General features: G+C 59.8%; 104 protein-coding genes and 3 pseudogenes (2 of these 107 cut by a window edge). 28 read left to right on the top strand and 79 right to left on the bottom strand.

Going from position 1 to position 114,568, the window contains the following annotated elements:
• Positions 1 to 179: the 3' end of a PAS domain-containing methyl-accepting chemotaxis protein gene (locus ABEH28_RS14495; protein ID WP_346630320.1), read on the top strand. The gene continues 1,588 nt to the left of window position 1, outside the view; the window shows 179 of its 1,767 coding nt (coding positions 1,589-1,767); its start codon lies beyond the left edge, outside the window; it ends in the stop codon at positions 177 to 179.
• A complete protein-coding gene (locus ABEH28_RS14500) occupies positions 176 to 1,666 on the top strand; it encodes a chemotaxis protein CheW (protein WP_346630321.1) in 1,491 nt (496 codons plus the stop codon). Before ABEH28_RS14495 ends, ABEH28_RS14500 begins: the two co-directional genes overlap by 4 nt.
• A 27-nt stretch (positions 1,667 to 1,693) precedes the next feature.
• Here the strand turns inward: ABEH28_RS14500 and ABEH28_RS14505 are convergent, their stop codons facing one another.
• Together ABEH28_RS14505 and baeS are read right to left on the bottom strand one after the other, a co-directional pair.
• Positions 1,694 to 2,377, bottom strand: coding sequence for a response regulator (locus ABEH28_RS14505; RefSeq protein WP_282367830.1), 684 nt, complete (start codon positions 2,375 to 2,377; stop codon positions 1,694 to 1,696).
• Between the two features lie 3 nt (positions 2,378 to 2,380).
• Positions 2,381 to 3,766: a sensor histidine kinase efflux regulator BaeS gene (gene baeS, locus ABEH28_RS14510; RefSeq protein ID WP_346630322.1), complete on the bottom strand. Its 1,386-nt coding sequence runs from the start codon at positions 3,764 to 3,766 to the stop codon at positions 2,381 to 2,383.
• Between the two features lie 143 nt (positions 3,767 to 3,909).
• On the opposite strand from baeS, the gene ABEH28_RS14515 reads away from it, so the two are divergent.
• From ABEH28_RS14515 to ABEH28_RS14530, 4 genes and pseudogenes are all read left to right on the top strand, one after another.
• Entirely contained in the window at positions 3,910 to 5,094 is a 1,185-nt protein-coding gene (locus ABEH28_RS14515) for an efflux RND transporter periplasmic adaptor subunit (protein ID WP_346630323.1), read from the top strand.
• Between the two features lie 2 nt (positions 5,095 to 5,096).
• A complete protein-coding gene (locus tag ABEH28_RS14520; protein WP_346630324.1) occupies positions 5,097 to 8,231 on the top strand; it encodes an efflux RND transporter permease subunit in 3,135 nt (1,044 codons plus the stop codon).
• Positions 8,228 to 9,621 (top strand): annotated as a pseudogene (locus ABEH28_RS14525) (efflux transporter outer membrane subunit). The gene ABEH28_RS14520 and the pseudogene ABEH28_RS14525 overlap by 4 nt, the downstream one beginning before the upstream one ends.
• A gap of 104 nt (positions 9,622 to 9,725) precedes the next feature.
• Positions 9,726 to 10,427 (top strand): VacJ family lipoprotein, encoded by a 702-nt coding sequence (locus tag ABEH28_RS14530; protein WP_346630325.1) that lies wholly within the window; start codon positions 9,726 to 9,728, stop codon positions 10,425 to 10,427.
• A gap of 131 nt (positions 10,428 to 10,558) precedes the next feature.
• Here ABEH28_RS14530 and ABEH28_RS14535 read toward each other — a convergent pair whose 3' ends face one another.
• Positions 10,559 to 11,797, bottom strand: coding sequence for an acyl-CoA dehydrogenase family protein (locus ABEH28_RS14535; RefSeq protein WP_346630500.1), 1,239 nt, complete (start codon positions 11,795 to 11,797; stop codon positions 10,559 to 10,561).
• Positions 11,798 to 12,194: 397 nt separating this feature from the next.
• Here ABEH28_RS14535 and sfnG point away from each other — a divergent pair, with 397 nt between their 5' ends.
• Positions 12,195 to 13,295 (top strand): dimethylsulfone monooxygenase SfnG, encoded by a 1,101-nt coding sequence (sfnG, locus tag ABEH28_RS14540; RefSeq protein WP_346630326.1) that lies wholly within the window; start codon positions 12,195 to 12,197, stop codon positions 13,293 to 13,295.
• Positions 13,296 to 13,488: 193 nt separating this feature from the next.
• Here sfnG and ABEH28_RS14545 read toward each other — a convergent pair whose 3' ends face one another.
• The 3 genes from ABEH28_RS14545 to araD1 all read right to left on the bottom strand — a co-directional run bounded on the left by ABEH28_RS14545 (position 13,489) and on the right by araD1 (position 17,487).
• Entirely contained in the window at positions 13,489 to 15,045 is a 1,557-nt protein-coding gene (locus tag ABEH28_RS14545; RefSeq protein ID WP_346630327.1) for an altronate dehydratase family protein, read from the bottom strand.
• A 54-nt stretch (positions 15,046 to 15,099) separates the two neighbouring features.
• Positions 15,100 to 16,419, bottom strand: a complete 1,320-nt coding sequence (locus ABEH28_RS14550; RefSeq protein WP_346630328.1) for an MFS transporter — start codon at positions 16,417 to 16,419, stop codon at positions 15,100 to 15,102.
• Positions 16,420 to 16,488: 69 nt separating this feature from the next.
• Entirely contained in the window at positions 16,489 to 17,487 is a 999-nt protein-coding gene (araD1, locus tag ABEH28_RS14555; protein WP_346630329.1) for an AraD1 family protein, read from the bottom strand.
• Between the two features lie 103 nt (positions 17,488 to 17,590).
• Between araD1 and ABEH28_RS14560 the strand changes: the two genes are divergently transcribed.
• From ABEH28_RS14560 to ABEH28_RS14570, 3 genes are all read left to right on the top strand, one after another.
• Complete coding sequence (locus ABEH28_RS14560; RefSeq protein ID WP_346630330.1) at positions 17,591 to 18,535, top strand: LysR family transcriptional regulator; 945 nt, start codon at positions 17,591 to 17,593, stop codon at positions 18,533 to 18,535.
• A gap of 146 nt (positions 18,536 to 18,681) precedes the next feature.
• Positions 18,682 to 19,113, top strand: coding sequence for a GNAT family N-acetyltransferase (locus ABEH28_RS14565; RefSeq protein ID WP_346630331.1), 432 nt, complete (start codon positions 18,682 to 18,684; stop codon positions 19,111 to 19,113).
• A 157-nt stretch (positions 19,114 to 19,270) separates the two neighbouring features.
• Positions 19,271 to 19,639, top strand: a complete 369-nt coding sequence (locus ABEH28_RS14570) for a histone-like nucleoid-structuring protein, MvaT/MvaU family (protein ID WP_192174709.1) — start codon at positions 19,271 to 19,273, stop codon at positions 19,637 to 19,639.
• Between the two features lie 126 nt (positions 19,640 to 19,765).
• On the opposite strand, the gene ABEH28_RS14575 is transcribed toward ABEH28_RS14570, so the two are convergent.
• A complete protein-coding gene (locus tag ABEH28_RS14575) occupies positions 19,766 to 20,392 on the bottom strand; it encodes a glutathione S-transferase (protein WP_282367843.1) in 627 nt (208 codons plus the stop codon).
• A gap of 269 nt (positions 20,393 to 20,661) precedes the next feature.
• On the opposite strand from ABEH28_RS14575, the gene ABEH28_RS14580 reads away from it, so the two are divergent.
• On the top strand, positions 20,662 to 20,910 hold the full coding sequence (locus tag ABEH28_RS14580; RefSeq protein ID WP_133775252.1) for a CsbD family protein: 249 nt from the start codon (positions 20,662 to 20,664) through the stop codon (positions 20,908 to 20,910).
• 221 nt (positions 20,911 to 21,131) lie between these two features.
• Here ABEH28_RS14580 and ABEH28_RS14585 read toward each other — a convergent pair.
• Positions 21,132 to 21,318: pseudogene (locus ABEH28_RS14585) on the bottom strand (SDR family NAD(P)-dependent oxidoreductase); the annotation flags it as partial.
• Positions 21,319 to 21,890: 572 nt separating this feature from the next.
• Complete coding sequence (locus tag ABEH28_RS14590) at positions 21,891 to 22,811, bottom strand: LysR family transcriptional regulator (protein ID WP_346630332.1); 921 nt, start codon at positions 22,809 to 22,811, stop codon at positions 21,891 to 21,893.
• 85 nt (positions 22,812 to 22,896) lie between these two features.
• On the opposite strand from ABEH28_RS14590, the gene ABEH28_RS14595 reads away from it, so the two are divergent.
• The gene (locus tag ABEH28_RS14595) at positions 22,897 to 23,682 is read left to right on the top strand and encodes an NAD(P)H-dependent oxidoreductase (protein ID WP_346630333.1); all 786 of its coding nucleotides are present in this window, start codon (positions 22,897 to 22,899) and stop codon (positions 23,680 to 23,682) included.
• A gap of 59 nt (positions 23,683 to 23,741) precedes the next feature.
• Here ABEH28_RS14595 and ABEH28_RS14600 read toward each other — a convergent pair whose 3' ends face one another.
• Positions 23,742 to 24,929: an MFS transporter gene (locus tag ABEH28_RS14600; protein WP_346630334.1), complete on the bottom strand. Its 1,188-nt coding sequence runs from the start codon at positions 24,927 to 24,929 to the stop codon at positions 23,742 to 23,744.
• A gap of 73 nt (positions 24,930 to 25,002) precedes the next feature.
• Between ABEH28_RS14600 and ABEH28_RS14605 the strand changes: the two genes are divergently transcribed.
• Complete coding sequence (locus ABEH28_RS14605; protein WP_346630335.1) at positions 25,003 to 25,587, top strand: CGNR zinc finger domain-containing protein; 585 nt, start codon at positions 25,003 to 25,005, stop codon at positions 25,585 to 25,587.
• A 147-nt stretch (positions 25,588 to 25,734) separates the two neighbouring features.
• Here the strand turns inward: ABEH28_RS14605 and ABEH28_RS14610 are convergent, their stop codons facing one another.
• The 9 genes from ABEH28_RS14610 to ABEH28_RS14650 all read right to left on the bottom strand — a co-directional run bounded on the left by ABEH28_RS14610 (position 25,735) and on the right by ABEH28_RS14650 (position 32,538).
• Entirely contained in the window at positions 25,735 to 26,070 is a 336-nt protein-coding gene (locus tag ABEH28_RS14610) for a hypothetical protein (protein ID WP_282367849.1), read from the bottom strand.
• A 664-nt stretch (positions 26,071 to 26,734) separates the two neighbouring features.
• Positions 26,735 to 28,057, bottom strand: coding sequence for a zonular occludens toxin domain-containing protein (locus ABEH28_RS14615; RefSeq protein ID WP_346630336.1), 1,323 nt, complete (start codon positions 28,055 to 28,057; stop codon positions 26,735 to 26,737).
• Between the two features lie 15 nt (positions 28,058 to 28,072).
• Complete coding sequence (locus ABEH28_RS14620) at positions 28,073 to 28,420, bottom strand: DUF2523 family protein (RefSeq protein WP_346630337.1); 348 nt, start codon at positions 28,418 to 28,420, stop codon at positions 28,073 to 28,075.
• 7 nt (positions 28,421 to 28,427) lie between these two features.
• Positions 28,428 to 29,705, bottom strand: a complete 1,278-nt coding sequence (locus ABEH28_RS14625) for a hypothetical protein (protein WP_346630338.1) — start codon at positions 29,703 to 29,705, stop codon at positions 28,428 to 28,430.
• A 234-nt stretch (positions 29,706 to 29,939) separates the two neighbouring features.
• Positions 29,940 to 30,179, bottom strand: coding sequence for a hypothetical protein (locus ABEH28_RS14630; RefSeq protein WP_346630339.1), 240 nt, complete (start codon positions 30,177 to 30,179; stop codon positions 29,940 to 29,942).
• A gap of 271 nt (positions 30,180 to 30,450) precedes the next feature.
• Positions 30,451 to 30,603: a hypothetical protein gene (locus ABEH28_RS14635; protein WP_192174722.1), complete on the bottom strand. Its 153-nt coding sequence runs from the start codon at positions 30,601 to 30,603 to the stop codon at positions 30,451 to 30,453.
• 14 nt (positions 30,604 to 30,617) lie between these two features.
• A complete protein-coding gene (locus ABEH28_RS14640) occupies positions 30,618 to 30,917 on the bottom strand; it encodes a propanediol utilization protein (protein WP_346630340.1) in 300 nt (99 codons plus the stop codon).
• 266 nt (positions 30,918 to 31,183) lie between these two features.
• Entirely contained in the window at positions 31,184 to 31,414 is a 231-nt protein-coding gene (locus ABEH28_RS14645) for a hypothetical protein (protein WP_346630341.1), read from the bottom strand.
• Positions 31,411 to 32,538 carry a phage/plasmid replication protein gene (locus ABEH28_RS14650; protein WP_346630342.1) on the bottom strand — a complete coding sequence of 376 codons (1,128 nt, stop codon included), beginning with the start codon at positions 32,536 to 32,538 and terminating at the stop codon, positions 31,411 to 31,413. The genes ABEH28_RS14645 and ABEH28_RS14650 overlap by 4 nt, the downstream gene beginning before the upstream one ends.
• Before the next feature lie 747 nt (positions 32,539 to 33,285).
• On the opposite strand from ABEH28_RS14650, the gene ABEH28_RS14655 reads away from it, so the two are divergent.
• On the top strand, positions 33,286 to 33,747 hold the full coding sequence (locus ABEH28_RS14655) for a hypothetical protein (RefSeq protein WP_346630343.1): 462 nt from the start codon (positions 33,286 to 33,288) through the stop codon (positions 33,745 to 33,747).
• A 254-nt stretch (positions 33,748 to 34,001) separates the two neighbouring features.
• Here the strand turns inward: ABEH28_RS14655 and ABEH28_RS14660 are convergent, their stop codons facing one another.
• The 8 genes from ABEH28_RS14660 to ABEH28_RS14695 all read right to left on the bottom strand — a co-directional run bounded on the left by ABEH28_RS14660 (position 34,002) and on the right by ABEH28_RS14695 (position 39,805).
• Positions 34,002 to 35,324, bottom strand: a complete 1,323-nt coding sequence (locus tag ABEH28_RS14660) for a zonular occludens toxin domain-containing protein (protein ID WP_346630336.1) — start codon at positions 35,322 to 35,324, stop codon at positions 34,002 to 34,004.
• Positions 35,325 to 35,339: 15 nt separating this feature from the next.
• Positions 35,340 to 35,687: a DUF2523 family protein gene (locus tag ABEH28_RS14665; protein ID WP_346630337.1), complete on the bottom strand. Its 348-nt coding sequence runs from the start codon at positions 35,685 to 35,687 to the stop codon at positions 35,340 to 35,342.
• A gap of 7 nt (positions 35,688 to 35,694) precedes the next feature.
• Complete coding sequence (locus tag ABEH28_RS14670) at positions 35,695 to 36,972, bottom strand: hypothetical protein (RefSeq protein WP_346630338.1); 1,278 nt, start codon at positions 36,970 to 36,972, stop codon at positions 35,695 to 35,697.
• A 234-nt stretch (positions 36,973 to 37,206) separates the two neighbouring features.
• Positions 37,207 to 37,446: a hypothetical protein gene (locus ABEH28_RS14675; protein WP_346630339.1), complete on the bottom strand. Its 240-nt coding sequence runs from the start codon at positions 37,444 to 37,446 to the stop codon at positions 37,207 to 37,209.
• 271 nt (positions 37,447 to 37,717) lie between these two features.
• Positions 37,718 to 37,870, bottom strand: a complete 153-nt coding sequence (locus tag ABEH28_RS14680) for a hypothetical protein (protein ID WP_192174722.1) — start codon at positions 37,868 to 37,870, stop codon at positions 37,718 to 37,720.
• 14 nt (positions 37,871 to 37,884) lie between these two features.
• On the bottom strand, positions 37,885 to 38,184 hold the full coding sequence (locus ABEH28_RS14685) for a propanediol utilization protein (protein ID WP_346630340.1): 300 nt from the start codon (positions 38,182 to 38,184) through the stop codon (positions 37,885 to 37,887).
• A 266-nt stretch (positions 38,185 to 38,450) separates the two neighbouring features.
• Complete coding sequence (locus ABEH28_RS14690) at positions 38,451 to 38,681, bottom strand: hypothetical protein (protein WP_346630341.1); 231 nt, start codon at positions 38,679 to 38,681, stop codon at positions 38,451 to 38,453.
• Entirely contained in the window at positions 38,678 to 39,805 is a 1,128-nt protein-coding gene (locus tag ABEH28_RS14695) for a phage/plasmid replication protein (protein WP_346630342.1), read from the bottom strand. Before ABEH28_RS14695 ends, ABEH28_RS14690 begins: the two co-directional genes overlap by 4 nt.
• Positions 39,806 to 40,552: 747 nt before the next feature.
• On the opposite strand from ABEH28_RS14695, the gene ABEH28_RS14700 reads away from it, so the two are divergent.
• Positions 40,553 to 41,014 carry a hypothetical protein gene (locus ABEH28_RS14700; RefSeq protein WP_346630343.1) on the top strand — a complete coding sequence of 154 codons (462 nt, stop codon included), beginning with the start codon at positions 40,553 to 40,555 and terminating at the stop codon, positions 41,012 to 41,014.
• Between the two features lie 940 nt (positions 41,015 to 41,954).
• Positions 41,955 to 43,259 (top strand): site-specific integrase, encoded by a 1,305-nt coding sequence (locus ABEH28_RS14705; protein ID WP_346630344.1) that lies wholly within the window; start codon positions 41,955 to 41,957, stop codon positions 43,257 to 43,259.
• A 41-nt stretch (positions 43,260 to 43,300) separates the two neighbouring features.
• Here the strand turns inward: ABEH28_RS14705 and ABEH28_RS14710 are convergent, their stop codons facing one another.
• The 10 genes from ABEH28_RS14710 to ABEH28_RS14755 all read right to left on the bottom strand — a co-directional run bounded on the left by ABEH28_RS14710 (position 43,301) and on the right by ABEH28_RS14755 (position 52,747).
• Positions 43,301 to 44,383 (bottom strand): chemotaxis response regulator protein-glutamate methylesterase, encoded by a 1,083-nt coding sequence (locus ABEH28_RS14710; RefSeq protein ID WP_346630345.1) that lies wholly within the window; start codon positions 44,381 to 44,383, stop codon positions 43,301 to 43,303.
• Entirely contained in the window at positions 44,346 to 44,879 is a 534-nt protein-coding gene (gene cheD / locus ABEH28_RS14715; RefSeq protein WP_346630346.1) for a chemoreceptor glutamine deamidase CheD, read from the bottom strand. The genes ABEH28_RS14710 and cheD overlap by 38 nt, the downstream gene beginning before the upstream one ends.
• The gene (locus ABEH28_RS14720) at positions 44,876 to 45,685 is read right to left on the bottom strand and encodes a CheR family methyltransferase (protein WP_192173842.1); all 810 of its coding nucleotides are present in this window, start codon (positions 45,683 to 45,685) and stop codon (positions 44,876 to 44,878) included. The genes cheD and ABEH28_RS14720 overlap by 4 nt, the downstream gene beginning before the upstream one ends.
• Positions 45,686 to 45,694: 9 nt before the next feature.
• The gene (locus ABEH28_RS14725) at positions 45,695 to 46,234 is read right to left on the bottom strand and encodes a chemotaxis protein CheW (RefSeq protein ID WP_282367878.1); all 540 of its coding nucleotides are present in this window, start codon (positions 46,232 to 46,234) and stop codon (positions 45,695 to 45,697) included.
• Between the two features lie 36 nt (positions 46,235 to 46,270).
• Positions 46,271 to 47,929, bottom strand: a complete 1,659-nt coding sequence (locus ABEH28_RS14730) for a methyl-accepting chemotaxis protein (RefSeq protein ID WP_346630347.1) — start codon at positions 47,927 to 47,929, stop codon at positions 46,271 to 46,273.
• A 29-nt stretch (positions 47,930 to 47,958) separates the two neighbouring features.
• The gene (locus tag ABEH28_RS14735) at positions 47,959 to 50,004 is read right to left on the bottom strand and encodes a chemotaxis protein CheA (RefSeq protein WP_346630348.1); all 2,046 of its coding nucleotides are present in this window, start codon (positions 50,002 to 50,004) and stop codon (positions 47,959 to 47,961) included.
• A 67-nt stretch (positions 50,005 to 50,071) separates the two neighbouring features.
• Positions 50,072 to 50,359 (bottom strand): STAS domain-containing protein, encoded by a 288-nt coding sequence (locus ABEH28_RS14740; RefSeq protein WP_346630349.1) that lies wholly within the window; start codon positions 50,357 to 50,359, stop codon positions 50,072 to 50,074.
• A gap of 23 nt (positions 50,360 to 50,382) precedes the next feature.
• Complete coding sequence (locus tag ABEH28_RS14745) at positions 50,383 to 50,751, bottom strand: response regulator (protein WP_065990830.1); 369 nt, start codon at positions 50,749 to 50,751, stop codon at positions 50,383 to 50,385.
• 9 nt (positions 50,752 to 50,760) lie between these two features.
• Positions 50,761 to 51,975: a methyl-accepting chemotaxis protein gene (locus ABEH28_RS14750; RefSeq protein WP_346630350.1), complete on the bottom strand. Its 1,215-nt coding sequence runs from the start codon at positions 51,973 to 51,975 to the stop codon at positions 50,761 to 50,763.
• Positions 51,976 to 52,228: 253 nt separating this feature from the next.
• Positions 52,229 to 52,747 carry an AAA family ATPase gene (locus ABEH28_RS14755; protein WP_346630351.1) on the bottom strand — a complete coding sequence of 173 codons (519 nt, stop codon included), beginning with the start codon at positions 52,745 to 52,747 and terminating at the stop codon, positions 52,229 to 52,231.
• Between the two features lie 131 nt (positions 52,748 to 52,878).
• On the opposite strand from ABEH28_RS14755, the gene ABEH28_RS14760 reads away from it, so the two are divergent.
• The 3 genes from ABEH28_RS14760 (at position 52,879) to ABEH28_RS14770 (ending at position 54,737) form a co-directional block, all read left to right on the top strand.
• Positions 52,879 to 53,613, top strand: coding sequence for an HAD family hydrolase (locus tag ABEH28_RS14760; RefSeq protein ID WP_346630352.1), 735 nt, complete (start codon positions 52,879 to 52,881; stop codon positions 53,611 to 53,613).
• Positions 53,614 to 53,670: 57 nt separating this feature from the next.
• Positions 53,671 to 54,249: a nucleotidyltransferase family protein gene (locus tag ABEH28_RS14765; protein WP_346630353.1), complete on the top strand. Its 579-nt coding sequence runs from the start codon at positions 53,671 to 53,673 to the stop codon at positions 54,247 to 54,249.
• A 245-nt stretch (positions 54,250 to 54,494) separates the two neighbouring features.
• Entirely contained in the window at positions 54,495 to 54,737 is a 243-nt protein-coding gene (locus ABEH28_RS14770; protein ID WP_346630354.1) for a hypothetical protein, read from the top strand.
• A 62-nt stretch (positions 54,738 to 54,799) separates the two neighbouring features.
• On the opposite strand, the gene ABEH28_RS14775 is transcribed toward ABEH28_RS14770, so the two are convergent.
• The 9 genes from ABEH28_RS14775 to ABEH28_RS14815 form a co-directional block, all read right to left on the bottom strand.
• The gene (locus ABEH28_RS14775; protein WP_065990810.1) at positions 54,800 to 55,153 is read right to left on the bottom strand and encodes a RidA family protein; all 354 of its coding nucleotides are present in this window, start codon (positions 55,151 to 55,153) and stop codon (positions 54,800 to 54,802) included.
• Between the two features lie 34 nt (positions 55,154 to 55,187).
• Positions 55,188 to 56,339: an FAD-binding oxidoreductase gene (locus ABEH28_RS14780; RefSeq protein ID WP_346630355.1), complete on the bottom strand. Its 1,152-nt coding sequence runs from the start codon at positions 56,337 to 56,339 to the stop codon at positions 55,188 to 55,190.
• Between the two features lie 22 nt (positions 56,340 to 56,361).
• Positions 56,362 to 57,756 (bottom strand): NAD(P)/FAD-dependent oxidoreductase, encoded by a 1,395-nt coding sequence (locus tag ABEH28_RS14785; protein ID WP_346630356.1) that lies wholly within the window; start codon positions 57,754 to 57,756, stop codon positions 56,362 to 56,364.
• Positions 57,753 to 58,136 carry a (2Fe-2S)-binding protein gene (locus ABEH28_RS14790; protein ID WP_346630357.1) on the bottom strand — a complete coding sequence of 128 codons (384 nt, stop codon included), beginning with the start codon at positions 58,134 to 58,136 and terminating at the stop codon, positions 57,753 to 57,755. The genes ABEH28_RS14785 and ABEH28_RS14790 overlap by 4 nt, the downstream gene beginning before the upstream one ends.
• Positions 58,126 to 59,268: an FAD-dependent oxidoreductase gene (locus ABEH28_RS14795; protein ID WP_346630358.1), complete on the bottom strand. Its 1,143-nt coding sequence runs from the start codon at positions 59,266 to 59,268 to the stop codon at positions 58,126 to 58,128. The genes ABEH28_RS14790 and ABEH28_RS14795 overlap by 11 nt, the downstream gene beginning before the upstream one ends.
• Positions 59,265 to 60,062 (bottom strand): ABC transporter permease, encoded by a 798-nt coding sequence (locus ABEH28_RS14800; RefSeq protein ID WP_346630359.1) that lies wholly within the window; start codon positions 60,060 to 60,062, stop codon positions 59,265 to 59,267. Before ABEH28_RS14800 ends, ABEH28_RS14795 begins: the two co-directional genes overlap by 4 nt.
• Positions 60,063 to 60,068: 6 nt before the next feature.
• Complete coding sequence (locus ABEH28_RS14805) at positions 60,069 to 60,941, bottom strand: ABC transporter permease (RefSeq protein ID WP_065990802.1); 873 nt, start codon at positions 60,939 to 60,941, stop codon at positions 60,069 to 60,071.
• The gene (locus ABEH28_RS14810; protein WP_346630360.1) at positions 60,928 to 62,001 is read right to left on the bottom strand and encodes an ABC transporter ATP-binding protein; all 1,074 of its coding nucleotides are present in this window, start codon (positions 61,999 to 62,001) and stop codon (positions 60,928 to 60,930) included. Before ABEH28_RS14810 ends, ABEH28_RS14805 begins: the two co-directional genes overlap by 14 nt.
• Before the next feature lie 108 nt (positions 62,002 to 62,109).
• The gene (locus ABEH28_RS14815) at positions 62,110 to 63,186 is read right to left on the bottom strand and encodes an extracellular solute-binding protein (RefSeq protein WP_192173858.1); all 1,077 of its coding nucleotides are present in this window, start codon (positions 63,184 to 63,186) and stop codon (positions 62,110 to 62,112) included.
• A 221-nt stretch (positions 63,187 to 63,407) separates the two neighbouring features.
• On the opposite strand from ABEH28_RS14815, the gene ABEH28_RS14820 reads away from it, so the two are divergent.
• Positions 63,408 to 64,298, top strand: a complete 891-nt coding sequence (locus ABEH28_RS14820; protein WP_346630361.1) for a LysR substrate-binding domain-containing protein — start codon at positions 63,408 to 63,410, stop codon at positions 64,296 to 64,298.
• 262 nt (positions 64,299 to 64,560) lie between these two features.
• On the opposite strand, the gene ABEH28_RS14825 is transcribed toward ABEH28_RS14820, so the two are convergent.
• From ABEH28_RS14825 to gspE, 12 genes are all read right to left on the bottom strand, one after another.
• The gene (locus ABEH28_RS14825; protein ID WP_346630362.1) at positions 64,561 to 66,933 is read right to left on the bottom strand and encodes a membrane-bound PQQ-dependent dehydrogenase, glucose/quinate/shikimate family; all 2,373 of its coding nucleotides are present in this window, start codon (positions 66,931 to 66,933) and stop codon (positions 64,561 to 64,563) included.
• 146 nt (positions 66,934 to 67,079) lie between these two features.
• Positions 67,080 to 69,422, bottom strand: coding sequence for a type II secretion system secretin GspD (gspD, locus tag ABEH28_RS14830; protein WP_346630363.1), 2,343 nt, complete (start codon positions 69,420 to 69,422; stop codon positions 67,080 to 67,082).
• Positions 69,406 to 69,942, bottom strand: coding sequence for a hypothetical protein (locus tag ABEH28_RS14835; protein WP_346630364.1), 537 nt, complete (start codon positions 69,940 to 69,942; stop codon positions 69,406 to 69,408). Before ABEH28_RS14835 ends, gspD begins: the two co-directional genes overlap by 17 nt.
• Positions 69,939 to 70,577, bottom strand: a complete 639-nt coding sequence (gene gspM / locus ABEH28_RS14840) for a type II secretion system protein GspM (protein ID WP_346630365.1) — start codon at positions 70,575 to 70,577, stop codon at positions 69,939 to 69,941. The genes ABEH28_RS14835 and gspM overlap by 4 nt, the downstream gene beginning before the upstream one ends.
• The gene (locus tag ABEH28_RS14845) at positions 70,552 to 71,607 is read right to left on the bottom strand and encodes a PilN domain-containing protein (protein ID WP_346630366.1); all 1,056 of its coding nucleotides are present in this window, start codon (positions 71,605 to 71,607) and stop codon (positions 70,552 to 70,554) included. The genes gspM and ABEH28_RS14845 overlap by 26 nt, the downstream gene beginning before the upstream one ends.
• Positions 71,604 to 72,326, bottom strand: coding sequence for a type II secretion system minor pseudopilin GspK (locus tag ABEH28_RS14850; protein ID WP_346630367.1), 723 nt, complete (start codon positions 72,324 to 72,326; stop codon positions 71,604 to 71,606). The genes ABEH28_RS14845 and ABEH28_RS14850 overlap by 4 nt, the downstream gene beginning before the upstream one ends.
• Positions 72,323 to 72,967, bottom strand: a complete 645-nt coding sequence (locus tag ABEH28_RS14855; protein ID WP_346630368.1) for a prepilin-type N-terminal cleavage/methylation domain-containing protein — start codon at positions 72,965 to 72,967, stop codon at positions 72,323 to 72,325. Before ABEH28_RS14855 ends, ABEH28_RS14850 begins: the two co-directional genes overlap by 4 nt.
• On the bottom strand, positions 72,964 to 73,344 hold the full coding sequence (locus tag ABEH28_RS14860; RefSeq protein ID WP_346630369.1) for a type II secretion system protein: 381 nt from the start codon (positions 73,342 to 73,344) through the stop codon (positions 72,964 to 72,966). Before ABEH28_RS14860 ends, ABEH28_RS14855 begins: the two co-directional genes overlap by 4 nt.
• Positions 73,341 to 73,778, bottom strand: a complete 438-nt coding sequence (locus ABEH28_RS14865; protein ID WP_282367936.1) for a GspH/FimT family pseudopilin — start codon at positions 73,776 to 73,778, stop codon at positions 73,341 to 73,343. The genes ABEH28_RS14860 and ABEH28_RS14865 overlap by 4 nt, the downstream gene beginning before the upstream one ends.
• A 9-nt stretch (positions 73,779 to 73,787) precedes the next feature.
• The gene (gene gspG, locus ABEH28_RS14870; RefSeq protein WP_346630370.1) at positions 73,788 to 74,216 is read right to left on the bottom strand and encodes a type II secretion system major pseudopilin GspG; all 429 of its coding nucleotides are present in this window, start codon (positions 74,214 to 74,216) and stop codon (positions 73,788 to 73,790) included.
• Between the two features lie 33 nt (positions 74,217 to 74,249).
• Complete coding sequence (gspF, locus tag ABEH28_RS14875) at positions 74,250 to 75,464, bottom strand: type II secretion system inner membrane protein GspF (RefSeq protein ID WP_346630371.1); 1,215 nt, start codon at positions 75,462 to 75,464, stop codon at positions 74,250 to 74,252.
• Between the two features lies 1 nt (position 75,465).
• Positions 75,466 to 77,184 carry a type II secretion system ATPase GspE gene (gspE, locus tag ABEH28_RS14880; protein ID WP_346630372.1) on the bottom strand — a complete coding sequence of 573 codons (1,719 nt, stop codon included), beginning with the start codon at positions 77,182 to 77,184 and terminating at the stop codon, positions 75,466 to 75,468.
• 598 nt (positions 77,185 to 77,782) lie between these two features.
• Between gspE and ABEH28_RS14885 the strand changes: the two genes are divergently transcribed.
• Together ABEH28_RS14885 and ABEH28_RS14890 are read left to right on the top strand one after the other, a co-directional pair.
• Complete coding sequence (locus ABEH28_RS14885; protein ID WP_192173871.1) at positions 77,783 to 78,022, top strand: hypothetical protein; 240 nt, start codon at positions 77,783 to 77,785, stop codon at positions 78,020 to 78,022.
• 56 nt (positions 78,023 to 78,078) lie between these two features.
• A complete protein-coding gene (locus tag ABEH28_RS14890; RefSeq protein WP_346630501.1) occupies positions 78,079 to 80,772 on the top strand; it encodes a glycoside hydrolase family 3 C-terminal domain-containing protein in 2,694 nt (897 codons plus the stop codon).
• Between the two features lie 51 nt (positions 80,773 to 80,823).
• On the opposite strand, the gene ABEH28_RS14895 is transcribed toward ABEH28_RS14890, so the two are convergent.
• The 4 genes from ABEH28_RS14895 to ABEH28_RS14910 all read right to left on the bottom strand — a co-directional run bounded on the left by ABEH28_RS14895 (position 80,824) and on the right by ABEH28_RS14910 (position 86,589).
• On the bottom strand, positions 80,824 to 81,474 hold the full coding sequence (locus tag ABEH28_RS14895; protein WP_272631967.1) for a TetR/AcrR family transcriptional regulator: 651 nt from the start codon (positions 81,472 to 81,474) through the stop codon (positions 80,824 to 80,826).
• A gap of 55 nt (positions 81,475 to 81,529) precedes the next feature.
• Positions 81,530 to 82,885, bottom strand: a complete 1,356-nt coding sequence (locus ABEH28_RS14900) for an MATE family efflux transporter (protein ID WP_346630373.1) — start codon at positions 82,883 to 82,885, stop codon at positions 81,530 to 81,532.
• 78 nt (positions 82,886 to 82,963) lie between these two features.
• On the bottom strand, positions 82,964 to 85,549 hold the full coding sequence (locus ABEH28_RS14905; RefSeq protein WP_346630374.1) for an EAL domain-containing protein: 2,586 nt from the start codon (positions 85,547 to 85,549) through the stop codon (positions 82,964 to 82,966).
• A gap of 32 nt (positions 85,550 to 85,581) precedes the next feature.
• Positions 85,582 to 86,589, bottom strand: coding sequence for a DNA-binding protein (locus ABEH28_RS14910; RefSeq protein WP_346630375.1), 1,008 nt, complete (start codon positions 86,587 to 86,589; stop codon positions 85,582 to 85,584).
• 180 nt (positions 86,590 to 86,769) lie between these two features.
• Here ABEH28_RS14910 and ABEH28_RS14915 point away from each other — a divergent pair, with 180 nt between their 5' ends.
• The 3 genes from ABEH28_RS14915 (at position 86,770) to ABEH28_RS14925 (ending at position 89,424) form a co-directional block, all read left to right on the top strand.
• Entirely contained in the window at positions 86,770 to 87,735 is a 966-nt protein-coding gene (locus ABEH28_RS14915; RefSeq protein ID WP_346630376.1) for a tyrosine-type recombinase/integrase, read from the top strand.
• Between the two features lie 216 nt (positions 87,736 to 87,951).
• The gene (locus ABEH28_RS14920) at positions 87,952 to 88,320 is read left to right on the top strand and encodes a histone-like nucleoid-structuring protein, MvaT/MvaU family (protein ID WP_192173877.1); all 369 of its coding nucleotides are present in this window, start codon (positions 87,952 to 87,954) and stop codon (positions 88,318 to 88,320) included.
• A gap of 258 nt (positions 88,321 to 88,578) precedes the next feature.
• Entirely contained in the window at positions 88,579 to 89,424 is an 846-nt protein-coding gene (locus ABEH28_RS14925; RefSeq protein WP_346630502.1) for an alpha/beta hydrolase, read from the top strand.
• 29 nt (positions 89,425 to 89,453) lie between these two features.
• On the opposite strand, the gene ABEH28_RS14930 is transcribed toward ABEH28_RS14925, so the two are convergent.
• The 10 genes and pseudogenes from ABEH28_RS14930 to vgrG all read right to left on the bottom strand — a co-directional run.
• Entirely contained in the window at positions 89,454 to 89,627 is a 174-nt protein-coding gene (locus ABEH28_RS14930) for a hypothetical protein (protein ID WP_192173879.1), read from the bottom strand.
• 99 nt (positions 89,628 to 89,726) lie between these two features.
• Positions 89,727 to 90,068 (bottom strand): hypothetical protein, encoded by a 342-nt coding sequence (locus ABEH28_RS14935; RefSeq protein WP_282367967.1) that lies wholly within the window; start codon positions 90,066 to 90,068, stop codon positions 89,727 to 89,729.
• 88 nt (positions 90,069 to 90,156) lie between these two features.
• On the bottom strand, positions 90,157 to 90,546 hold the full coding sequence (locus tag ABEH28_RS14940) for a response regulator (protein ID WP_346630377.1): 390 nt from the start codon (positions 90,544 to 90,546) through the stop codon (positions 90,157 to 90,159).
• 101 nt (positions 90,547 to 90,647) lie between these two features.
• Positions 90,648 to 92,036 (bottom strand): ATPase domain-containing protein, encoded by a 1,389-nt coding sequence (locus ABEH28_RS14945; RefSeq protein ID WP_192173882.1) that lies wholly within the window; start codon positions 92,034 to 92,036, stop codon positions 90,648 to 90,650.
• Between the two features lie 272 nt (positions 92,037 to 92,308).
• Positions 92,309 to 92,515 carry a hypothetical protein gene (locus tag ABEH28_RS14950; RefSeq protein WP_192173883.1) on the bottom strand — a complete coding sequence of 69 codons (207 nt, stop codon included), beginning with the start codon at positions 92,513 to 92,515 and terminating at the stop codon, positions 92,309 to 92,311.
• Positions 92,516 to 92,591: 76 nt separating this feature from the next.
• Positions 92,592 to 93,476: a manganese catalase family protein gene (locus ABEH28_RS14955; RefSeq protein ID WP_346626006.1), complete on the bottom strand. Its 885-nt coding sequence runs from the start codon at positions 93,474 to 93,476 to the stop codon at positions 92,592 to 92,594.
• Between the two features lie 351 nt (positions 93,477 to 93,827).
• Positions 93,828 to 94,091 (bottom strand): PAAR domain-containing protein, encoded by a 264-nt coding sequence (locus tag ABEH28_RS14960; protein WP_346630378.1) that lies wholly within the window; start codon positions 94,089 to 94,091, stop codon positions 93,828 to 93,830.
• 220 nt (positions 94,092 to 94,311) lie between these two features.
• Positions 94,312 to 94,950 carry a DUF2931 family protein gene (locus ABEH28_RS14965; RefSeq protein ID WP_192173885.1) on the bottom strand — a complete coding sequence of 213 codons (639 nt, stop codon included), beginning with the start codon at positions 94,948 to 94,950 and terminating at the stop codon, positions 94,312 to 94,314.
• Entirely contained in the window at positions 94,947 to 96,464 is a 1,518-nt protein-coding gene (locus tag ABEH28_RS14970) for a DUF2235 domain-containing protein (protein ID WP_346630503.1), read from the bottom strand. The genes ABEH28_RS14965 and ABEH28_RS14970 overlap by 4 nt, the downstream gene beginning before the upstream one ends.
• 120 nt (positions 96,465 to 96,584) lie before the next feature.
• Positions 96,585 to 98,879: pseudogene (gene vgrG, locus ABEH28_RS14975) on the bottom strand (type VI secretion system tip protein VgrG); the annotation flags it as partial.
• A gap of 250 nt (positions 98,880 to 99,129) precedes the next feature.
• Here vgrG and ABEH28_RS14980 point away from each other — a divergent pair.
• Positions 99,130 to 100,272 carry a MalY/PatB family protein gene (locus tag ABEH28_RS14980; protein ID WP_192173887.1) on the top strand — a complete coding sequence of 381 codons (1,143 nt, stop codon included), beginning with the start codon at positions 99,130 to 99,132 and terminating at the stop codon, positions 100,270 to 100,272.
• A 37-nt stretch (positions 100,273 to 100,309) separates the two neighbouring features.
• On the opposite strand, the gene ABEH28_RS14985 is transcribed toward ABEH28_RS14980, so the two are convergent.
• The 6 genes from ABEH28_RS14985 to ABEH28_RS15010 all read right to left on the bottom strand — a co-directional run bounded on the left by ABEH28_RS14985 (position 100,310) and on the right by ABEH28_RS15010 (position 112,267).
• Positions 100,310 to 101,494 (bottom strand): DUF1624 domain-containing protein, encoded by a 1,185-nt coding sequence (locus ABEH28_RS14985; protein ID WP_346630379.1) that lies wholly within the window; start codon positions 101,492 to 101,494, stop codon positions 100,310 to 100,312.
• 193 nt (positions 101,495 to 101,687) lie between these two features.
• Positions 101,688 to 103,415 (bottom strand): gamma-glutamyltransferase, encoded by a 1,728-nt coding sequence (ggt, locus tag ABEH28_RS14990; protein ID WP_346630380.1) that lies wholly within the window; start codon positions 103,413 to 103,415, stop codon positions 101,688 to 101,690.
• Between the two features lie 160 nt (positions 103,416 to 103,575).
• Positions 103,576 to 104,259: a TIGR04211 family SH3 domain-containing protein gene (locus ABEH28_RS14995; protein ID WP_346630381.1), complete on the bottom strand. Its 684-nt coding sequence runs from the start codon at positions 104,257 to 104,259 to the stop codon at positions 103,576 to 103,578.
• Between the two features lie 382 nt (positions 104,260 to 104,641).
• Positions 104,642 to 106,891 carry a 1,4-alpha-glucan branching protein GlgB gene (gene glgB / locus ABEH28_RS15000; RefSeq protein ID WP_346630382.1) on the bottom strand — a complete coding sequence of 750 codons (2,250 nt, stop codon included), beginning with the start codon at positions 106,889 to 106,891 and terminating at the stop codon, positions 104,642 to 104,644.
• A gap of 2 nt (positions 106,892 to 106,893) precedes the next feature.
• Positions 106,894 to 110,214 carry a maltose alpha-D-glucosyltransferase gene (gene treS / locus ABEH28_RS15005; protein WP_192173892.1) on the bottom strand — a complete coding sequence of 1,107 codons (3,321 nt, stop codon included), beginning with the start codon at positions 110,212 to 110,214 and terminating at the stop codon, positions 106,894 to 106,896.
• A 16-nt stretch (positions 110,215 to 110,230) separates the two neighbouring features.
• The gene (locus ABEH28_RS15010) at positions 110,231 to 112,267 is read right to left on the bottom strand and encodes an alpha-1,4-glucan--maltose-1-phosphate maltosyltransferase (protein ID WP_346630383.1); all 2,037 of its coding nucleotides are present in this window, start codon (positions 112,265 to 112,267) and stop codon (positions 110,231 to 110,233) included.
• Positions 112,268 to 112,605: 338 nt separating this feature from the next.
• Here ABEH28_RS15010 and ABEH28_RS15015 point away from each other — a divergent pair, with 338 nt between their 5' ends.
• Positions 112,606 to 112,782 carry a hypothetical protein gene (locus ABEH28_RS15015; protein ID WP_163022162.1) on the top strand — a complete coding sequence of 59 codons (177 nt, stop codon included), beginning with the start codon at positions 112,606 to 112,608 and terminating at the stop codon, positions 112,780 to 112,782.
• A 161-nt stretch (positions 112,783 to 112,943) separates the two neighbouring features.
• On the opposite strand, the gene ABEH28_RS15020 is transcribed toward ABEH28_RS15015, so the two are convergent.
• Positions 112,944 to 113,489: an MgtC/SapB family protein gene (locus ABEH28_RS15020; RefSeq protein ID WP_192173894.1), complete on the bottom strand. Its 546-nt coding sequence runs from the start codon at positions 113,487 to 113,489 to the stop codon at positions 112,944 to 112,946.
• 232 nt (positions 113,490 to 113,721) lie between these two features.
• On the opposite strand from ABEH28_RS15020, the gene mapR reads away from it, so the two are divergent.
• Positions 113,722 to 114,568, top strand: the 5' portion of a protein-coding gene (mapR, locus tag ABEH28_RS15025; protein ID WP_346630384.1) for a GntR family transcriptional regulator MpaR. 590 nt of this gene lie beyond the right edge of the window; only the first 847 of its 1,437 coding nucleotides appear in the window; the start codon lies at positions 113,722 to 113,724; its stop codon lies beyond the right edge, outside the window.

Below are 114,568 nucleotides of genomic sequence, written 5' to 3' on the forward strand. Positions count from 1 at the left end.
GGATCGTGGCCGGTGTCGAAAAAACCAATGGCGCGATGACGACCATCGGCGCGGCCACCCAGGAACAGCATCATCTGGCTGAGCGGGTAGCCGAACTGATCGGCGAGCTCAACCGTATCAAGCTGGCGACCGGGTTGGGCAAAGGCCTGAGCGTGCCAGGCCAGGTTGAAAGCCTGTGAGCGACGCCCTGGCTTTTGGGGTCGTCAAAATCGCCGGGATGGAAGTCGCGATCGACGCCCACGCACTGGAACAGGTGATCAACTGGCCCACCTGGCTGCAGCCTCACCCGCAGCAAGGCGGCGCGCTGCTCGGCATGTTCAGCCTGCGCGGGAGGGCGCTGCCGCTGATCGAACTGCGGTCGTTGCTCGGTGAGCATGACGTCTCCTCTCACGATCCGCTGGAGATGGTCGCCATCGTCAATCATCAAGGCCGACGCCTTGGTATTGCGGTCAGCGGCGTCAGTGATGTGATGAAGGTTGAGCCGCGAAATCTGTGCCGGCTCTGCGGGGAGGGCACCGCGGTTGCGCTGCTGCCCGAACTCGCGCTGCTGGACAGTGAGCGAATGATCTACCGGCTCGATCTGCAAGCACTGTGCGGCTTGCCCCAGGTCTTGACTGCGCACTCCGGGGATGTAAACCAGGAGAAGCAGGTTCAGGACCCCGCCCGGGAGCTGCATCACTTGCTGTTGTTCGAGTGCGAAGGAAAGCGCTACGCCGTGGACGCGAAGGCGATCACCGAGCTGGTGGACCGACCGGAGATGCTGCCCAGCAAGCTGGGGGGCGACTATTGCCTGGGCGTGGTGAACCGGCGTGGTGTGGATGTGCCTGCCTTGAACCTGAACCGGATACTGGGCATTGAATGCCCGGCGACTGAGCAGGCGCGCAACCAGACCCAGTTGCTGGTGTTGACCTCGCGGGAGGGCTATCGCATCGGTCTGACCTATGACCGAATGATCTCGATCGTGCGCAAGCGTGCTCATGAAATCCTGCCGTTGCCGCGTTATGGGTTACGGGAGCCCGCGCTGTTTGCCGGTGTCGTCGGCCTGGAAAACGGAGAACAGGCGCTGTTGCTGGAACATCGCGCGCTGGTGGAGCGACAGGAGACGCTCAGTTTCGCCCGGATCTACCAGACCAGTCCGCCGATCCAGGACGCGCTGGGCTCTCGCCTCGCGCAGATGAACCAGACGTGCCTGGTGTTCCAGGCCTCTCAGCCGTTCGTGGTTCCGCTGGACCAAGTGCTGGAAATCCTGGATATGCCTGAGCACTTTGTCCGCTTCGCGCAACAGGAAACCCATTTGCTGGGCAGTTTCAATTTACGTGGCGAACAGATTCCGCTGGTCTGCCTGAGCAGTCTGATAGAAGGCGCAACGCCTCCCGACAATACGCTGGAGCGGGTACTGCTGGTCAAGGGCGAGCTTAATAGCTTCGGGCTGGTGGTCAACCGGACCGACTCCATTGAAACCTTCACCCACCCGGCCTCCGAGCATCCCGAGGGTTGGGAGCAGAGCGTCAGAGTCAGGGGTTCGCTCAACGACCGCATGCGCAGCCTGGTGAGCATCGGCAAGGGTGATCAGGTGCGCTGGATGACGCTGATCAATCTGAGCAACGTCGTCAGGGGATTGGAGATGGCGGCGATTGAAGCGCAGACCCAGCGCCTCGCAGGTTGAGCCAGGGGCATTTGCCTCGCTGACGCTTCACGCATCAGTGAGCAGAAATCGATAGCCCACGCCATACAACGATTCAATGGGCGTCTCACCCGGGCAGGCCTGTTCCAGCTTACGCCGCAGGTTGCGTATATGGCTGTCCACCGTGCGGTCAGTGACCACGCGGTGGTCGGAGTAGAGCTTGTCGAGCAGCTGATCACGGGAAAATACCCGCCCAGCTGAACGTGCAAAGGTGCTGAGCAGCCGCAGTTCAATGCGTGTCAGGTCCAGTTCGACACCATTGAGTGACGCACGGTGTTGTGCTTCATCAATCAGCAGTCGCGGTGGGACGCTGGTCAGCATTTGGGGGCCGCGGCGCAGGATGGCCTTGACCCGGGCGACCACCTCGCGGGGGCTGAAAGGCTTGCAGATATAGTCGTCCGCGCCCAGGTCAAGGCCCCGAAGGCGGTCCACTTCTTCAACGCGGGCGGTGATCATGATGATCGGCACGGCGCTGAAACCGCGCAGGTCCTGGCAGACCTGCATACCGTCGCGCCCGGGCAGCATCAGGTCGAGCAGAATCAAGCGCGGTGTCTGGGCGCGCACGGTCGGCACCACTTGCAAGCCGTTGTCCAGGCATCGGGTCGGGTAGCCCGCCGCGATCAGATAATCCTGCAGCAATGCGGCCAGCTTCGGTTCGTCTTCAACGATCAGGATCGGGGAGTCGTCGGTCATGGTTCAGATATTCCGTGGCAGATGCAGCGTCAGCCAAAGCCCGCCGAGAGGCGAGTGAGCGGCGCTGAGGCTGCCGCCGTGGGCGAGGGCGATGCTGCGACAGATGGCCAGCCCCAGGCCGGCCCCGCCGCTGGCCCGGGCGCGCGACGATTCGCCCCGATAAAAACGTTCGAACAGGCGCGGCAGCTGCTCGTCCGACACCCCAGGACCGGAGTTCAGGAATTCGATGCATACGTTGTCGCGATCAAGGACGGCCCTGATGTGGATCAGCCCGTTCGGGTCGGTGTAGCGCACAGTGTTTTCCAGCAGGTTGCAAAACAATTGCTGCAGGCGATTGGCATCGGCGGACAGTTCCAGGGGCTGGGACGGCAGGTCCAGTTCAACGCGCAGCTGCCGGGCGTTCAAGCGCTCCTGAAACATCGACACGCTGGCCTCCAGCAGTTGATCCACTGCGCACGGCTGTTTTCGGTAGGTCAGTGCGCCTACATCCGCCAGGGACAGCTCATACAAGTCATCCACCAGTTTGCTGAGCATGCTGACCTCACCTTGCAATGACTTCATCGACTCTGGGTTGAGGGTGCGTACGCCATCTTCAATGGCCTCCAGCTCACCGCGCAATACTGACAGCGGGGTGCGCAACTCGTGGGACACATCCGCCATGAACTCGCGACGCATCTGTTCATTGCGTTCCAGGGTGTAGGCGAGCTGATTGAAGTCACGGGCCAGTTGACCCACTTCGTCATTGGAGGCCACCACCACCCGCCCGCCGTAGTCGCCGCTGGCCAGGCGATGCGTTGCGGCGGCCACCCGTTTGACCGGCTCCAGCAATGTGCGGGCGATCCACCAGGCAATCAGCATCGCCAGCAGCAGCGAAAAGGCCCCCATGACCAGGCTGGTCCGCAACTGGTATTGCTGGAACCGTTCACCGCCCGCTTCCGTCACGCTCTGGAACGGGGTAACAGCCAGCCAGCCGACGGTTTCATCCGCCACCACGATCGGGCGTAACAGCGCGTCGTTGCCGATGTCGGGGTAGCCGTTCACGCGCTTTTTGTGTTTATCCAGCAACGCGATGCGAAACAGGGCCCCCGTCAGGTCCGAGGCCAGGGGGGTGCGCAAGTCGTTCTTCGCCGGATCCTCGCCGAGTTCGGGCCGCATGATGTCAAACCAGCGATCCGGCTGGTTGCGCAGGAACTCCCAGCTTCCCTCACGCGCGTAGGCACTTTCCAGGCGCGGTAACACCGGCGCCATGCGGTCCAGCGCCTGCTCATTGAGATAGCCCAGAAAGCCCCTTCCGAAACTCCAGCCCGTCGCCAGGCCCATGCTCAGGATGACCAGCAGCGCGCCGGCCAGTACGGCAATAAACAGCTTGGTGGAGATACTCAACTTCATGGAGGCGGGCCGGTAAGAAGGGATGGGGCATTTAGGCCCTGACCAAAGAAAGATTCAAGCCGGGCGGGCAATCTTCAATTTTCCTGCACATTTGCCTTGCACGATGGCGCCGACTCAAGCCATTCCGTTATGCAGAGGCAGCTATGTCGACGAAAATACTCGCCAAATTCCTGGTAACCGCCGCGGTTCTCCTGTCCCTGATCATTCTGGTTCTGCTGGGCGGTTGCTCCGGCGGCGAGCCTGCACCGCAAGCGGTGATCCCGAAAGTCTCGGTCATCAGCATCAAACCCCAGAGCCAGGTGCTGATCACTGAGCTGGCGGGGCGCACCCAGGCGTTCATGGTGGCGCAGATTCGTCCGCAGGTCGGTGGCCTCGTCCAGCGGCGTCTGTTTGTCGAGGGTGCGGATGTCAATGTCGGACAAGCGCTGTACCAGCTGGATGCGGCGTCTTATACCGCCGCTTTGGCGCAGGCTCAGGCAAGTCTGGCCAAGTACCGCGCCACGCTCAATTCGGCGCAGGCCACGGCCAGGCGCAACGCCGGACTGGCGAAAATCAATGCCATCAGCCAGCAAGACAACGAAGACGCTCAGGCGACCTTGCTGACGGCCGCCGCCGACGTAAAAGTCGCCGAGGCCGAAGTCCAGACCGCCCGGATCAATCTGGCTTACACCCGTATCACCTCGCCGGTCAGCGGACGGATTGAAACCTCCACCGTGACCCCGGGGGCGTTGGTGGTGGCCAATCAGGACAGCGCGTTGACGACGGTGCAGCAACTCGACCCGATCTATGTGGACGTTACCCAGTCGACCACCGAACTGCTGCGGCTCAAGCGTGACCTGGCCCGCGGCGTCTTGCAGTCCAGCGGCGAGGGCGAGGCACGCATCAGCCTGAAACTCGACGATGGCAGCACCTACAACCACGAGGGACGGCTCAAGGTCAGCGGTGTCAGTGTCAACGAGAGCACGGGCACCGTCACGCTGCGCGCTGAGTTCGCCAACCCGGATCACCTGCTGCTGTCGGGAATGTATGTCCGCGGGGTGCTGGAACAGGCGCGCAATGACCAGGCCATTCTGGTGCCGCAAAAAGCCGTAAATCGCAGCGCCAGCGGCGTGACCACGGCGTTGTTGGTGGTCGACGGCAAGGTCGAACAGCGTGAACTGACCATCGACCGCGCCGTGGGTAATCAGTGGTGGGTCACGGGCGGCTTGAAGACGGGTGATCAGTTGATCGTCGAGGGCGGACAAAAAGTCCGTGCCGGGGCCGCCGTGCAGGTGCAGGACGCGAGTGATCAGGCAGCCGCACCGTCTACCCCCGTGAAGGAGGGTTGAACGTGGCGCACTTTTTCATTAATCGACCGATTTTCGCTTGGGTCATCGCCATCGTGATCATGCTCGGCGGCGGTCTGTCCATCAGCCAGTTGCCCCTTGAGCAATACCCGGACATCGCACCGCCCACCGTCAAGATTTCCGCCACGTATACCGGGGCCTCGGCCAAGACCGTGGAAGACTCGGTGACTCAGGTCATCGAGCAGCAGATGAAGGGTCTGGATAACCTGACCTACATGTCGGCCACCAGCAGTTCGGCGGGCAGCGCCAGCATCAGTTTGACCTTTACCGCCGGCACCGACCCTGATGTCGCCCAGATGCAGGTGCAGAACAAGCTGCAACAAGCCGAATCAAGACTGCCGCAAACGGTACAAAGCGAGGGCCTGACCGTGACCAAGGGCGGCTCGGACTTTTTGATGATCGTCGCGCTGGCTTCGGCTGATCCCAGTGTCACCGGCACCCAGATCGGTGACTACATCTCCACCACCCTGCTGGACTCGATCAGCCGAATAGACGGTGTCGGCGATGTGCAGACGTTGGGATCAGGCTACGCCATGCGCATCTGGCTGGACCCTGCGCTGTTGGAAAAATACGCGCTGATGCCTTCGGACGTCAGCAGTGCCCTGGAGGCGCAGAACACCGAAGTCTCCGCCGGCCAGCTCGGTGCCTTGCCGGCCGTCAAGGGGCAGCAGTTGAACGCCACCATCAGCGCACGCAGCAAACTGCAAACCGTCGAAGAGTTTCGTAATGTGGTGGTCAAGTCCGACAGTGATGGGGCTGTGGTCCTGCTGGGCGACGTCGCGACCCTGGAGTTGGGCAGTGAAAGCTACGACATCAGTACGGCGCTCAACGGCAAGCCCGCGGCGGCCATGGGTGTGCAACTGGCGGCAGGCGCCAATGCGCTGAACGTCGGCGAGGCGGTCAAGGCCAAGCTTCAGGAGATGCAGCCGTTCTACCCGGCAGAAATGCAGCTCAAGAACGTGATTGCCTACGACACCACGCCGTTTGTGAGCCTGTCCATCGAGGAGGTGGTCAAGGCCCTGGGCGAGGCGATCGTGCTGGTGGTGTTGATCATGTTTCTGTTCCTGCAGAACCTGCGCGCGACGCTGATCCCGGCGATTACCGTGCCGGTGGTGCTGTTGGGCACGTTCGGCGTGTTGTCGCTGTTCGGCTACTCGATCAACACCCTGACCATGTTCGCCATGGTCCTGGCGATCGGCTTGCTGGTGGATGATGCCATCGTGGTGGTGGAAAACGTCGAGCGGTTGATGGGCGAGCGGCTGTCGCCCATGGCTGCCACGCGACAATCGATGAGTGAAATCAGCAGTGCACTGGTCGGCATCACCCTGGTACTGAGTGCGGTGTTCATCCCCATGGCGTTTTTCGGCGGCTCCACCGGGATTATCTATCGGCAGTTTTCCGTGACCATTGTCTCGGCCATGGTCCTCTCGGTATTGGTGGCCATGACCCTGACACCCGCGCTATGTGCTTCGCTGCTCAAAGCGCATAACGACAAGACGCCGGGTGCTCAGCGCGGGTTCTTCGGCTGGTTCAACCGCACCTTTGAACGGGCCAGCGCCGGTTATGAACGGTGGGTGGGTGTGGTGTTGCGGCGCTGGGGACGAAGCCTGCTGCTTTATGGGCTGGTGCTGGTGGTCATGGCGGTGGGCTACATGAATCTGGCCACCTCGTTTCTGCCGGACGAAGACCAGGGGATTCTGCTGGCACAGATCCAGTTGCCGGTAGGCGCGACGGACAGCCGTACGCAAAGCGTGATCAAGCAGTTCGAGGACTACATTCTCAAACAGCCCGAAGTCGAATCGATGATCAGCATCAGCGGGCTAGGCATGGGCGGCAACAGCCAGAATACCGCGCGGGCCTTTATACGCCTCAAGGACTGGGCCGAGCGTGGTAGCTCCGGCCAGGATGCGGCCTCGATTGCCCAGCGGGCGACCATGGCGCTGTCCAGCATCGGTGATGCCGACGCGTTCGTCATGCAGCCTCCGACGGTGCGCGGCCTGGGCCAGAGCTCGGGCTTCGACCTTCAACTCAAGGACCTCGGTGGCCTCGGCCATGACGCGTTGGTGGCGGCTCGCGAAAAGTTGCTTGAGCTGGCCAGAAAAGACCCACGCTTGCAGGGGGTTCGCAGCAATGGCCTGGACGATGCGCCGCAGCTAAAGATCAGCATTGACGACCGCAAGGCCGGCGCCCTGAGCCTGACCACCAGCGACATCAACGCCACCCTGTCGACGGCGTTGGGCGGTACGTACGTGAACGACTTTCTCAACCAGGGCCGGGTGAAGAAAGTCTATGTGCAGGGGCAAGCCTCCTCGCGCATGCAGGCGGCGGACCTTGATCATTGGTTTGTGCGCAACAGCAACGGTGACATGGTGCCGTTCTCGTCCTTTGCCAGCAGCGCGTGGAGTTATGGCTCGCCGTTACTGGAGCGCTACAACGGTAATGCGTCCCTGGAAATCGTCGGCGATCCCGCGCCAGGCGTCAGTTCCGGGGACGCGATGAACGCGGTACAAGCCATCGTCGGGCAATTGCCTCAGGGCATCGGCTACGAGTGGACAGGGCAGTCCTATCAGCTACGGCTGTCCGGGTCTCAGGCACCGCTGCTCTACGCGATCTCGGTGTTGTTTGTGTTCCTGTGCCTGGCCGCACTCTACGAGAGTTGGTCGGTTCCGTTCTCAGTGATTCTGGTGGTGCCCCTGGGGGTGATCGGTGCAGTGCTCGCGACCCGTGTCGCCGGGTTGAGCAACGACGTGTACTTCCAGGTCGGGCTGTTGACCACCGTGGGTCTGGCCGCGAAAAACGCGATCCTCATCGTCGAGTTCGCCAAGCACCTGCAAGAGCAGGGCAACAGCGTGATTGATGCCACGCTGATCGCGGTGCGCCAACGCCTGCGGCCGATCCTGATGACGTCCCTGGCGTTCATGTTCGGCGTATTGCCACTGGCCTTGAGTACTGGCGCAGGCTCGGCCGGGCGTCAGGCCATCGGTACTGGCGTGCTGGGCGGCATGTTCAGCGCCACGGTGCTGGGCATCTTCTTCGTACCGCTGTTCTTTTTGCTGATCCGCCGCCGCTTTGGGCGCGTACGCAATGCTATCCAATCTGCCCCGACAGGTGATGCATGATCAAGTCACACTGGCCCTTGCTGGCCGCATTGGCCCTGGGGGGCTGCGTCAATCTGGCGCCGCAGTATGAGCGCCCTGAAGCGCCCGTCTCCGAGCAATGGCTGCCGGCCGCCAGCCTGCCGAAAGGGCAGGTCAGCGCAGACATCAAATGGCAGCAGTTTTTCACTGACCGTCGCCTGGCGCAGGTGCAGAGCCTGGCGCTGGCCAATAATCGCGACGTGCGCCTGGCCAGCCTGAACGTTGAAAAGGCCCAGGCGCAGTACCGCATCAAGCGCGCGGACCTGTTTCCCATCGTTGACGCAAGCGTCAGCGGCACCCACAGCCGTACGCCGGGAGGACTGTCCAACACCGGCAGCGCAGTCACCACCCACGATTACAGCGCCGAACTGGGGCTGAGCAGTTATGAACTGGACGTATTTGGCCGGGTACGCAACCTCCGTGACGAAGCGCTGGAAGACTACCTGGCGCTGACGGAGACCCGGCGCAGCACGCAAATCAGCCTGGTGGCCGAGGTCGCCACGGCCTGGCTGACGCTGGCCGCCGACAACGAACGGTTGTCGTTGGCCCAGCAAACCCTGACCAGCCAGTTGGCCACCTACGACCTGACCCAGCGCAGCTATGCCTTGGGCGGCTCTGCGGAGTTGGCCGTGGCCCAGGCACAGACCACGGTCGAAACGGCACGGGGCGATGTGGCTTTCTATGAGAGCGAGATTCTGCAGGACCGTAACGCCTTGCGCCTGCTGGTGGGCATTGATCTGCCCGAAGCGCTTTTGCCGGGCACGCACCTGGAATCGGCGGCGGTGCTGGTGGACATTCCACCGGGCTTGCCCTCCAGCCTGTTGCAACAGCGTCCGGATGTATTGTCGGCGGAGCACACGCTCAGGTCCGCCAATATTGACATTGGCGCGGCCCGTGCGGCGTTCTACCCCAGCATCACCCTGACCGCCAGCGCCGGCTCATCCAGCTCTGCGCTGGCGGGCCTGTTCAAAGCCGGCAGCGGCGCCTGGACCTTCGCGCCGAGTATCAGCGTGCCCATTTTCAACGGGGGAAGTAACCGCGCGACCCTGGATTCGGCCAACGTCGAACGTGACATCCAGGTGCAGACCTATCAGCAAACCCTGCAGACCGCGTTCCGTGAAGTGGCTGACGCATTGGCCGTGCGCAGCACGCTGGATCGCCGTATCGCCGCGCAACAGGCGCTGACCGACGCCAGCAGTAAAAGCTTCGAACTCTCGGATGCCTTGTATCGAGGCGGCTCGAAAAGTTACCTCGAAGCCTGGATGCACAACGCTCGCTCTACAGCGCCCAGCAAGACCTGATCACGCTGCGCCTGACCGAGCAGAGCAACCGCATCACCTTATACAAAGTGCTGGGAGGCGGCTGGTACTGAGGGCTCAGTCGAAATGACGCCGCCACGTGCACACACACGCAACTGCAGCGATGGAACGGCCTGCGCGGATCAAATCGGGTTACTTCACTCACTAGGGAATAAACATGTGCGCTTTTCGTTCCGCACTCAGCCGTCGCCTTCAAGGGCTCACCTGCGCCTGCTTGATCACCGCTTCACCGCTTTGCCATGCGGATCCGGACACGGACCCATGGGAAGGTTTTAACCGGCCGGTGTTTTCGTTCAACGACACCTTGGACACGTATGCGCTCAAACCCTTGGCTCAAGGTTATCAATTCGTCACCCCCCACCTTGTCCAGGATGGGATTCACAACGTGTTGAACAATCTGGGGGAGGTGAAGAATCTGGCTAACAATCTACTTCAAGCCAAGTTTCATAGCGCCGGCGTCGATACGAGTCGATTTCTGTTCAACAGCACGATTGGCCTGGCGGGTTTGATCGACGTCGCCACGCCGATGGGGTTACAGCGCAGTGATGAGGACTTTGGTCAAACCCTCGGTTACTGGGGGGTCGGTAGCGGCCCGTACCTGGTACTGCCGTTTCTGGGCCCGAGCACACTGCGCGATGCACCGGCAATCCTGCCCGATGCCTACGCCAACCCGATTCGCTACATCGGCGACGTCCCTACGCGTAATAGCCTGTATGGCGCGAGCATCATCGACGGACGTGCTCAATACCTGAAGTCTGAAAAACTCATCACGGGCGACAAGTACAACTTCATCCGAAGTGTCTATCTGCAAACCCGAGCTTTCAAGATCAACGGTGGAGAGGTGCAGGATGACTTTTGATCAGTGGGACGACCCGCATAATGGCCGGTGCCAAGATGAGGCACCGTGACGGGCTTGCTCGCTCTCATGCCGCAAGCCCGCGGTGTCTGTCGTCTGCCAGGGATCGAAATCCCTGGCTGGAAACAGTGCTTTCAACTGGCTTTCGGCTCTCCCTGGCCGATTTGCCAGACATAGGGTGGCTCGTTGCCGTTGATACTCCAGTCACCGACGACCTTCGCCTTGTAGATGAGCGGGTTATGGGACGCAACGGTACGCGCGTTTCGCCAGTGTCGATCCAGGGCTTTATTGACGCTGATGCCTGAGGCGCCGAGCGCATTGAACAGGTCGGTAGCGGCTCGCAGAATGAGGTCAGAGACGACGACCTGTGCTTTCGCCGTTTCGATTTCTGCTGCAATGTTTGCCGTTCGCTCTGCCTCGGGGTTCCCCGAAAAGCGAGCTTCATAGGCTTGCTGCAACGGTCTTGCAGAGCGAAGAGTGGTGGCCTGTGCAGCGTAAACCTGGGCGGAAATTTGGCCCACCACCTGCTGGATCTGGACATCGGCGCTGACGCGGCTGGCATTACCGTGGCTGTAAACGCGTGTGCGCTCGCGGATCTGCTGGGTAATGTCGCGTTCTATCGCCCGACCTGTGCCCGCCAATACGGCAAGCAATACCAGTTGATAGAACGCGGTTTGATATTTAAAACGGTTTTCGAAGGGGATGATGTGTGTAGCGGGAACCGGAACGTTATTGAACACCGAGGTCCCGCTGCCGGTAGTGCGTTGTCCAAAGCCGTCCCAATCATCGCTTAGTTGTACGCCGGCGTGATGGGCATCCACCACTGCAATAACGTCGGCACCATTGTCCGAGCGCTGCGCGTACACATCGATCCAGTCTGAAAACAGACTGCCGGTGCTGTAGTACTTTTTCCCGCTCAACAGAAACTGCGCTCCGTCCGGAATCGCTTTGGTGATGACTTCACCGAGCTTCACAGTCCCTGTTTCTGTCCAGGCGTTACCCACCAGATCGCCTTCAACGAAGCGCCGAAACCATGTGTCGCGTTCGGCCGTCGGGGGCGAATTCAGTTGATCTTCCACGAAGGCAAAATGGCCGCGCAGGGATTGCGGAATATTGGAGTCGGCTTCGGCCAATTCGATTAGCAACTCGAACAGTTGCTCAACAGACGCGCCGGCGCCGCCATATTCCCTGGGCACTCGGACAGCGCCGAACCCGGCCTGTTTGAGCCACTTGATGGGTTCGTATGGGAGAGTACGAGCGTTTTCTCGCTCAACGGTGCCCGCTGCAATGTGCTGGAACAGCGGCCGAAAACGATTAACCAGTGCTTCGTAGTCGGTACCCAGAGAAAGCGGATTGTTCGGCGTGTCAGGCATGGGAAATCCCGTGATGATGAAAGCTGTCCGGTGCTGGCGGCTTTGATACACCCGCTTTGCATGCTCCATGCCGAACGATATCGGGCCGATTATTCTCGGTGAATCCGTTGAATGAGCGGGCACAACTGTTGATGCATCAACAGTTGTGCTGTTTCGCTGGCTGCCCTGCGACAGGGTTTCGCGGCGTGCGGGAAACACAACTGTTTGCCTGGAAACACCTGTTCAGCAAAACGGTGTTTGCCGACAAATCCAAACCCCTTACCCGGTCGTTAACCTGTTGAAATTGCAGTAAATAAACAACTGGCACAGTTGCTGCTATTTCCATGGCAGGAAGGTGGGCACACCGTACTTGGCGACCACGCCGGGCGGCTCCCTTGCTCTATTTGGAGATCGGTAGATGAGTCAGAACGCAATTAAATTCGCATACTGGGTACCTAACGTCAGCGGCGGTTTGGTCGTCAGTAAGATCGAGCAGCGCACCGACTGGGGCATCGAGTACAACCGCAAGCTGGCGCAAATTGCTGAAAAGTCGGGCTTTGAATACGGGCTCACGCAAATCCGTTTCACCGCCGGATACGGCGCCGATAACCAGCATGAGTCTGTTGCGTTCAGCCATGCATTGCTGGCGGCGACCGAGAAACTCAAGGTGATTGCCGCCATCCTTCCCGGGCCCTGGACGCCCGCCGTGGTTGCCAAGCAACTGGCGACGATCGATCAACTCACGGCCGGCCGTGTGGCGATCAACATCGTCAGTGGCTGGTTCAAAGGTGAATTCCAGGCCATTGGCGAACCATGGCTGGAGCATGACGAGCGGTACCGTCGTTCGGAAGAGTTCATCCAGGCGTTGAAAGGCATCTGGACCACAGACAATTTCACCTTCAAGGGCGATTTCTATCGCTTCCACAATTACACACTGCGTCCCAAACCGATTCAGCAGCCCCATCCTGAAATCTTTCAGGGCGGCAGTTCCCGCGCGGCCCGGGACATGGCTGCACGCGTCTCCGACTGGTACTTCACCAATGGCAACACGGTAGAAGGTATCAAGGCGCAGGTGGATGATATTCGGGCGAAGGCAGCGGCCAACGGGCATTCAGTGAAGATCGGGGTCAATGCCTTCATCATCGCCCGCGAAACCGAAGAGCAAGCGCGCGCGGTGCTCCAGGACATCATCGATCAGGCTGACCCTGAAGCCGTGAATGCGTTCGGCGATGCAGCAAAACAGGCCGGTAATGCCAGTCCTGAAGGTGAGGGTAATTGGGCCAAATCCACGTTTGAAGACCTGGTTCAATACAACGACGGGTTTAAAACGAATCTGATTGGAACGCCAAAACAGATTGCGGAGCGCATTGTGGCGTTGAAAGCCGTGGGCGTGGATCTGGTGCTCTCTGCCTTTCTGCACTTTCAGGAGGAAGTGGCGTATTTCGGTGAACACGTACTGCCGCTCGTACGGGAGCTGGAAGCTTCACATCAGACTGTTCCTACTGCTCAAAGCGCCTGAGGTACGGGTTACAAACCATGGCCACTGTCCCCACCGATGTAGTTCAGACCAAGAATCTGAGTCATGTCAGGTTTCCTGTTTGGATGAGTAATGAATCTGCGAGACGGGAAGCCCGCTAAATGAAGCGGCTCCGCGTCGTGCTGGACGACGGGAACCCGCGTGTCGAAGGGGATGCAAAAGGGGATGCCAAGGCTTAAGTGATGGCGCCGATCTGCCACGGCACGAACTCGTTCTGGCCATAGCCATGCTGTTCGCTTTTGCTTTTGTCACCCGAGGCGATGCGCAGCATCATGCGGAAGATGTACTCGCCGCGTTCTTCGATGGTCATGGAGCCGTCGGCGATTCCGCCGCAGTTGACGTCCATGTCTTCTTCCTGGGTTTCCCAGAGACGGCTGTTGGTGGCGAGCTTGATGGACGGCGAGGGCGCACAGCCATACGCCGAACCGCGCCCCGTGGTGAAGGCAATCAGGTTGGCGCCGCCGGCGACCTGGCCAGTGGCGGAGATCGGGTCGTAGCCGGGGGTGTCCATGAACACCAGGCCGTGCGCCCTGACGGTTTCAGCGTATTCGTAGACATCCACCAGATCGGTAGAGCCCGCCTTGGCGACGGCACCCAGGGATTTTTCCAGAATGGTGGTCAAGCCTCCGGCTTTGTTGCCCGCAGAAGGGTTGTTGTTCAGCTCGGCGTCCATTCGCTTGCAATAGGCCTCCCACCAGTGGATACGGGCGATGAGCTTTTCACCGACCGTCTGGCTGACGGCGCGACGGGTCAGCAAGTGTTCGGCGCCGTAGACCTCCGGCGTCTCCGACAGAATCGCGGTGCCGCCCGCCGCCACCAGGCGATCGACCGCATTGCCCAAGGCCGGGTTGGCCGTGATGCCCGAGTAGCCGTCCGATCCACCACATTGCAGGCCGATGATCAGGTGTCTGGCGCTGACCGGTTCGCGTTTGACGTTGTTGGCTTCTGCCAGCAGTGACTTGACTTGCGCGATGCCACTGGCAATGGTCTTCGACGTGCCGCCCGTGCCCTGAATGGTGAACGTGCGCAGCGAATGGCTGCTGGTGAGGCCCTGGGCGGCCAGCAGATCGGGAATCTGGTTGGTCTCGCAACCCAGGCCGATCATCAGCACCGAGGCAAAATTCGGGTGAACGGCATAGCCCCCCAACGTCCTGCGCAACATGGCCAGTGCCTCGCCACCCGGGTCGACGGCGCAGCCGACGCCGTGGGTGAGCGCGACGACGCCGTCGACGTTGGGGTATTCAATCAGCGCCTCAGGGTGAATGTCGCGGCGAAAGTAATCGGCAATCGCCCGCGCCACAGTGGCCGAGCAATTGACCGACGTCAGAATACCGATGTAATTGCGAGTGGCCACACGGCCATCGGCGCGCACGATACCCATGAACGTCTCTGCGGTCGGGGCAGGGCTGCCCTTGGCGTCGACACCGAACGCATAGTCCCGAGAGAAATCCCCCATGGCGACGTTGTGGACGTGGACGTGTTGTCCCGCTTCGATGGGCTGGCTCGCGAAGCCGATAATCTGGCCGTAGCGGCGCACGGGTTGGCCCACGTCGATATGGCGCGCCGCGACTTTGTGACCGGAAGGCACAGGCTCAAGCACCTCGATACCTTCGGCTTGAAGCACCAGACCTTTGACCAGTGGTTGCCGCGCGATCAACACATCGTCCAGCACGTTGAGTCGGATCACGGCATTGGCAGCGGTTGCACTGCCTGTTGTAGTTATGAGCTGCATGACGATTGCCTCGGTTTATTCAGTGAGCGCAATGGGAGTGGAGCATAGGGCAGGTCAGGCCAATCCACGCTCGCGGTAATCGATCAGGCTGGAGAACAGCATCAGCCCGGACGCCATGACGACGAAGAAGATCAGCGCCAGGAAGTACGAACCGGTGTACTGCACGATCAGGCCAATCAGGATGGGCACAATCACGCCGACCATGTTCCCGCAGAAGTTCATGCTGCCGCCCAACACGCCCGCTTTGGACTGGCCGCCGAGGATCGCGGGCAGGCACCAGTACATGCCGCACCAGCGAATGAAAAACAGCGCGACGCACAGCAGCGAGATGACAGCGATGGCGTCGCTGGTATAAGCCACGGCGAGAATGCATAGGGCGGCAATGGCTGCGGAGCCTGCGAACATGCTGCGCATGACGGTGTTGGGTTGCCCGCCGGCCGCTTTCCATTTGTCCGCCACCCAGCCGCCAAACAGTTCGCCGATGAACCCGCACATGAAGATCAGAAAGGTCGCGCCGCCCATGGCCTTGATGTCCAGATTATGGGCCTGGTGCAGGTAGCTCGGCATCCAGGTCAGCAGGCCGTAAAACACGCTGTTGTAGCAAGCGAAGCCCGCGAACATGGCCAGCACGGAACGGCTCTTGAGCAATTCCTTGAGGATCGCCTTGCGCCCGCCCGTGGCTTTTCTGGCCGCCTCATTGGCGTCAGTGATGTAAGTCAGTTCTGCAGCATTGACCTTGGGGTGTTCACTGGGGTGATTTCTGATGTACCACCACGCCCAGACGCCTACGGCCATGGTGCCGACACCCGCGATGACGAATGCGATCCGCCAGGAGCCAAACCAGGTGATCAATCCCGCGATGAGGATGGCGCCCAATGCAGTGCCCAGCGGTGCGCCGCCATCGACGAGGGTCGCACCGCGACCGCGCTCGTTCGGCGTCAGCCAGGCGCCGTTGAGCTTGGCCCCGGCCGGCATGATCGGTGACTCTGCGACGCCCAGACCGATGCGCGTGATGAGCAGCGTGATCCAGTTGTGCGCGCCGCCCGCCAAGGCCTGGAACAGGCCCCAGCCAATGGTGGCTATGCCGACAATGTTGCGGGTCTGAAAACGGTCGAGCAGCATGCCGCCAGGGATTTGCATCAGCGCATACGACCAGAAAAACGCGCTGAGCATCAAACCTTCCAGCGCCGGCGTCATGTTGAAATCAGCGGAGATCAGCGGCAGCGCAACGGACAGCGACGCCCGGTCGATGTAGTTGATGGCCGACAGGAGCAGCAGAAGCAGGAATATCCTCCACCGCACCGTGGTGGGACGGGCGCTCGCGGCACTCATCGAAGCAGCAGGCGTAACGGCCTGTACATTGCCAGTGGTCATGTTCATCTCACTCTTATGTTTATTATGAAATGCATCCCTTGCTAAAGGCCCGATGCAGGGCCTGACCTGTCACAGCGACCTCACGTCTCCAATATTGAACGCAGAAGGCGCGACTTCGATGCTGTTGCACAGCGGCTTTCCGAACTCGTTCATGCTGATCTCGAACCGATCACCCGGCTGAGTTTTGACGTTGTCCGCGACTGAAAGGGTGGCCGTGCCGAAGAAGTGCACATGCACATCACCCGGGCGCAGGAACTGGGTGTACTTGAAGTGGTGGTATTCCAGATTCTCCAGGCTGTGACACATGTTGTCCTCGCCGCTGAGAAACTCTTTTTCCCAGAGCACCTTGCCGTCGCGCCAGATCCGGCTGGTGCCCGCCAGGTGCCGGGGCAACTCACCGACGCGCAGCTCTGGCCCGTAGGCGCAGTTGCGCAGCTTGGAGTGGGCCAGGTACAGGTAATTGCGGCGCTCCATGATATGGTCGGAGAACTCGTTGCCCAAGGCGAAGCCCAGGCGGTGAGGCTTGCCGTCATGGCCGATCACGTAGAGGCCGGTCAGCTCGGGCTCTTCGCCCGCATCCTCGGCGAAGCCCGGCGACTGGAAGGCCTGATTCGGCCGTACCACAATCGAACTGTCGCCCTTGTAGAACCATTCTGGCTGAACGCCCACAGCACCGGCTGCCGGGCGGCCGCCGTCGATGCCCCACTGGAACATCCGCGCGGTGTCCGTCATCTCAGCCTGATTGTCGGCTTTTTCCTGGTGCATCTTGTCGCGAGTCGAAGCGCTTCCCAGGTGGGTAAGACCAGTGCCGCTGATCAGGCAGTGGGCCGGGTCTTCATGGTCCAGTGGCGGCAGGACGCGGCCTGTGTCCAATAGATGGGTATAACTTTCGGCACTCAGTGCGGTGCCCGCGCTCTGGACTTCCTGCTGCAGACTGTGGCCATTGGCAATGGCGGCGAGGGCAAGGGTGCGCGTGCTGGATGTGCCGTTGACCACCTGAATCGAGTCGCCCTCGACCACGCCGACACGACGCTGGCCCGCAGAATCTTCAAACTGGATTAACCGCATGGTGAGGCCTCGGCTTGTTGTTATGGTTGAGGCCACTTTAAATTTCCAGCCTGCTGCTGCCTAATGAGAGTTACGACCCAGGCGATAACCTTTAGGTATACCCATGCTGCCGTCCTTCTCATCCATGGTGTCTCGCCTGCGACTCAAGCAGCTGCGCCTGTTGATTGCCCTCGACGAGCATGGCTCGGTGCGCAAGGCGTCCGAGATCATGGCGCTGTCGCAACCGGGCGCCACCAAGGCGTTGCAGGAAATCGAGACGGTTTTCGGTTCAAGCCTCTTCGAGCGCACGAGCAAGGGTCTGGAGGCCAACGATCTTGGCCGCTGCGTGATTCGTTACGCCCGCTTGATTCACACCGACCTTGAGCACCTCCGCGAAGAAATGGTCGGCATCCTCAAAGGACAAGGCGGGCGCCTGGCGATCGGCACCATCATGGGCGCCGTGCCGACGCTGGTGGACAGCCTGGCGCGACTGCGCGACAAACAACCGGAGTTGTCGATTTCCATCGTCGAAGACACCAGTTCGCGGTTGTTGAGCTTGCTGGATCAGGGAAGGTTGGACGTTGCGATCTGCCGAACCAGCGTGAGCCCGCGTCCGGGCGCTTATCAAACACGCTTCCGCGCACAGGAACCGCTGGTGGTGGTGGCGAATCCGGCGCATCGCCTCGCACATGCTCCGAAGCTGCAGTTGGACGACTTGATGGACAGCCGCTGGGTGGTCTTCCCGGTCAACATGCCCATGCGCCTGACCTTGGAGCGCGAGTTTCGCCAGGTGGGGCTGAGCTTTCCGCTTTACGCGATCGAAACCTCGTCGACCTTCACAACGTTGTCGCTGCTGCTCAAGGATCCGAATCTGGTAGCCGTCATGCCGAACGACGTCGCTCAGATGGCGGTGGAGCACGGTATGTTGGTGAAACTGGCGCTGACGATTCAGTCCACTAGCGAGCCTTATGAGATTGTGACGCGATCGAATGTCGAGTACACGGCGTCGATGGTGTTGCTGATTGAGGAGATGACGGGGGTGGGGTTGAATTCTTCACTCAAGCATTGATCACCGCAGCCGAAGGTAGAGAGCTACAGCAGAGCCTGTGATCATCAACGAACGCCGTCGCTCAAAGTGAGCCCGTGTTCTAAGCAAGTTATAGCCTCAGAGAGCGGCCGGGCGACACACTCCAAGGGCAGGAAATGACACTCATAATGAGACAAGCAGTCGTCACCGATCTCCCGGCCATCTACCGGGGAGAGCAGAGCTATATCCGTTCCTGGGAGCCCGACCACGAGGCTTCCTGGAACTCCCAATTCGAGAAGCACCTGACATGCTGGGTGGAGAATTTCGATCGGCTAAACATAGCTCTTTTGAACGGTCATTTCGCAGGTTACTCACTTTGGACTCGGCAGCCCGAATGCGCTGAGCTTTGCACAATCCATGTAGATTCAAGTTATAGGCGCAGCGGCGTTGGAACAGCGCTGCTGGCAGCGTATGCGCTAGATGCCAAGAGTCAGGACTTTAGTCAGTTGCGCTTGAGTGTGCGAGCAGACAACCCTGCAAGGTTGATGTATGAGCGGTTTGGCTTTGTACACACGGGTACCGGCGCACATGATTATCTTACGTATGAGCGCTGTGCTTGATGCGCCTCGGCTACAGCAACGCTTCAGCCAGAAAGCTGGAGAAACCGGTTGGGTGCAGCCGGTCAGGATTCGAAGCGGAATGGATATACCTAGGCGAATGACTGATTACCGGCGTTCGGCTAACATCGGTCGTATCAAAACGACCTTGGAGATTTAAATGTCCCGCCTTGCTGAATTCCGCAAACTTGAACAACAGCTCGCAGCCCAGCTTGCCGAACTTGAAACCCTGAAAAATGACAGCGGTTTGAAGAAAGAAATCGAATTTGAAACCAAACTGCGTGGCCTGCTCGGTGAGTACGGCTTCAGCTTGAGAGAGATAGTCGGCATTCTCGATCCTCAGGGAACCAGCGGTCGGCCGTCTGCTCCAGTGGCCGCCGAGAAAAAGACACGCAAGGCCCGAGAGATGAAGGTTTATAAAAACCCCCTGACAGGTGAGGTCGTAGAAACCAAGGGCGGCAATCACAAGCTGCTGAAAGCCTGGAAAGGCCAGTTCGGCGACGAGGTTGAGAACTGGTTGGTTAAATAACCCGTTGGAGTTGAAACAGCCGTCGTAAGACGGCTTTTTTATGGCTGCGATTGCGCTCTGACGTGAGCTATGAAGCGTCTGGAGAAGCTTTCAGGGCAGGGCCTACCAAGCCTGCGCGCTTAGTACTCAGCTTGCGAACTTGTAATCACCGCCTTTTTTTACCGCACTGACATAGGCCGGCCGCGCCTGGAACCGGTCGATCCACGCGGAGATGCCTGGGTAGTCGTGCAGCATGCCTTGGGACTTTGCAAACTCGCCAATAAAGCTCATCTGGATATCCGCGCCGCTGATTTCTTCACCCAACAAGTAGGGAGTAAGTTTCAAGGCGGTCTCCAGGTAACCTAGATAGTTGGCCAGTTCAGATTCGATTCGCGGCTGCAGCGGCTTGCCAGCTTCCCCAAGGCGCCCGACATAAAGACTCAACATCAACGGCAGCATGGCCGACCCTTCTGCGAAATGTAGCCATTGCACATATTCGTCATAGGTTGCGGTGGCCGGGTCAGGTTGCAAGCGGCCGTCGCCGTGGCGGCGGATCAGATAATCGACGATAGCCCCGGATTCGATCAGCACATGAGGACCATCCTGAATAACCGGTGATTTGCCCAGCGGGTTTATGGCTTTCAGTTCAGGGGGCGCCAGGTTGGTCTTGGCGTCTCTTTGGTAGTGCTTGATTTCGTAGGGCAGGGCGAGCTCTTCGAGTAGCCAGAGGATGCGCTGCGAGCGGGAATTATTGAGATGGTGAACGATGATCATGAAGATCCCTATGAGATGGAAAGGTGTGTAGGGACAGACTGTTGTGTCGCACTGTGGTTCTAAAAGGTTGCGAAATCAGTAGTCAGTAGCCTTCTCGAAGGCCGTGTCTCGGTCAGGATGGCGACGGGTAGGGGTGGTGGGTGTCATGCGGAGGAATCCAGAGGCTCATCCCCGCTGAACTAATCACTGCGCCCGTCCCCTAATTCTGCGCACGTTGCGCCAATCCCAGGCTGATCCTGGGTCACTCACACACGAAGGTTTGGTGAATCATGAAGAGCGAACAGGTAGAAGGCGTTGTAGAGCAGGTTGCCGGCAAAGCACAGAGCGCAGTAGGGAAACTGTTTGGTGATTCGAAGCTGGAGGCGGAGGGTACTGGTCGCCAGGCTTCTGGTCAGTTGACCCAGGCCTATGGCGATGCGATGGACAGCATCTCTGCGTTTGTTAAAGAGAAACCAGTCGCTGCAGTTGCCATTGGTGGAATTGCTTTGCTGATTCTGGACCGTCTCTTTCGCCGCTGAGTGAAGAGCGAGGGACGCTCCTACAGGGGCCTTCCAGTTCAGTTTAGATATGCCTGCCCCCCGATGACTGCCCGCTAGCAGCTTCGGGGGGAGGAAGGCGTGGACAGGAATGTCCTGAGGCCCACCGTTTGTTTTGCTTACGATGCGAGTGTGCCGGAAGCAACGAGCAACTCATTTAATTCATCTTCACATAACATCTTCGCTGGTTTGCATGGCTCGCGCCGTATCCACTTAGAGGAGTTTCTAGGCGTTAGCTAAATCACACAGCACTAGCGTGCCGGGAAAGTCATCGATTGGTTGCCTGGCGATGCCAACCACATCCCATCCTGACTCGGTCAATTGGGAGCTGAGCGCTAAACCTATCCCTTTGGTAGCACCTGTCACCAATGCAGTTCGGGTGTTGTTCATGCTTACCTTCTTTTCATTCGGCACTAAATATCCTGATAACACAGACCTCTCGGCGAACAAAGTGATGCCATTGTGATCTCATTCGTAGATCTCAACTTCTACGTCTCTCGCTCCCCGGGAAGGGCTTTGTGGCCAAACGGTTCCTCAGTACCTGGATTGTCATGTCTGTGATGTTGTGTCTGACCGGGTGCGCCTGGTTTCGAACAGTTCCTCTAACCGGAGCTTACGGGGAAGGTTTTCATCGTGGCTGCGAAGCTCGTGAGCAGGGTTCGGGCTATGAGGCGCGGGATGCTGACGCCCGGGCTCATCTCCAAGGGCGCTACTGGCAAGGGTGGGGACGCGGTTTCAATTCCTGTCTGTCGCCTTGGGAAAAAGTGCAGCAAGACAAATGGCTGCATGGGGATGACAAAAAATACTGCACCAAGCATCAGAAAAAGCGCGGCCACTGCAAAGAGTAATGAAAGGCGACCGCGCTTCCCGGATAAGTTGCCATGTCGCAGCGCTGACATGTGTTCAGCGTCGGATCGACTGCGACTGATCAACCGGCAGAATTGAGTCGTCGCATTGACTACTCAGACCTGGGGGTTAGGCGTTCCAGGCACATTCGAAGCGATGAGTTCGCGTAGCCACATATGGGCGGGGTCTCGGTGCACTCGCTCCGGCCATAGCATGAGCATTTCAAACCCCGGAATGCTGAGCGGCGGCTCTTGGACAAGGAGGGCCGGCTCATCACGTACCAGCCTTTCAGGCACAACTGCAACAAGATCACTGTGCGCCAATGCGGATAGCAGCGAGTTGAAGTTGGGCACCGACAAGACGACGCGCCGCTCCAGACCTTTGGCAGCAAGTGCCTGGTCAGTGCTGCCTACGAAACCCGCTCCGTTTGGAGACATGACCGCATGCTCAAGCTTGCAGAACGCTTTGAGGCTTAGCCTGGACGCCAACGCCGGGTGATCACACCGCCCGGCCAGCACGTAGCGCTCGTGAACCAATGAGCGCTGGCGTAACTTCGGCGGCGCTTCATCGCGGATATGCAAAGCCAGGTCGAGCCGACCGTTCTCCAGATCATGAGCCAGGTCGGTCGGGTATTTGCTGAGCAGCGCCAATCGAGTGTTTGGCGCAAGGCGCCGCATCGGCCCGAGTGACGGCCATACCAGAGCGGCAGTTGCGTAATCACTGGCGGCCACCTTCCAGGTTTGAGTCGACAGTAAGGGCTCAAAGGCCACAGTGGGGCTGAGCGCGCCTTCTAAAGCCGCGAGTGCTTCGCGCAGCGGTCCACGCAATTCGCGACCCCGCTCTGTGGGCAACATCCCTCGAGGGCCAGGCAGCAACAACGGATCGTTCAGCATCTCTCTGAGACGGCCTAGCTGCAAGCTGACAGTTGGCTGAGCAAGGTTCAGCAATCGCGCCGCTCGGGTGACGTTTTGCTCGGCCAACATCGCGTCCAGCGTGACCAAAAGATTTAGATCCAGCCGATGCAAGCTATTGCTCATGTAAATACCATGTGTTTCGGGAATTCATTTCCAACATAGTAGACCCGACGCTACGGTGAGGCCATCAACCCACTCGGAGCCCGCAATGAAGCTACTTCTAATCTATGCCCACCCCGAACCTCGCTCTCTCAATGGCGCATTGAGAGATTTTGCGGTTGCCCATCTGACAGCCGCAGGGCATGACGTCCGAGTCTCGGATCTCTACCAGATGCGCTGGAAGGCCGCCCTGGACCCGGACGACGCACCCGGCTACGCCAGCGATAAGCCCTTCAACCCGGCGACAGAGTCCCATCGCGTATTTGTCGCCGGTACCCAGCCGGCGGACATCGAGACCGAGCAGGCCAAGTTGCTGTGGGCCGATGCCGTGATCTTCCAGTTTCCCTTGTGGTGGTTTTCCATGCCCGCGATTCTGAAGGGCTGGATTGATCGCGTGTACGCCCATGGTTTTGCCTACGGCGTCGGCGAACACAGCGAAAGCCACTGGGGGGATCGCTACGGCGAGGGAAGCATGGCGGGCAAGCGTGCGATGCTGGTGGTCACGATGGGAGGTTGGGAATCCCACTACAGTGGCCGGGGCGTCAATGGTGCCTTGAATGACGTGCTGTTCCCTATCCAGCACGGTGTGCTTTTCTACCCGGGATTCACTGTGATGCCGCCGTTCCCGATCTATAAAACCAGCAAAACCGACGCCGATCGGTTCGAACAGATATGCGCAGCCTATGCCACTCGGCTGGATAACCTGTTCCTTGACCAGCCTTTGCGGTTTCGCAGGCAAAACGCTGGCGACTATGAAATTCCGGCACTGACGCTCAAGCCACACCTTGCGCCTGATCGGCATGATTTAGGAATCCACCTCCTTGGTGAGGAATAAAGGTAGTCGGACCTGTAGACGCGCGGTGCACGCGAACGACCCGCTCGCCAAGGCGCAGATTAGCTGACAAGCGCCTTGGATTCCGGCCCACGAAGTAACAGCACTGAGCTGACAAATCCCAAAAGCCCTACGCTCCCTAATGCTAACCAGGTCTCGACAGGGGTGCGGTTTAGTATGAGCCAGCTACCCACGTAATAACCGGCGGCGCCGCTGAGCGCCCCCACTGCGCTCATCACTCCGAAGAATGTTCCCTGACTCCCTTCCGTTGCCAATGATGCGGTCATGCTTTCGAGCGTGGGCAACAGGATGGTCTCGACGACTGAATAGGCGACGATAAACAGCAGAAACCATTCGATGCCGCGCAGCATAGCGAGACTGGCGAAGCTAGCTCCCGCCCCCAGATACGCCCAAGTGGTCAGTGATGCAGGATTTACTTTCGTCATCCACCCTTTCGCCAGAATGATAAAGGCGAGGCCGGCCACGCCATTGATGACATAAATGGCGGAAGCGGCATGAGGCCCGGCCAGTTGTCCTGCGTACATTGGAAACGCAACGTAGAGCTGTGGGAACAGGAAAAACCACGGTAATGAAACCACGATCAACCGCCATAGCCCGGCATGTGTGGCGGCCGCCTTCAGGCTTTCAATCATGGACTGCCTTCGGAAGCTCACTGATGATCCGAATTTCGACCGGTGGGCGACGACGCTGAGGGTAATGAACAAAATGGCGCTGACTCCGAAAGCCACACGAATATCAGCCAGGCCCGCAAGACCGCCGACTGTAGGACCCACCACTGCTCCGACGTTCAGCATTTGGTTGTTGGACGCGAAGAGGGCTGAGTGGGATTCTTTGGGTTGCCGGCCGAAGAGGCCATACACGCCACCCTCGTAGCATGCGACACCGGTACCGGCGATCACCGCGAAGACTACCCAGGCGCTCACCCCCTCGAAATAGCTGAAACCCAGAAAGCCCAAGCCTCGCAGCAGGAGGCCCAAGGTGATGACCCTGTGTGAGCCGAACCGATCAGTAATCGCGCCTGCGGCGAGCGGCAACACCTGCGCGGAAAGCAAATTGGCGGACATCACCGACGCGAGTGCGGCAGCACCAAAATGAAGGTTCGCCGACATATACAGCGCCAGCAGTGGGATAGTCATAAAATGGGAGGCATTCATCAGACCCTGCATCCACAGCAATCTGCGGATATCGTGGGGCCAGAACGGTCGTTCGGGCTGCACTTCCTTGATCATGTTGAGGCTCCGTAACCGTCAATCTTATTTTGATGGTTACCTAGATAAATGGCGTTTGCAATAGGAGAGGGCGATGCAACCTCAGCATCAAGCAGCACCGGGGGATCTCGAATACGTTCGACGCTTCATTAACACGTGGTCGATTCCAAACCAGACACGCACGGCAACGGATGACCTGCCGCTGCTTGCAAGGGACGCTGAAAGCTGGCGCGAGGCACTTTCGCTTCATCCTCCGGCCGATAAGAATTCCTTGGAGCAGCTACGGGAGTTGCGCTCGGACTTACGTAAGTCATGCGAGGGACTGGATGAGGCGAATGGTCTGCTGAACGCCTGGTTCTCGCGAGTCTCTCTGTCAGTTCGCGTTAAATCTGTGGAGGAGGGGGCGTCCCAACTCTGTGTGATGCCTGCAGACGGCAGTTACATTGCCTATATTCTTGCGGCGGTAGCCAATGCCATTTCGTCAGGTACATGGTCGCGACTTAAAACGTGTGGCGATTGCCGTTGGGCTTTCTACGACAACACCCGCAACGGTAGCAAGCGTTGGTGTGGCATGACCAAAGGCGGGGTGGATGGCAGGGCTTGCGGGACGATTGCCAAAGTTAGCGCCTTCAGGGCAAGAGCAGCCGCCAGAGCGAAGTCGGATCCGGGCGCACACTAAGTGGCGCGCAGAGGTCCGCCGAATGCTTATTGAGGACCACAAACATTCAAACCGTTTTGTTCGCCGCACACTTCTGCGGCACCATACATTCCAACCGCTAAAAACAGAAAAGCCCGGCGAACCGGGCTCTCTTAAACCGAGCGCTACTTATCGAGCGGCTTTCAGTTTGATCACGTCACCGGATACGGTGGTGGTGTAGCCGTTCAGAACCCATGCCCAGAACCACTTTTCCTGCACTTGAGTGTTAATCAGCGCATCGCCACCTTTGGCCTGGATGGCGTAACTCTGCGCGCGGACAAAACGGTCGTTCTGACGAATCGGGATCAGACCGAAAAGCATCAGGCCAGTGGCGCTTGCCTCACTATGGCCAACGACGGTGTACTGGCTGCTGTCGTATTGCTGGGTCTTCATGGCGGTGCCGGTGCAACCCGCGAGAACCAGACCACATGCTGCAGAAACGATGATTTTGCTGAAGGACTTCACTTACAAACTCCATTGAATAAAGCCCGAATCCAATTATCGAGCGGCGCCACTTTACCCGAACGGATAACACTTACGCACACCTTTAACGCTGATTCGACGCCCTCACTGACTGATGACTGCGGCCGTTCCAAGCGCTTGAATATTTGCAGTTTCAGACAAAGCAAAAGTAACGGTAGCGGAAGGATTAGCGTCAGCAGGGCGCGGATGCTCACTGGCATGTCACCGGTTTGCTCGTCAGGGTTGCCATCACCCGCGAGAAAACTCGCCAGCATCTTGAGCCCGGTACTTGAGAAAGACGTTATGGCCTAACCGACATTTTGAGAAAGAACGAGTCGGCATGACAAGGTGGAGGATGCGTGCGCTCAGATCGCCAAGACCTGGAGAGCGTAAGGTTCGGCATCACACATGCTGGTAAAGGCCAGCTGTCAAGAAGCGGCTGAGCTGATCTACAACGTAAAGTGTTTCATAATTTAACATAATATACATTATGCGAACCCTTAGAACAGCCAAGTGAGGGAAACGTCCTGCGGATCTCGAGGACGATCATCCGTCGAAGGACGGTCAAGCTCTTGACGGCAAGGATCACAAAGAACGTATGCAACACCGGCAGTTGAATAGGATCGGGCAGTCGGTTGTTGAGTGCGGCAACGGTCACAGAGCAAGGTCATTTCAAAACACTCCGACCGCCGCGACTGGTGTCCTCGACCACTGTGAAACGTTGGCCAGAGTTACCGGCAAGAGTGTTACCAAAGGCTGGCCGACCCTGTGGCGGCTCAGCGAGCTGAGACGCCGCCGGGTTCGGCCTTTGATCAGCAAGAGACTTGTTGGGAACTCTACCAAAGTTATCGAGCGGCCACGGACGAACCACATACACGACATCTTGTTTGGACAGCTTGATGCCGTACTCAGTGCGTTCGACGGTCCAGCCGAGCGCAGCAATAGAAGCGCGGTTAAATCGCTCCTTGAGACGGTAAGCAGTATCGAGCACGTCAATCTGGAATTCGAGCCATGGCCGGGTATCACCGTCTACGGGCGTACGCTCAAGAATGGCCGACAAGCGCAGATCGTACTGACTGGCGAACTTATCGAAGTAGTCAATTGGTTCTGCCTTGGTGGCTTGGACAGCAGCGGCGACGGAACCACCCTGAGTCTCAGGCGCCGGGGGTTGTTTAGTTTTAACCTCTGGAGCATCGACAGGCTTGGGCTGAACCTTATCAACGACCTGGCTACTGGTTTGATCGGTGCCTGGGACTTTGGCGACCTCAGTGTGATGGAAGAAGCTCCAGAGGTAATAGAGCGCATAGAACAATATGGCGACAAAGAACAAGCCATAAACTTTATGCTTGGTCTGAAAGATGCCGTAGCGCTTATCCTTGTAATTGTCCTTATTCTGAGTTTCATCGCGGTGAGACTTATAGAGTGGAAAAAACTCCTTCTTGTAAGGCTTCTTGCCTTCAGCAGTGCGCTTAAACCTGTTGCGACCAGCATTGCTATAACTGGCCCAGTGGAAGGAGTCCTCCTTCCCCATCATATCGAGCTTGGTATATCGGGTATAACGCTGAAGACGCTTACGCCATGTGGTGTGAAGCTCAGTCAGGTCCTGACCCATGATGAGAACATCAATACCCAAATGACCGTGCTCAGTAACGAACTTTGCCCAGTCTGCGGGCAACGGCTGACGATCAGGCGGCCAGAACTGGTTAACTTCGTCCCATATCCAGAGCGAGTCAGTGATGGCATGTTTAAGAAATTCTGCCTTCGTCCAGGACACGACAAGGTCTTCGTCCAAATCCTTAGGATGCTCCAAAGTGATGAGCAAACGCTCAACAGTGGGCAATGGAATAACGCAATACTCAGAAATCGCCTTCTTGTTGATGCCATGGATGTTGGTAACAACGGTTCGACCCTTTATGAGCGAGTCTACTATGTGTTGCATGGATTCGAGACTTTTGCCAGAACGTGGCAATCCTTCACTACCGAAAATCATATAACCACGCTGCCCTTACCACTGACCAAGGGTCAGCAATTTACGAGTTAAACGAAAGGCGACACCCAAGCCCAATATTCCAAGAGCCTGACCAATGCCGAACAAGCCAACGAAGTACAAAACGGTATCAGGCAACTGATTAAACAACGCCTGCAAACCATACTGTGTCAGGAATTCAGGTGCAGGGATCATACCGAGCAAATAAAGAACACCATCTAAAAAACCCTGCAATACCTTTAGAGGGAAGTCTAGTATGAAGGCCATGAAGTCCTTAAATAGACCTCCAAGCCATTCAAATATTCTGGCAAACCATTTTAGGATGGCGCCACACCAACTAACTATAGTGGAGATAATCGCTTGCATAGATACCTCAGTCTAGAATGGCCTGACGGAATGCCAGATAAGCGCAAACGATTGAAAAGACAATCTTTGCGTACTGAGCCATCGAAACGAACCATGGCTGACAATAAAAGTCGAAAACCAAGTCATAAGAGAACATCGAAGCGAATACTGCGAAGGACACATTAGTAGACCATGAAGGACAGCCAGCAGAGGCACTAACCGTAAAGAAGCCAGCCACGGACGAGACTATCGGCAATGCTTTAACACGGCTGGCATAACTGTCTAACGCTTTTTCCTTAGTATCCTTTGTCGGCTCATACAACTTCTCGTATTTTGGACCGTCACAGCCATCACCTGCACATGGGGACGGAGTAGCTTTGTCATCAGAATCATCATCAGAGTCATCAGGATCAGCCTCGTCGGAAGGTTGATCTGTAGTGGTTGTTATTTCACCGGGCTTACCATCGGTTGATGATGTGGTGGTACTTGATTTGTTATAGGTAAATGTCGATGGCCCATAAGTAATATCGTATTTATTATTAGTAGTAGTAACAGTAGTTGAAGTGGTACCGTCAGAATTGGCATGAGTGCTGGTTGTAGTGGTAGAGCCAGCATCGACAGTCTTAGGGCCGCGCATATCTAGTTGTTTCTGGCGGAGTTGCTCATAACAGCGATTAGGCGCGAGTGAGCCAACGCATTGTTGTTTCAATAGATCTTGGACAAACTTGGAGTCCTGATTATCAATCCACTGCTCCATAGTTATCCAATCTTGATCAGCTATAGGAACAGGTTTCGAATCATTTGAAATACATGAACCTTTGGAGGATGAGTAAGAACTTGATGCAGGGCAATGGGAACCTGCACGAGCCATCTGCATATCAAACGAACCACCTGAATAAGCGTGATAAGTACAAACGGCACCAGTACCGGTGGAGTCCATAGAAGTAATGGAAGAAGTACCACCACTATCGGCTAAGAAATTACAAAGATCTGTAGCGGAAGAAAACTGTTTATTGGCAAAGGACTGAGAATACCAATAGTACTCACCATTGGCAGGAATGGTTGAGACTGATGCACCATCAACAGGTTTTTGAATTTGACCACCCTCGCCCTGAATCCAACCGATCCCCTTGAGCAACTGGTCTAGAGCCGCGCCAATAACAACAGCCTGAAGCCCTCCTTTGAGCAAATTTTTAGTGCCTGCCTTGATAGTGTTTAAACCGAACTCAGTGCCTCCCAATATTCCACGGACGGGGACATTCTTCGTAGGTGCCGGTATGTACTCACCTTCAATGGCACTACTCATGGTAAGTATTCCGCCGCTAAGACTGGGTGTTCCAGTTTCAACCTGGGTGGAAATGGAAGGGACATTGACCTTTTTGGTAGCAGCTTCTACGGACGGAAAAACGCATAACAGCAGACACCACCACAAACAAGACCGCCAAACGCAGCTATAACCAGCCATATCATGAGTCACCAAATTAATTGAGAGAAAAAAAAGGGCTCCCCGCGGGGAACCCTCGGTGCAGCAGGACGCCAATTAGAAGAAGCTGGCAACCTTGTTCACAGCCCACTTGGCGAAGTTCGGGCCGATCTTCACTACGCCCATGGAAACGATTGCAGCGATGGCCGTTGCACCGGCAATACCGCCGATCATGGTGCTGAAGTCGATGTCGTTGCCAGCGGCGAAAGTCATCGGTGCGGCGACAGTTGCGGCGACGGAAGTTGCAACAGCAGCTTGGGTTTTGGACATGGTGAACAGTGCTTTCAGTTGTTTCATAGTTCTTCTACCTGTGACGTACTTGAGAAAAAGCCGGAGACTTCTCCGACAGTAGAGGCAACGGCGGCCAAGAAAAGTACCAGACCGAACGTTGTTCCAAATGCGAGCCCGAATGCGGCGGGTTCCGGGTAAGCAAACAGGCCCGCAATTGTCATTGACCCGGCAAAGTCTGCCGGAGTCTGCAAAACATACCCTGTGCAGTCACCTGAGAACTCACCTTGAGCGACCAGACGGTTATCAGAGTCGAGGACTACACAGAGCGGCAGCATGATTAAGCGTCCCCAGCGGCAGCGAGGCAGGCGCTACAGGCGTAATCATCGGCGCGGTAATTCTCCAGCGCGTTAGCCAGGTCGTCGTCAAACAACTGTTGGCCGCAAATCATGCAATCAGGCTGGTAATCGATTTGCTCATCAGAGTCAGACATAACGACCTCGGGGTTTAAACAGCGGCGGCTTTGCCGGAGTTAACGGTGTGAAGTGGAGGAACATTCTTATGGCGGCCTTGACGGGGGTCGCAAGTGAACTCAAGGCGACCGTCGCGAACATCGGCGATCACATCGCACTCATAAGTACCGGCACGCGGAGCTTCCTGGGGGGTCTGAGCATAGAAGGAAGTCTTCTGCGGATAGGGAACATTCGGAAGATGCACAAACGCCTCATACATGCAGTAAGGGTTGCCTTTGCCAGAAGTGCCGGAGCGTTGATTGCCAGTTACTTCAACTAGGAGTGTCATGGTCATGATAAAGCCCTTTTACAGAGTGGGAAGACGGGAACTTATGCCCGACTTACTGAATGCCCAGCTGGGCGGTTTAACTTTGGCATCTCGACGAAAAGTTGCGAGAGTGCGCTTGGTGGAATTGCGTTTAACCTGTGAAGCTGCAACAGCCTGGAGGAAAGAACGCATAATGCTGTTAACGACAGCATCACGGTCAATGAGGCCAGTATCAAGATCGGCAATTTGCATCTCCACGGAAAAACGGAGGTTCTGGTAATCAACGCGATCCATTAGAATCCCATCCATTCAGCAAAACAGTAAGTGCCCTTCTCTTCACGATCTTTAAACCAGATGCGTTCAGGCTTAATACCCTGTTCTTTGCGATCCTCAATAGCCTTGATAGTGTCATCGACAGATTGAGCAAGTACCGGGTTCATAAATGCGCGAACTTGCTGACGCTGCTCAATCTGACGTCGCTGACCAGGAGAAAGCTGTGAGCCCTGAAAGCTAACAGTTCTCATGCTGCAACCTTAAGATGATTAGGACGCTGATACCACATCGGCACGGGAAGTGAAGATTTGCTAACTTCGCGGCATTGGCGAACAAACACGGGTGCAAAGCGGCTGGTATCACAAGCATTACGAATGTTGATACCTATTTGATTGAGCTTTGCAGCGTGCTCGTTAACTTGTCTTTTTTTGAAATCAAACTGAGCGCCGGTCATCCACTCTAGTGCATAGCTGGCCGTAGTGCGTGCAGAGCGCAGAGTATCACAAACGCCCTCGGCCAAAAGCTGCTGACTAATGCTGACAATATCCATGGCAGTCACCTTCAATTTCTCATCGATTTTTAAAAACTCACTGTGGAGTTCGCCAAGACGGCTTTCATTAAATAAGCCCCAATAACAGAGGCACTCACGCTGGAGGTATTCGCTTTTAAGTTCCTGCTCCATTCGAACAACGCCTTGTTCAGAGCAATAATTACGGACTTTAGTTACATACGCGTATTCAGAAGACAATTCGCCATATAGGCGTTTAATTTTGGGGAGAAGGTTTTGATCCATCTCGAAAGCTTTATCATAAGCTTTTCTATATTGAAGACGACCGCCCTGACCATTACCCTTTGGAGTCCATGCAACAGTACGACCATTAGGGTAAAGAAAACCGATTGAGTGGCCTATGCGCTGACTGGATACGCCACGCAAGTAAGCGAGAACGTTACCAGTTCCAAGCGCAAAGTTTGTAGTCAGGTCAATTCGTTCGATTTTTGCACCGTCGGCAACGCGATCGCCAGACTTAGCGCCTGACGCGCCCTGACGCAATTCAATGCGAGTGCAACGGGTGAAAGGAGGAAGCCCGTATTCACGCAAGAGCGCGTTGTAAACGGAAATACATTGTTCGATGGAAGTGAAACCGAAGAGGTTATCAAGGCGGCCTACTCTGCTTGGGTTGCCCTCGACACGAACCTTGCGACCTTGGACGTGGATTGTCACAGAAGTGGAATGACTGGCTTCGTGCTTGAATCGAGGCTGACGTGTGCTGAGAACTTCATTCGTGTTGGCATCGATTGTGAGCGTGAACACGTCACAGACGACAGGAAGGTCGTGGTCGTGCTCCTGAGAAACGGAAAGCCAATCGATGATCATGCAGAACGTCCTTACACATGCACACAAGTAACATAGGACGCGAATCTACACATGTGGAACTGCACACGTCAATACTTGTCTGCGTGCACACATGTATTATGAGGAGGATATTTGATGAACGGTGATGGCATGGCCACGAACGTAAGACTGACGACAGCGGAGCAGGAAGCAATCCGGCAAAAAGCTATAGAATTCAACAAGATACTGATCAGGCAGGGAAAGCAGCCGCTTCGAGACAGTGAGCTAGTACACAAAATCCTAGAAAAATCAGTGCCTTGCGCTCGACTTACAGACAGTGGTGAAGTGTTTATCGATTGCGAGTGATGCCTGAAATTGCGGTAATCCGCATGAAAGTGGGGGTGTAACAGCACCCCCACCCTCCTCGGCTCGGCGATCGCCAAAGAGCAAGACAGCAAAAGCACGTCAAAAGCCCCTCCGGGGGTCCTACCGGAAGTCTCTCGGCGAGGGCCAGGGATGCGGGAGGAAAAGCGCCTCCCACACCCCAGGCAGAGAGTGAGGGGATTGGGGCTGGTAAAGGGAGCGCTTCGCTCCGGGACTCCGTTTGGCGCGACGGTGAAGCGCGTCACGACAAGCCGGGGTCGCGGCCCTTGACCTGAGCAAATAAGGTAACGGTATTCTGTTACCAGAAAGGCGACGAGCGGCGTATTTATAGTAACGTTACCGGTATCTTATTATTGGTAACGTTACTATAATAGATCCATGGAAACCAAACATGGAGACGGCGAAATGATCGACCAAACCGATACACAAACACAGCAGATCCCCTTCGAGGCAAAGCGCGGCCGTGGTCGTCCAAAGACCGGGAAAGCAATGACGCCTGCCGAAAAGCAAAGGGCTTACCGTGAAAGAAACAAGGGTAACGTTACCGATAATTCGGCAGAAATCAAAGCGCTACAAGCGGAGATAGAGGAGCTAAAAATTGCGCTTGGCAAGGAGGTAATAGCGAGGAAAACAGCCGAAGCGAAGTTAATTTCGGTAACGGATGTCAGCTCTAAAAAAGGAAGAGAAAAAACAGAGCCTGGGTGGCACGTTCAGGGTAGAGCGAGAGGCACAGTAAGGTGGAAGAATCTGTCAAAAATGGCCTCGGAAACAGAGAAAGAGGCTACAGCTAGTATGTTTAAGCTGATTGACAGCGACATAACGAGGTTAGTCGACTACAGAGTCAGAGAGGTAAAAAGCCTCGCATAATGAACGTTACATTAAATCCTAGCCGGGAGGCTGCGCAATTGTCCCGGCGTCGGAATAAACGTAACGTTACAGATATTATGCGAACCCTTAGAACAGCCAAGTGAGGGAAACGTCCTGCGGATCTCGAGGACGATCATCCGTCGAAGGACGGTCAAGCTCTTGACGGCAAGGATCACAAAGAACGTATGCAACACCGGCAGTTGAATAGGATCGGGCAGTCGGTTGTTGAGTGCGGCAACGGTCACAGAGCAAGGTCATTTCAAAACACTCCGACCGCCGCGACTGGTGTCCTCGACCACTGTGAAACGTTGGCCAGAGTTACCGGCAAGAGTGTTACCAAAGGCTGGCCGACCCTGTGGCGGCTCAGCGAGCTGAGACGCCGCCGGGTTCGGCCTTTGATCAGCAAGAGACTTGTTGGGAACTCTACCAAAGTTATCGAGCGGCCACGGACGAACCACATACACGACATCTTGTTTGGACAGCTTGATGCCGTACTCAGTGCGTTCGACGGTCCAGCCGAGCGCAGCAATAGAAGCGCGGTTAAATCGCTCCTTGAGACGGTAAGCAGTATCGAGCACGTCAATCTGGAATTCGAGCCATGGCCGGGTATCACCGTCTACGGGCGTACGCTCAAGAATGGCCGACAAGCGCAGATCGTACTGACTGGCGAACTTATCGAAGTAGTCAATTGGTTCTGCCTTGGTGGCTTGGACAGCAGCGGCGACGGAACCACCCTGAGTCTCAGGCGCCGGGGGTTGTTTAGTTTTAACCTCTGGAGCATCGACAGGCTTGGGCTGAACCTTATCAACGACCTGGCTACTGGTTTGATCGGTGCCTGGGACTTTGGCGACCTCAGTGTGATGGAAGAAGCTCCAGAGGTAATAGAGCGCATAGAACAATATGGCGACAAAGAACAAGCCATAAACTTTATGCTTGGTCTGAAAGATGCCGTAGCGCTTATCCTTGTAATTGTCCTTATTCTGAGTTTCATCGCGGTGAGACTTATAGAGTGGAAAAAACTCCTTCTTGTAAGGCTTCTTGCCTTCAGCAGTGCGCTTAAACCTGTTGCGACCAGCATTGCTATAACTGGCCCAGTGGAAGGAGTCCTCCTTCCCCATCATATCGAGCTTGGTATATCGGGTATAACGCTGAAGACGCTTACGCCATGTGGTGTGAAGCTCAGTCAGGTCCTGACCCATGATGAGAACATCAATACCCAAATGACCGTGCTCAGTAACGAACTTTGCCCAGTCTGCGGGCAACGGCTGACGATCAGGCGGCCAGAACTGGTTAACTTCGTCCCATATCCAGAGCGAGTCAGTGATGGCATGTTTAAGAAATTCTGCCTTCGTCCAGGACACGACAAGGTCTTCGTCCAAATCCTTAGGATGCTCCAAAGTGATGAGCAAACGCTCAACAGTGGGCAATGGAATAACGCAATACTCAGAAATCGCCTTCTTGTTGATGCCATGGATGTTGGTAACAACGGTTCGACCCTTTATGAGCGAGTCTACTATGTGTTGCATGGATTCGAGACTTTTGCCAGAACGTGGCAATCCTTCACTACCGAAAATCATATAACCACGCTGCCCTTACCACTGACCAAGGGTCAGCAATTTACGAGTTAAACGAAAGGCGACACCCAAGCCCAATATTCCAAGAGCCTGACCAATGCCGAACAAGCCAACGAAGTACAAAACGGTATCAGGCAACTGATTAAACAACGCCTGCAAACCATACTGTGTCAGGAATTCAGGTGCAGGGATCATACCGAGCAAATAAAGAACACCATCTAAAAAACCCTGCAATACCTTTAGAGGGAAGTCTAGTATGAAGGCCATGAAGTCCTTAAATAGACCTCCAAGCCATTCAAATATTCTGGCAAACCATTTTAGGATGGCGCCACACCAACTAACTATAGTGGAGATAATCGCTTGCATAGATACCTCAGTCTAGAATGGCCTGACGGAATGCCAGATAAGCGCAAACGATTGAAAAGACAATCTTTGCGTACTGAGCCATCGAAACGAACCATGGCTGACAATAAAAGTCGAAAACCAAGTCATAAGAGAACATCGAAGCGAATACTGCGAAGGACACATTAGTAGACCATGAAGGACAGCCAGCAGAGGCACTAACCGTAAAGAAGCCAGCCACGGACGAGACTATCGGCAATGCTTTAACACGGCTGGCATAACTGTCTAACGCTTTTTCCTTAGTATCCTTTGTCGGCTCATACAACTTCTCGTATTTTGGACCGTCACAGCCATCACCTGCACATGGGGACGGAGTAGCTTTGTCATCAGAATCATCATCAGAGTCATCAGGATCAGCCTCGTCGGAAGGTTGATCTGTAGTGGTTGTTATTTCACCGGGCTTACCATCGGTTGATGATGTGGTGGTACTTGATTTGTTATAGGTAAATGTCGATGGCCCATAAGTAATATCGTATTTATTATTAGTAGTAGTAACAGTAGTTGAAGTGGTACCGTCAGAATTGGCATGAGTGCTGGTTGTAGTGGTAGAGCCAGCATCGACAGTCTTAGGGCCGCGCATATCTAGTTGTTTCTGGCGGAGTTGCTCATAACAGCGATTAGGCGCGAGTGAGCCAACGCATTGTTGTTTCAATAGATCTTGGACAAACTTGGAGTCCTGATTATCAATCCACTGCTCCATAGTTATCCAATCTTGATCAGCTATAGGAACAGGTTTCGAATCATTTGAAATACATGAACCTTTGGAGGATGAGTAAGAACTTGATGCAGGGCAATGGGAACCTGCACGAGCCATCTGCATATCAAACGAACCACCTGAATAAGCGTGATAAGTACAAACGGCACCAGTACCGGTGGAGTCCATAGAAGTAATGGAAGAAGTACCACCACTATCGGCTAAGAAATTACAAAGATCTGTAGCGGAAGAAAACTGTTTATTGGCAAAGGACTGAGAATACCAATAGTACTCACCATTGGCAGGAATGGTTGAGACTGATGCACCATCAACAGGTTTTTGAATTTGACCACCCTCGCCCTGAATCCAACCGATCCCCTTGAGCAACTGGTCTAGAGCCGCGCCAATAACAACAGCCTGAAGCCCTCCTTTGAGCAAATTTTTAGTGCCTGCCTTGATAGTGTTTAAACCGAACTCAGTGCCTCCCAATATTCCACGGACGGGGACATTCTTCGTAGGTGCCGGTATGTACTCACCTTCAATGGCACTACTCATGGTAAGTATTCCGCCGCTAAGACTGGGTGTTCCAGTTTCAACCTGGGTGGAAATGGAAGGGACATTGACCTTTTTGGTAGCAGCTTCTACGGACGGAAAAACGCATAACAGCAGACACCACCACAAACAAGACCGCCAAACGCAGCTATAACCAGCCATATCATGAGTCACCAAATTAATTGAGAGAAAAAAAAGGGCTCCCCGCGGGGAACCCTCGGTGCAGCAGGACGCCAATTAGAAGAAGCTGGCAACCTTGTTCACAGCCCACTTGGCGAAGTTCGGGCCGATCTTCACTACGCCCATGGAAACGATTGCAGCGATGGCCGTTGCACCGGCAATACCGCCGATCATGGTGCTGAAGTCGATGTCGTTGCCAGCGGCGAAAGTCATCGGTGCGGCGACAGTTGCGGCGACGGAAGTTGCAACAGCAGCTTGGGTTTTGGACATGGTGAACAGTGCTTTCAGTTGTTTCATAGTTCTTCTACCTGTGACGTACTTGAGAAAAAGCCGGAGACTTCTCCGACAGTAGAGGCAACGGCGGCCAAGAAAAGTACCAGACCGAACGTTGTTCCAAATGCGAGCCCGAATGCGGCGGGTTCCGGGTAAGCAAACAGGCCCGCAATTGTCATTGACCCGGCAAAGTCTGCCGGAGTCTGCAAAACATACCCTGTGCAGTCACCTGAGAACTCACCTTGAGCGACCAGACGGTTATCAGAGTCGAGGACTACACAGAGCGGCAGCATGATTAAGCGTCCCCAGCGGCAGCGAGGCAGGCGCTACAGGCGTAATCATCGGCGCGGTAATTCTCCAGCGCGTTAGCCAGGTCGTCGTCAAACAACTGTTGGCCGCAAATCATGCAATCAGGCTGGTAATCGATTTGCTCATCAGAGTCAGACATAACGACCTCGGGGTTTAAACAGCGGCGGCTTTGCCGGAGTTAACGGTGTGAAGTGGAGGAACATTCTTATGGCGGCCTTGACGGGGGTCGCAAGTGAACTCAAGGCGACCGTCGCGAACATCGGCGATCACATCGCACTCATAAGTACCGGCACGCGGAGCTTCCTGGGGGGTCTGAGCATAGAAGGAAGTCTTCTGCGGATAGGGAACATTCGGAAGATGCACAAACGCCTCATACATGCAGTAAGGGTTGCCTTTGCCAGAAGTGCCGGAGCGTTGATTGCCAGTTACTTCAACTAGGAGTGTCATGGTCATGATAAAGCCCTTTTACAGAGTGGGAAGACGGGAACTTATGCCCGACTTACTGAATGCCCAGCTGGGCGGTTTAACTTTGGCATCTCGACGAAAAGTTGCGAGAGTGCGCTTGGTGGAATTGCGTTTAACCTGTGAAGCTGCAACAGCCTGGAGGAAAGAACGCATAATGCTGTTAACGACAGCATCACGGTCAATGAGGCCAGTATCAAGATCGGCAATTTGCATCTCCACGGAAAAACGGAGGTTCTGGTAATCAACGCGATCCATTAGAATCCCATCCATTCAGCAAAACAGTAAGTGCCCTTCTCTTCACGATCTTTAAACCAGATGCGTTCAGGCTTAATACCCTGTTCTTTGCGATCCTCAATAGCCTTGATAGTGTCATCGACAGATTGAGCAAGTACCGGGTTCATAAATGCGCGAACTTGCTGACGCTGCTCAATCTGACGTCGCTGACCAGGAGAAAGCTGTGAGCCCTGAAAGCTAACAGTTCTCATGCTGCAACCTTAAGATGATTAGGACGCTGATACCACATCGGCACGGGAAGTGAAGATTTGCTAACTTCGCGGCATTGGCGAACAAACACGGGTGCAAAGCGGCTGGTATCACAAGCATTACGAATGTTGATACCTATTTGATTGAGCTTTGCAGCGTGCTCGTTAACTTGTCTTTTTTTGAAATCAAACTGAGCGCCGGTCATCCACTCTAGTGCATAGCTGGCCGTAGTGCGTGCAGAGCGCAGAGTATCACAAACGCCCTCGGCCAAAAGCTGCTGACTAATGCTGACAATATCCATGGCAGTCACCTTCAATTTCTCATCGATTTTTAAAAACTCACTGTGGAGTTCGCCAAGACGGCTTTCATTAAATAAGCCCCAATAACAGAGGCACTCACGCTGGAGGTATTCGCTTTTAAGTTCCTGCTCCATTCGAACAACGCCTTGTTCAGAGCAATAATTACGGACTTTAGTTACATACGCGTATTCAGAAGACAATTCGCCATATAGGCGTTTAATTTTGGGGAGAAGGTTTTGATCCATCTCGAAAGCTTTATCATAAGCTTTTCTATATTGAAGACGACCGCCCTGACCATTACCCTTTGGAGTCCATGCAACAGTACGACCATTAGGGTAAAGAAAACCGATTGAGTGGCCTATGCGCTGACTGGATACGCCACGCAAGTAAGCGAGAACGTTACCAGTTCCAAGCGCAAAGTTTGTAGTCAGGTCAATTCGTTCGATTTTTGCACCGTCGGCAACGCGATCGCCAGACTTAGCGCCTGACGCGCCCTGACGCAATTCAATGCGAGTGCAACGGGTGAAAGGAGGAAGCCCGTATTCACGCAAGAGCGCGTTGTAAACGGAAATACATTGTTCGATGGAAGTGAAACCGAAGAGGTTATCAAGGCGGCCTACTCTGCTTGGGTTGCCCTCGACACGAACCTTGCGACCTTGGACGTGGATTGTCACAGAAGTGGAATGACTGGCTTCGTGCTTGAATCGAGGCTGACGTGTGCTGAGAACTTCATTCGTGTTGGCATCGATTGTGAGCGTGAACACGTCACAGACGACAGGAAGGTCGTGGTCGTGCTCCTGAGAAACGGAAAGCCAATCGATGATCATGCAGAACGTCCTTACACATGCACACAAGTAACATAGGACGCGAATCTACACATGTGGAACTGCACACGTCAATACTTGTCTGCGTGCACACATGTATTATGAGGAGGATATTTGATGAACGGTGATGGCATGGCCACGAACGTAAGACTGACGACAGCGGAGCAGGAAGCAATCCGGCAAAAAGCTATAGAATTCAACAAGATACTGATCAGGCAGGGAAAGCAGCCGCTTCGAGACAGTGAGCTAGTACACAAAATCCTAGAAAAATCAGTGCCTTGCGCTCGACTTACAGACAGTGGTGAAGTGTTTATCGATTGCGAGTGATGCCTGAAATTGCGGTAATCCGCATGAAAGTGGGGGTGTAACAGCACCCCCACCCTCCTCGGCTCGGCGATCGCCAAAGAGCAAGACAGCAAAAGCACGTCAAAAGCCCCTCCGGGGGTCCTACCGGAAGTCTCTCGGCGAGGGCCAGGGATGCGGGAGGAAAAGCGCCTCCCACACCCCAGGCAGAGAGTGAGGGGATTGGGGCTGGTAAAGGGAGCGCTTCGCTCCGGGACTCCGTTTGGCGCGACGGTGAAGCGCGTCACGACAAGCCGGGGTCGCGGCCCTTGACCTGAGCAAATAAGGTAACGGTATTCTGTTACCAGAAAGGCGACGAGCGGCGTATTTATAGTAACGTTACCGGTATCTTATTATTGGTAACGTTACTATAATAGATCCATGGAAACCAAACATGGAGACGGCGAAATGATCGACCAAACCGATACACAAACACAGCAGATCCCCTTCGAGGCAAAGCGCGGCCGTGGTCGTCCAAAGACCGGGAAAGCAATGACGCCTGCCGAAAAGCAAAGGGCTTACCGTGAAAGAAACAAGGGTAACGTTACCGATAATTCGGCAGAAATCAAAGCGCTACAAGCGGAGATAGAGGAGCTAAAAATTGCGCTTGGCAAGGAGGTAATAGCGAGGAAAACAGCCGAAGCGAAGTTAATTTCGGTAACGGATGTCAGCTCTAAAAAAGGAAGAGAAAAAACAGAGCCTGGGTGGCACGTTCAGGGTAGAGCGAGAGGCACAGTAAGGTGGAAGAATCTGTCAAAAATGGCCTCGGAAACAGAGAAAGAGGCTACAGCTAGTATGTTTAAGCTGATTGACAGCGACATAACGAGGTTAGTCGACTACAGAGTCAGAGAGGTAAAAAGCCTCGCATAATGAACGTTACATTAAATCCTAGCCGGGAGGCTGCGCAATTGTCCCGGCGTCGGAATAAACGTAACGTTACAGATATTATGCGTAACGGGATATTACGGTGCTGGGGCGGTGTGACGGAGAATCGAATGTGCCGCCTCTTGAATCCACTGTCCCTGGTCTTTCTGCATCCGGCCTGACTAGCGACGTCAACGCTTACCCTCGACTTCGGCGTTTCATCGATTGCCAGGTTCCCGGCCGTATCCATCACGGTTACTGTTCGCTGCAGCTGCCCACCCTGCAAAGTCTGAGTATGAATTCACACCGGCACCTGTTAAGCATTGCAACTGCCTGGCACCCGGATGACCGCCGGTGCTCGCATCAAGTGAGCGCCGATGTCTAACCGGCGCCGATGACTCGCGCCGCAGATCGCATCACAGGCTCGGCCCCTAGGACCTATCACAACGCGGTCCAACAACACATGCCTGATCACCCGGATTTAAAGAGCGAACCCGCGATACCCAGTCACAACAGGCCCAGCCGTCCCCAGCCAAAACCCAGGACAGCCCGCACGGTAAGCCAACCAAACCACTTAACCTAAGACAGTCTTGAGCCAAACATCCAGCCTCGGTTACGGCCGAGTATTCCCTGAAAGCCCCGTAATACAGGCCCTGCAGCCCATATACGCGAGACTGATTACGCCGGTACAGCCAGCAAAACCGCCGCATTTACGCGCCAAACTCGCCTAAACCCTCGCAAAACCGCAGCCCGGTACAGAAACAACCAACCCAATGACCTGAGATGCCCAAATCAGCCCACAAAAGCCAGAGATATCCAGGCAATCCCGCTAACACACCCCAACCCACAAATGCAATATCCGATAACTGTCAGACCCGGATATTGCATATGCACGTCACCTGCAGGATCATGCCGGCACCTCCCGCACTCACAGCCAGCGAATTCCATGCCCGCGCCTTCGTCACCCCATCCGCTGTTCGAAACCTACGCGAAGTTCGGTGAGCTGAACTTCAGTTCCTTAAAGGAAGAGCTTCCGGCGATCCGGGATTATCTGGAGCAATTCCCTGCTGAAACCCAGGCGATCGAAGGCTACCGCGCCGTGCGCAGCTTTCTCAAGTCCTACGCCGGCAACGAATCCACGTTCAATTCCTACCGCACCCACGTCGAGCGGCTGCTGCTGTGGACGATGCTCAAATCCAGAACGCCCCTCCTCGCCATGCGCCGCACCCAGGCCGAGAGTTTCATGGAATTCTGCCTGGCGCCCGATCCGGCGTGGGTGGGTCCAGTGGTCAAATCCCGCTTCACCCGCCTCGGTGCACGCAAGAAAACCGCGACGGACACCTACGTGCTCAACCCCGACTGGCGGCCCTTCAGCCAAACCGTCGCCAAGGAAGAACGCAAGCGCGCGCAGGAAGAAAACCGGCCCGCTCTTCAGGACACGTATCGGCTGGCCCAAGGCTCTATCGCGCAGATCTTCGCGGTGTGTGGCAGCTTTTTCCAGCACGCGATCGATGAGGGTTTCTGCGAGCAAAACCCGTTTCGCGCGGTGAAACAGAAGAGCAAATACAAAGAGCGCAACACCGATAACCAGGACACGCGCATCCTGACCTCGCTGCAGTGGGATTTCGTGTTGGAGACCGCCGAGTTGCTGGCGGCCGAGGACGCCAAGTACGAGCGCACGCTGTTCATTGTGGCAACGATCTTCTCCATGTACCTCCGCGTTTCCGATCTGGTGGGCCGCGATAACTGGAAGCCGACCATGGGCGATCTGCGCAAGGACGGCGCAGGGAACTGGTGGTATCACGTGGTGGGCAAAGGTAATAAAGCCGGCAAGATCAGCGTGCGTGACGACTATGTCGAGAACTACCTCAAGCGCTGGCGCCTTCATCAGGGTCTGTCCCCCCTGCCCGGCTTCCGCGAAAGCACGCCGCTGATTGCCACTCAACGTGGACGCGCCGGGTTATCCGACCGGCATATCCGTGTGTTGCTGCAGGAGGTGTTTGATCGCGCGCTGCAGCGCATGCAGGCCGAGCATTGGCCGGACGAAGACGTAGGCCGTCTGCGCGCGGCGTCATTGCACTGGCTGCGCCACACCTCGGCGACCTTCGACGCGCCGCACCGCGACATGAAAGACCTGCAGGTGGATCTGCGCCATAACAGCCTCAGCACGACACAGAACGTCTACTACAACTCCGAGGATGAAAAGCGGGCGTATTCGGTCAAGCGTCTGCCCATGAAAGAGCGATCGTGATCGGTCATTCCTTGGGCAGATGCTGAAGGTCAGCGGTCAGGCTAACTGTTGAGGATTGCCTGATGAATATGCTCCAGCGGCATGATCCGCTGGGCAGCGTTGAGCTTGATGGCCTCCTTGGGCATGCCGAACACCACGCAGCTCGCTTCATCCTGGGCCACGGTGGCGGCGCCGGCGTCGAGCATCTCCTTGAGACCGCGCGCGCCGTCATCGCCCATGCCGGTCATGATGATCCCGGTAGCGTTCTTGCCGGCGAACTTGGCCACCGAACGGAACAGCACATCCACTGAGGGTCGATGCCGGTTTACCTGCGGCCCGTCGATCACTTGGGCGTGATAATAAGCGCCGCTACGGGTGACCATGAGGTGCTTGCCCCCGGGGGCGATCAAGGCCAGTCCTGGGAGGATGCGGTCGTTGTTCCGCGCTTCGCGCACCTCGATCGAACAGATGCTGTTGAGGCGCTCGGCAAACGAGGCGGTGAACTTCTCCGGCATGTGCTGCACGATCACAATGCCCGGACACACCCTCGGCAGCGCCTTGAGCACCGCTTCCAGCGCCTGGGTTCCGCCCGTGGAGGTGCCGATGGCGACGATGCGCTCAGTGGTCTGTGCCATGGCGTGGCCACTGGCGGCAGGCAGGATCGCATCCGCAGTCAACTTCCCGGCCGGAACTGGCAACGGCACCGGGCTGGCGCTGCGCTTTCCCAGGTTCCTGACGTTGGAGTTGGCGGCAGCGCGTATCGCGGCCACCAGCTCGGCCGCCGATTCGATCAGGAAATTTTTCAACCCGGTCGTGGGTTTGGTGATGATTTCCACTGCGCCTGCCGACAACGCCTGCAGGGAGGTTTCCGCGCCTTTTTGGGTCAGCGAGGAACAGATGACCACCGGCGTCGGCCGCTCGCTCATGATTTTCCTGAGAAAGGTGATGCCGTCCATCCGCGGCATTTCCACGTCCAGCACGATCACATCGGGCCATTCCCGGGCGAGCTTGTCCATGGCGAAAATCGGGTCGGACGCGGCACCCATGACGTGGATATCCGGCGTGTCGCTGAGAATCGCCATCAGCACCTGACGCACCACGGCCGAGTCATCGACCAGTAGCACACTGATTTTTTTGGTAGGCATCGTGTTGAAGTGTTCCCATTGGTTGGTGCCGAACCCAGACGTTGCCGTTCCACACGTCGAACATGATCGTGCGGTGACCGGTGCTGCCCATGTCCTGAGCAGCCAGGTGCAGGTGGTAACGCTCGGCTAGGGCCAGCGCCGCGCGAATATTCATACTGGCGACGTCCTGCGTGCGCGGGTCGCGCTGCTGATCGGGAAACATTCTGCCGCCGCCGAACAGCTTGATCTGGTAATCCTCAACCTGCGTCCCGTTGATGAGGACGTGTCGAAGCAGCAACTCCAGCGCCTCATCGCCATATCGGCCGTCCAGCGGCTGATCGTGGCGCAGGCGCCCAGGCAGCATGAAGTGACACATGCCGCCGATCAGCCGTTGCGGGTGCCAGAACGTGATCGCCACGCAGGAACCGAGCAGTGTGCGCAAGCGCGTCGGACGCGTCGCGAAACTGACCTGACCCGGGACCAATACCACTTCGGCGGCGCCGACGGGCATTTTCATGGCTTGCGGTAAATCGAGGGCGCCACCAGCTTCAGGGTGTCATTAACACCGTGGAGGCTTTCCGAGTGACTAATGATCAAGTAGCCACCGGGCTTGAGTAGCGGCAGCATACGTGCGACGACTTGGGCCTTGGTCGGCTGGTCGAAGTAAATCATCACATTGCGCAGGAAGATCACCTCGAATTCACCGAGCGCCGGCAGCGCTTCGTTGAGGTTGACCTGGACAAAATTGACGCGGCTGCGCAGGGTTTTGTCGATCAGGAAGGTCCCCTCTTGGCGCCCGATGCCCTTCAGGCAATACTTGACCAGCAGCGGCTGAGGCAACGTCTCGGCACGGCCCATGGCGTAATGGCCGCTGCGCGCCTTGGCCAGCACTTGAGTACTGATGTCCGAACCCACCACTTCCCAAGGCGTGGTACCCAGGCCTTCCGCCAAGGTCATCGCCAGGCTGTAGGGCTCCTCGCCCGAGGAACTGGCCGCGCTCCATACCCGAAACACCTTGCCCGGCGCAGCCTTGGGCAGCACCTGCTGACGCAAAAAGTCGAAGTGCTTGGGCTCGCGAAAGAAATAGGTCTCGTTGGTGGTCAGCAAATCCAGGGCAACTTGCAGCTCGCCCTTGCGCTGGTCATTCATGATCAGCTTGAAATACTCGCCATAACTCTGCAGCTCGTAATGCTTGAGGCGCTTGAACAGACGCCCTGCCACCAGCGCTTTCTTGGCGGGCGACAGGTTGATGCCGGCCGCGCGGTACAGCCAGCTCTGGAATTGACCGAACTCACGGTCATCAATGGAAGCGGTGTCTGCCATGTTCGGGCCTCAACGCGGGTCGAGATCAAGGGACGGTGCCTGACCGGCTTCGGCAAGGCTGGACATCTCATCGATGGACAGCACGTTGTCCACGTCCAGCACAATCACGAACTTGCCATCGACCTTGGCCATGCCGTCAATGAAATCCGATCGAATCCGTGCGCCGAAGCTGGGCGGCGGCTCGATCTGTGTGGCCGGAATCTCCTGCACCGCAGACACGGTGTCGACCAGCAAACCGATGTCCTGCGCCTGTCCCTCCTCGGTGCTCGCCTCAATGATGATGACGCAGGAGCGCCGAGTGATCGCGGAGTTCGCCCGGCCGAAGCGCGCCGACAGATCGACCACCGGCACCACCGCACCGCGCAGGTTGATCACCCCGCGCACGAAGGCCGGCATCATGGGCACCACGGTCAGGCTGCCGTATTCGATAATTTCCTTGATCCCCAGAATGCCGATGGCAAACATTTCGCCGCCGAGCATGAAGGTCAGGTACTGCGCGTCCTCATCCACCGCAACTGCGGTTTGCCGAGTGGTCGTGACTGCGCCCATGTCGTTCTCCCTGTAGGCCCACATCGATTCGTGTGATCAGAAGCGGGTGAATTCCGATTCGTCCGGGGCACTGGCCATGCTGTACGCAAACGCTTTGCGCGGCGGCTGCGGTTTGACCCGAGGCGGCTGATGGCCCGGCTTGCTGCCGGAGTTGTCCACGCTGTTGCTTTGAGCGGCGGGCCGTGGCGTTGAATCCAGCACGAAGAAACTCATGGCCTGTTGCAGCTGTTCGGCCTGGCTGCTCATTTCTTCGGCGGTGGCGGCCAGCTCCTCGCTGCTCGACGCGTTCTGCTGGGTCACCTGGTTGAGCTGGGTCATCGCCGTGTTGATCTGCGCGACACCGGCGGCCTGCTCTTCGGAGGCCGCGCTGATTTCCTGCACCAGGTCGCTGGTCTTGTTGATGGACGGCACCATTTCACCAAGCAACTTGCCGGCCTTCTCGGCCATGTCCACGCTGCTGGAAGACAGCTCGCCGATTTCCTGGGCAGCCACCTGACTGCGTTCGGCCAGTTTGCGCACTTCGGCCGCGACTACCGCGAAACCCTTGCCATGCTCACCCGCCCGAGCGGCCTCGATGGCGGCGTTGAGGGCCAACAGGTTGGTCTGGTAGGCGATGTCATCGATGATGCTGATGCGCTGGGCGATTTTTTTCATCGCCACCACGGTCTGCTGCACCGAATCGCCGCCTTCGGTGGCTTCCTTGGCGGCTTTGCTGGCCATGCCATCGGTCACTTTGGCATTTTCGGTGTTCTGGTTGATGCTGGCGCTCATCTGCTCGATCGAGGCACTGGTTTCCTCGACACTGGCCGCCTGTTCACTGGTCGCCTGGCTCATCGATTGCGCGGTGGCGCTGACCTGCTCGGACGCGCTGGCCAGGTTGTCGGCGGCGTTGCGCACTTCACCGATGATGTGTCCCAGCTTGCCGACCATGTTGCGCATGGCGTTGAGCACCATGCCGGTTTCATCCTTCGTCCCCGGTGCGATAGGTGCACTGAGATTGCCTTCGGCCAACTGCTCGGCGGCGGTGGCGGCTTGTCTCAGCGGACGCGAAATGATCCGCGCGATAAACACGGCCAGGCCCAGGCCGATCAATAACGCCGCCACCAGCGCCACGATGATCGCCAGGCGGGCGCTTTCATACAGCGCCGAGCCCTTGTCACCGGCAGCCGTTGCGCCGCCGTCATTGAGCTCGACCATTTTTTGCAGGCGGTTGGTCACATCATCAAAGCGCGTTTTGGACTCGCCCCTCAGCAAGACGCGTGCCCGGTCTTCCTGATTCTGCCGGGACAGTTCAAGCACCTGATTGCTGGTTGCCAGGTAGGCGGCCCATGCGCTTTTCGCAGCGGCCAAAAGCTGACGATCTTCGTCGTTCGACAGCAACTGCTCATAGGTGGCCACGCGGGTTTCGAACTGCTGGCGGGACTCGGCGGCTTCCCGCTCAGCCTGGGCCTTCTCCTCAGCGACGTCGGTCGTTATGGAGCGGTACTCTTTCAAGCGATAGTTGGCGGCAAAAAAACGCATGCCTGCCGCTGCACGCATGGAAGGCATCCAGTTACCCCGGATGTCCTGGGCTGCCTGGTTCACGGCCCCCAGCTGATGAATGGCGAAGACGCCCATCGCCGCGGTGAGTGCCAGGACCACCAGGAATGAGCTGATCAACTTGGTGGATATTTTGAGATCGTAAAACCATTTCATCGTGGAACCTCCAGGGTGTTGCGAATACGTCAGCGGGCGACGACGGTTGGCGAATAAGGCGCCTGGGTCGAGCGGGCTTCCAGTTGTACGATTTGGTTGAGCAAGGCCGGTATGTCGAGGATCAGCGCCACCGCCCCGCTGCCCAATATGGTGGAGCCGCTGATGCCGCGCAGTGCGCCAAACAACTTGCCCAACGGTTTGATCACGGTCTGGAACTCACCGAGCAGGTCGTCAACGACCAGCCCGGCCTTGTGCTCGGCGTAGCGGACTACCACCACATTCTGGCGTCGGCCGGCGCTGCCTTCGTGGCTGAAGTGCTCGCGCAGGTCCACCAGCGGCAACACCTCGCCACGCAAATCCAGGTAACCCTGGTCGCGGCTCGACTGGCGCTGGTGTTCGTCCAGTTCGATGCATTCCTGAACCATGTCAAGCGGAATCACGTAGGTGGATGTATCGATGCCGACCAGAAACCCGTTGATGATCGCCAGAGTCAGCGGCAAGCGAATGCGCACCACGGTGCCCTCGCCCGGGCGACTGTCCAGATCGACAGTGCCGCGCAGCAAGGTGATGTTGCGCTTGACCACGTCCATGCCCACGCCACGGCCCGACAGATTGGTCACCGCCTCGGCGGTCGAGAAACCCGGTTCGAAGATCAGGTTGTAGATCTCCTGATCAGAGAGCACCGCGCCGCTGGCCACCAGGCCGCGCTCTTGAGCTTTCTCCAGGATTCGTTCGCGGTTGAGTCCGTTGCCGTCGTCGGCGATTTCGATGACGATGCTGCCCGAGTCGTGGTAGGCGTTGAGGCTCAGATGGCCCTTCCCCGCCTTGCCGGCAGCGCGCCGGGCATCGGCGCTTTCGATGCCGTGGTCCATGGCGTTGCGCAGCAGGTGCATCAACGGGTCGCCGATTTTCTCGACAACGGTCTTGTCCAGTTCGGTTTCTGCACCGCTGATGGTCAGCTCGATGTCCTTGCCCAGCTCTTGGCTGATGTCGCGCACCACGCGGCGGAAGCGGTTGAACGTGTCGCCAATGGGGATCATGCGCAGGTGCAGTGCGCCATCAAGAATCTCCTCCACCAGCCCTGATACCGTCGAGGTCGCCTCTTGCAGCGGGTCGTTCTGACAGGAACGTGCCAACAGGCTGGCACCGGCGCTCGCGATCACCAGTTCGCCGACCAGGTTAATCAGCTCGTCAAGCTTGTCCGCATTGACGCGCACGTAGTTGCCGTCCCGGGCTTTCGGCTCACTGGCCGCCGGTAACCGCTGCACCGAAGCCGTCAATGGGCCCTGCTCCGCCTGGGCAACCAACTCGCTGCCGGTGGACACCGCATCGTCGGACGCTTCGTCGACGGCCTCGATGCGCACTTCACAGTCGTCACGCACAAAGTCGAAGACTTCGTTGAGGGTGGCGTGGCTGGCGGTCGAGCGCAGGTCGATCTCGAAACCCAAATAGCAGCTTTCCGGGTCCCAGCTGTCCAGTGCCGGAATAGTGTCGGTGAGGGTCGTGACTTGGGTTATCTGCCCCAGGGTTTCCAGGTAGCGCAGGAACGACAGCGGGTCCATGCCATTGCGAAACACGTCCACACCGAAGCGCAGGGAAATATGCCAGAGCACCTCGGCTGACGTGTCGGCAGAGCCGGTTTCGGTGTTTTGAACGCCGGTGTCGGGGGTACTGTGCGGGGCCTGATAGGTGCTCAACGCCTCGCGCAATGCTGCTTCACGCTCCAGGGCCGCAGGCTGGAGCGTTTCGCCACGGCTGGCGACGACATTGATCAACTCCAGCATATGATCGCCGCACTTGAGCAGCACCGCGATCAGCCCGGTGTCGACCGCCGCACTGCCGTCGCGCAGACGGTCGAGTACGTCCTCGACGATGTGCGTGAAGCTGACGACGGGGTTCAGGCCGAACAGACCGGCGGAACCCTTGATGGTGTGCGCGGCACGAAAAATCGCGCCGATGGCATCGTGGTCGGCGGGCTCGGTTTCCAGTTGCAGCAGGGATTGCTCCATCACCTGCAGCAGCTCGTGCGCCTCAACAATGAATGTCTGCAATGCCTGGTCGAGATTGATGCTCACCTGGACCTTCCTTGTCTATCAATGAACGTGCAATGAACGTGGCTGAGACTGGCGTGGCGGGCGCTGGCTATGAGGCCGCTTTGCGACACAGCTCAAGGGCCTGCGTGACCGCCACGCTCTGGCCGGTGACGCTTAACGCGGTGCCGGCGTTGTCGGCTTCACGCTGGATGACCGCGAGCAACTGCAGCCCCGCTCCATCCATTTCGGTGACCTGCGAGAGGTCGAGCTTCAGGCGTGGCGCCCCACCCATCTGCAGCATTAGCGCGCCCGCCAGCTCGGCGACGGAGTAGATCGTGAGCTCGCCGTCAATGCTGACGCAGGTGCTGTCGTCGAGTGTTTCGATGGTGATGGGCATCGCAGACTCCCTCGCGCAAGGATTCAGGGCAGGATGAGTTTCGACACCGCTGCCAGCATCTGCGCGGGCTGGAACGGCTTGACCACCCACGCCTTGGCACCCGCCGCCTGGCCCTCGGCCTTCTTCGATTCCTGGGACTCGGTGGTCAGCATGATGATTGGGGTGAACTTGTAGCTGGCCAGCTTCTTGACCTCCTTGACGAAGGTGATGCCGTCCATGTTGGGCATGTTCACGTCGCTGATGATCAGGTGCACTTTCTGCCCGGTGAGCTTGCCCAGCGCATCCTTGCCGTCGCACGCTTCGATCACGTCGTAACCGGCGCTTTTCAAGGCAATGCCTACCACTTGCCGCACGCTGCTGGAGTCGTCGACCACTAATACATTCTTCGCCATGAGGGGCTCCTAAAAGAAGGTGATGTCTTGAGAGTTCTGCTGCACAGGCGTCTCGCCACGATGGGTGCGCCGCTGCTCGTCAGTGGCGTAAGTGGCGTCCATGCGCGCCAACCACTGGCGGGCATCGATGGACGTCGCCTGCTCCGGGGCCTCGCTGGCCTGGAGCAGGTGGCCATGCAAGTCGTCCATGTTGTCGCGCACGTGGCTGAGGATCTGGCTCACACGGTCCTGGAATTGCAGGTCGACCAGCACCTCGGTCATCTCGTCACCAATGCCCCGGCTTTCCTGCTTGAGCAGGTCCGCGGATTCGGCCAGGCGGCCGGTGATGTTATGAAAACGCTCGAGCACGACTTGAATACTATTCTCTGACGCGGCCACCGATTGACTGTCCTGATCGGCGCTGCTGGAGGCGGCGTGGACCAATTGGGTGATGCCGTTATTGATGATGTCGACCTTGGCCGACATTTGCTGGCCGGTCTCGCTGGATTTGCTCGACAGGCTGCGCACCGCGTCGGCCACCACGGCAAAGCCGCGACCGGCTTCACCCGCACGGGCCGCTTCAATGGCCGCGTTGAGTGCCAGCAGGTTGGTCTGCGCGGCAATCGCCGCCACGTCGGCGGCCATGGTGCGCAGTTCGCCGGTATACGCGGTGAGGCCGCGCACCTGGGCCAGGGTCTGGTCACGGCTGGTTTGAGCGGCCTTGAGCGAGTTGATCACCTGGCTCAAATCGCTTTCGCTGAGGGACAGCACTTCAAGCGCCCCGTCCGCGGTTTGCCCGTCGAGTTCGCCGGCCGCGCGCTGGGAAGCCTGAACCGTTTCCTGCAACCGCGCGGCGATCCCGATGAAGCGATTGGTCAGATTCACAATCGCTTCTTCGGTCTGATGCCGTGAGCTTTCCACCTGCCGGGCCCAGATCGGCATGGCGCCCAGCAACACCTCATCGAGTTGTACCCGCGAGGTCATGCCGTTGCTCGCCGCGTCTGCCTCTGACTGCTCCGCTTGTGCCCGGGCAGTGGCTCGCAACACCACGTCACGTTGGGAAACAGCACTCCACGCTCCTGCGCCGAGGCCGACCAGAACCAGTGCCGCGCACGCGATGAGGTTGGGGAGAGAGGTTGACTGGGCGAGTATCCAGGCGACGGCAGGCACGACCGGAACGAGGGTGAATCCGAGAAAGCGCCGAGAACGGAGAACGGAAATGGGGCTGGATTGACGCTGGGTCATGGGTTCGATCCTTGAACAATGCTGCGGATGTAACTGACATCACGGTTATCTGCCCAGCGCGTCACAACTTGAGTTACCCGCCCTGCCTTCCGTCTGGTTTATGACTGTCGCGTGACCGGCTCGGCGACTTCACGGTAATTGATCACCTCATCCGTTGAACCTGCTGCATCTGCCTGACCGCCAGGCCTAGACCAAGGCCGCAGCTTTATCGAGTTCATGGTTGAGCGGTTTGGTTGAGGCCCCTTTTTTCAATTCAGGTGCCTTTGGATTCATATACTGAAATGTGCTCGACAATCGCTGCCAATGCCTCTGCCGGGGAATCAAGTGCGGTGTCTACGGTGAAGGGTGATTTGTCCCAAGGCTCATACTCATGGTTCATAACGGATTGCCAGGTAGGAGGCGTCAGCCCTGGGATATCCAGCTGCCGGGTCTCCACCCTGCGCCGATGCTCCGTCATGTCGGAACAGATGACCTGAACATTCATCAGTGGCGCGCCAGAGCGAGAGGATACGTCGGTCCACGCTCTCCGGCTCTCCATCACGGGATTCACACAGTCGACAACTACCGTGCTGCCCAAACCAAGGTTGCTGGCCGCCAACTCGTATGCGATCTGATAACCCGTGCGGCCCACATCCCGCGCAAATTCCGGCGAATCACGAAGGGCTTGTTCAATCGTATCGATGCGCACATAGACGGCACCCAGCGTCGCGGCCAGACCCTTGGCGAGGGTTGTCTTACCGGTGCCGGGCAAACCACTGAAGACGATGAGCATCTTAGACTCCCCATAGGATGTACTGAAAAAGCAGGCTAATTTACTCATATGAGGGATGCCAGCGCCGCCAGTGGTGTTCAAGATCAAATAAATCAGACCCTTTGAAGACAACATTTTGAGTTGAACCACCCATGCACATCCGCGCCGTTTTGTTCGACCTCGACAACACGCTGGTCCATCGCCGGCAAAGCATCGATGCCTACGCGGAAGTGTTTGTGCGCGAGTATGCATCGCACCTTGGCAGCCATGATCTTGCGCTGATCGCCGACCTGATTGCAGCTCAGGACAACGGCGGTTATCTATCAGCGGACAGTCCTCACCCCACTATCAGAATGGCTGTCGCATCAGCGCTGGTTGAACGCCTGCAATGGCGGCTACGGGTGGACGTGGCAGAGCTGGCAGCGCACTGGGTCGAGCTGTTCCCGGCGCAAACCGTCGAGATGCCGGGCGCTCGGACGCTGATAGACACGCTGCTGGGACACGGCATCACCGTCGGTATCATTTCCAACGGCACCCAGCGATCACGCGAGCGCACAGTCGCTCGCCTCCCCTTTGCACGGCACGTCACGCATCTGGTGAGCTCCGAGGCAGCAGGCTGGCGAAAACCCGATCCGCGGATTTTTCTGCAGGCGGCTCAACTGCTGGGGCTCGATGCAGGCGAATGCATGTACGTGGGCGATCATCCGATCAACGACGTCAAAGGCGCTGAATCCGCTGGCATGAAGGCAGTGTGGTTAAGCGGGTTTCACCCCTGGCCGCAGTCGGAAGCGGCGCCCGTCACTACCGTGGATGCATTGGTAGATGTTCTGCCGCTGCTTGAGCAGGCAAACAGCGGCGGTAGATTCACCCGCGCAGACCCGTCCTGATCGGTTGTTTTTTCAAACAGAGCTCGCTGCCAAAGCTGCCCCACCCAGGAACTCCGCATGACACTGACTGCCTCCGGCCTCATCGATCTGGCCTTGTCCAACCCGGTTAACGCCCGACTGGTCGAGCGACTTCCATCCCTGGGGCTCAACCAGACCCTGCTCACCGCAGGCTGCCTGTTTCAGGCGGTCTGGAATCGGCTATCCGACCGTCGCGCCGAATGGGGCGTGAATGATTACGACGTGTTCTATTTCGATGAGGACCTCTCATGGGAGGCAGAGAACCGTGTCATTGTGGCGGCGCAGGCGCTCTTTGAGGACTTGGACGTCAAAGTGGAACTGCGCAACCAGGCGCGTGTGCACCTGTGGTTTGCAGACCGGTTTGGCAATGACTACCCGCCGCTCCAGTCCGCGAAAGACGGCATCGACCGCTTCCTCATCTGCTCGACCTGCGTCGGCATGGACCTCGACTCTGGCGAGCTCTACGCGCCCCACGGACTGGATGAGCTTGAACATGGGGTTTTGCGGATGAACCCGAACTTCCCGCAACCGGCGCAGTTCCGCAAAAAGGCGCAGGACTATCAGGCACGCTGGGACTGGTTGCGCGTTATTGAGTCCGAGCCAGATTCCGGTCTTTAAAACGGTTCTGGAGACCCACGCCAGCGCATTGAATTGACGCCAGACTTGAGTAAAGCAAACCCCTTTAAAAAGGATGGCGTCAAATTACCGACTGCCAAACGACACCTAAATCAACACGACGCCTAAAAGCGTCATATTCCCGACGAAATGCATCTCCGCCGCATTGCCACAAGCCATCACCTCCCCTCAAAATCGCCGCACACCCGCTGTCCCGCGCCGTGATTTGCCAAAAAGGAATGAGAGCAATGAAGAGCATCTTTGTGGTTGTAATGACTATGTGTTCCGGTGGGGAAGGATGTCTGGACGAGAGCCAGCCGACGGCGTATTCGACCCGAGCAGAATGCATGGAGAGCGTTGCCGTGATGCCGACCAGAAAGGGCATCAAATACCGCTGTTCATCGGTGCCCCAGGTGCTGATCACTCAACAGCGTCGCACCACCAAAAACCATCTTGTGAACAATTCTGCCGAAGCCGCTGTCAGCCCTTGAGCGACAACGCCGGGTCAGGGATAAACCCGGCCCGGCGCCGCGCAGTCACACAGCCAGCTGATTCAGCCCGCCGCCACCACTGTGATTTCCACCAGCAAATCCGGCGCTGCCAGGCGTGATTCCACGGTAGCCCGCGCGGGTGCGTGCCCTTCCGGCGCCCAGGCGTCCCAGACTTCATTCATGCCGGCGAAATTCGCCGCGATGTCCGACAGCCAGACCTGTGCGGTGAGAATCCGTGTTTTATCGAGGCCGGCCTTGGCCAGGTAGTTGTCGATCTTCTCCAGCACTTGCGCGGTCTGCCCTTTGATATCGAGGGTGCGATCCGTTGCGGTCTGGCCGCCGAGGAAGGTAAAGCCGTTGCACTGCACGACGCGGCTCATGCGTTGGTTGGTTTCGATGCGATTGATTTCCAGCATGTGAACTCCTGATGGGAGGGAGGGTGTTAAGGGTTTATCGAACGACTAAAGAGGCGCCGCTCGGAATATCGAACTGTGGCGTTTTACAACGGGCGTCATCAAACCGGCCGATGTCGAACGCCTCCAGCGAAATGTCCGAATGCTCGCCGAGGATCTGCTGCGCCAGGCGCTTGCCGGTGCCGGGGCCCATCTGAAAACCACTGCCGCAGAATCCGAACGAATAACTGAGATGGCTGGCCTTGCGGCTCGCGCCGATCACCGGCAAATCATCCGCAGTAAACGCTTCGACGCCGGCCCAGACGCGATTGACGCCCAGGTGCTTGAGATGGGGAAACAGGTCGGTGACGGTCCTTGCGCTGATGCCGAGCCGCGCCAGATCCACTTCGCCGTGGCGCGCCGGGAAATCCACGCTGCCGATGAGCTTGCCACCGATCACCACCGTGCCATTGGCGAACTGCTTGAATGACAGCGAGCGTCCGGTTGCTCCCAGCACCGGCGCGCAAAACGGCGCGACGCGGTGGGTGACCATCAGCATCAAGCCTTCGGGATGGGCCGGCACCGATTCGCCGACTTGTTCGGCCAGCTCCCGCGCCCAGGCCCCGGCGGTGATCACCAGATGCCCGGCGCTGAACACCCCGGCGGGCGTGCTGACCTGCCACTCAGTGCCGCGTTGCTCGATGCGTTGGGCCGGTGTCATTTCAAGCACCTTCACCCCGAGCTTTTCCGCCGCCAGCCGAAAGCTCGTCACCGTTCTGTAGGGAATGGCGTAGCCGTCATCCTTGACCCAGATGCCGCCCATCACATGCCGGGCAACCGTCGGAATGATCTCGAACACCTGTTGAGCGTCGATCAGCACTTCATGGGTGAAACCCAGGCGCTGCAAGCGGTCGACCCGCTGTCGGCATTCGTCGAGTTCGGCGGCGGTTTCTGCGAGCTTCAACTGGCCGCTGGGCACGAAGCCACCGTCATCGCCCAGCGTCTGCGAAAGATCGTGCCAAAGGGCGCGGGACGACAGCGCCAGGGGGATTTCCGCGTCGTGACGACCGAGGGTGCGCACCCCGCCGGCGTTGACCCCGGACGCATGCCGACCGCAGTAATCAGCCTCCAGCACTGTGACCTCGACGCCGCGCTGGGCCAGGTGCAACGCAGTGCTCAGACCGTGAATGCCGCCGCCTATCACCAGCACGTCGCTGTGCCTTGCCCGCGCCTCACTCACCGGCCAGCTCTCCCAACGTGATGGGCTTGATCGGCGGGCGAATACGGTAGTAGCCGACTTCCGCCGCCGACACACCGCGCGCTTTGGCGATCACCTCAGTGACGGTCAGCCCGCACATCCGGCCCTGACAAGGCCCCATGCCACAGCGGCCGAAGGATTTGGCCTGATTGGGGCCGGCGCAGCCCAGGGCGACGAATTTGCGCAGGTCCCCCGCCGTGACTTCCTCGCAGCGGCAGACGATGACCTCATCGGCGGGGATGCGGTTCGCTTCCTTCGGCTGATAGAGCGCATCGAGAAACGGCCGAATGCGCAGGTTTAACGCGAGCTTTTCACGCAGCGGCCCTGCCCGTTCATCACGCTGACCTGTATCGAACCTGCCCAGCCGCTGCGCAATGCCCAGCGCCGCCAACTCACCCTGCAGGGCCGCCGCCTGAGCACCGCCGATGCCGGCACCGTCACCGGCGACGAACATCCCCGGCACGTCCAGCTCACCCCAGGGGTCGACCACCGGGCTGAAGCACAACTGATCGACGTCCCAGACATGGCGCGCGCGCAACGACTGACTGAATTGGATGTTCGGCACCACGCCCTGATGCAACAGCACGCAGCGCGCGTCGATCCGCTGAGCCTTGCCGGCCACGGTGAAGGTCAACGCCGTGGCGGCTTCGTCACCCTCGATCGCCAATTGCTCGGCGCCGGTGTGGTGCGGGATGCGTGCGCTGCGCAGGCTGCGCATCAACTCCAGGCCCTTGCGCAGGTACGGCCAGGCGCGCAGCGCCGCGAACAGATGACGCCGCGCCCGCCAGTAATCTTCCGGCCGAGTGGTGTCGACCAAGGCCTTGATCGGCACGCCCGCGCGCAGGTATTGCCAGCCCAGCAGGTACAGCAGCGGGCCACAGCCGGCCAGCACTACCGGCTCGGTCGGCGCGAGACCGGCACTCTTCAGCAGAATCTGCGCGGCGCCTGCGCTCATGACACCGGGCAAGGTCCAGCCCGGAATGGGAAACGGCCGCTCCATGGCGCCGGTGGCGAGCAACACGGCCTTGGCCTGAAGCGTGTGCAAGCGTCCGTCGCGCAGGTAGCTGACCTGATGATCCCGAGTCACCTGCCAGACCGCCGCGCCTTTTTCATAACGCACCGATGACGACGCCAGGGCCTGGGCCAACACGTTGCCATGGGCGTAATCCGGGCCGAGGAGATCCCTTCGCGACAGCGGCGCGAGGGTGATGCCGCGATAAATCTGACCGCCCGGACTGCCCTGCTCGTCGAGCAACACCACCTGCAAACCGAACCCGGCCAGGGCCACCGCGCCTGCCATGCCGGCGGCACCTGCCCCCACGACGACCACGTCCACAGCGTCGACGACACCGCCAAAAAGATCATTCATGACTGCACCTCGACGGTCTGCACACTGGCGGTTTGCACATCGGCGTTCTGCACATCGCCGGGCTGGAAAATCAGGTCCCGCGCGCCTTCCTGGGAGCGGATGCGCATGCCGTCCGCCACTTCGATCAGGCAGCTCTGGCGGTTGGGCACGCCGTCGATGTCCACCAGGCACTCGAAGCACACGCCCATCATGCAATACGGCGCCCGGGGCGATTCGCTCACCGGCGTCGCGCGAAAACGGTTGATCCCGGACATCAGCAGTGCCGCTGCCACGCTGATGCCCGCTGGCACCTCGAGGGTTTGATCGTTGAAGCTGAGGCGGACAGTCCGCGTCGACCTGACTTCACTCATGACCGGTTGAAACAGCGGATCAGTGCGCATGGGAAAACACCTTGTCAGTCAGGAAACGCTCGCCGGCGAATGCGCCGAGCTCGTCAGGCATGGCACCGCCCATCACCCACGGCGCGACGCGCAGGGCATGGGCAGCGGCCAGGGTCACGCCGCTGTGGCAGGTCACCACGAAGGCGCCCGGGTGGCTGGCCGATTGCTGATAAATGGGAAATCCATCGGGGCTCAGGACGCGCAGCGCCGCCCAGGCCCGAATCAGCCGCACCTCACGTAGCAATGGAAAGGTCGCGACACCGCGCCGGGCGATGGCTTCAAGCACCTGGGTGGAGGTGCTGTCGTCGAACCCCACCTCTTCCATTGAGTCGCCCAGTTGCACGGTGCCTTCGTCGGTCTGCCGAACGTGGACCGTCGGGTGATCAAGAAACGGCCGGACCCGCTCGCTGACCAGCACCTGGCCGCGGTTCGGCGCCACTGGCGCATGCAGGCCCACTTGGCGGGCCAGCCCCGGATTGCCCAGCCCGGCCGCCAGCACCACCCGAGGCGCGATGAAGCGTTGAGTGCCGGCAGTGACGCAAAACTCACCGGTTGCACCGTCGATGCGATCCACCTGAATGCCGCCGTAAAACCGCGCGCCTTTGGCCTGGGCCGAGGTGTGCAGCGCGCGTAGCAGTTTCAGCGGATTGACGTGACCGTCCTGGGGCGTGTAACTGGCGCCCACCACGGACGGGCCAATCAAGGGCAAGCGCGCCTTGAGGTCAGCGGCGTCGAGCATCTGAAAGGGGTAGTCGCCGAGGGCGTCCTGCAGGGTTTGCAGACGCGATTGCCGATCGATCAGCTCCTCATCGCTAAAGCACATATGGAAACCGCCCGGCTGCCGGAGCTGCACGTCCACCCCGCTATCGGCCATCAGCGCCCGGGCGAAGTCCGGCCAGCGGCTCGCCGAGGAACGGGTCCAGCGCGAATAGTCCGGCAAATCGTGGCCCTTGCCCTGAACCCAGACCAAACCGAAATTGCCCCGCGAGGCGCGAAACGCATCGTCACCCTGGTCCAGCACCACGGTGTCGGCGCCGCTGCGGGCCAGGCCGTAAGCGACTGCCGTCCCCACCAGCCCGCCGCCGATGACGATCACGTCCGAGTGAATGACGCTCTGTGTGCCCTGGCTCATTTGCCTTCTCCAATCAAGACCCGGTCCAATCCGACCATTCGGTCCAATATCAGCATCAGCAGCAAGGTGCCGACGATCAGCACCGTCGACACCGCCGTGATCAACGGGTCGATGGTCTGGGAAATCTGGTTGTACATCGCCACCGGCAGCGTCGTAGTACCGGGGGTGGCGACGAACACGGTCATGGTCAGTTCGTCGAAGCTCTGGATGAACGCGAGCATCCAGCCGCCGACCACACCGGTGCGAATCCGCGGCAGCACCACCCGGTAGAACGCCGTCCAGCGACTGGCACCGAGGGACAGCGCGGCGTGCTCGATGTCCCGCTCAAGGCCGATGGTCGAGGCCAGCGTCAGGCGCAGCGCATAGGGCAGCACGACAATCACGTGGGTCAGGGTCAGCGCCCAGAACGAGCCGCCGATCTGCGCCAGGGAAAAGAAGCGCAAAAACGCGATGCCGAGCACCACCGAGGGAATCATCAGCGGCGACAGCAGAAACCCGGTCACCGCACCCCGGCCGGGAAAGTCATAACGGCTGATGGCCAGTGCCGCAGGAATCGCCAGCAGCGCGGCAATGGTCGCCGACGCCAGGCCGAGTTTGATCGACAGCGCGAAGGCGTCGAGCATGTCCTGGTTGTCCGCCAGCGCCCGGAACCAGCGCAGCGACAGGCCTTCGGTGGGCAGCGACAGGTAGCCCTTGCTGGTGAACGCGATGGCCATCACCACCACCAGCGGCGCGACGATGAACGTGACGAACAAGGCATGGAACAGCAGCGAGAAAAATCCGTTCTTGTGCATGGTCGGCTACTCGAAGACTTGCTTGAACCGGCGCTCGGCCAGTTTGCTGCAACCCAGAATGATGATCAGATTCGCCAGCAGCAGAAGCATCGCGATGGCCGCGCCGAGGGGCCAGTTGAGGGTGCCGAGGAACTCGTCGTAGGCCGCCGTGGCGACCACTTTCAGGCGCCGGCCGCCGATGATCGCCGGGGTCGCGAAGGCCGACGCGGCCAGGGCGAAAACGATGATCGAGCCAGACAGCACGCCGGGCATGATCTGCGGCAGGATGATCCGGCGGAACACCGTCAGCCGCGACGCGCCGAGGGACAGGCCCGCCCACTCCACTTGAAGGTCCAGCCGTTGCAGGGTGGCCCAGACCGCAATGACCATGAACGGCACCAGCACGTGGGTCAGAGCAATGACCACGCCGACCTGGGTAAACAGCATTTTCACCGGTTGGTCGGTGATGCCCAGCGCTTGCAGGGCATCATTGATCAGGCCGTTGTTGCCCAGCAGGATTGCCCAGCCCAGGGTCCGCACCACCACGGAGATCAGCAGCGGCCCCAACACCACCAGCAGGAACAGTGACCGCCACCGCGGCGCCATGCGCGCAATGATGATGGTTTCCGGAATGCCCAGCAGCACGCACAACACCGTGACCGCCAGGGCCATGCCGCCGGTGCGCAGGAAGATCTCGTGGAAGTAATCGTCCTTGAACACTTCCAGGTAATTGCCAAGGCTGTAGCTCGGCACCACGCCGTCGGTGTCGCTGAACAGGTTCAACGACAGCACGGCGGTCAGCAGCAAGGGCGCCAGCAACAGCGCGATGAACACCAGCAACGCCGGCCCGCTCAGCAGCCACGGTGCCACGCCCACCCGTTCGGCGTCATACCTGGCCATGGGTCACCTCCCGGTCCAGCAGGCGCAGGTCGTCATCCGACCAGTCCAGCCCAACCTCACTGCCCTCCTCCGGCGGCGGCGTGCCGAGGTTTGGCAGGGTCATGTGCACCAGGCCCAGGCGACTTTCCACCGCCATCAGCCACAGATTGCCGAGGAACACCCGCAGCCGGACGCGCCCGGAAAACCGCCCGCTGCCCAGCGCCACCAGACGAATTTTCTCCGGGCGGATGTAGACATTGACGTCATTGCCCAGCGTGCGGTCTTCGTGGGGCACGTGCATTAGCGTGTCGTGGACCTGCACGTGGCAGCATCGGTCGTTGCGCAATTGCACGGCGCCGGCGAAGGCGTTGGTCTTGCCGAGGAACGCTGAGGCGAATGGCGAGTGGGGCCGCTCGTAGGCCTCGAACGGCGTGTCGATCTGCACGATGCGGCCCTTCTGCATCACTGCGATGCGGTCGCTCATGGTCATGGCTTCGACCTGATCGTGGGTCACCAGAATGGTGGTGATGCCCAGCTCGCGCTGAATCGCCCGCAGTTCGATGTGCATCTCTTCGCGCAGCTTGGCGTCGAGGTTGGACATCGGCTCGTCGAGCAGCAGCAGGTTCGGACGGATCGCCAGTGCGCGGGCAATCGCCACCCGCTGGCGCTGCCCGCCCGACAAGGCTTTCGGGTAACGCTCACCGAGGCCCGCGAGGCGCACCAGATCCAGCGCTTCGTCGACGCGCTTGCCGCGCTCGGCCCTGGGCACGCCGCGCATTTCCAGGCCGAAGCTGATGTTCTGCGCCACGGTCATGTGCGGAAACAGCGCATAACTCTGAAAGACGATGCCCAGCCCGCGCTGCTCGGGCCGCACGTGGGTGATGTCGCGGCCGTCGAGGACGATCCGGCCTTCGGTGGGCTGCACAAAGCCGGCGATGGATTGCAGCGTGGTGGTCTTGCCGCAACCGGACGGGCCGAGCAAGGCGATGAACTCGCCGTGCCGGACTTCCAGGTTCAAACCGTCAATGGCCCTGAACGTGCCGTAGGTCTTGACGATGCCTTCAAGGGTGAGAAATGCCATGGGCGTGCCACGCAGGCGGACCTGCGTCTCCAGAAGGGTGCTCGGGAAGATCGGCGGTTACGTCGATCAGCGACTGTCGATCAGCGAAAGGGATCGGTAGATCGACCGCTATCGCTCGACGGTGCGGTTCCAGCGCGTGGTCCACTCGCTGCGCTGCTGATTGATGGTTTCCCAATCGACCTTGATCAGCGCGTTGACCTTCTCCGGCCCGTACGGCATGCGCGCGGCGACGTCATCCGGCAGCTTGACGGTCTGGTTCACCGGCGCAAAACCATTCTCCCGCGCCTGGATTTCCTGCACTTCAGGTGACAGCACGTACTGAATGAACGCCTGGGCCAGTTCGGATTGCGCGTTGGGGGTCACGCTGCACGCGGCGACCTGCAGTGCGATGCCGCCTTCCTTCGGGTAAATGAATTTGAGCGGGAAGCCGGTGCCCTGCAACGCCACGGCCCGACCGCTGCCGTACACCGCCATGACGATGTCGCCGTTCTGCATCATGCCGTCCATCTCGCCCGGCGCCGACACCCATGCCAGCACGTTGGGGCCGATTTCATCCTTGAGCGCCTTGAAGCCGGGGTCGATGTTTTTCTCGCCGCCGCCCCTCAGACGGGCCATTTCCACCAGCGTGTGCAGGCCGTAGGTGTTGGTCACCGGCGGCATGCCGAGCAGTTGCTTGAAACGCGGGTCGGTGAGGTTTTCCCAGGAATCCGGTGCCGCCCAGCCGCGCTTCTTGAACGCGTCTTCGTTGTAGCCGATACCGGTGGCCACCACGCCAATCCCCGTGGCTTCAGGGCTCAGCCGCGCCAACGGATAAAGGTCCTTGTAGATCGGCGCGTCGCTGAGCTTTTCGCACAGGCGCATCTGCAACGCCTGGTACATCGGGCCGTCGTCCATCATCGCGACGTTGATCTGCTGACGGCCCTTCTGCGCCTGCAGCTTGGCCAGGGTCTCCGTGGAGTTGCCGGCGACGTAGACGACCTTGACGTTGTGCTGTTTTTCGAAGGCCGGAATGACGCGGTTCTTGTACATCTGCTCGGTAGAGCCGCCGACCCCGGCCACGTACAGCGTGGTCTCGGCGAAGGCCGGCGTGCTGCCCATTGCTGCGAGCGTCAGGGCAAGGGCCACGGCACTGCGATGGAAGGGACGAAACGGTCGTGCTGCTGAGGGAAGGTCAAGGCTATTCACAGACTATCTCCGAAGTGCGTGGGGCAGATCGAACAATGCGTCAGTCGCTTCGGCGTGAACCGAGGCCGTGCATGCAGCGTGCATGCTCCCGGCGAATCCATCGCGGGGTGGCGCATCTTCATGTGCGCTATGGGTGGCTGGTTCGAGTATTGCGACGGCCCCTCCATATGGTCAAATACGGATATCCGCCTTAGTTATTCATATCTGATATGGAGCGCGCCGTGAACCTGAGACAGATCGAAGCCTTCCGCAGCGTCATGCGCCTGGGTTCCATGACCGCTGCGGCGGAGGTGCTGTTTACCTCGCAACCCAACATCAGCCGGCTGATTGCCCAGCTGGAACTGAGCACCGGGCTGACCCTGTTCAAGCGAGCGGGCGTCAGGCTGATTCCGACCCAGGAGGGTCAGGCGTTTTTTCAAGAGGTCGAACGAGCCTACGTCGGGCTGGACAGCCTCAAGCTCTCGGCGAAGAACATCCGTAACCTGGGCACGGGGCGCCTGCGGGTGGCGGCGGTGCCTTCGACCGGGCTGAGCATGATTCCCCGAGTGCTGAAGGCGTTTACCGAGTCGCGACCGGAGCTGACGGTTTCCCTGCACGTGAACTCTTCGCCCACCGTCGAGCAATGGGTGAAGTCCCAGTTCTGCGACGTGGGGATTGTGGTGCACCCCGGCGATGTCGACAGTCAGCAGATCGAGTTGCTCAGTGAAGTGGCGGCGGTGTGCGTGCTGCCGGCGGCTCATCCATTGGCGAGCCGGAAAGAGATCACCTTTACCGACCTGGAGGGAGAGACCTTTGTTTCGCTCTGCCACGGCGACGGCACCCGTGCGCTGGTCGATGGCCTGTTCGAGCAGGCGGGCGTGGAACGGGTCATGACCGTGGAGGCGCAGTACAGCGCGATCAATTGCGAGATGGTGGCGCTGGGCATGGGCATCACCCTCGCCCACCCCCTGGTGGCCCGGGATTATCGCCATCGCGACATCGTCATCCGCCCGTTCGTGCCGCAGATCCTCTTCCCCACCTACGTCATGTGGGCCCCGGCCCAGACGCGGACAAAATTGTCCGAAGAGTTCGTTGATACGCTGAAAGCGTTCTACCGGGACATCGTTTTTTAGGGCTGAAGGGGATGCTGCTGAATATTAGTTTTGTAGGACCGGCTTCAGCCGGGAAGACGCTAGTGTGAGCGGCACATATTCAGCGGTGTGACATCCGGCGCCTTCCCGGCTAAAGCCAGTCCTACAGGGTGACCGCATACCCATAGTGGGACCGGCTTCAGCCGGGAACAGGCCGGTGTGAGCACCCAAGAATGTGCGGGATGCCATCACAAAAAAGGCCGTGACGTACCACTGCGTCACGGCCTTTTCACACGTCGGTCAATCAATCCAGACGAAACGCAATCACGCTGTCGCCCAACGTGGTACCGAGCGAGCCGTGCCCGCCGGCCGAGATGACGACGTACTGCTTGCCGTCGCTGCCCAGGTAGGTCGAAGGCGTCGCCTGACCGCCCGCTGGCAGCTCCTTCTCCCAGAGCACGTCACCGGTGTTGATGTCGTAGGCGCGGATGAAGTTGTCCGCCGTGGCGCCATGGAACACCACGCCGCCCGCCGTCACCAGCGGACCGCCGTGGGCGACCATGCCCATCGGGAAGCCGATCGGAAAGCGGCCCGGCAGGAACGAGGTCTTGAGGTTCTGAGTGGTGCCGGTCCGGCGCATCCACTCGGTTTTGCCGGTGGTCAGGTCAACCCCGACCATGCGGCCCCACGGTGGCGCAATGCACGGCACGCCCAGCGCCGAGGCGAACTGCTTGATGCGAATCGCGTAGTCACCGTTGAAGTTCTCGTTCCAGTACGGCGTGCCGTCCTGGGTGAACAGCCGTTTCTCGGCGGTTTCCGGGGTGCGCTTGATCAGGTGATAGGTGTAGGCCAGACGCACCGGCGCGGCGATCAGAATCTGCCGATCCGGGTCGACCGCCACCGAGCCCCAGTTGAACGCCCCGATGTTGCCCGGGAAGATCAGCGACCCCTGCTCAGTACTCGGCGTCCATGGATTGCCGTCGTAGCGCAGCCTGTTGTAGGTCGTGCGGCAGGACATCTGATCAAACGGCGTCAGGCCCCACATCGACTTCTCGCTCAGCGGTTCCGGGATGAAGTTGATCTTCGACACCGGCTGGGTCGGCGCGAAATGCTCGCCCGGCACGCCGCCCTGGGTCGACACCTTGACCTGATCAACGGGGACGATCGGTTCGCCGGTCAGCCGGTTCAGCACAAAGATGTTGCCCACTTTGGTCGGCAACAGCAGAGCCGGTTGCTGGCTGCCCGCCTTGCCCACGTCCATCAGCGTGGGCTGCGACGGGTTATCGCGGTCCCACAGGTCGTTGTTCGACGACTGAAATTTCCACTTGAACGCACCGGTATTCAGGTCCAGGGCCACTAGGGTGTCGCGGAATTTTTCCGTGTTGCTGTTCGGGTCGCGGTTGATGCCCAGCTCGTCCGGCGAGGCGTTGCCGAACGGCACAAACACCAGGCCGTTTTTCATGTCGGCGCTCAAAGTACCCCACGCCACGGGTGTGTCCTGCGGGTAGGTCTGGTCGGCCGCGATGGGCTGGGTCATGGCCGGGTTGGCCGGATCGAAATTCCACACCAGCTGGCCGGTCACGGCGTTGTAGGCGCGGATCACCCCCGACGGGTTGCCGTCGTTGTAGCCGTTGTCCATCACCGAACCGCCGACGATGACCAGATCACCGGCGATCAGCGGCGCAGCGGTCTGCATCAGCGCGTGGGGACGAATCTCGCCCATATTGGCGCTGAGATCGACCACGCCGTTGTTGCCGAAATCGCTGCACAGTTTGCCGCTGTCGGCATCGAGGGCTACCAGCTTCGCGTCAGTCGTGGCGGTGAGGATGCGTTTGGCGCACTGCTCCGGCGTTGCACTGGCAGCGGCGGTCTCAGCAGGGGCGTAGTAACTGACCCCGCGGCAGGTCTGATGCTGCTGCAGGTAGGAGCGGTTTTTCTCCGGTTCCCACTTCCAGTCCAGCTTGCCGGTTTCAGGGTTCAGCGCGTGCACTTCGTTGTGCGCCGTGCAGACATAGACCCGGTTGTTGACCTTCAGCGGCGTGGCTTCGAAGGTGTATTCGCCGGCGTCTTTGGCGGCATCGCGCAGATCGCCGGTGTGGTATTCCCATGCCACCGAGAGCTTCTTCACGTTGCCCGCATTGATCTGGTCGAGGCTGGAGAAACGCTGACCGCTGTTGGTGCCGCCATAGGCAACCCAGTCATTGCCGGCTTCGCCCGTGCTGCGCGTCGCCTGCGGGGTGTCGATCTTGCCGGCCACCGGGTACGGGTCGTAGAACATCACCGCCAGCACGATCAGCATCATCACGCCCACGGTGCCACCCAGAAACGGGTGAAAGCGGCGCGTGTCGCCCGGGTTCTGCGCCTTGTACAGCGGACGCACCACCCACGGCAGCGCCAGCCAGAGACCCAGCAGCGCGAACAGGTCGCCGCGCGGAATCCACTGCCATTTGTCGAAGCCGACCTCGTAGACGATCCAGATCAGAATCCCCCACATCAGCAGCGCATACACCGTCAGCGCCGCTTTCCTTTTCAGGATCAGCAGCACCGCCGAAGCCAATACCGCGAGGGCAATCATCGAGTACGCCGCCGAGCCGCCGGCGGCCACCAGTTGCGCACCCATGTACAACAGGGCAATGGCGAAAATCGCCATGACCACCCCAGTCACTCTCAAGATCATTGTTGGTTTTCCGTGTGGGGGCCGGTGATGGCTCCGTGTGGGAAGTGGGCGAAAGCGGGACGTCCGAGCCCGTTCGCAAGCGTTCCCGAACATATTAGCGCCCACACTGCGCACCCCGGAAAACTTTGTTACAGCTGCGCGAGCGTCTAGCGCAGGGCTTGTGGCGCGCTGGCGCCGTTCAACAACTGCATCTGCTGACGATAATCGTCAGTAACCTGGCGTGCCTGGCTGCTGCTGTTGATGACCCGCGGCGTGATCAGCACCAGCAACTCGGTGCGGTCCTTTGACTTGCTGCGATTGCCGAACAGCCAGCCCAGCCCGGGGACCCGGCCCAGGTACGGCACGGCGCTGACGCTCTCGCTGTTGTCCTGCTTGATCAGCCCGCCGAGCAACACGGTCTGCCCGCTTTGCGCAGCGACCTGGGTCGACACCGAGCGCGTCGAGATGCGCGGGTTGCCGTTCACCGTCACGGTGTCGTCGGCATCGCTGACCTGCTGCTGAATGTCCATGTACACCAGACCGCCCGGGTTGATGCGCGGGACGACGTTGAGAATCACGCCGGTCTGCAAATACTCGACGCTGCTGAGGGTGGTGTCCGAGGTGCCGGTGTTGACGGTGGTCTGGCTGATGGGGATGTTGTCACCGACCTGAATCTGCGCGCTTTCGTTGTTCATCACCACCAGCGACGGCGCCGACAGCACCTGGGTGCGGCCGTTGGTTTCCAGCGCGTGAATCGCCACCTGCAGGTTGGTGCTGACGAAGGAATAGAACAGCGAATCGGTCGAACCCAGCCCGGCACCGCCTCCGCCCAGTGCACCCTGACTGCCGGCAGTGTTGGCGACCGTGGTGCTGGTGGAATTGCCGGCCAGGCGTCCGAGGTACCACTGAACCCCCTGGTCCAGCTCGCCGGTGAGCTTGACCTCGAGAATCCGCGTCTCGATCTGTACTTGCAGCGGTGCGTTGTCCAGACGTTTGATCGCCGCTTCGATCTCTTTCCACTGCGCAGGACGGGTGCGCACCAGCAGCTGGTTGCTGCTTTTCTGCGCCGAGATGCGGGTGGTCGAGTCCAGCCCTTTCTGCCCGTTGCCCGAGGTGGCAGCGCCGGATGTCGAACTGTCGTCGGAACCGCTGTCGCTGCCGGTGTCCGCGTCTTGCTCCTGCTCGTCGTCTGAGGTCGCTGTGTTCTGAGTCCCGCCCTGGGACATGCCGCCTTGGCCATTGCTGTTCAAACCGGCGCTGCCACTCAATCCGCTACCTGAACCCAGACCGCCAGACGTGCCCCCCGTCAACGACGACATCGATCGCGCGAGCAAACCCGGCGCGACCTTCGCCGCGCTCTCCTCTTGTACCGCGCCGGTGCCGTAGATCTGCTTGAGGTATTTCGCCAGGTCGGTGGCCTTCATGTTGCGCACGTCGTACACGTACAGCTGCGGCTCGTTGCCGCCGCCCTCGTCGATGGTGCGAATCCAGGTGCCCACTTCGTTCAGGTACTCGGGCTGGGACGAAAACGCCACGACCGAGTTGGTCCGCTCGATCGGCAGAAAACGCACCATCCCCGCCAACGGCATGCCGCTGTCCGGGCCGAACAGCTTCTGCAGCTCCGGCATCAGCTCGCTGACCGAGGCCCGTTGCAGGCCGAACACGCCCACCGACATGCCCTTGAGCCAGTCGACGTCGAAGGTGTCGATGGTCTGCTGATAGTTCGCCAGCTCTTCAGTGGTGCCCGCCAGGCTCAACACATTGCGCGCAGGGTCCACCAGCAGAAATGCGTTTTCCCGGGCGAACGGCTTGAGCAGCTTCTGCATCTCGGTGGCGGAGATGTAGCGCAGCGGGAACAGCCGCGCCGACAACCCGGCAGAGGGCTGGGCCACGGCCATTTCCGGCACCAGCTTGCCGGCAATCGCCTGGCTGGCCGGAAGGATGACGTAGCGATTGCCCTGGCGAATCATCGCGTTGTCGGTCCACGACAGCAGGGTCTCCAGAATCGACAGCGCCTGCTGCGGGTTGACCGGCCGCGACGTGGAGAAACTCACCTCGCCCTTCACCCCTTGAGCAATGGTGTAGCTCTCGTGAAGCATGTCGCCGAGGATGCTGTTGACCACCGCTTCAATGGGCTGGTTGGCGAAGTTGAAGACGATGTCACCTTCCGCCGCGCGTGGCGTTGCGGCGGCTGGCGCCGGTGCTTTCACGAAACGCTGGGTGCCCCTGATGATTTGCCGGGAACCGGTAGTCGCCGTCGAGCTGTCCGCGGGACTGGCTTGTGCCGGGACCGGCATTTGTTCGCTGCGCGGATCGACCGGCCGGCGTTGGCTTCCGGTTCCGTCCAGCGCCTCGCGGAGCATGCCGTTGTCCGGCTCAAGGGTCGTCGGCGCGGTGGTGCAGCCGCTCAAGGCGACGGCCGCCGCCAGGCACAGCAAGGGCGAGCGCAGCGTCGCGACGGGTTTGGTGCTGCGGGCACGGCGCAGGGAAGGATTACGGGGCAGGTTCATGGAGGTCTTCACGGGAAAGGGAAAGCGGTGGTGAGGTCGACGGCGCAGGCAATCGCAGGCGCCGGACAGTGAGGGTTTCGGTGCGCTCGCCGATGCCAAACGTGGCACTCGTCGGGCTGATCGCGCGTAGGGTCCAGCCGTTGGGCAACGGCCCGTTGAGGCGGACTTTCAGCGACGGGCCGGTGGCCGGTTTGATGAATGCCAACTGCACCGTGCCGTCGAGCAGCACGCCGGTCAGGGTCAGTCCGCTCAGGCTGGACGCTGCTTGATTGGCCGGCTGTTGCAGGTCCGGGCGGCGGTCGACGCTGAACAGCGGGGTCTGCCAGGCGTTGGCCAGACTGGGCAATGCCACGGGCGACAACACCGGCGTTTTTGGTGCGACGGCCGGGCGATGGTTCGCTTCGGCGGGCAGCCAGTCCGCCGACTGCCAGGTGCCGTTGAGCACCAGAGCGATCAGCACCAGCAGGATAAGGGCGACGGCCATGAGCGCGCGCTCGGCCGTTATCGGGGAACGCATCATGGGGCGGCCTGCGCGGCGTCGGATTGATCGGCCGTTGCCTTGGCCGCCACCGGCTGCAAATAGCCGCGAATCAGCAGTTGCACCGCCAACCGCCCTGCCCCGCCTTTGCCCGGCGCACTGCTCGCGCGGCGCACGCTCATGTGATCGATGAACAGCAACGGCCGCTGATACTCCAGCCCGTGCAACACCGCCATCAGCGGCTCGATGGCGCATTCCAGGGTGACGCTGACCTTGACCTGGCGAAACGGCTCGCTGCCGTCCTGCTCCGGGGTGATCGGCATCCGTTGAGTGAGCGTGCAGCCGGCGCCGTTCGCGCCTTGGGCGGTGATGACGTCAGCGACGTGCTGCATGAGATCGGCGGCTACGGCGCTGGGGTCTTCGCCGGTCAACAGGCTCGCGCTGCTGGCCGGGTCCTGCGCGGCCGTTTCCAGCGCTGCGTTCAGGCTTTCGCGCTGCTGCAGCACGCCGGCGTAGCGCTGCTGTTGAGACTTGAGCTGCTCGGTCTCTTCGCCCATGTCCCGCAGCGGGCCGGCGAACCAGCTGTCGATGAGCAGCCAGTAGCCTGCGCCGATCACCAGCGCGAGGACGATCAATGCAGCGCCGCGACGTTCACGGGGTGTCAGTGTTCGGCCCATCGGCGGCCTCCTGATGCAGGCGTGCGTGCAAGGCGAAGCGTTCTTTGCCGCTGGCGGCGTCGGGCTGAATCACGCCCTGAAACTGCGGATTTTCGAGGCTGCGGCAGTCTTTCAAGCGGCTGATCAGCGCACTGGCACGCACGCTCTGGCCGGAAAACGACACGTCGTCAGCGTCGATTTCGAGCTGCTCCAGCCAGGTGTCATCGGGCAGGCAGGCGGTCAATTCACTCATCAGCGCGGCCATGGTCGGGCGCGCGGCCTTGTGCCGGCTCAGGTAATCGGCGGCGCCGAGGGTGTTGGTCAGTTGCTGACGCAGCTGCTGGACCTGCGCCACCTCGGCTTTCTGGGCTTGCACCGTGGCGCGCATGCCTTGCAGCCGTTGCTGACGATCGTGCAGCCAGAGGCCCATCAGCGTGATGAGCAGCACGGCGCACGACCCGGCAAGCACACGACGCCGGTCGATGCCTGCGCGCGGGTTCAATGGACGCGCGGCGTCGGGCAGCAGGTCGATGCCCAGCGGCGTGCCGTCCTCTGCGCAGACGTCCACCCGTTGCGGCGTCAGGCCATGGGCGCCGCACTCGGCCAGAATCGCATTCAGGCGCTCGCGGAGGATGGCGATCAGGGTGACTTGCAACCACCCGGCGCTGCGGCCGCCCTGGCGCACCACATAAAGCAACTGGTCGCGGGGATACGGCGTGTATTTGTCCAGCTCATAGCCGACCACGGCGGTGAGATCCCGCGCCGCCGCCGTCGGCAATTGCAGGTGATGGATCGTCACCAAAGGGGTCGGCAACATCAGCACTTGCCGGGCGCCGGCCTGCACTTCGGGGCCGGGCATCGTGATCGGCCAGCGATGGGTCTGCACGGGTACCTGGGCGCTGAAGCGATGACGCAAACGCACCGGCACGCAGCTTCGCAGTTCCGCGAGCCAGAGCTGCCAGACACGTTGCGCCACGCTGCCCTGCCAGCGCCGTTCAACATTGGCCAGGTACGCCCGAAGCGGCGCAGGGACTGAAAGGAGTGAATTCATTCTTGCCAACGCAGCACCCGATACGGCTGAGCGTTACCCTCCGATGGGGACAGTAGAACGGTGGTCTGGAGCCGGGCGACAACGCCATCCGGCAGTTGCGCCTGACTGTCGATGCTCAGCACGCTGCCAGGGTCGGTGCCCGTGGCTGTCTGTTTTGGCAGGTTCAAGGCGCTGCGCAGCAACGGCGAGGCGAATGCGGCGTCCGGGCGCGACAGCCCGCTCCACAGCGTCACTTCCGGGGCCATGCGCTGGTAAAGGCGTTGGGTCATGCCCGGGACCTGGCGCAGTTCTTCGATAACCCGCAACGGCGCAGCACTGCCGTCTCGACGCGCCAGCAATGCCCGGCCCAGGCGGGTCGCCTCGTCGCGATCGGCGCCGCAGGCCTGGGCGACCCGGGTGATGTCCTCGTTGCTGGCCGCATTCAGATCGAGCTTGCCGCGCTCGCTGCTGACGCTGACCACCATCCGCGCGTCGTCGAAGGCCAGCGGCACGGCCCGGCCGTCGGCGATCCAGCGCGGTCGGTGATTCAGGTCCAGCAACGACTGCAACGCCAGGTTCATCCCGGCCTGGGCCGCCAGCAGCGCCTGGGTGTGCTGCCGCTGCCATAACGCCTGTCGGGTTTCCAGCTGCACCCAGCCGGCCAGACCGCCGAGCAACAGGCTCAGCGTCGCCACTGCCCAAAGCACCAGCAACAAGGCCACGCCGCGCTGCCGATTCATTGCGCGCCTCCCGCAGCGGACGTAGCACCGGACGCCCCGCCGGACAGGTCCAGCCGCAGGGCGATGACTTCGCTGGGCCAGTTCACCGGGCCGTCCATCTGCACGTCAACGCGCACGGCGCGGGGCAAACGGTTGGGCCACGGCCACTCAGCCAGCCAGCCGGTCGCCTCACCTTTTGGCGTCATGCCGCGATAGCTCAACGACAAACTGTTCACCCCGTGAAGCAACACCTGGGGCTCACCCCACGCGCGCAATACGTTGTCCTGGACCTGGGCGAAAGCGATCTGCAAACGACGGTCCGCTGCCGGCCCGGACATCTCCAGGGTGTGCAACTGAATGCCGCCGCCCAGGTTGCCCGGCAAGGTCGCGGCAAACTGCATGCGTTGCGCCGAACCCACAAAGAGCCCTGCGCCGGAATGGTCGTTTTCCGCCAGATCCAGCGGCAGCGCCTGGCTGATGGCCTGACGCAAAAAGCCCTGGGCCGCCCGCCGCTCATCCAGCCGTGAGGTGTAATGATCGGCCTTCACCATCGCCCGATTCGCCCCCACCAGCGCGCCGCCGACCAGTGTCAGCAGCACCGCCAGCAGGCTCAGTACGATCATGATTTCCAGCAGGGTAAAACCCGCTTGTCGTCTGCTCACTGGGCGCCCGCCCTGGAAGGACTGACCAGCCGCAGGGTGCTGAACCGCGCCTCACGCCGGCCTTCGCTGACGATCACATTCACCCGCAACATTCGCGGCTGGCCGGCGTCGGTGGGCAACGCCCAGACGTTCATTGCCCATTCAATGCCATCGTCCATCACGCCGTTGCTCAGCCCCGGTTGCAACACGCCGACGGCCTGATCATCCAGCACCGAACGCGCTGCCTGGCTGAGCCGGTCCTCGCGATCAACCTCCTGTAACGAGCGAGCGCTCTGCCCGAACGCCATCAGCAGCACGCCACTGCACAGGGCCATGACCACCAGCGCGGCGAGCATTTCCAGCAGGGTGAAACCAGCCTGACCGTTGCGAGCCTTCATGGCAGAGCACGGCTCTTGACGCTGCCGGTGAGCCAGCCGATGTCGATGCGCCAGCGCCGCTCACCCTGGAACACCAGCAGATTGCCGCCGCTGGAACTGCCATCCGGGTAGAACGCGACAGCTGCATTCAGATCCGCCGCCGTGTTCAGCTGCACGCCCACTTCAGCCGGCCATTGCTGGGGCCGTTTGCCGGGGGCCTGAAAGGTGCGGCGGTCGAGATCAAATGAAGTCTCCCGAGGCTGCCCGCTGATGATCGCCGCGCTGCGGGTCGTGCGCAGGGCCTGAACCATTTGCCCGAGCAACTGACGGTCCGCGGCCTGCTGCAACCCCTTGTGCAATCCAAACCCGACCACGCCGATGCCGATGCTCATCAAGACGATGACCACCAGCATCTCCAGCAGGGTAAAACCGCGGCTTGCCCCAGGCGCGTTCATGCTCGCCGATTACTCCCAGTTGCCCAGGTCGGCGTTGTAGCCTTCGCCGCCGGGCTGGCCGTCCTGACCGAAGAAAATCAGGTCGAACGGGCCATGCTGACCCGGAAAGCGATAGCCGAAGGCATGACCGAAGGGGTCCTTCAGGTCCGACGGCTTGGCGTAGGGCCCGGCCCAGCCTGAGGCGTTGGCCGGTTTTTCGACCAGTTGCTGCAGGGTTTTCGGCGGCGAACCCAGGTCCAGGCCGTAGCTTTCGATCTTCATGCTCAGGCTCGCCAACTGCGCCTTGCCGGCGCCGTACTTGCCCTTGTCGACGTTGCCGCCGACCTGACGCACAACGATGGTCGCGACGATGCCCAGCAGCACGATGACCGCGAGCATCTCCAGCAGGGTGAAGCCGCGCTGGCGGCGGGTGATAGCGGTGAACGGCGTGGGGCGCATCGGTCTGGTTCTCTGATTGAAAGGATTCGGGTTTCAGATATTGCTGGTCAGGCTCATCAGCGGCAGCATGATGGCCAGCATGATCACCGCCACCAGCACCGCCATGACCACGGTCAGGCTCGGCACCAGCGCGGCGAGCATGCGGTCGATGCCGCGTTTGGCCTCGACGTCGAACACGTCGGCCACCTTCAGCAACATGGTGTCCAGTTCGCCGGCCTGTTCGCCGACTTCGATCATTTGCAGGGCCAGGTCCGGCAGCAGCGGTTGCTCGCCGAAAGCACTGGCCAGCGTGCCGCCGCCTTTCACCGACTCACTGGCCTGCTCGACCTGTTGCTGCAGCGCGCGGTTGCTGCAGACTTGCCGGGCGATGACCAGCGCCTGCAACAGCGCCACGCCGTTGTTCAGCAAGGTGCCGAGGGTGCGCGCCAACCGGGCCGCTTCGATGCGCTGCAGCAAGGGGCCGATCACACGCATGCGCAACAGACGCCGGTCACGTCGCAAGCGGCGTTGGGGATCGCGGGATCGCAAGGCGATGACCCAGACCAGCGCAATAGTGCCGGCCAGCAGCATCAGCCCGAAGTCACTGAGGAACTGCCCAAGCCAGAGAATCGCCTGGGTGATGAAGGGAATCGGCACGCCGAGGTCGCGAAAGATCGGCACGAATTGCGGCACGACGTACGCGAGCAGCAGCGCCAGGGAACCGAGCACGCCGACCACCAGAAACGCCGGGTAGATCAGCGCGTTGATCACCTCGCCGCGCAGCATCTGGCTGCGCTCCAGGTACTCGCTGAGCTGACGCAGGGTGTTTTCCAGCGCGCCGCCGGCTTCGCCCGCGCGGACCATGCTGATGTACAGCGGGGAGAACTGCCGGCCCTCTTCTTCCAGCGCCACGGACAGCGGCTTGCCGGCCTTGACCTGCTCGCGAATGCGCTCGATCAGCGCGCGGGTCTGAATCTGGTTCCGGGACTGGCCGGGTTGGCGCAGCAGAATGGTCAGCGCGCGTTCCAGCGGCTGGCCGGCGCCGAGCAGGGTCGCCAGTTGCTGTGTGAAGCTCATCAGCGCGGCGCCGCTCAATGCGCCGCGGCCGAGGGCCTGACGCAGACCGCCCAGACTCGACGGGTCGATCTGCAGGACCATCAAGCCACGCTTGTGCAGCAAGGCGATGGCGGCGTCACGGTCGGCGGCGTCCAGCAGGCCATTGTGTTCAGCGCCCTGACCGTCCAGCGCGCGGTATTTGAACGGCGTCATGTCATTCGCCTCGGGTCACGCGCAGGACTTCTTCCAGCGAGGTAATTCCCGCCACCGCCTGACGCAGGCCTTCCTCATGCAGCGTGCGCAACCCGGCACGCCGCGCGGCCTGCTCCAGGGTCGAGGCATCGGCGCGGCTCATCAGCAGGCTGCGCAGTTCTTCGTTCATCACCAGCAGTTCAGTGATTGCGCTGCGGCCGCGATAACCGCCGCCGGGCGCATCGGTGCGCGGGCGGTACAGAAGAATCGGACGCTCGTCGGTGAAGCGCTCCAGTTCGTGTTCGTCGATCAGCGCCTGGGGGGCTTCGAAGGCTTCGCGGGTCAGCGGATCAAGGCGGCGCACCAGGCGCTGGGCGAGAATACCGTTGACCGTGGAGGCGATCAGGTAGCTCTCGACGCCCATGTCCAGCAAGCGCGTGATACTTGCCGCCGCGCTGTTGGTGTGCAACGTCGACAGCACCAGGTGCCCGGTCAGCGAAGACTGAATGGCGATGCGGCAGGTTTCCAGATCGCGCATTTCACCGATCATGATCACGTCCGGGTCCTGGCGGACGATGGAGCGCAGCGCCCCGGCGAAGTCCAGACCGATGGCCGGTTTGACCTGAATCTGATTGATCCCTTCGAGCTGGTATTCCACCGGGTCTTCGACGGTGATGATCTTGCGTTCGGCCGTGTTGAGCCGCGACAGCGCGGTGTACAGCGTGGTGGTTTTGCCGGAGCCAGTCGGCCCGGTCACCAGCAGAATGCCGTGGGGCCGCTCGAGCACCGCCAGAAAGGCATCGAGGCGCTCGCCGTCGAACCCGAGGCTGGGGAAATCGAAATTGATGGTCTGCCGATCAAGCAGACGCATCACCACTGACTCGCCAAAGCTGGTGGGCACCGTGCTGACCCGCAGGTCCAGCTCCTTGCCCTGAATCCGCAGCATGATCCGGCCGTCCTGGGGCAAGCGCCGTTCGGCGATGTCGAGGCGCGCCATGATTTTCAGCCGGGAGATCACCGCTGCCGAGGAACTGGACGGCGGCGCTTCGGCTTCGTGGAGCACGCCGTCGATGCGATAACGCACTTTCAGCTGGCTCTCGAACGGCTCGATGTGAATGTCCGAGGCCCGTTGCTCGACGGCCCGCTGCAGGATCAGGTTGACCAGCCGAATCACCGGCGCTTCGGAGGCAAGGTCCTTGAGGTGTTCGATGTCTTCGGGCGAGCCGTTGTGGTCGTCGAGGGATTCGATCAGCGTGCCGATGGCGCTGCGGCCCTGGCCGTAATAGCGCTCGATCAGGGTGTCGACGTCATTGCGCGAACCGATCGACAGCCACACCGGCACCTGGCAGCAATAGGCGATGGCTTCGAAGGCGTATTGCTCGCAGGGGTTTGCGGAGACGACATGCAGGCCGTCTTCGCGCCACGCCAGGGGCACCACCTGGAAATGCCGCATGAAGCGCTCGGTCAGGGCCGGCAAGGGATCAAGCATGTCAGCCGCGGCGTCGAGGGCCAGCAGTGGCGTCTGCAGCAGCGCCGCCCAGGCCCGGGCCATCTCGGTTTCCGAGACCAGCCCCAGGCGGGTCAGTAAAGCCAGCAGCCCGGCCCCTTCGGATTCGGCCATCAGGCGCCGCGCCCGCTCCAGATCAGCAGCCTTCAGCCCGGCGTTCGCCGACAGCCATGCGCAGACCTGCTCGGCGTCCGGAATCTGCAACTGTCTGGCGTCGAGCGGGTTTAGGGGCATGGCGGTTGTTGGTCTGGATGATGGATTAACTAATGAATACGGCGGCTATTTAATAACGCCCACGCGTTATAAGCCGTGGATGATTCATCCAACGGCTTTCAATCGGCCTGCGTTTAACTTGGGTACTTTTTAGTTGAATATAAATAAACGACTGAATGCTATTAACCGCCATAGCTGGCGACTGTGTATCGGCAACTAAGGCGGCTATGCAGTCGTCTGAATGGTCGAGGATTACTCAGCGCGGAGAGAGCATATCAGCAAGCTAAACCTAATGGCAATTAGGTTTTATACATAGCAATATAAATCATGTTAATCCGTTATTATGAGCAATCAATCGCCACTTAAATCGATAAAATAAGGGTTTTATTGCGGTAGATTGTGATTCATCGTCTGCCACACAGCACTCTGCCCTCCTCGGGAACCCTCCTGAACGCGCCTTTTCGATCACCGCTCGTCTATTTTAAAAATAATCTTGCAAACCCTGAACTAATCAGTAGATTTCGCAGACTTAACGTTCGTCCTGTTCTCACGGGGCGGGTTTGCGCGTTCATATATTTTCCACACCCCATCAATCGAGAAACAATCGATGAATAGACCCATGCTGTCTGTTTGCAGCGTCGTGCTTTTCGGCGCCTGCAGTTTTGCTGCTGTTGCGGCGGACTCCACGACCACTCAAACGACGAACTCGGCAGAAACACTTCGCGTAAATGTTGAGAAACAGCGCGACCAGTTGTCCGGCGTCGACAAGGTTGCCGTGCCGACCACCCAAACCTCTTCCGCCATGCTCGATGCGCCGGTCGACACCGGTGACGCGCCGGTTCTGGTGCAGAAGCCATGACCGACCCACGCACCCCGCCGTCCGGCCACCGTCAGCGACCAGTGAGCGCATTCCCGATGTCAGCCTTCAAACACACCCTGGCCTTGAGCCTGCTGTCCCTTGGCGTGCTGCAAGCCAACCTGGCACTGGCGGCGGTCACGCCTGCCACCGGCAACGCCGTGGAAGCCCGGGTCAGTTCGATCCTCGACAACATGAATCAGTCCGAGAAGATCAACTTCACCCGCGTCAACGACGGCCACATGATCCCGTCTTTGCTCAAATGGGGCATCAAAGGCACCGTCGCCTATGACTCCTCCATGGGCGTACACGTCAACAACGCCACCTTTGGCGCGCAGTACCCGTCGCAGTCCGCCCTCGCCGCGACCTGGAGCATCAACCGCGCCAAGGAATTCGGTCTGGCGATTGCCTACGAGACGCGGATTTCCGGCGGTCAGCAAATGCTCTCCCCCGGCGTCAACCTGTACCGCACGCCGTACAACGGGCGCTCGGCGGAATACGCCAGCGGTGAAGACCCGTTCATCGGCGCCGTACTGGCGCCGGCCGTGGTCAACGGCATTCAGGCTCAGGGCATTCAGGCGAGCGGCAAGCACTACCTGGCCAACGAGCAGGAAGCCAACCGGCAGGCCGTCAACGTGGTGGTCGACGAGCGCACCCTGCGCGAGCTGTACCTGCCGGGCTTCGAGTCGATGGTGAAGAACGCCAACGTCGCGTCGATCATGTGTGGCTTCAACAAGATCAACGGCGATTACGCCTGTGAAAACCATCACCTGATCACTGACGTGCTCAAGGGTGAATGGGGTTATCAGGGCACCGTGATCAGTGACTTCAACGCAATCCATGACGCGTTCAAAGGCGCCTGGGCCGGCACCGATATCGACATGCCGTCGGGCCTGCAATTCACCGAAGCCAACCTGATGCCGTATGTGTGGAGCGGCCAGCTGAGCCAGAACGTCATCGACGACAAGGTCAAACGCAACCTGCGCGCCATCGTCAGCTACGACTTCCAGGAAAACCTCAACACCGCCAAGACCCTGGACCACCCCGAGTACGGCCAGCGCGCATCGCTGAACACGGCGCGTGAGTCGATCGTGCTGCTGCGCAACGAGAAAACCTCCGCTGGCAAACCGCTGCTGCCGCTGGCGCGCGACGCGAAGATCGCGGTCATCGGTGACTGGGCCTATCAGGCGCCGGCGTCGCCGTTCGGCACCGCCAACTCGCCGCCCAACAGCTACGTCACCGAGCTGAGCGGCCTGCAGCAACTGGCGTCCAGCAGCACCAACGTCACCTACCTGTCCGAGCTGAGCCTCAACCCTAAAGCCTCGGCCTGGTATCAGCCTGCGGTGGGCAGCAATAACGTCAACAATGCCGGCGTGAAGGCAGAGTACTTCGCCAACACCAGCTTCTCCGGAAGCCCGGCCGTGACCCGCGTTGAACCCGGCGTGAACCTCAACTGGACCACCGGCACCAACGAAACCAACGCCGGCACCACCGCGGTGTCCGGTTTCAGCCCGACCCCGGGCGCATTTTCGGCGCGTTACACGGCCACCATCAAGCCGACCGTTTCCGGCGCCCAGGTATTCAAGGTCCGTGCGGACGGCCCGTACAAACTCTGGGTCAATGATGAGCTGGTCCTGCAGAGCGACGGTGCGCCGTACTCTGCCGACGTGGTCAACGCGCTGACGACGTCGGGTAAAACCGCTGCACTGGTGGCTGGCAAGTCGTACTCGGTGAAGCTTGAGTACCAACGCATTCAGGGCAACTTCATCCCGGCACTGGGTGGCGTGACTGGCGTGCAGATGAGCTGGGCCGCGCTGCGTCCACCGAAGGACCTGTCGAAGTACGACGCGGTCGTCATCGCAACAGGTTCCAACTACGAGCACGAAGGCGAAGGTTCCGACCACGGTTTCGAGCTGCCTGACCAGCAAGCAGAGCTGATCAGCTTCGTCACCAAAGCCAACCCCAACACCATCGTGGTCATGCACGGCGGCGGGTCGATGGACATGCAGCCGTGGGCCAACAAGGTCGGCGCATCGCTGCAAGCCTGGTTCCCGGGTCAGCAAGGCGGCCAGGCCCTGGCCGAGATTCTGTTCGGCAAGGTCAACCCGTCGGGCAAGCTGCCGATCACCATCGACAAGAAGATCGAGGACAACCCGAGCTACGCGTCGTACCCGGATCCGGCTGCCTACCGTGGCGACAATGCGCTGACCGAAATGACCTACAGCGAAGGCCTGTACATGGGTTATCGCGGTTATGACAAGAAGCACGCCAAGCCGCTGTACCCGTTCGGTTACGGCCTGTCCTACACCACGTTCGGTTACAGCGACCTGAAGCTGTCGACCAACGTCATGGCGCCGGGCAGCACCGTCGATGTCACTTTCAAAGTGACCAACACCGGTGACAAGGCCGGGTTCGAAGTGGCCCAGCTGTACGTCCACCCGAACAACCCGGCGGTCGACCGTCCCGAGAAGGAGCTGAAGGGCTTCACCAAGGTTTACCTGCAACCGGGTGAAAGCAAGACCGTGAGCATCCCGATCGACTCGCGCTCCCTGGCGTACTACGTCGAGAAGACCGACAGCTGGGATGTCGACGCCGGCAAGTTCAAGATCCTCGTAGGGCCTGACTCCGAAGACCTGCCGCTGGATCGCACCTTGATCACGCTGTTCCCGGAACACCTGACCACCCGCGACAGCAACCCGCTGCCGCTGCCACTGCGCAAGGCAGTGCAGGTCAGCGCTTCGCAAACCTACTGAGTGGGTAACCCGGTCGGGTTTCCGGTCGGGGTCCAAACAGTCACTTCAAGCTCAGGGACGAGCTTGAAGGTCGGCTTTCAAACGGCGCAGATAGCCCTCGAATACGGCCATCACGTCGACATCTTCCGGGGCCCTCAGCCACTGGATCTGCACACCGTCCATGACCGAAAAGATCTCCTGAGCGAGCGCCTTCACGTCGATGTCCGGCCGCACCTCTCCCGCCTCGATCAACGCCTGCAGATGCCCCCGCGCATGTTCGTGGGTGATGTGAAAGCGCGTCTTGTACCAGTCGAAGGCCGGATGGGCCTCTGACAGGCTTTCCGTGTTGAGCACCATCGCCGCCTGGCATTCGGCCGCGTCCTGGACGCTGAAGCTCATGCTCATCCGCACGAATTTGATGAACCCCTCCAGCGTCATCTCCATGGTCAGTTCACTGAACCGCGACACCACCCGCTGATCCCGACGCTCCAGTAGCGCATTGAGCAGCGCTTCCTTGTTCGGAAAGTGATGCAGCAAGCCAACGGTGGTGATGCCGGCGAGCTGCGCGACGTCCTTCATCGACGCACTGGAGTAACCATTGCGGGCGAAGATCAGCGTCGCCGCATCGAGCAAGGCGGCGCGACGCATTTCACCCTTTGGCGCACGGCGGCGTTTCGGCGAGGCCACCTCGGGCGAGTCATTCCCTGATTCGTCGTCTGTCATAACACCCTGTCTCGTTGATTCGGATAAAGCCTGACAGAGCCCGGCATTGGCCTGCTCACGCCACGGCCTGGGCGGCGCCCCGGCGCTGAAAAAACCGTCTGGCGGTCAGGGACGCGATTGTAATCGAAGTCACGGCGATCAATGCGTTACCGGTCAGCATGGCCGGGAACGCACCGGCCGCGCCGAACAAAGAAATCCCGCCCAGTACGAACGGCACCGTCCCCAGCGTCGCCCGCAGCCAGGCGAACAGCGCCACCAGCCACGGCCGGCCCAGGGTGACGAACATCGCGATGGCGACGAAATCCAGCCCGATCAGCGCCCACAGGCCGCCGCCGACGTGGCAGAACGCAAGAAAGATCGCCCGACCGGTGCCTTCCAGTTGATAGGTGTCCGCCAGCGGATTCGCCGCCAGCAAGAGCACGGCCCAGACCAACAGACCGTAGAGGATCACCAGCTTGCGGCTGAAGCCAATGGCCCTGGCCACACGAGCGTGTCGATGGGCGCCGATGTTCTGCCCCAGCACCGGCGCGAGGGCGCTGGGCAGGGAAAAGAACACGCAGTAGGCGAACTGCATGACCCGGTCCATCACCGACATGGCCGCCAGCGCCGATGTGCCATAGGCGCCGATCGACGAAACCAGATAGGTCAAGCCCACGGGCGTCGCCAGATTGCCGACCATCGCTGGCAAACCGACCTGCATGACCTTGCGCGTGTGCAGGCGCAGCAGTCGCCAGCGGATGGAAAACGGCATCGCCAGCCGCGCCCGCAGCCAGTAAATGCCCAGGCCCAGGGACACCAGCGCCGACAGCGAGTAGGAAATCCCCGCGCCTTCAAGCCCGAGGCCAAAACCGAAAATGAACAGTGGATCGGCCAGGGCCAGTGTCGCCGCGCCCGAAAGCACAACGCACAGGGCGCGGCGGCTGTCGCCGGCGGTTCGCAGGATCTGCGCCGCCATTTGCATGGCCGATTGCAGCACGCTGAACGGCAGGGTCAGCCAGATGAAAATCCGCGCGGCTTCGTAGGTGCTGGCGTCCGCGCCGAGCCAGCGAGTGAGCGGCACCAGTAGCGCCAGTTGCAACGCCGCCGCCGCGCCCGACGCGATCACCACCATCAGCATCAAGTGAGTGACCAGCCGCGAAGACGCCTTCGATGCGCGATGACCGATCCGCTCGGACAGCACCGTGGCGGCGGCGATGATCAGGCCGCTGGAGACGGCGCTGTTGAGGAAGATCAGCACCTTCGCCACCCCGGTCGCGGCGAGCAGCATCGGATCGTGGAGCATCGACACGTAGAGCAGCGTGAAAATGTCCACCAGAAACACCGCGAGCAGGCTCAACGCGCTGGTGCTCGACATCACCATGACGTGCCGGGCCACCGAGCCTTCGGTGAAAACAGCGCGCGGGTGAGTCATGAACCCTCCAAAAATGAACAGTGGCCGGGTGCGGCAGCGGTGTGATGGAAGAGGTGCTGCCGGGCTAGCGCGGGCACTTTATACGTTTGTATCCGCCGCTGCCGCACTTCTCGCGTCCAGCAGCGCGTGGAAGTCCGACATGGTCAGGGGATGACTCAGAAAATACCCCTGACCTTCCTCGCACTGCACTGCCTTCAGCAATGCCAGATGCTCGGCGGTTTCAATGCCCTCGGCCGTGACCGTCAGTGAAAGCGCCCGGCCCAGTCCGACAATGGCCTGCACGATGGAGCGGTCGCCTTCGCTTTCACTGAGGCGGGTCAGGAAGCTGCGGTCGATCTTCAGCCCGTCGAAGGGGAACGTGCGCAGGTAACTCAACGACGAATAACCGGTGCCGAAGTCATCCATGGCGATGCGCACGTCCAACTGCTTCAGCGTCTGCATGACGTCCAGCGCGCCTACGGCGTCCTCGATCATCACCCCTTCGGTGATCTCCAGTTCGACCCGCGACGGCTCTATACCGGTGGCCTTGAGGGCGAACTGAATGCGCGCCGGCAGGTTGCCGCGCTTGAATTCGGCAGGCGACAGGTTGATGGAAATGAACAGGTGTTTCGGCCAGCGCGCGGCTTCAGCGCATGCCTGGGTCATGACCCAGTCGCTGAGGGGGATGATCAGCCCGCTTTCTTCGGCGATGGGAATGAAGGTGTCCGGCGTAATCAGACCGCGCTGCGGATGCTGCCAACGCACCAGCGCTTCGGCGCCGACCATCTTGCCATCGGAAATGCGAAAGCGTGGCTGGAAATGCAGACGCAGTTCGTTGTGTTTGATCGCATAGCGCAGGTCGCTCTCAAGACGCCTGCGCTCGATGATTTTCGCGTTCATGTCGCCGGCATAAAACCGCCAGGTGCCGCGACCGCTGGCCTTGGCCTCATACAGCGCGATATCGGCGTAGCGCAGCAGCTCGGCCGCCTCGCGTGCATCGGTGGGTGCCATGGCGATGCCGATGCTGGCGCTGACGAATATTTCCTGGTCGTCGATCTGCACCGGGCGTTCGATGGACTCGATCAGTCGCCGGCATAGCGATTCGACTTCGTCCTGGGTCTGGGCGTCGCTGAGGATCAGCACGAATTCGTCGCCGCCCACCCGCGCGACCAGATCGCCATGGCGCACGCAATCGGACAGCCGACTGGACACGTCATTGAGCACGCGGTCGCCGGCGGCGTGGCCGAGCAGGTCGTTCACCGGCTTGAAGCGGTCCAGGTCGATGCTCAGCATCACCAGTGGCTGGTCGAGGGTTGGCAATGCTTTCAGTTTCCCGTCCAGGAACTCCTGCAGCCGGACCCGATTGGGCAGCCCGGTCAGGGCGTCGTGCTGGGAGAGAAATTCGATGCGCCGACGGGCTTCCACTTCTTCGGTGACATCGGTGGCCGTGCCACGGAATCCCCCCGCCGCCATCGAACGCGCCGACAGACGACTGATGCGCTCGCGGCCGCAGGTCTCCAGGTAGCGGCACTGAATGGTGATGTCAGGGCGACGGTTGGGGATCGCCAGCCAATGGGACACCTGGCCGAGCTCGGTTTGCAGCAGGTCGTCCATCAGTGCCCCGATCCACTGCGAGCGGTGCAGGCCGGTGACGCTTTCGAAACGGTCAGAGAGGTAGGTGAACCGCCCTTCGCTGTCGATTTCCCAGACCCAGTCCGAGCTGGCTTCCACCACGTCACGAAAGCGCGCTTCACTGGTGGCGAGGGCGCTTTCGCTTTTTTGCAGGGACGCGTAACTGTCATCAAGGGAGCGCGCCGCGGCGGTGGTGCGACGCAAGATCGCCCAGGTCATCAGGCACACCAGCGCGGCGGCCAGGCCAATCAGCGGCAAACCGAGGGCCAGCAATCGCTGTCCAGGCTTGGGTGGTGTCCAGTGCAAGGCGCCGGCGACACCGCCCTCGCCCAGCGGAAAGATCGAGACCTGGTCGCGCTCGTCGGCCGTTGCAACGTGCAACCCCTCTACGCCGTATTCCTTGCCCAGAACGGCCAGCTTGGCGTCGTCCAGCACATCGACGAAGATCAACACCGAGGGCGTCCGGCCATCAGGCACGACGCTTGGATCGGTGCCGGGGGTGATGGCGGCTGCAGCGACCAGCGCGGGTGTGCCGTTCAAGTCAATGAAAGCGGTAACCGGGGTTTCTGTCTCGGCGCCCTCCCGGGCCTTGGCCAGCAACGCGTCCTTGGCAGGGCCCAGCCACGGCTCGGCATCGACCTTTTCCAGTTGCCCTTCCACCACGGCATACACCGTGCGGCCGGTGTCATCGATGACGAACACGCCCTGGAATCCGAAATCGCTGAATAGCGTCGGCCCGATGTTCTGACGGACAAAAGCCCAGTCGGGGTCGACACTCAGGTGCAGGTAACGGTAGGCATCGCCCCAGAACGCATAATCCTTGGTCGTGACGGTCAGCGTTTTTTGAAGCGAGCGCACCGCCTTGTCGGTGTAGAAAGCGCTCTCGATCTCCTCGGTGTGATCGAGGTCATGGGCGAGGAACGCCAACAGGTAAGCGGCCAGCAGAAACACGCCTGCCAGCAGGAACACAAATTTGAACAACGAGCCCCGCGCCAAAGCAACGGTCGAGGGGCTGGCGGATTTGATGACATCGGGGGTGGGCTGGTTTGGCATGGTTTTCCGCAAGCTGAAGACCGGCAGGTCTCTTACGTCTGTATCGGCGGCGGTGTGGCAATGATGAGCTGCACCTGAGCACGCAGGCTGTCGTTGTCTTCGGTCAAGGCAGCTATCTGCTGGTTGGCGTGCGCCAAATGCTCATTGGCCAGTGCCACCGCTTTCGCCAGGGATTTACTGTCCACTTTTATCGCCGCCAACTGCTCCTGCAGCTGCTCACGGGCGCCGTCGGCTTTCGCGGTGGCCATCTGCGCTTCGCGGAGATCTGTGGCGAGGCGCTGGGTCTGGTCATGCTGATCGGACAGCGCCCGGGCCTGCTGACGCATTTCGCCGAGCAAGCGTTCGTTGTCGCGGTTCAGGCGCGTGGATTCATCCTGCTTGATGACCAGTGTCTCCTGAAGTTTTCGCTGTTCAAGCTGAATCTGCTGAAGCTGGGCTTCGTGGCGACGCTGATCCTGCTCGCGTTGTTCCTTGATGGCCTCGCGGTAATGCTCCAGCGCGGCGCGGGCGTGCACATGCTTTTCTTCGAGGGACTGGATCTGCAGGTCTTTGTCCTGCACCCGCCGTTCAAGGTCCTGGCACTGCTGGCTCAGACCGGCATTGCGCGTCAGTTCCGACTGCCAGGAAGAATGGGTGGTTTGCAGCTGGGCGCCCTGCTCGGTCAACGCGGCGTGCTGGGATTCGCACTGGTGCCGGGCTGATTTCAGCTCCAGCTCAAGGGCTTCCAGTCGGGCCTCCCAGGCTATCCGCTGACGATCGAAGTCCGCCTGGGCCTGGGCGACGACCTCCTCGCCCTCCTCCGTTAGCCGATCAAGCAAGCTTTCAACCAATGATTTGAGCTCTTCGCCCATGCGCTCTCGGGACGACGCTTCGGCCGGCGCCTGGGCGTCCAGCTCTTTGAGATAGCGGGCAATGGTGGTTTTCGAACCGGTGTTGCCCAGTTCCACGCGCACCGCGTCGATGCTGGGGTAAGCGCCCTTGCTCAGCAATGCCTGTCGGGCCCGCTCCACTACCGCCTTGTTAATGCCACCGCGTGCCATGCCATCTCCTACGATTTCATACCGTGTTACGTAACACGCTATTACAGGTCACGATACCAGCTAAAACGTTGTGTGGAAATGTTTCTGCCAGGAGCCGATAATAGTGCTTTATCGCTTTTCAGAAGCTCAGGTAGCGATTTGAGCCAGCAAAGCGCCCGTGTCACGCCGATCGAGGGATGTATGGAAAAGGCAGATCGATACCTGTCAGCAGGCACTCGCGCCAACACGCGCCGCAGCTACCGGGCGGCGATCGAACATTTCGAAGTGGTCTGGGGCGGTTACCTGCCCACCACGGGCGACGGTATCGTGCGCTACCTCGCGGAGTACGCCGACAAACACGCCATCAGTACGCTGAAGCAGCGTCTGGCAGCACTGGCCCAGTGGCACGTCACCCAGGGGTTTCCGGACCCGACCAAAACGCCCACTGTGCGGCAGCTGCTAAAAGGCATCCGCGTCGTCCATCCGGCGCAAGCCAAACAGGCGGCGCCGCTGCTGCTGCGTCACCTTGAGCAAGCGGTGACGTGGCTGGAGAACGAGGCAGATGCTGCCTGGGCACGTGGCGACCACAAGTCATTGATGCGTCACCGACGCTCTATCGCTCTGGTGCTGATCGGTTTCTGGCGAGGGTTCCGCGGCGATGAGCTGGCCAGGCTGGACGTCGGCAACACCCAGGCCCAGGCGGGCGAAGGCATCAGCTTTTATCTGCCTTACACCAAAGGCGACCGCCAGCATGAGGGCACCACGTTTCGCACCCCCGCGCTGAAGACGCTCTGCCCGGTCAATGCCTATATCAACTGGATTACCGTGGCCGGCCTGACCCACGGTCCGGTGTTCCGCCGGATTGATCGTTGGGGCAACCTGTCCATGGAAGCCATCAATTCCCACAGCCTTGTGCCGATGTTGCGGCGCATCTTTAAAGACGCCGGGTTGCCTGATGACCTCTACAGCAGTCACTCAATGCGCCGAGGATTTGCAACTTGGGCGTCCGGTAACGGCTGGGATATTAAAAGCCTGATGAATTACGTCGGCTGGAAAGACATTAAATCGGCGCTGCGTTATGTAGACCCCACCACCTCGTTTGGCGGCCTGGCATTGAAGCCTGCTTTGAATACCGCTTTGCAGCCTGCAGCCCTGGCCGAAACGTGACGGCCGTTGATGTTGTAAAGCGGCCTGCGCCATTTGAACTGCCAGCTTTGCAGTCAAGGCAGGAAAGAAGGCAGAAAAGTTTGCTGTTAGTACTGGCATCCATGCACCCACTCGCACTACAGTGTCCACGGTCACACCAGTCACCACCGTGCGCTCCAATGTTCGCCAGTGCTAACGCCGCACGTCAGTATCAACAAACCGAAACATGGAGTTCCAATGTCTAAACTTGCTGAATACCGCCAACTCGAACGTCACCTTGCCGATCAGCTCGCGGCCCTTGAGGCCATGAAAGGCGATAAAGGCCTGGAACAGGAAATCGAATTCGAAGGCAAATTGCGTACGCTGCTCGGCGAATACAATAAGAGCCTGAAAGATATTATTTCGATTCTGGATCACCCTACCGGATCCAAACAGGGCAAGAACGCTACTGCCCCCGAGAAGACCACTCGCAAAGCCCGCGCCGTTAAAGTCTACAAAAACCCGCACACCGGTGAAGTCGTCGAAACCAAAGGCGGCAATCACAAGACCTTGAAAGAATGGAAAGCCGAACACGGTTCCGACACCGTCGAATCCTGGGTTTCCTGATGGGTCTGTGAACGGGGGATAGGTGATTAACCTTCGCTCCGTTGCCGATCTCCCGATGCCCGTGCCCGTCGCGCGGCATCGGTGATTCGATCATTGCTCTGTTGTTAGTCTGCAATTGCCAATCGCGCAATTGGATCGTTTTAACCTCTTCGCCTCACACGTCAGCCCGGCATTCGTCAGGGCTCCCTTACTGCTGTCTGCCGGAGTACTCCCGTGAAGAATATAGTTGCTGGCGTGCTGAATGTTTCATATCGCGACATGGGCCCAAGCGATGGGCCGGTCGTGGTATTGCTCCACGGATTTCCCTATGACATTCACGCCTACGACGACGTGTCGACGCAGCTTGTCCAGGCCGGCTGCCGCTGCATCGTGCCTTATCTGAGGGGATACGGCCCTACCCGTTTTATAGATTCAGCCACGCCCCGCTCGGGCGAACAGGCCGCATTGGGCGCCGACCTGCTGGCACTGCTGGATGCATTGAATATCCCGAACGCCATTCTCGCTGGCTATGACTGGGGCGGACGCGCGGCGTGTGTGGTGGCTGCGCTGTGGCCGGAACGGGTGACCGGGCTGGTCAGTTGCGACCCGGGCTACAACATTCAGGACATCGCTGCAGCCAACACACCGGCGTCACCCGAAACAGAGCGACGGCTCTGGTATCAGTACTACCTGCACGGTGAGCGCGGACGCGCCGGCCTTGCGGCCAATCGAAATGAGTTCTGCCACTTGCTCTGGAAATTATGGTCACCAACGTGGCAATTTGCGGAATCCACGTTCACTGAAAGTGCGCAGTCATTTGATAACCCGGACTTTGTTGACGTGGTCGTGCATTCTTATCGACACCGCTATGGACTGGCGGCGGGCGATCCTGCCTGCGCGGCGATTCAGGAGAAGCTCGCGCAAAAACCCCTGATCACAGTACCGACGGATATTCTGGCGGGAGCAGACGATGGCGTATCATCAAAACGCGAAGGCAGTGCTGCGGTACGTGGCTTTGCAGGGCCGGTCCGGCGGCAGGTGATAGCGAAAGTGGGCCACAATGTGCCGCAAGAAGCACCGCAAGAGTTTGCCGATGCGATATTAAGCCTGGTGAAAAATCACTGAGCACAAGTCTCTGTCAGACCGCTTCTTATTCAGGATTGCTCGGCATTGCTTAGTTCAACAGCCGACTTTGCCGCTTCAACTTCATCTTCGAAATACAGTACGGCGCCCTCGTCATCTTTGACACGGAAGACGGCGGTTGCGCCCGACTGCCTGTGTTCGAGGGGGATGTCTTCACCTTCCAGTCTGACAACGGCCACGGCCATGATGATTCTCCTGCGGTCAGCACTGACAGCAAACGCAGCCGCTCACGCTGGAACTGGCTTGCGTCGGTTATCAGCTTGAATATTCAAGGGCACAACTCGTCACGCGCGGTATTCAGCGTAGAACCGGGGTTGCGGGTGGATGCGTGGAGAGCTGAACAGTTGTGCACTTTGGGATGTGACAGGAAGCGGACGGTATTCAAGATCGATCAACCGAACCCCATTGATATGGGGTTGCCCACACGGCAGTGCGCCAAAAGCGGTGGCCAGCACAATCTGCTCGGGATCAAACAACACGATGGTTTCCGCGCTGACGGCGTCCATGTATAGCGAATAGGGGCAGGAAGCGTCGGGACAAACTTGATGACGAAGTTCGTTCAACACACGTAAGCGGCGGTAGACGACGGTGCCTTCACCCAACGATTTGCTGTACCAGGTATTCATTGCACTGCCCATCTCAATAAGCGTTATCAGTATCGACCCTGGGCTGAATCGATTCGTTCAACGGCAATAACGATGGACTGCGAGAACCTTACAGGCGGGCTTGGCGGCGGGCTTGGCGGCGGGCTTGAAACAGGGCGTGAATCTTGCCGATGACCTGGTCGATATCAAATGGCTTTTCAATCACTTCATCAAACAGGTCTGGCCGCTCGGCCCCCATGTACGCCTGGGCGCCACTCATGAGCATAATAGGCGTCGACATGTGCACGTCCCGAGACTTGATCGTCTCGGCAAGTTCCAGACCGGTCATGCCGGGCATCATGAAATCGGTGATGATCAAGTCGGGGCGCTCGCGATCAAGAATCTCCAGTGCCTTGCGCCCGCTTCCGGCCACCACAGTCTGAAAGCCCTCGTCCTCCAGCGCGAAGCTGAGGATATCGGCAATCAGGTATTCATCATCGATGATCAGAATGGTTGGCATCAGAGGGCCATTTCCCGGCGGGCCCACGATGTCGCGAGGGTCAGGCACCTGGTCAGGCAACTCAATGGTTCTGGCCATCCCCACGTTGCGAATCGCATATCTCAGACCTTCTTCATGGTGATTCCAGCGTTGCTCATCACGACTTCAAGTGGCGAGGGATCGTAGGCGTTGTCTCTGATCTTCAGAATAGAAACCTGGCGTTGAAGTTCAGTCCGATGCTGAACGAACTGGACGAGCAGCAGGTTATCGACCACGCCGGAGACGTCAGGCGCCGGGATGCTCGTTTGATCGTCGAACAACCGATGCGCTTCCCAGGAAGCCATAACCGTGACGCCGCGCGCGCGAAGCTCGCCGAGCACGGTTTCGAGAACGTCCGGCACCCGACGCTGATCGGTGGCCGCCCGACTCAGGGCATTGAGACTGTCGATGAAGACGCGCTTGATCTGCAGCCGCTCCACCCTGTCAAGCAGGTCGTAACACACCCGGTCGATTAGCCCTGCCGATGCCGGTGTCCAGACGACGTGCAGCGCGCCCGATGCCTGCAGCGCCGTGAAGTCCACGCCCAGAGAACGCGCTTTGGTCATCGCCCGCTGCGGCGACTCATGAAAGCCGAAGTACAGCCCCGGCTCCTGCGCAGAGCACTGGCTCAGAAACTGGATGCCCAGAGACGTCTTCCCGGCGCCTGAAGGGCCCATGATCAGCGTCACCGACGACCGGACCAGACCGCCACCGATGTGTGAGTCCAGCCCGCCAATGCCGCTGCTCAGGAGGGTGTGAGGGTGTTCGGGCATCGCACCGGTTCGGGTGAGCATGCATTCAAGACGCGGGTAAATGGAAATGCCCTGGTCGTTGATCTCGAATTCATGGGCGCCGGGGATCGCGCCGCTGCCCCGGGTCTTGCGCATTTTGATCCGGCGCACCGTACGGGAGCCGACCATGTCTTCGCCCATCTCGATCACACCGTCAACCATGGTGTGCTCGGGACTGCCATCGTCGAGTTGCGAGCTGGTGAGAAACAGCACCGTGCAGCCGGCGAAAGCGGCATGGCCCTGCAGCTCGGAGATGAATTGCTTGGTGTCCAGCGGCGTCTCTGCCTTGGAGCGTGCGTTGAGCAGCCCGTCCAGGATCAGCAGGCTGGAATGCTGACGACTGATCTCGCGGCGCAGCAACTTGACGACCTCGTCGAGACCGTCGTTCTCCAGCGTGTCGAAGGCGCTGACAAACTGGATGCTCTGGCCCACCGCCTGGCGATCGAAAAAGCTCAGCGTCGAGAGGAAATGAAACAGCCGGTCGTGAGGCTCGGCCAGCAGTGTGGCGAACAGCACGCGGCCGTTCTGCCGGACGTGATTGAACCCCAACTGGTTGGCAAGGATCGTCTTGCCCGACCCCGGGCGTCCCTGAATGATGTATGAAGCGCCCGCCACAAGGCCTCCTTTGAGCAGTGCGTCGAAGCCCTTGATCCCGCTTTCAAGGCGTTTTAGCTGATTCAAATCTGCTCCCTCTCCTGATGTGCATCAGGCCTGAAAATACGCATTGCCCACGCGCGAAAGGCAATACAGTGGCGGGTAATCGCGGATCAGTCCAGCCCGTCGCACCGTTGCGGGTGGCGGGGCATGCCGGGGCTGCGCCGGGATCCAACTTTACCCCCTGATCGGGGACAAAAAAAAGCCCGCTTTCGCGGGCAAAATCGATGGAGTCGTAGCGGATCAGACAGCCCTTCCAGCGGACACTTCTATGGAATCTAACTTAGAAGCCACGGGATTTAGTGGAGTCTTTCAACCCCTTTTACGGACTTCGGCAACAGTCCGGCCTTGAATTGCTGAACAAACAACGCGGTTCTGAATCCACGCCCCAGCGTTGCAGCTTCTGCTTCGAAGCGGGTCACACAGGATGTGAAGTCCAGCTGAGCGTTGTCGTTGAACAACTCGCTGGCTTCATTGGGCGTCGAATCTTCCAATAACTTGTTCATCAGAATCTCCATGTCGTACGTGGTCTTGATCACATCGCCGGGAGAGCCACTACGTACCGGCCCTCCCCTTATCGCGCTACTCAGCTTTACCCTGAGCCAGACCCGAGCCAAGGTCGGCGCCGGTCATCGGTTCCGCGTCCAGATCAGACTTCAGACGCTCCTTCATCATCGTCAGGGTGACCGAGTCGTCCTCGCTCAACGTCACCGAAGCGGTACCGTCACCACCATCGACTGCCGGCTTTGGATTCTCGACGTATTCGAAATCTGCGTCGCTGTTCCACGGGCCACGTACGTTCGGCTCGCCGTTGGACATGCTGAAGTAAGTGCGGGAGAACTCCGGCATGCCTGGCAACTTGCCTTGCGGGAAGTTCGGCTGAATCGAGTGCAGCGCTTTCTCGAAGGAGATCTGATGCGCGATTTCGCGGGTCATCAGGAAGCCCAGGGCGTCCTTGATGCCTGGATCGGTGGTCACGTTCATCAGGCGTTCGTAGACGATCTTCGCCCGTGCTTCAGCAGCGATGTTCGAACGGAAGTCCGCCGTCGGTTCACCAATGGTATCGATGTAGGCGGCGGTCCATGGCACACCGGCCGAGTTGACCAGCGGAGCACCACCGCCGTACAGCAGGCTGGTGATGTGCGAATCATTGCCCGCGCCGTTGATGTCACGGTACAGCTCGCCCTCGGCTTGCACGCCTTCGGCGAGTTTGCCTTTGGCGCCCTTGTTGAGCATCACGATGATCGAGCCAATGATTTCAAGGTGGCTCAGTTCCTCGGTGGCGATGTCCAGCAACAGATCCTTGCGACCTGGATCTTCTTCAGCCAACGCTTGGGTGAAATAACGCGTGGCCGCAGCCAACTCGCCCTGGGCGCCGCCGAACTGCTCCAGCAGCAAGTTGGCCAGACCCGGATTAGGCTCGGCGACGCGAACCGTGTATTGAAGACGTTTATTGTGCAGGAACATAGTCTTACTCCCTTCTCAGGCTAATTTCGTATCAGGGTTTTTAACGACAAGTTCAGCTTTCTATTGCGGCGATCTGTCAACTAAGCAGACCGCACAGATATAAAGAGACATCGCTGAAGATGTAATTCAGGAAAGCGAAAATAGACCCGACCAATGGTTTCGCGCTGAAAGTTTATAACGGTTGATGATGTGCCGACGGGCGGTTTCTCATTTCATTCGAGCTCAGATAACTACTGAAAGGCGACCACAATAGGTCTAGATCGGCGGGGCGTCACAAGGATCGACGGCATTGCGCCGTCGATCTCCCTGAATTGTTCTAGCGAGGCCCGTTGGTGACCCGCGCAGGTTGTTTCAGCTGGTAACGGCACCCTTTGGGCCACTGGCGATAAGCGCCGCACCACAGGCGGTTTTCATGCCGTCTAATGCGACGGGAATTCCGTCGACTGTGTAAGTGCTGCTCCCTTCGGCGATGGGGAAAATGCCTTTGCATAATGGGCAACTGACGTTGTGTCCCACCCCGGCGATGGGCTTGCCGTTCAGGTCGGTCTGCGGAATGGCCTGAAGCACGACGCCGCCGTGAGTGGTGAGGTCGCCTAGGCGGATGATGTCTTTCATGTTTTGAGGCTCGTTGTTGGTTTTAGTGATTGATGCTTTGATTGCGGTGATTCTGGATTTAGTTGTTTGGCTCTACCCGTCGTATTTCTGTCGCTATTAAGTTTAGAGAAATGACTTACTGACGAGTGGGCTGTATCGGGCGATAGTTGTTGCACTGGCCTGAGCTGCTCGTGGAGTTGCAACTAAGAACGCGTCTGGAACTTTGAATGCCGATACAGTATTACCAACTTCCATAAGGGATGCCGTGTTGATCTATCCAGGCTTGTGCCGCTGGATTGGGTGCACGGTAAAACAGCCCTTTTCCGTCCTGGTTGGGGCCAAGCGGCTCGACTTTAGCTTGATAGCGGCCCACTTCTTTGAAGCTCAGGCAAGATCCGCCTAGCCAAACTTTTACAATCCCGCCGGGTGCCATGCCGAGTGTGATCGTCTCTCGATAGTCTGTTTTCCATTGCTGATTCCACTGGCAGAGAACACGCTCCGGTCTAACCATCTCTTCACGGACCCACTGCGGTATCCGGATACTGATTTTGTAAGCTTGAGGCTCTACGAGTGATTGCCAACGCAGAAGGAGTTGGTCTGGTAAGTCGACGTTACTTATGGGTTTCCCGCCAGATGTGCCCTTGTGCCAACCCTCGGGCTTACGCGTGTAACCGGCGACGCCGGCATGCACGTTGAAAAAAACGTATCCCCGCTGATCGAGCACATCGACGCTTTCCACCCACACTTCCATATGCCTCGGCGCGGCTAAGCCTACATACCACGCCGGATAAGGCAGCTTGACAGGTGGAGGCACTGAGCCTCCCTTTGCACAAGCACTCAGGCTGATTAGCAATCCCGCTGCAAACACCAGACGTCTCATTCTGGATAGCCTGGTTGCGGACGGTTGAGATGCACATTCCTACGATTCAGCGGTGCTGGCTTGCTAAGTAAGAAGAGGCCTAGTGGAGTCCAGTGCGCGGACAGGTGGATGTACCGCGCTCGTAGCAACGCCTCTTCCTCAGATTCAAGTCGTACCAGCCAGTCCGTCATCACCCGCTGCAAAATTCGCTTGGCGATAGGCAGGAGCTCATCCGGTAACTTGAAGCGTTTATCCGTCTCGGTAATAACGTCGAATGGCACCCCATGACGCACGCCCATCTCACGCATGACACGCAATGCAATGAGGCTCAGTTCGCCATGCACCGGGCGTTCGAGTAGCACTGTTATCCAGTAGTCCTGTAGGACAGGCTCGGCTTTGCCGCGAGGGTTAGTTGCTGCAGGCCACGCCTTGACCGTAATAAGGCCCTCGCGGGCGACGCCTGATTCGCGTAATACTTTGGCGTCCGCCTCGGCAAGGCCCCACGCGGTATGGGATTCAACCCTTTGGCCGGTCGGAACGCTGGCCTTGCGGGGTCGTGTCATCCACAACTTTTCTCGCGCGCGTGGGGGATAACCCCCACCAACATCGGAGTGAGCGCCCGGCAGGCCTATCTGAAGGTGCGTGTGGTGCACTTGATTAAGAGAAAAGTCGGCGCGGTACTCGTCGAGCGCCTGAAGCTGGATAACCTGCCGCGCGCAGTCGGGTGGCAGGTAGAGATTAACGCCACGATTGATGTCATCGCCGGGACTAAAGTCGCCGCGCCAAGGCGTTGAGATGGCCGCGACCGTATCGAACAGACCGACGAAATTGATGCACACATCAGCGGCCGAATCGAAGCTTCTCAGCAGCCCCGCCAGGCCACCCCGAAGCAGTTCGTTGAATAGCCCGCGACCTGGTTTAAGGACTTCATTAGCGCAATGCCGTGCAGCGGCAGCGCCACGGCTGAAGCCAAAAATGTCGAATTCGATACTATGGATAACAATGCCGGGATTAGTTTCGTGGAAACTACTCAATTGCTTTGCAACCAGATCGGGAACCTGCTTTACCCTCGCTACTACGCCAGTTTCGCCTTGGCCAAGGCCCTGCCCGATCAAGATGGCATCCTTGCCACCGCTGCGGGTGCCTATACCGTCTACGTACGCCTTGATGTACGCGGTTTTGGCTTTAGCCGAAATACCATCCACCGCGTTGTCCGGGTACAGCTGATACAAATACGCCACATTACTCGGCGCATTCCCGTAACTGTTATTCGGCGCGCTGTTAAACGCGCTGCCGTCAAACTCCCCAAACCCATACTGCTTGCACGTCGCCGCAATACTCTCCAGCTCTTCACGGCTGAAACTGTCCAGATCCGATTGTCGGCATTGTGCGGTCGCCGCCGCATTACTCTGATTATTCCCCGTCCCATCAAAGAACAGCCCGATGCGCAGGGTGATGCCATCGGTGATTTTCTCTTCCTCTTCTTCCTCCTCAAGTGGCTCGGGCTGTTCAACCGGCGCAGCATTTTTAATCATGCTCCGTTCGTAGTGAATGTTGCCGCCGCTGAAGCTGGGCCAGAACTCGTGCAGTTCAGGCGGGATATCCAACAGTGGTGGCAAGGCCGGAAGTTCAACCTCCTGCGCGGCTTTCGGTCTGAAGTCGAAGTGCGCGGCTTTGATGAGATAGTCGCCCGCGGTGCCGGACTCGATGCTGCACCGCTCAATGGCGAGGTAGCTGCCGCCAGCATTGAGGACGATCCGCTTCTTCGCCGTGATGTGAATTTCATCTTCGGTGCTGGTGATGTTTATGCCCTGCCGAGCCAGCAGTTCCAGACGATCGTTTTGCGCCTGGATGCTCACCGGGCCTTCGTTGGAAATCAGCTTGAGGCCGATCTTGCGAACGAACAGGCTCAGGCCCTGGCCGATACCCATGAACATTTTTTTGACCACGCTGATATCGGCGTGGCCGCCAGCGTTGAGCATCAGGTTGTCTTGCGCGGCGAGTTGCAGGTGCTTGCCGCTGGTCAGGGCAATGCCGTCCGGAGCGCTGAGCAGCAACACCAAGGATTTGAGCGCGTCCAGATCCTGTTTGAGCAGATCGAGTTGAGCTAGGACGTCTGCTGTGTCTGCCTGGCTAAGGGCGGCATCCGCCGAGATCTTTTCCATCTGATCGCCGGCATTTTGCAAGCGACCCACTGCAGCACTCATGTCGAGCTGTTTACCCTGCGCTTTGGTCTGCCCATCCGCACTGATAAACACCCCACGCCCCGCCCGAATCGCGCCCCAGCCATCGGTGCGCAATTCAAAGCCTTCGCCGCGCTTATCCTTCTCGCTGTCGACCAGATGCCCAAGGTTCAGCTGGCTCTTGCCGCTGTGCTCGGTGCTGAGTTTGATGTGTTCCTTGCCGCGATCGTCTTCCATGCGCAGCTTGTTGTTCGCCGGGGTGCGCAGCACGTTGCGTTTGTAATCGCTGCGCAGCAGCGTCACATGGTCGGGATGGCGACTGTCATGAAGCGCGTGAGCGATATAGGGTCGATCCGGGTCGCCCTGCTCAAAGGCAATAGCCACTTCGGTCCCGCAGATCAGCGGCAGGTGCAGGCCGTGGGTATCCCCCGCGTAAGGCCGAGCCAACCTGAGCCAGAGACTTTCCTCACCCAACTTCCAGCTGTCGCGGTCAAACAAAAAGCTGACCTTGTAGCGGCCTTCGCTGTCGATGTGGCTATACGGATCGTTGGCCAGCGAACTGGTCACGCGCGCCGGAACAGTGCCCGCTATCTCAGGTTTGGCCAGCAGCGGCGGCCGAAAACACACACTTTCCGAATACGGAATCGCCTCAAAACTCAGCTCAAAACTGCGATCCCGCGCAGCGCGCAGCTTCAGTCGTGTAATCACCGCCCCCGGTTCAAACGCCTGAGGCGCCCCACCGGAAATCGCCAGCACCTGCGCCAATCCCAACGAAGCACTGCTGCTTATACCGCTCAGGCGCGTCTGATCATTCAGATACCGCTCATGCCGCAACCGGGCATAAAAAAACCCGCTTTCCCCGAGCAGATCCTCGTCCTGATCCAGTTTGTCGCCCAATACCCGGTACGGCTCCGCATAGTGATACGCCTCGCCATAAGTCGTCGCATCACCACGCGTCTGGTCCACATCCCCATCCAGCCACGCACTGGCATCCCGATGGTGATAAGCACGAAAGTGAACGCTCTGCTCCACAACCCCATGACTGACCTGCAGCCCCCAAACCCCATCCTGGCCGCTGCTGCCCAACCCGGACTGCGGCCGAAACGGCAAGCTCACCCGCGGCCGAACGTAATGCCGCTGGTCATCATGAAACTCAACGACCGCAATACCCAATCGCTCATCGTTGGTGAAGCGATACCAGATCCCCACCTCCGCCAACAGCCGCGAAATAAACGCCAGATCACTCTCACCGTACTGCATCACCTGCTCACGCGTCGGATAGTCCCGCACCAGCGTGAACAGAAAATCCTGCCCCTCAAAGTCATGCCGCGACCGCAAGATACTCTCGACAATCTCCGGCACCGACTGATGCTGATAAATCCGGAACTGCCGCCCTCGACCCAGCAACGCCAGGCGCGGCTGCAAAGTAATCTCGTATCTGGCTTCGTCAGCAGAACAGGAAAGCCGCTTGAAACCCGTCACTACACCATGCAGCGTTCGCAACGGTTCAACGGACGGGACCGGCAAACCACAAACCGCCACTGGCAACGTATGCGCCGCCGCATGCAGACTGAACTGCGCGTCCCGCCCCAACACACGTTCAGCCCCGATGTCCTGCTCAACCGAAGTAAATTCCACGCGATACACAAACGGCTGACTCAGCCGCTCCTCGCCCTCAAACGCAAGTACATCGAGCGCTACAGGAAAGCGATGAACAACAAGCTTATGGCGACTGTGATCGAAGAAAGGTGGCAATACGGTGATCATGAATGAGCGTCCCTGGCAGGATTAAGCGCCCCTGACCGGTCTGCAGAAAACCGGATCAACTCGTCCATGAGAGAGGGCTGAAGCGGGCGAAGATGAGGGATTTCAAAGTGTGACTCCAGAGGGGGAGACACGAAGGAGACGGTTCCAGCGGCATTTACGGAGTAATCCTACAAACCGCAAATCGACAGCAAACCCAGGCCGCCATTCTCTGGCACAATCCCCTCTTTTTTCGAGCAGGACAGGCCAGAACATGGATCTGAATAACGTTTTTCAGCGCTTGAACACCGGCAGCAAGAAGTGGAGCCAGTACCCCGAGGACGTGCTGCCGATGTGGGTGGCGGACATGGATTTTCCGGTGGCAGCGCCCATTGTGCAGGCGCTGAAGAACCGTCTGGAGCATCCGCTGCTGGGCTATTCCGTGCCCCAGCAAGCGTTGCGGGAAACCTTGGTCAAGCATCTCGCCAACCGCTACGGCTGGCAGATCGAGGCGCAGGATCTGGTGTTTCTGCCCGGGGTCGAGCCTGGGGTAAACATGGCGCTCCACGCGCTGGTTTCGCCATCCAGCGCGGTGCTGGTGCAGACGCCCAACTACTCACCGCTGCTGCACGCGCCGGCCAACTGGAAACTGCCGCGCATCGATCTGCCCTTCCATGCTGACGCCCAGGGTGAATACCCCACCGACGTCGCGGCACTGGAACGCGCGCTGCCTGACCATGGCGCGCTGCTGCTGAGCAATCCCCACAACCCGCTGGGCAAGGTCCTCGAACGCGACGAATTGCTGGCCATCGGCGAAGCCTGCGTGCGGCGCGATGCACTGATCATTTCCGATGAGATCCACGCCGACCTGCTGTTCGACGGCCGTCAGCACACGCCGATCGCTTCCCTGAGCCCGGAGATCGCGGCGCGCAGCGTGACGCTGATGTCGGCGAGCAAGGCCTGGAACATCGCCGGTCTGAAAACAGCGTTCGCCGTGGTGCAGAACCCCGAGCTGCGCCAGCGTTTCAATGCCGGGCGGCTGGGGCTGGTGGACAGCGTCAACGCCCTGGGCCTGGAAGCCACCGAAGTGGCCTATCGCGAAGGCGGCCCGTGGCTGGAACAGGTCATGGCGTACCTGCAGGACAACCGCAATTACCTGGCCGAGGCCATCAAAACCCGCTTCCCCGGTATTACGATGAACCTGCCCCAGAGCACCTATCTGGCGTGGCTGGATTGCTCGGGCCTGGGGCTCGAAAGCCCGCAGCAATTCTTCCTTGAGCACGCCAAGGTTGCGCTGAGCGACGGCCTGGAATTCGGCGAGGACTGTGGCCAGTTCGTGCGTCTGAACTTTGGCTGCCCGCGGCCGATGCTGGAAGAAGGCCTGGCGCGTATGGAACGCAGCCTGCGCAACGCCTGACGCCTTCCCGGCTAAAGCCGGTCCTGCATGGCCGTGCTTAGAAGTATTTCAGCCAGGCGATGTCCCGGCGTCGCGCCTTGAGCGCCGCGAACCAGCTCACTGCCGGCAACAGCACGACAGTGAGCACCGCGGCGCAACCCCACAGGCCCAGTACCGAGGTAAACCCGAAGTATTGGCCCTGGGTGTTACCCCAGATCGCGACCGCGCCGACATAAAGCATCTTCAGCACATACAAGTGCAGCAGATAGAAAAACATCGGCGCGGCGCCAAAAGTCACCAGCGGTCGCAGCCATGGCCTTCCCTGCTGCCGCTCCAGCCAAGCCAGCACCAGCAAGCCGACGCCCAGGGTCAGGCTGATGAACAGCAACGACGGCGGGTATTTGGTGACGTTGAGGACGCTCATCAGCGTGTGGGCCGTGGTGTCACCCTCCACCCACGGCTTCTCCCCATAGCCGTTGATGCCGCGCAGGGCGAGAAACAGCGTCAGTGCGCCAAAACCCCAGGCGATCAGGTGGATCTCGCGCTTCTCCGCATTCGCGTCGCGGCCAAACCACGGCCCCGCGGCGTAGCCCACGGCAATCACGCCGATCCACGGCAGCAGTGGGTACGAGGTGCGCAAGCGCACACTGTCGCCGACCTCGATCCAGCCGCGGTCATGCAGAATCGCCCACGGAATGTGCATCGCCGAGCCCACGGCAAAATGCACGTTGTCCAGCAGATTATGCCCGGCGATGATCGCCAGCCCCAGCGCCGCCAGCACACCGCGCGGCAATACCACCATCGCCGACAGCGCAATCATGCTCAGGCCAATTGCCCAGATGACCTGCAGGTAAATCACCGTCGGTGGAAACTGGAACGTCCAGGCGAAATTCACCAGCGTCAGTTCCAGCACGATCAACACCAGCCCCCGCTTGAACAGAAAGCCCGCCACCGCGCCCTTGCCCGCATGCCGTTCACCGTACAGCCAGGCGGAAAGCCCGGTCAGGAACACGAAAAGCGGTGCGCAGAAATGCGCGAGGGTGCGGCTGATGAACAGATCGACGCTGGTGTGAGCGACATCCATCGGGTCGCTGACCTGGTGGTGCAGAAAGAACGTCTCGCGCACGTGGTCCAGCAACATGAAGATGATGATCAGCCCACGCAGGGCATCGATCGATTGCAGGCGGCCGGGGTGGGCGATGGACGTGGCGGGAGATTGCAGAGGGACAGACAGGGTTTGCATACGCAGTGGACTCTCGAAGCGCGATAACCGACAGGCCCATGTCAGGCCTGTAAAAAGCGAGTTATAACATAACACTTCAAGGTGTCCTGCGCGCAACCAAAATCACGCGCAGGGTGCGGCCCGAAACCACCACAATGCCTCGTCACCGGCCATGAGCACCCTGCCCCGTCCGGTGACTCGGCTGTCGCGCAGATCAATAACCGAGCGACAACCCCGTGCTGCGACGCGGATCGTTGGCGCCGTAGAAACGGTTATTACCCACTGGCTTCCCACCGAGCGAAGGCGCGCCAACGAGAATGGCAGCCAGATGATTGGCGTCCTGGGGGCCGGCGAATTTGTGGCCCCAGCTTTCCAGGATCTTTTGGGTGTCAGGGCTGACGGCGAAGGTTTCCAGGTTGGTGGTTTCCGGCATCCACTGCTGGTGGAAGCGAGGCGCATCGACTGCTTCCTGGATGTTCATGCCGTAGTCGATGACGTTGAGCATGGTCAGCAAGGTGGCGGTGATGATGCGGCTGCCGCCCGGAGTACCGACGACCATCACCGTCTTGCCGTCCTTGGTGACGATGGTCGGGCTCATCGACGACAACGGCGATTTGCCCGGGGCGATGGCGTTGGCTTCGCCCTGAATCAGGCCGTACATGTTCGGCACGCCGACCTTGGAGGTGAAGTCGTCCATCTCGTCGTTGAGGATCACGCCGGTGCTGCTCGCCATCACCCCAGCGCCAAACCAGTCGTTGAGGGTGTAGGTGACGGACACCGCGTTGCCCCATTTGTCGACGATGGAATAGTGCGTGGTGTTGTTGCCTTCGTGGGGCGCGACGCCGGGTTTGATGTTCTGGGAGATCCCGGCTTTCTGCGGTTCGATGGCGGCCCGCAGCTTGGCGGCATAGTCGCGGTCGAGCAGATGGCTGATCGGGTTTTTGACGAAGTCCGGGTCGCCCAGGTAGCTGTTGCGGTCGACGTAGGCATGACGCATGGCTTCAATCTGGTAATGCAGGCCCTGGGCGGAGTGATACCCCAATTCCTGCATCGGGTAGCCTTCGAGGATGTTCATGATCTCGCAGATGACCACGCCGCCGGAGCTCGGTGGCGGCGCCGAGACCACGTGGTAGCCGCGGTAATCACACTCGATCGGCGCCAGTTCGCGGGTCGCGTACTTGTCCAGATCCGCTTGGGTGATGATGCCCTTCCCCGCCTGGCTGGAATCGACGATGGCCTTGGCCACCCAGCCCTTGTAGAAACCGTCGCTGCCTTTGGCGGAGATTTCCTTGAGGGTTTTGGCGAGGTCTTTCTGCACCAGGGTGTCGCCGACTTGAAGCGGCTGGCCCTTGTTCAGGAAGATCGTGCCGAGGTCTTTGGCGTCGGCCTTGAACTCGTCGGTGGCGGTGCCGAGCAGGTCAACGTCTCCCTGCTCCAGGGCGAAGCCGTTTTCAGCGAGCTTGATCGCCGGGGCAATGACTTCGGCGCGTTTCTTGGTGCCGTATTTGCTCAGCGCCATTTCCATCCCGGACACCGTGCCGGGCACGCCGACGGCCAGGTGACCCTTGGAACTCAGGTCCGGCACGACGTTGCCGTCCTTGTCCAGGTACATGTTGGCGGTGGCCGCCAGCGGCGCTTTTTCGCGGAAGTCGAGAAAGGTCTTGCGCCCGTCTGCCAGCTGGATGGTCATGAAACCGCCCCCGCCCAGGTTGCCGGCGGCGGGATAGACCACGGCCAGCGCATAGCCCACGGCGACTGCCGCATCGACTGCGTTGCCGCCCGACTTGAGCACGTCAACGCCCACGTGGGTGGCCAGGTGTTGCGCGGTAACGACCATGCCGTTTTCAGCGGCAGCCGGGGCCACGGAAGCGGCGTGAGCGCAGGACAGACCTAGGATCAGCGCCGTCGCAACGAGGGACTGGGCGAAGGGTTCGAACTTCATGGGCGGTTTCTCTTTTTCTTGTGGTGGGGGGACAGCGTGGGCAGAGGGTGCCCCGCACTAAACTAGCGCATGGAGGGAAAGTTGCCAGTGAGCGTTAAAAACCCGGCAGGGTGAATGCCGGGCTCGGTGCGCGTAGATGCAGGACAGCGCTGAGTCTGCTTCAGAACCAGCGATCGTTGCGCTTGCGGCCCTTGGTCAGGGACGGGAGGATCAGGCCCAGCAACAGGCCCGCGCCAGCGATGCTGCCGCCGTAGACCATGTAGCGCATGAGCACCTGATTGTTCTCGTCACCCAGTTTCGCCTGGGTGGTGCGCAAGTCGGACTGCGCGCTGGCCAACTGCGCGTTCAAATCCTTGGTCCGCGCTTCGAGCTCGTCGACCAGCTTCTTACGCGACTCCAGGGTTTCCTGCATGCCCTGAACCTTGGTCTTCCAGTCGTCGTCGATGGTTTTCAGTTGCGCGCTGAGATCCGCGGCTTTCTGGGTCAGTTGCGGCAAGCGCTCCGCCTGCCCCGGCACTTCCTGCAGGTCAGCGGTGGGAATCCAGACGTTGTCGCCGGCGCTGCCGCGCACCTGGCTGTAGTCGCCCTGGGTATTGATGAGCTCGACTTTCTGCCCGGATTTCAGCGTGCCGACGATGCGATAACCGTCGGTGGGGCCACTGCGCACGTAAGTGCTGAGTGTGTCGCTGACCCAGCGGTCCTTGCTCTGCGTTTCGGCGTGGACCAACGGGCTGGCAACGGCAACGGACAACAGCGAGGTCAGCAGGCCGGTGTTGAGCAAACGGCGTCGAACGCCCGGCACAGGGGTAAAGCGAAAGGAAACATCGGAGGGAGAAATTGGCATGGATAATCTTCGACAAATTGAAAAGAAGGCCGGTGGGCGGGCCGCATGCAAGGGAATCACGCCTGGTCGGACAGCGACGAACAACGCGCTGCAACTGCTGGAATAGGCATCTGGCGCGGGCGAAATTCAGCCGGACGTCGAAGGCCGTGGCCCCAGCGTACTGCGCGCGCAGTGGTCAACAGACCATTCAAAAGATGTCAGGTTCAGTGGCGAGGGATGACATTCGTCCGGGAAAGGTCCCACAACCTTTGTCGGCAGGGCAGAAACGACTGTGGGAGCGAGCCCGCTGGCGAATGCTTCATCAGGCGATCAGGTCGACTGATAGAACGCTATTCGCGAGCACGCTCGCCCCCACAGGTTCACAACAGTGTGGCGGAGGAAATCAACCCTCCTGCTGCAGCTGCTCCACGGTCGGCTTGAGGATCACCACACCCAGCGGTGGCAGATTCAAGGGCAGCGAGAACGCCTGGCCATGGCTCTTGATGTCGTCGGTGCGCACGCCGCCGCCGTTGCCGAAGTTGGAACCGGCATAGATCCCCGCGTCGCTGTTGAACAGCTCGGCCCACTTGCCGCTGAAGGGCACGCCGACACGATAGCCTTCGCGCGGCACCGGTGTCAGGTTGGCGACCACCAGCAACGGCTCGCCCTCCTTGCTCCAACGCAGGTAGGCATAGACGCTGTTGCCGGCGTCGTCACCAATCACCCACTGGAAACCCTGCGGCTGGCAGTCTTGCTCGTACAGCGCCTTTTCCGTGCGATACAGCCGGTTCAGGTCGCTGACCAGCGAGTGCACGCCCTTGTGCTCGGCGTACTGCAGGAAATGCCAGTCCAGTTCGGTGTCGTGGTTCCACTCGCGCCACTGGGCAAACTCGCAGCCCATGAACAGCAGCTTCTTCCCCGGGTGGGTCCACATGAACGACAGGTAGGCGCGCAGGTTGGCGAATTTCTGCCAGCGGTCGCCAGGCATCTTGTCGATCAAGGAATGCTTGCCGTGCACCACTTCATCGTGGGAAATCGGCAGCACGAACCGCTCGGACCAGGCATAGACCAGCCCAAAACTCAACTGAGAGTGGTGATGCTGGCGATGGATCGGGTCCTGCTCGATGTACTTGAGCGTGTCGTGCATCCAGCCCATGTTCCACTTGTACGAAAAGCCCAGACCGCCCTGTTGGGTGGGCTGCGAAACGCCTGGCCAGGACGTCGATTCCTCGGCAATGACCAGCGCGCCCGGCGCTTCGATCGCGACCACGTCGTTCAAGTGGCGCAGGAAGTCGATGGCTTCCAGGTTTTCGCGGCCGCCGTAACGGTTCGGGACCCATTCGCCGGCATTGCGGGAATAGTCGCGATACAGCATGGACGCCACCGCATCGACGCGCAGCGCATCGACGTGGAAGTTCTTCAGCCAATGGATGCCGGAGGCAATCATGAAACCGTGGACTTCAGTGCGCCCCAAGTTATAGATCAGGGTGTTCCAGTCCTGATGGAAACCTTCATAGGGGTTGGCGTATTCGTACAGTGCAGTCCCGTCGAATTGGGCCAGACCGTGTGCATCCGTCGGGAAGTGCGCCGGCACCCAATCAAGAATCACGCCGATGTCGTTACGGTGGCAGGCATCCACGAAGGCGGCGAAGTCTTCCGGTGTGCCGTAGCGCGCGCTCGGTGCGAACTGCGACAACACCTGATAACCCCATGAGCCGCCGAACGGGTGCTCCATGATCGGCATCAATTCGATGTGGGTGAAACCCAGGTCCTTGATGTAAGGAATCAGGTTTTCAGCCAGCTCGCGCCAGTCGTACGGGCGATCCGGCTCGTCATCGCCGCCGTGGTGCCACTGCCAAGAACCGGCGTGCAGCTCGTAGATCGACAGCGGCTGATGAATGTCGTGCTTTTCACCCCGGGACTGCATCCAGTCGTGGTCCTGCCACTCGAACGTCAGCGGTGCAGCGACTTTCGACGCTGTTGCCGGCGGCAGCTGGGTGGCCAGGGCCATCGGGTCAGCTTTCAGCGGCAGAACGCCGTGCTGACCGAGGATCTCGTATTTGTACGCTTCGCCCGGACCGATGCGCGGGATGAATATTTCCCACACGCCGGTCGGATGACGCAGGCGCATCGGGTGACGACGGCCATCCCAGCTGTTGAAATCGCCCACCACGGACACACGGCGGGCATTCGGTGCCCATACCGAGAAACGCACGCCGTCGACGCCATCAACATTCTTGACCTGTGCGCCCAGAGCGCTGCTCAGGTCGCGGTGGTTGCCCTCGGCGAAGAGGTACAAGTCCATTTCGCCCAACTGCTCGCCGAAGCTATAAGGGTCTTCGGTGATTTGCTCGCCGGTGGCCCACGAGATTTTCAGCAGATAGGGTTCGCGAACCGCAAAGTGGCCGGCAAAGAAGCCCGGCTTGTCGGACATGCTCAGCTCGCCGAGGTCCCGTTCGCCGTCGCGCGAGAGCACGCGCACGGCCAGGGCGTTGGGCAGATAGGCGCGGATCACCTGGCCTTCAGCGCCATCGCTGTGGGGGCCGAGCATCGAGAACGGGTCGCGGTGCTCCGCGCGGATCAGCGCGTCCAGGTCGACGGCGCTGGGCAATATTGCGTGGTTGCCGTTACCGAATTGGTCAGAGGCACTCATTTTCATTCTCCATCAGACAGGTCGAGAAGCCCGCGCAAGCCTTGAAGCGGAACCGACAACCATGTCGGCCGATTCTCGGCCTCGTAGGCCACTTCATAAGCGGCTTTTTCCAGGGTGAACAGCGCCAGCGCGGCCGCTTCACCCTTGGCATCTTTCCAGTCGTGACCCACTTCGACGGTGGCCTTGCGATAGCCGTCGAGGAAGGCCTCGCGCGCCTGCTTCAAATACGTCTCGGCCACTTGCTGGCGGGCGGTTTCAGCCTGCACCGACGTGTCGGCACTTTGCGCGTTGCGCAGGGCCATCGCCGCAGCGTAGTCGAACGAGCGCAGTACGCCGCTGACATCTTTGAACGGGCTGTATTTGGCCCGACGTTCCTGCAGCGGACGCGCCGGCTCGCCTTCGAAGTCGATCAGGTAGGCATCGCCCTTCACCACCAGCATCTGGCCGAGGTGCAGGTCGCCGTGAACGCGCATTCTCAGGCCGCCGACTGACTGCTTCGCCAGGGTTTTGACCTGGGCCAGCAGCGCTTTGCGTTTGCCCAGCAGTTCAGTGATGAGCTGCTGATCCTGAGCCTCCAGGGAGTCGCGGTGCTGTTCAAGCAGCTGCAAGGCGCGCTCGATCTGCGCCGAAACGCTCTTCGCCGAGGCCTCGCTGTCCTTGACGCTGGTGACTTCGGTCTTGAAGTCCGGGTTATCTGTCGGAGCGCCGAGGATCACGTGCATCTCGCCCAGACGCTGGCCCAGCAGGCCGGCGAAGTCTTTCAGTTCGATCAGCGCGTTGGCTTGCTGCTCCAGCGCCGACTGACCGTGGGCCATGTGATCACGCACGGCGCGTTCGAGGTTGTTCTGGGTCCATTCCCACGCATCGCCCTGATTGCTCAGGTAACCCTGGGCGATCATCAGCAGGTTTTTCTCGCCCTGCCCGTCGACGCGCACGACTGCGCCCAACAGCGGCGAGATGTGCGGGTAGCCGGCTTCGGTGAGGTAGGCGCCCATTTCCAGCTCGGGGTGAGTACCGGCCGCGACACGGCGAATCATTTTCAGCACCAGCTTCTTGCCGACCACCACCGAGCTGTTGGACTGTTCGGCCGAGAGGTAACGCACCTCGGCGTCTTCGTTCAGGCCCAGCGGCGCCAGTTGCGACGTGCTCTGGAACTGCAGCTCACCGTCCGGCGTCGCCAGCACGGTGTTGTCCTGCATGCCTTTGATGACGTTGCGAATGAACGGCTCGAGGGTGAATGCATCGGTGATCAAGCCGACCTGACGACCACGACGCACGCGGGACAGGGCCAACTGTTGCGGCAAGGCGCTGCTGATGTCGTCTTCGGGCAACAGGCCGAACGGCAACTGGTAGCGCACCGTTTCGCCGCCGGAGGTGACTTCGATTTCGCTCAGCAACGCCGGCCGCACCGTGGAGCCGAAGCGCACGGCGTAGGCGATGTGGATGCTGTCGATCGCCGTGCCTTTGCCGGCGAACCAGCGGCGTTTCGGCAGATAGACCGACAGCGACTGCTGCTCCATGGTCTGGCGCAGAGGTTCTTCGAGCAATTCTTCCAGGCGCTGCTTGAGCACCAGGGTCGGGAAGTCCGGCATGCTTTGAGCCGGTTCAACGTGCCAGCTGGGCATTTGATTCTCCGCGGCCAGCAAGAACCAGTAGAAGCCGTACGGCGGCAACGTCAGCAGGTAATTGAGCTGGCCAATAGGTGGGAAGGCGCTACCACCGAGCATCTCGACCGGAACAGTCCCGGCATATGGCGCCAGTTCAAGTTCGGCGGCTTGAGAGGCGGCCGAAACGTTGGCGACGCAGAGGATGATTTCGGTCTTGCCGTCCGGCCCGGTGTATTCACGGGTATAGGCCAGGATGCGGCGGTTGCTCGGCGAGAGCATTTTCAGGGTGCCGCGGCCAAAGGCTTTCTGCTGCCTGCGCACGGCGAGCATGCGCCGGGTCCAGTTCAGCAGCGAGTGCGGGTCGTGATCCTGCGCTTCGACGTTGACCGACTGATAACCGTATAGCGGGTCCATGATCGGCGGCAGCACCAGGCTCGCCGGGTTGGCGCGGGAAAAGCCGCCGTTACGGTCGATGGACCACTGCATCGGCGTGCGCACACCGTCGCGGTCGCCGAGGTAAATGTTGTCGCCCATGCCGATTTCGTCGCCGTAGTACAGGGTCGGCGTGCCGGGCATGGACAGCAGCATGCTGTTGAGCAGTTCAACGCGGCGGCGGTCACGTTCCAGCAACGGCGCCAGGCGACGACGAATGCCCAGGTTGATTCGCGCGCGACGGTCCGAGGCGTAGTAATTCCACAGGTAGTCACGCTCGCGGTCAGTGACCATTTCCAGCGTCAGTTCATCGTGGTTGCGCAGAAAGATCGCCCACTGGCAGTTCTCCGGAATTTCCGGTGTCTGGCGCAGGATGTCGGTGATCGGGAAACGGTCTTCCTGAGCCACCGCCATGTACATGCGCGGCATCAGCGGGAAGTGAAACGCCATGTGGCATTCGTCGCCGTCCTTGCCCTTGCGGTCACCGAAGTACAGCTGGGTGTCTTCCGGCCACTGGTTGGCTTCGGCCAGCAGCATGCGGTCGGGGTAGTTGGCGTCGATTTCGGCACGGATCTGCTTGAGGACCTGATGGGTCTCCGGCAGGTTTTCATTGTTGGTGCCGTCACGCTCGATCAGGTACGGGATCGCGTCCAGACGCAGGCCGTCGATGCCCATGTCCAGCCAGTAGCGCATGACCTCGATCACCGCCTTCATGACCTGCGGGTTGTCGAAGTTCAGGTCCGGCTGGTGGGAATAGAAACGGTGCCAGAAGTACTGCTCCGCGACCGGATCCCAGGTCCAGTTGGACTTCTCGGTGTCGAGAAAGATGATCCGGGTGCCGTCGTACTTCTGCGGGTCATCGGACCAGACGTAGAAATCCCGCGCTTTGGAGCCCTTCTTGGCATGCCGCGCGCGCTGGAACCATGCGTGCTGGTCCGAAGTGTGGTTGATGACCAGCTCGGTGATCACCCGCAAGCCACGATTGTGCGCCTCGGCGATGAACTTCTTCGCATCGGCCATGGTGCCGTAGTCGCTGTGCACGCCCCGGTACTCGGAAATGTCATAGCCATCGTCGCGGCGTGGCGACGGGTAGAACGGCAGCAGCCAGATGGTGTTGACGCCCAGCTGGGCAATGTAGTCGAGCTTGGCGATCAGGCCGGGGAAGTCACCGATGCCATCGTCGTTGGAATCGAAAAACGACTTCACGTGGACCTGGTAAATCACCGCATCCTTGTACCAGAGCGGGTCTTCGATAAAGGCAGCGTTGCGGGGTTTCTTTGCCATGACCACATCCTTTGAATTATTGGTTTGTGGCTTTGATGCGCCAGATACCGAACGGCTGGTACGAAGGGTCCAGGCGCATGAACTGGTACTTGCCATACCAGGTCCAGGAATGCCCGGTCATCAAGTCTTCGCCCAGGGTGGCGGCATCGTCCGGCAGGCCCATTTCCCACAGCGGCAGCTCGAACGTCGCTTCCTGCACGTTGCGCGGATCGAGGTTCACGGCGACCAGAATGAAATTGCTGCCATCCGCCGTGCGCTTGCCGAAGTACAGGATATTGTCGTTGTACGCGGCGTAGATCTTCAGGCCGAGGTGCGTCTGCAGCGCCGGGTTCTGGCGACGGATGCGGTTGAGCTGAGCGATCTCGGCAATGATGTTGCCGGGCGCGGTAAAATCGCGGGGACGGATCTCGTACTTCTCCGAGTCCAGATATTCCTCTTTGCCTGGTACGGGCGCCGATTCACACAGCTCGAAGCCTGAATACATACCCCACAGGCCCGACCCCATGGTCGCCAGCGCCGCGCGGATCAGGAAGCCCGGACGACCTGAGTCATGCAGGAACGGCGGGTTGATGTCCGGCGTGTTGACGAAGAAATTCGGGCGGTAGCACTCGCGCCATGGCGACTCGTTGAGCTGAGTGAAGTACTCGCTCAGCTCGGCCTTGGTGTTGCGCCAGGTGAAATAGGTGTAGCTCTGGGAATAACCGACCTTGCCCAGGCGCGCCATCATCGCCGGTTTGGTGAACGCCTCGGCGAGGAACATGACTTCAGGGTGCTTACTGCGCACGTCGGCAATCATCCATTGCCAGAACGGCAGCGGCTTGGTGTGCGGGTTGTCGACGCGGAAGATCTTCACGCCCTCCTTCACCCAGCCAAGGATCACGTCACGCAGCTCGGTCCACAGGCCAGGAATCGCGTCCGGCGCATAGAAATCGACGTTGACGATGTCCTGGTATTTCTTCGGCGGGTTTTCCGCGTAACGAATGGTGCCGTCCGGACGCCACGAGAACCAGCCCGGGTGTTCCTTGAGCCACAGGTGGTCCTGGGAGCACTGGATGGCGAAATCGAGGGCGATTTCCAGGCCATGCTCGGCTGCCGCGGCGACCAGCTCGCGGAAGTCCTCGCGGGTACCCAGTTGCGGGTGGATAGCGTCGTGGCCTCCGTCCTCGCTGCCGATGGCGTACGGGCTGCCCACATCATCGGGCCCTGCGGTGAGGGAGTTGTTCGGGCCTTTGCGGTGAGCGCGACCGATCGGGTGGATCGGCGGGAAGTAGAGCACGTCGAAGCCCATGTCACGGATCATCGGCAGGCGCGAGTGGACGTCCTTGAAGGTGCCGTGGCGCTTTTTGTCGTCGGTGATCGAACGTGGAAACAGTTCGTACCAGCTGGCGAACTGAGCCAGCTCACGTTCGACGTCCAGCGGGAATTCCAGGCTGCGGCTGAGGAACGCGTGGTTGTCGGCCTTGGCCATGACGCTGGCGGCGTCACTGCTCAACAGCAGCGCCACCTTGGCCTCGTTTTCGGTGGCCTCGCCGAAGCGCGTGATCAGGGTGTCGAGTTGCCCACGTACTTCCAGCTTGCTGCGCTCGGCGGCGTGCACCAGGTGCAGACGCCCTTCTTCCAGCTCCAAATCGATGGTCACGCCGGCGGCGTATTTCTTCTCCAGCTCGTAGCGGTAGCTGCCGAACTGATCGATCCAGGCTTCAAGGCGATAGACATAGCGGGTGAAGGTCGGCGGGGTGAATTCGCCGGTCCAGCTGTCATTGCCCAGCTCGCGCATGGGCACCGATTGCCATTCTTCATCGTCGATGGCCCGGTAGACGATACGTACGGCCATCTTGTCGTGGCCGTCCGCGTAGATTTTGCTGGTGACCGTGACCGGCTGACCGACAACGGCCTTGGCCGCCAGCTGACCGTTATCGATCACCGGCTGGGTGTCCTCGATCACGATCCGCGGCAGCTGCAAGGCTTGGGTCAGGGGGATAGGGTGGATAGAGTGGAGAACATCGTTGGCCAGGGAATCCGGGCCGTACGGCTGATCAGCAGTATCATTCATCGAGCATCACTCCTCACGCCCAGGGACGCCCACTGTGGGGCGCCCATTGCTTCAGCGTCTTTGTCCATAACATAAGAGAGAGCCACGGGATCAACGCATCCGGACGTGGCAGCATAGGTCCGAACGCCAGCCTCGGGCAAAAGTTCAAACAGCTTGCATGACGTTTGACCAAGTCACCCCAGGGATAATGGCAGGCCATGGGCTCCGGCGTAACGGGGTATCCAGGCGGATTGAGTGAATCATTGCCAGGGCGCTGCGGTCGACATATGTGCGTGCTGACGGGTGTGCTGCAACGTCACCTGACACGCCCTCTCGACGAACCCAAGGAAGCGAAGACCATGAGCATTCCCGTTCCCGCAGAAACGCCCGATCCGAACATCGACGACCCCGAGCTGCCGGTGCCCAAGCCCGAGGAGCCACCTTCCCCGCTGATGCCTCCGGTGATCGAACCGCCGGTGGGTGACCCGCCAAGCGGCGAGCCCCCGGCGATTCTGGATGACACGTTTCCTGAGTAATTCCTTGGCCCAACGCGGTGTTGTGGGACCGGCTTTAGCCGGGAAGCTTCTAGATGGCTAGCCGCAATGTTGAGGGTGCGCCAACTGGCTTCTTCCCGGCTAAAGCCGGTCCCACTATTAATCGAGCGTCACACCCTCAATACCCCTGAATAACCGCCGGACTAAGGCTCCTGTGCATCGCCACCCGTCCTGCGGGCAGGGTCGTGTGCACGTTCTTCCGCCGACTCAACCCGCCTGACGATCATCGGCATCAGGCTAAAGATGCCCAGTGCCAACACCGTACTCAGGACTGCCGTCATCTCCCTGCCCATCCCGGCCGCGATACCAATGGCCGCGGTCATCCACAAACCGGCCGCCGTGGTCAGGCCTTTCACCTGAGTGGCATTGAGCGCATCACCCTTGAGGATGGTCCCTGCACCCAGAAAGCCGATCCCCGCCACAATGCCCTGCACCACCCGGCTCAAAGCAGCGTCGTCGGCACCGGCCATGCGCGGCACCAGCACAAACAGCGCGGCCCCCATGCACACCAGCATGTGCGTTCGAACCCCGGCCGCCTTGCCCTTGTGTTCCCGCTCGAAACCCAGGATCCCGCCCAGCAACGCCGCGATGACCAGGCGTATGGTCACGCGGGTGATCTGCCCGGCATCGGTGATATCAGAGAACTCGGCCTGCAGTGTGTCCACCACTTCTTCCCACCAGGCATTCATCAGTGCATTCCCTTCGGTTAACGTCAGTGCGGTATGGACCGCAGCGCGGGACGAGAGTGCGGGAGGTGGATACCGAAGAGATACGCCTGATCCGGTGGTTGTCAGCCGATCTGCATCTGTACTAATCCGCCGGCCGAGGGCATATTCCGGTCCTGCAGCCGGGTCCTCCGCCCTGCCCCAGTCGCATGTGTATGGCGGCTGCACCCCAGAAGCCACTCAGCACGAGTCCGCCATGAAGCGCTATGAAAAGTTTGCCGACGACATTGCCGAGCTGATCCGGTCCGGGGTGCTGGCTGCAGGGCAACGGGTGCCTTCGGTGCGCTACGCCAGCCAGACCCACGGCATCAGCCCGTCTACGGTGTTCCAGGCGTACTACTTGCTGGAACGTCGAGGCTTGATCCGGGCACGCCCGCGTTCCGGCTACTTCGTCAACGACAGTGTCCGCCTGCAGGGTCTGGGCGGTGAGGTTTCAGAGCACGATGCGCGCCCGGCGCCACAGGTGAGCGAGTCCACCGAAGTCGACGTCAGCGATCTGGTGTTCTCGGTGCTGGAGTCCATCAAGGACCCGAACACCGTGCCCTTCGGCTCCGCCTTCCCCAGCGCCGGGCTGTTCCCGTTGCAGCGCCTGGCCCGTTCCCTCGCCAGCGCCACCCGCGACATGGACCCGCGCATGGTGGTCAGCGACCTGTCGCCCGGCAATCCTGCGCTGCGCCGGCAAATCGCGCTGCGGTACATGGTCTCCGGGCAAATGCTGCCCATGGACGAGCTGCTGATCACCAACGGCGCCCTCGAAGCGCTGAATATGTGCCTGCAAGCGGTGACCGAGCCCGGCGATCTGGTGGCCATCGAGGCGCCGGCGTTCTACGCCTGTCTGCAAGTGCTCGAACGGCTGAAGCTCAAGGCGGTGGAAATTCCGGTGCACCCGCAACAAGGCATTGACCTGGCGGTGCTTGAACAGGCGCTCGAGCGCTACCCGATCAGAGCCTGCTGGAGCATGACCAGTTTTCAGAATCCCACCGGCGCGACGGTGCCTGAAGCGCGCAAACGGGAACTGGTGGAATTGCTGCGCAAGCACGAGG

Origin of the sequence: Pseudomonas sp. Ps21-P2, assembly GCF_039672565.1 — a bacterium.
Lineage (GTDB): Bacteria > Pseudomonadota > Gammaproteobacteria > Pseudomonadales > Pseudomonadaceae > Aquipseudomonas.

Coding starts and splice junctions, on each gene's coding strand:
- ABEH28_RS14800 (WP_346630359.1), bottom strand. CDS start 60,062: ATGCACAAGAACGGATTTTTCTCGCTGCTGTTCCATGCCTTGTTCGTC.
- araD1 (WP_346630329.1), bottom strand. CDS start 17,487: ATGCGGTTAATCCAGTTTGAAGATTCTGCGGGCCAGCGTCGTGTCGGC.
- ABEH28_RS14955 (WP_346626006.1), bottom strand. CDS start 93,476: ATGTTCCTGCACAATAAACGTCTTCAATACACGGTTCGCGTCGCCGAG.
- ABEH28_RS14710 (WP_346630345.1), bottom strand. CDS start 44,383: ATGCCTACCAAAAAAATCAGTGTGCTACTGGTCGATGACTCGGCCGTG.
- ABEH28_RS14905 (WP_346630374.1), bottom strand. CDS start 85,549: ATGCCAAACCAGCCCACCCCCGATGTCATCAAATCCGCCAGCCCCTCG.
- ABEH28_RS14775 (WP_065990810.1), bottom strand. CDS start 55,153: ATGCTGGAAATCAATCGCATCGAAACCAACCAACGCATGAGCCGCGTC.
- gspE (WP_346630372.1), bottom strand. CDS start 77,184: ATGCCCCTAAACCCGCTCGACGCCAGACAGTTGCAGATTCCGGACGCC.
- ABEH28_RS14750 (WP_346630350.1), bottom strand. CDS start 51,975: ATGACCCAGCGTCAATCCAGCCCCATTTCCGTTCTCCGTTCTCGGCGC.
- cheD (WP_346630346.1), bottom strand. CDS start 44,879: ATGAAAATGCCCGTCGGCGCCGCCGAAGTGGTATTGGTCCCGGGTCAG.
- ABEH28_RS14515 (WP_346630323.1), top strand. CDS start 3,910: ATGTCGACGAAAATACTCGCCAAATTCCTGGTAACCGCCGCGGTTCTC.
- ABEH28_RS14690 (WP_346630341.1), bottom strand. CDS start 38,681: ATGAGAACTGTTAGCTTTCAGGGCTCACAGCTTTCTCCTGGTCAGCGA.
- ABEH28_RS14790 (WP_346630357.1), bottom strand. CDS start 58,136: ATGCGCACTGATCCGCTGTTTCAACCGGTCATGAGTGAAGTCAGGTCG.
- gspG (WP_346630370.1), bottom strand. CDS start 74,216: ATGCGCCCCACGCCGTTCACCGCTATCACCCGCCGCCAGCGCGGCTTC.
- ABEH28_RS14615 (WP_346630336.1), bottom strand. CDS start 28,057: ATGATTTTCGGTAGTGAAGGATTGCCACGTTCTGGCAAAAGTCTCGAA.
- ABEH28_RS14600 (WP_346630334.1), bottom strand. CDS start 24,929: ATGATCAAGGAAGTGCAGCCCGAACGACCGTTCTGGCCCCACGATATC.
- ABEH28_RS14985 (WP_346630379.1), bottom strand. CDS start 101,494: ATGCAAACCCTGTCTGTCCCTCTGCAATCTCCCGCCACGTCCATCGCC.
- ABEH28_RS14730 (WP_346630347.1), bottom strand. CDS start 47,929: ATGAAATGGTTTTACGATCTCAAAATATCCACCAAGTTGATCAGCTCA.
- ABEH28_RS14695 (WP_346630342.1), bottom strand. CDS start 39,805: ATGATCATCGATTGGCTTTCCGTTTCTCAGGAGCACGACCACGACCTT.
- ABEH28_RS14670 (WP_346630338.1), bottom strand. CDS start 36,972: ATGAGTAGTGCCATTGAAGGTGAGTACATACCGGCACCTACGAAGAAT.
- ABEH28_RS14720 (WP_192173842.1), bottom strand. CDS start 45,685: ATGGCAGACACCGCTTCCATTGATGACCGTGAGTTCGGTCAATTCCAG.
- ABEH28_RS14950 (WP_192173883.1), bottom strand. CDS start 92,515: ATGAACAAGTTATTGGAAGATTCGACGCCCAATGAAGCCAGCGAGTTG.
- ABEH28_RS14835 (WP_346630364.1), bottom strand. CDS start 69,942: ATGATGCGTTCCCCGATAACGGCCGAGCGCGCGCTCATGGCCGTCGCC.
- ABEH28_RS14545 (WP_346630327.1), bottom strand. CDS start 15,045: ATGCAGCTCATAACTACAACAGGCAGTGCAACCGCTGCCAATGCCGTG.
- ABEH28_RS14850 (WP_346630367.1), bottom strand. CDS start 72,326: ATGAATCGGCAGCGCGGCGTGGCCTTGTTGCTGGTGCTTTGGGCAGTG.
- ABEH28_RS14810 (WP_346630360.1), bottom strand. CDS start 62,001: ATGGCATTTCTCACCCTTGAAGGCATCGTCAAGACCTACGGCACGTTC.
- ABEH28_RS14885 (WP_192173871.1), top strand. CDS start 77,783: ATGCTGTCTGTTTGCAGCGTCGTGCTTTTCGGCGCCTGCAGTTTTGCT.
- ABEH28_RS14655 (WP_346630343.1), top strand. CDS start 33,286: ATGATCGACCAAACCGATACACAAACACAGCAGATCCCCTTCGAGGCA.
- ABEH28_RS14640 (WP_346630340.1), bottom strand. CDS start 30,917: ATGACCATGACACTCCTAGTTGAAGTAACTGGCAATCAACGCTCCGGC.
- ABEH28_RS14740 (WP_346630349.1), bottom strand. CDS start 50,359: ATGCCCATCACCATCGAAACACTCGACGACAGCACCTGCGTCAGCATT.
- ABEH28_RS14550 (WP_346630328.1), bottom strand. CDS start 16,419: ATGACCACTGGCAATGTACAGGCCGTTACGCCTGCTGCTTCGATGAGT.
- ABEH28_RS14960 (WP_346630378.1), bottom strand. CDS start 94,091: ATGAAAGACATCATCCGCCTAGGCGACCTCACCACTCACGGCGGCGTC.
- ABEH28_RS14575 (WP_282367843.1), bottom strand. CDS start 20,392: ATGATCATCGTTCACCATCTCAATAATTCCCGCTCGCAGCGCATCCTC.
- ABEH28_RS14595 (WP_346630333.1), top strand. CDS start 22,897: ATGAAGCTACTTCTAATCTATGCCCACCCCGAACCTCGCTCTCTCAAT.
- ABEH28_RS14705 (WP_346630344.1), top strand. CDS start 41,955: ATGCCCGCGCCTTCGTCACCCCATCCGCTGTTCGAAACCTACGCGAAG.
- ABEH28_RS14785 (WP_346630356.1), bottom strand. CDS start 57,756: ATGAATGATCTTTTTGGCGGTGTCGTCGACGCTGTGGACGTGGTCGTC.
- ABEH28_RS14925 (WP_346630502.1), top strand. CDS start 88,579: ATGGGCCCAAGCGATGGGCCGGTCGTGGTATTGCTCCACGGATTTCCC.
- ABEH28_RS14935 (WP_282367967.1), bottom strand. CDS start 90,068: ATGAATACCTGGTACAGCAAATCGTTGGGTGAAGGCACCGTCGTCTAC.
- ABEH28_RS14685 (WP_346630340.1), bottom strand. CDS start 38,184: ATGACCATGACACTCCTAGTTGAAGTAACTGGCAATCAACGCTCCGGC.
- ABEH28_RS14650 (WP_346630342.1), bottom strand. CDS start 32,538: ATGATCATCGATTGGCTTTCCGTTTCTCAGGAGCACGACCACGACCTT.
- ABEH28_RS14765 (WP_346630353.1), top strand. CDS start 53,671: ATGACACTGACTGCCTCCGGCCTCATCGATCTGGCCTTGTCCAACCCG.
- ABEH28_RS14860 (WP_346630369.1), bottom strand. CDS start 73,344: ATGAAGGCTCGCAACGGTCAGGCTGGTTTCACCCTGCTGGAAATGCTC.
- ABEH28_RS14915 (WP_346630376.1), top strand. CDS start 86,770: ATGGAAAAGGCAGATCGATACCTGTCAGCAGGCACTCGCGCCAACACG.
- sfnG (WP_346630326.1), top strand. CDS start 12,195: ATGAGTCAGAACGCAATTAAATTCGCATACTGGGTACCTAACGTCAGC.
- treS (WP_192173892.1), bottom strand. CDS start 110,214: ATGGCAAAGAAACCCCGCAACGCTGCCTTTATCGAAGACCCGCTCTGG.
- ABEH28_RS14645 (WP_346630341.1), bottom strand. CDS start 31,414: ATGAGAACTGTTAGCTTTCAGGGCTCACAGCTTTCTCCTGGTCAGCGA.
- ABEH28_RS14760 (WP_346630352.1), top strand. CDS start 52,879: ATGCACATCCGCGCCGTTTTGTTCGACCTCGACAACACGCTGGTCCAT.
- ABEH28_RS14620 (WP_346630337.1), bottom strand. CDS start 28,420: ATGCAAGCGATTATCTCCACTATAGTTAGTTGGTGTGGCGCCATCCTA.
- ABEH28_RS14795 (WP_346630358.1), bottom strand. CDS start 59,268: ATGAGCCAGGGCACACAGAGCGTCATTCACTCGGACGTGATCGTCATC.
- ggt (WP_346630380.1), bottom strand. CDS start 103,415: ATGAAGTTCGAACCCTTCGCCCAGTCCCTCGTTGCGACGGCGCTGATC.
- ABEH28_RS14665 (WP_346630337.1), bottom strand. CDS start 35,687: ATGCAAGCGATTATCTCCACTATAGTTAGTTGGTGTGGCGCCATCCTA.
- ABEH28_RS14745 (WP_065990830.1), bottom strand. CDS start 50,751: ATGGCGAAGAATGTATTAGTGGTCGACGACTCCAGCAGCGTGCGGCAA.
- ABEH28_RS15020 (WP_192173894.1), bottom strand. CDS start 113,489: ATGAATGCCTGGTGGGAAGAAGTGGTGGACACACTGCAGGCCGAGTTC.
- ABEH28_RS14805 (WP_065990802.1), bottom strand. CDS start 60,941: ATGGCCAGGTATGACGCCGAACGGGTGGGCGTGGCACCGTGGCTGCTG.
- ABEH28_RS14560 (WP_346630330.1), top strand. CDS start 17,591: ATGCTGCCGTCCTTCTCATCCATGGTGTCTCGCCTGCGACTCAAGCAG.
- ABEH28_RS14580 (WP_133775252.1), top strand. CDS start 20,662: ATGAAGAGCGAACAGGTAGAAGGCGTTGTAGAGCAGGTTGCCGGCAAA.
- ABEH28_RS14505 (WP_282367830.1), bottom strand. CDS start 2,377: ATGACCGACGACTCCCCGATCCTGATCGTTGAAGACGAACCGAAGCTG.
- ABEH28_RS14675 (WP_346630339.1), bottom strand. CDS start 37,446: ATGAAACAACTGAAAGCACTGTTCACCATGTCCAAAACCCAAGCTGCT.
- ABEH28_RS14970 (WP_346630503.1), bottom strand. CDS start 96,464: ATGATTAAAAATGCTGCGCCGGTTGAACAGCCCGAGCCACTTGAGGAG.
- ABEH28_RS14865 (WP_282367936.1), bottom strand. CDS start 73,778: ATGAACGCGCCTGGGGCAAGCCGCGGTTTTACCCTGCTGGAGATGCTG.
- ABEH28_RS14965 (WP_192173885.1), bottom strand. CDS start 94,950: ATGAGACGTCTGGTGTTTGCAGCGGGATTGCTAATCAGCCTGAGTGCT.
- ABEH28_RS14920 (WP_192173877.1), top strand. CDS start 87,952: ATGTCTAAACTTGCTGAATACCGCCAACTCGAACGTCACCTTGCCGAT.
- gspD (WP_346630363.1), bottom strand. CDS start 69,422: ATGAACCTGCCCCGTAATCCTTCCCTGCGCCGTGCCCGCAGCACCAAA.
- ABEH28_RS14660 (WP_346630336.1), bottom strand. CDS start 35,324: ATGATTTTCGGTAGTGAAGGATTGCCACGTTCTGGCAAAAGTCTCGAA.
- ABEH28_RS14825 (WP_346630362.1), bottom strand. CDS start 66,933: ATGATCTTGAGAGTGACTGGGGTGGTCATGGCGATTTTCGCCATTGCC.
- ABEH28_RS15015 (WP_163022162.1), top strand. CDS start 112,606: ATGAGCATTCCCGTTCCCGCAGAAACGCCCGATCCGAACATCGACGAC.
- gspM (WP_346630365.1), bottom strand. CDS start 70,577: ATGGGCCGAACACTGACACCCCGTGAACGTCGCGGCGCTGCATTGATC.
- ABEH28_RS14590 (WP_346630332.1), bottom strand. CDS start 22,811: ATGAGCAATAGCTTGCATCGGCTGGATCTAAATCTTTTGGTCACGCTG.
- baeS (WP_346630322.1), bottom strand. CDS start 3,766: ATGAAGTTGAGTATCTCCACCAAGCTGTTTATTGCCGTACTGGCCGGC.
- ABEH28_RS14910 (WP_346630375.1), bottom strand. CDS start 86,589: ATGGCACGCGGTGGCATTAACAAGGCGGTAGTGGAGCGGGCCCGACAG.
- ABEH28_RS14635 (WP_192174722.1), bottom strand. CDS start 30,603: ATGTCTGACTCTGATGAGCAAATCGATTACCAGCCTGATTGCATGATT.
- ABEH28_RS14625 (WP_346630338.1), bottom strand. CDS start 29,705: ATGAGTAGTGCCATTGAAGGTGAGTACATACCGGCACCTACGAAGAAT.
- ABEH28_RS14995 (WP_346630381.1), bottom strand. CDS start 104,259: ATGCCAATTTCTCCCTCCGATGTTTCCTTTCGCTTTACCCCTGTGCCG.
- ABEH28_RS14700 (WP_346630343.1), top strand. CDS start 40,553: ATGATCGACCAAACCGATACACAAACACAGCAGATCCCCTTCGAGGCA.
- gspF (WP_346630371.1), bottom strand. CDS start 75,464: ATGACGCCGTTCAAATACCGCGCGCTGGACGGTCAGGGCGCTGAACAC.
- ABEH28_RS14725 (WP_282367878.1), bottom strand. CDS start 46,234: ATGGGCGCAGTCACGACCACTCGGCAAACCGCAGTTGCGGTGGATGAG.
- ABEH28_RS14630 (WP_346630339.1), bottom strand. CDS start 30,179: ATGAAACAACTGAAAGCACTGTTCACCATGTCCAAAACCCAAGCTGCT.
- ABEH28_RS14900 (WP_346630373.1), bottom strand. CDS start 82,885: ATGACTCACCCGCGCGCTGTTTTCACCGAAGGCTCGGTGGCCCGGCAC.
- ABEH28_RS15010 (WP_346630383.1), bottom strand. CDS start 112,267: ATGAATGATACTGCTGATCAGCCGTACGGCCCGGATTCCCTGGCCAAC.
- ABEH28_RS14535 (WP_346630500.1), bottom strand. CDS start 11,797: ATGCCTGACACGCCGAACAATCCGCTTTCTCTGGGTACCGACTACGAA.
- ABEH28_RS14755 (WP_346630351.1), bottom strand. CDS start 52,747: ATGCTCATCGTCTTCAGTGGTTTGCCCGGCACCGGTAAGACAACCCTC.
- ABEH28_RS14680 (WP_192174722.1), bottom strand. CDS start 37,870: ATGTCTGACTCTGATGAGCAAATCGATTACCAGCCTGATTGCATGATT.
- ABEH28_RS14570 (WP_192174709.1), top strand. CDS start 19,271: ATGTCCCGCCTTGCTGAATTCCGCAAACTTGAACAACAGCTCGCAGCC.
- ABEH28_RS14605 (WP_346630335.1), top strand. CDS start 25,003: ATGCAACCTCAGCATCAAGCAGCACCGGGGGATCTCGAATACGTTCGA.
- ABEH28_RS14770 (WP_346630354.1), top strand. CDS start 54,495: ATGAAGAGCATCTTTGTGGTTGTAATGACTATGTGTTCCGGTGGGGAA.
- ABEH28_RS14565 (WP_346630331.1), top strand. CDS start 18,682: ATGAGACAAGCAGTCGTCACCGATCTCCCGGCCATCTACCGGGGAGAG.
- ABEH28_RS14845 (WP_346630366.1), bottom strand. CDS start 71,607: ATGAATTCACTCCTTTCAGTCCCTGCGCCGCTTCGGGCGTACCTGGCC.
- glgB (WP_346630382.1), bottom strand. CDS start 106,891: ATGAGTGCCTCTGACCAATTCGGTAACGGCAACCACGCAATATTGCCC.
- ABEH28_RS14895 (WP_272631967.1), bottom strand. CDS start 81,474: ATGACAGACGACGAATCAGGGAATGACTCGCCCGAGGTGGCCTCGCCG.
- ABEH28_RS14980 (WP_192173887.1), top strand. CDS start 99,130: ATGGATCTGAATAACGTTTTTCAGCGCTTGAACACCGGCAGCAAGAAG.
- ABEH28_RS14530 (WP_346630325.1), top strand. CDS start 9,726: ATGTGCGCTTTTCGTTCCGCACTCAGCCGTCGCCTTCAAGGGCTCACC.
- ABEH28_RS14890 (WP_346630501.1), top strand. CDS start 78,079: ATGTCAGCCTTCAAACACACCCTGGCCTTGAGCCTGCTGTCCCTTGGC.
- ABEH28_RS14940 (WP_346630377.1), bottom strand. CDS start 90,546: ATGCCAACCATTCTGATCATCGATGATGAATACCTGATTGCCGATATC.
- ABEH28_RS14930 (WP_192173879.1), bottom strand. CDS start 89,627: ATGGCCGTGGCCGTTGTCAGACTGGAAGGTGAAGACATCCCCCTCGAA.